The sequence below is a fragment of the Mammaliicoccus sp. J-M40 genome, from assembly GCF_022386395.1.
Lineage (GTDB): Bacteria > Bacillota > Bacilli > Staphylococcales > Staphylococcaceae > Mammaliicoccus > Mammaliicoccus lentus.
Genome location: NZ_JAJNIQ010000003.1, coordinates 173,015 through 288,357 on the forward strand (window position 1 = coordinate 173,015; position 115,343 = coordinate 288,357).

The following is a 115,343-nucleotide window of genomic DNA, read 5'->3' on the forward strand; positions in this document are numbered from 1 at the left end:
ATTGACTGGCTTCTCCACTATGAGTAAATGATTATCCTCATATAGTACATTAATATGCACTAAAATCACTCCTATATAAATAATTAAAAATTCTTATCAACTTTAAAATTTTGGGGTTTATAAAAATTTAATAACATTCAATATAACATTGAAATATAAAAAATCAATAATAGATAAATGGAATAAAAATACATCATTTATAAAAAATAAATACGCTTATTATGTACATAATCACAATGGTGTACATAAATATAAATAACATTTGTGATTAAAGGTTGTACAACTCTTTGATGTACTGTGATAAATTGGATTTAACAACAAAGGAGGGAATCAATATACAGAAGGAAAACTTTAATATCATAACTGAAATGATCAAAAATCCAAAAATAAAAGGTAAAGATTTAGAATCGATGTTTAACATTTCTCGCAGACAACTAGGATACAGAATTCAAAAGTTAAATGATTGGTTGAAAGAACAAGACTATCCACAAATAGAAAGAACTAGTCAAGGTTTCTTTATAGTTGATGATTCAATTAAAGATTTTCTTAATATTCCTAGTGAAACTCTCCATCAAGAAAGTGAGCAGGTTTATACAGCCTATCAGCGCGCGCACCTCATTTTGTTGATGTTGTTTAGAGAAGATGAAGTACTATCTTTAAATCACTTCTCAATCGATTTAGAAGTAAGTAAGAATACCGTGCTCAATGACATTAAACAATTAAAGGAATTAATAAGCTCATACAATGTATCAATTAATTATTCACGCCAACAAGGATATTACTTATCTGGTAATGAGTTTGAAGTAAGACGCTTATTGATGAGATTAATTGATAAAGTATTCACTTTAAATATTTCAGAAAATGACGTAATCAATAGTTTAAATATAGAAGAAGACAAAATAATATTGATTAACAAACACATTAATAAAGTGGAACAATATTTAAATAATATGTTCATTGACGAAAGTACACTTACATTACCTTATAAACTTTACTTGATATTAAGGCGAATTAATCACGATAAGATAGTCGCACCATTTTCTATTGGTTATGATGATCTTTCAGATACTCAAGAATATCAAGCAACTGAAATTTTAACTTCAAATTATCAAGAAATACCTATGCAAGAAAAGTTGTTTATAACTTTACAATTATTATCAACGAGTGTTCAATGGTCAGAACTACATGATGTTCAACATCTGCCAGAACTTCAATATGCACTTGAAGAAATGATTGAGCAATTTGAAAAACTAACATTTATTACTTTTAAAGATAAAGAATCGTTAATTCATCAGCTTATGCATCATATGAAGCCTGCATTTTATCGTATTCGTTATCAATTATCTGATGTTGATAGCTTAACAAATTCACTAAAAGAAGATTATAAAGAGCTCTTTCACTTAGTTAAATTATCTTCTAAACCTTTAGAAAAGTTTCTTAACCAAGAATTACCGGATAAAGAAACAGTTTATTTAACAATGTTAATAGGTGGAAGTTTACGAAGGCAAGATGAAGATATCGATCAGAAAGTAAAAGCCGTTGTTGTTTGTACACAAGGAACTTCTATTTCGAAATTAATGTTGCAAGAATTAAGAAGTGTATTTCCAGAATTTATTTTTCTAGATGCTTTGTCACTTCGCGAATTTAATCAATACGATTTAGATTTTGATATCGTATTTTCGCCAATGCACATTATGACTAATAAAAAATTGTACATTACAAAAACGATTTTGACTGCTCAAGAGAAACACGAGCTAAGGCAACATGTTTTTGGTCAATTAAATAACACTTTAGAAACAGATATCCAAGCCGAAAAAATGCTTTCAATTATACGTGAACATGCCACGGTTCATAACGAAGCTGAACTGTTCAATCAAATTAAAGATCAATTTGAAGATACGTATGCATATTCATCCATTAAAGCATCTACTTTGTCTATAAATAGCAATTTAGATTTACAAGATTTATTGCCTGTAAACCATATTCATTTCACAAAAAATGTTATGAATATCGAGGAAGCTATTCAATTAGCAGCTGAACCCCTTGTCAAAATGCGGTATATCGATAATCAATATATAGACTTGATGAACAATGCTTTTGACGATACTTATATGGTAATCAATCAAAATATAGCGATACCTCATGCTGATGGCGAGGACACTGTTAACCGTACTTCAATGAGTATGTTGGTACTAGAAGAACCTCTTAAATTAAGTACAGGGTTAGATGTTTATATCTTTGTAGTCATTGCTGCAGCTGATAAATTTAAACATTTACGTCCCCTGCTACAATTAAGAGATTTGTCTCAAGATACTCAAAATATTCAACGTATTTCACAAACTCAATCTAAAAGAGAAGTTTATGAAATTATTAAGCATTACTCAAAAATAGATTAAAACAAAGGGGTTGCGTTATATGCAAGATTTGAAAATCGATATCTCGAATGTCCTTATAGATTTAGAGGCATCGACAAATGAAGAAGCATTAAGTAAGTTATCTGACCATATGTATCAAAACGGATATGTTAAAGAATCTTATAAAGATGCTGTAATAGAAAGAGAACGTTCATTTGCAACAGGTTTACCAACTGTGTATTGTTCTGTGGCAATCCCGCATACCGACATTCAGCACGTACAATCTAAAGCAATCGGTATCGCTACGCTCAAAGAAACAGTTCCATTTGTCATTATGGGAGAAGAAAAAGAAACAACAGATGTGAAGTTAATTTTTATGCTAGCAATGGATAAAGAGGAGGCTCAACTTTCATTACTTCAAAAATTAATGGGCATATTCCAAAATGATGAAATTTTAGAAACTATTGCAAACGCAACTGACAAAGAAACAATTGTAGAAACGATAGATAAAGAATTAAGCGAAGTTTAAAAAATTAAAATATAACAGGAAAAGAATTTAAATATTAAATTCTTAAAATTAGGAGGAAATAATTATGAAACAAGTATTAGTAGCATGTGGAGCAGGTATCGCAACATCAACAGTGGTAAATAACGCAATCGAGGAAATGGCTAAAGAACACAATATTAAAGTAGATTTAAAACAAATTAAAATTTCAGAAGTTGGCGCATATACGGATACAGCAGACCTTCTCGTTACAACAGCTATGACTCAAAAAGAATATGACTTCCCAGTAATTAATGCACGAAACTTCTTAACTGGTATTGGTGTAGAAGATACTAAAAAAGAAATCTTAGACGCTTTACAAAAATAATAAGTTTTTAAAATCAAAATAACTAGCATGTGGTTGAAATTCACAACTTTGATATTTCAACCTCATTCTTCTAAAAAAGAGGATGGTGTAGGGTATGAGTGGTTTCGTAGATTTTATTCAAGCTTTTCTAGACTTAGGTGCAACGGTTATTCTACCGATTGTTATATTTTTACTAGGTTTATTCTTTAGACAAAAAGTCGGTGCAGCATTCCGTTCAGGTTTAACAATCGGTGTTGCATTCGTAGGTATATTTTTAGTTATTGATTTACTTGTAAATAACTTAGGACCAGCAGCACAAGCAATGGTTAAAAACTTAGGTGTAAGTTTAAATGTTATTGATGTAGGTTGGCCAGCAACTTCTTCAATCGCTTGGGCTTCAGTTATTGCAGCTTTTATCATTCCATTAGGTATCGTTATTAACGTCATTATGTTATTAACAAAGACTACAAAAACAATGAACGTAGATATATGGAACTTCTGGCATTACACATTCATGGGTGCCATGGTTTATGCAATTTCAGGTAGTATTTGGCAAGCTTTAGTCGCTGCTGCACTATTCCAAATTGTTTGTCTGAAAGTAGCAGACTGGACAGCTCCAATGATGAGCGAGTTCTATGATCTACCAGGTGTTTCAATTGCAACTGGTAGTACAATTTCATATGTTCCTGGGATTTTCTTAGTAAAAGGACTTCAAAAAATTCCTGGCATTAACAAATTAAACGCTGATCCAGAAACAATTCAAAAACGTTTCGGCGCATTTGGTGAATCTATATTTGTTGGTTTAGTTCTAGGTTTGATTATCGGTATATTAGCAGGTTATAACGCTGGAGATGTTATTAATTTAGGTATGTCGATGGCAGCAGTAATGGTATTAATGCCTCGTATGGTTAAGATTTTAATGGAAGGTTTAATGCCAGTTTCTGAATCTGCACGTACTTGGTTAAATAAACGATTCGGTGATCGTGAAATTTACATTGGTCTAGACGCAGCAGTTGCACTTGGCCACCCAGCAGTTATTTCAACTGCATTAATTTTAGTACCAATTACAGTTTTATTAGCAGTTATTTTACCTGGTAACCAAGTCTTACCATTTGGTGACTTAGCAACAATACCATTTATTGTTGCATTTATAGTAGGTGCCGCACGTGGTAACATCATACATTCTGTAATTGTCGGTACAATTATGGTTGCTATTTCTTTATACATCGCAACAGATGTAGCACCTATCTTTACTAGTATGGCAGATGGAACAAACGTCAAAATGCCATCAGGCTCATCACAAATCTCAAGTCTTGACCAAGGTGGTAACATCTTAAACTATATTATCTTCAAGTTCTTTAGTTTGTTTAATTAATAATAAGGGGATGAAAGTTCATGAAAGCATTAGTAAAAACTGAACCTGGATTTGGTAATTTAGAAATATTAGAAAAGGAAATTCCCACACCTTCTGAAAATGAAGTGAAAATAAAAGTTCATTATGCTGGTATTTGCGGTACTGATGTACACACGTATGAGGGTCACTATAAAGTAAACTACCCTGTTACATTAGGTCATGAATTTTCAGGAGAAATTGTCGAAGTAGGCTCAAATGTTAATGATTTTAAAGTTGGCGATCGTGTGACTTCAGAAACAACTTATTATATATGTGGTGAATGTGAATATTGTAAAACTGGTGACTACAACCTTTGTAACCATAGAAAAGGTCTAGGAACACAGCAAAATGGTGGATTTACTAATTATTTAGTTGCTCGTGCTGCAAGCGTTCATAAATTACCTGATAACGTATCTTATAAAGCCGCTTCTATGACAGAACCATTAGCTTGTGCTTACCATGCTGTTTCTAAAATCGATATTTATCAAGACGACACTGTTGTAGTTATGGGGCCAGGTCCTATAGGATTATTAGTCGCTCAAGTTGTGAAAAGTAAAGGCGGAAAAGTCATTATTACTGGCTTAGACAACGATAAAGCACGTTTAAAAAAAGCAGAAGAACTGAACTTAGATCACGTTGTTAACATCCAACATACTGATTTGAAAGAATACGTTAATGGTTTAACAGATGGTTATGGCGCTGATGTAGTATTAGAATGTTCAGGTGCTGTACCAGCTGCAAAACAAGGTCTTGATTTATTACGTAAAAAAGGCCGATATGTTCAAGTTGGTATTTTTAAAGACCCTGAAATTCCTTTTGATTTAGAAAAAATCGTACAAAAAGAAATTAGAGTTGTTGGTAGTAGAAGTCAAAAACCTGCAGATTGGGAACCTTCATTACAACTATTAAGCACTGGAGAAGTTAACGCTGAGGCGCTCGTTACTACTGAATTAGATATAACACAATGGGACGAAGGATATAACCACATTAAAGGTGGAGAAGGTATTAAAGTATTACTCCGCCCTATCCAATAAATTATTAAAGGAGATTATTGAATATGGTAGAACCAATGTTAGATTTTATGCTTGGACCAATGAGAGGTATTACTGATTTTTACATGAATAACTTACTCGTTTGTAATAGTGCTGTTTTCTTAAGTTACTTTGGAGCAAAGTTATTCAAGAAGAAAGAAGTTTCTGCTGACTAGTCATAACAATTTATAATCAAGGGAGGGTGAAACATTTGAAATCATTAAATTTATACGGTGTTGAAGATTTGAGATTTGAAGATACATTAAATCCTACTATCCAAACACCTACTGATGTCATTATTAAAGTAAAAGCAACTGGCATATGTGGATCAGACACTTCACGCTATAAGAAACTTGGTCCTTACCGAGAAGGGATGACTTTCGGTCATGAATTCTCTGGTATAGTTGAAGAAATCGGAGATAAAGTTACACATGTTAAAGTTGGGGACTCGGTAACGGGTTGCCCTGCAATTGCATGTCACACTTGTCAGTATTGTGAAAAAGGTGAATACTCAAGATGTGAAAAACTCTATGTTATAGGTTCATATGTACCAGGTTGCTTTGCTGAATATATCAAATTACCCTCACATAATGTATTAAAATTACCTGATAACGTCGACTTTGATACAGCAGCTATGGTTGAGCCATCTGCTGTTGTATCACACGGTTTTTATCGTACCAATATGAAACCCGGTGCTACTGTAGCAGTGATGGGATGTGGTAGTATTGGCTTACTAGCTATCCAATGGGCAAAAATATTTGGCGCTACAACAATTATTGCTATCGATATAGATAGTCATAAATTAGATATAGCTAAAGAACTCGGTGCAGACTATATCATTAACTCAAAAGATAAATCACTCGAAGACGCAATATCAGAAATCAATTGTAAAATAGATGTCGCTGTAGAATCTGCTGGATCACCTTTTACTATCGGACAAGTACTTACACTCCCTACTAAAGGTGGAGAGGTATTACTATTAGGCATACCTTATGCAGATATCGAATTAGAACGCACACATTTTGAAAAAATATTACGGAACGAATTAAACGTTTTAGGTTCATGGAATGGTCTATCTGCACCATTTCCTGGGAAAGAATGGACTGCAACATTACATTATATGGCTACTGGAGAAATCCAAGTTGAACCTATCATTTCAGATAAGTTACCATTAAGTGAAGGTCCAGATACATTTTATAACCTAGTTAATAAGAAGAAACATTACGACAAAGTTATATTCCATCCATAATTTCAACATTGCCATATATCAATAATAAGCAAAGGTAACGGGATTGGGATCGAAAAAAGTTTGATAAATAATTCCTAACTCAAAATAAATAACATCTCATTTCACTGATTTATTCAGTTAGAAATGAGATGTTATTTTTATATAATCTACTACGATTTTGTTCGTGCATGCTTGTTTAGGTTATGAGTCTAGGATTCAATATCTCAGGCCTTTTGTTATATTGGCAGTAGCTGACTGGATTAGGACTATTCCCTAAAGCGTCAGTGCTTTACAAAATCGTGGGAAGTAATGTGCTAACGGGCTTGTTCACAACCACTTGCTCGTTAGAAAATATAACGGGCTTGTCTTATATTTCTTGCACGTTAGAGCCTCATATCAGATATTTTTGGTGTAAAATTACTTTGAAATAATGAAGATTAATGCGCTAACGGGCTTGTTCACAACCACTTGCTCGTTAGAAAATGTAACGAGCTTGTCTTATATTTCTTGCACGTTAGAGCCTCGTATCAGATGTGTTCAATGTAAAATTACATTAAAATAAGGAAGGATATTGCGCTAACCGGCTTGTTCACAACCACTAGCACGTTAGAAAATGTAACGGGCTTGTCTTATATTTCTTGCACGTTAGAAGCTACTCACGCTGACACAACAAAAGTCCAAGACAATTGTTATGCCCCGACCCGGTTTCGTTGTTGTTTACAATGAAGCGTAATGTATTGTCATATTTATTTTAGTTGTATCATTACCTTTATTGCGGTAACTGTGCTGACAGTTTGCTTTGAATTTAATTGAATCATTCTTTTCTAGATAATAAGTTTGATTATTAACTACTAGTTCTAGTTCTCCTTCATATACGGTTAAATATTCTGTTGCACCGTTTGTATGTCGTTCACTTTCTAAAAATCCACCCGGTTCAATTTCAACCATATAGATTTCAAATTGTTTATCTTGTTCAAATGAGAAATATGGATAAACTTTATATTTATCATTATCCATCGTCATTTCGTGTAACTCTGATTTTTTAATGACTTCAATATCTTCAGTTTGCTCTTCTATTAAAGAAGTAAATGACAATTTTAATCCGTTAGATATTTTCCAAATAGTTGAGATGGATGGTATTGAATCCAATCTTTCAATTTGTCCAAGCATTGTTTTGCTAACGCCTGTCATTGTCGCTACTTTATCTAAAGTTAGCCCTTCATTTTTTCGATATTTTTTTAGATTTTCTGCTATTATTTCATGAATCTCTCTCATACAATTTCACCTTCTTATTTACAATATAACGCACTAAAGTTATAATATAAAGCACAACAACTATAACGAATATAAAAACGTTATAGCATATTTAGGGAGGTTTTTAAATGCTCGTTCTGTCTATGACCATTTACGCTGTAGTTTCTAGTTTCACGCCTGGCCCTAACAATATAATGTCTCTTTTTTATTCCAAACATAACGGCATGATTGGTTCTTTAAGATTTTGTATCGGTGTCGGTTTAGGTTTCTTTTTATTATTACTTATTTCAAACTTTTTTAGTTCATTTTTATATCAAGTATTCCCTAAAGTTCAATTATTTATGAAGATTTTTGGTGCTGTGTATTTATTATATTTAGCTTATAAAATTGCTACAAGTAAAAGTACAGATGAAAATGGTTTTAGCGAAAAATATAATAACATTAAATTTGGAATGGCTCTTCAATTCATCAATCCTAAAGGTACAATTTATGCATTGAGTGTTGTCGCAGCTTTTGTTACACCTAATTTTGAAGATCCATTATTGCAATTTATACTGCTTATTTATTTAGCTTTAATTGGTTTCTTAGGAACATTTAGTTGGAGCGTTTTTGGTAGCATCTTCAAAAAATTTATAAACCAATATGAATTAATGTTTAATCTTATAATGGCATTACTACTCGTTTATACTGCTATAAGCATCCTATATGTATAAAAAGAGGCATTATTTAAAACAATGCCTCTTTTTTAATATTAACTATTTTGTTTAGAAAATGCTTTACCAATTGCGTCTAATTTTACTGGTGCGTCTGAAGCTGCCATTTTCACTTCGACAAAATGCATTTGATTTGGTTTTGAATTAATGTTTAATAATGTTTTTTCTAAGTCTTCAGATGTTTCTACATCATGTATAGCGACTTTATCTTTCCCACCGAAGACTGCTGGTAGTAGTTTATAATCCCACATTTGAATGTCATTATATGGTTGGTTTTCACCATGAATTTTACGTTCAACAGTATAACCATCATTATTTATCACGAATATAACAGGTTTTAAATCTTCTCTAATCATCGTTGAAAGATCTTGTGCTGTTAATTGTAATGAACCATCACCTATTAATAAAATATTTCTTCTATATAAATCAGCAAGTTGTGTACCTAAAGTTGCTGGTAAAGTATATCCGATTGAACCCCATAAAGGTTGTCCTATAAATGTATTATCTTTGTATAAATTTAAGTCATAAGCGCCGAAGAATGACGTTCCTTGTTCAGCTAACACAACATCATCAATACCTATAAACTCTTGCATCATTTTAAAGTATGTTTCTTGCGTTAACGGTTCGTTATTCACTGTATAGTTGCCTTTTGCTGCACGTTTAAGCTTTGGATATGATGCTTTATTTTCATAATTCACATCAAGTAAACCATTTATAAGATTTGGCAACGTGATATCAAATATTTTTGTTTCATTTAATTTGAAATTGTAATGATTAATCATTACGACATCATCAATATCAAAACCAAATGAATACCCTGCCGTAGCTGAGTCTGTTAATTTTGCACCGATATTTAATATTGCATCACTATTATCTACATAATTTCTAATGTTTTCTTCAGCGATACTACCATCGTAAATTCCCATATATAACGGACTTTCTTCATTAAATGCACCTTTACCTAAAGATAATTGTGCTACTGGTATTTGCGTTAATTGTGCAAATTCGTTTAATTGTTCATGCAGTTTAAAACTATTTATTTCATGTCCTGCGATAATAACAGGTTGTTTAGCAGATTGAAGTTTTTCTTGAACCATCTTAACAATATTAGAAACATCTTGTTGTTCCGGTTCAGCTAATTTAAATCCTTCTGTAATTTCAATTTCAGATTGTGCTACATCAATAGGTAAATGTATGTGTACTGGTCTCTTTTCAGATAGTGCAGCATTAATCAAGCGTGGAATTTCTTGTTGCGCATTCTCTGTTGTAATATACCCTTGAGCTGTTGTAATTTCTTCATACATTTTTCTATAGTTGTCGAATTGCCCTTCTCCTAAAGAATGGTGTACATATTTTCCTGCATTTTCAACTACAGTACTAGGTGCTCCAGTAATTTGAATGACAGGTACACGTTCAGCATATGAGCCTGCAATCCCGTTTACAGCACTTAATTCACCTACTCCAAAAGTCGTTACCATTGCAGCAATTCCATTCAATCTTGCATAACCGTCAGCTGCATAGCTTGCATTCAATTCATTCGTATTACCAACCCAATCTAAATTTTCATGGCTTATAATATCATCTAAAAATGCTAAGTTAAAATCACCAGGAACACCAAAAACTTTGTTTACCCCAGCTTCACTTAAACAATCCATTAAATATTCCCCAACACGTTTTTTCATGTCCATTCCACCTTTATATATATTGAATAACTATTTAGGTCAATTATATTGACCTATTAGTGTAAAAAAATATCTTTGGATATTTCTTATAGTTTCTTTAATCTATCTAACAATTACTATTGTATGCCTTTATACTAATTAAGTCAATTAACTTGACCTATAAATGCGTTTTATTCTTTTTTCTATTATAATGAACAAAAAGGAGACGACACTATGGATAATAAAAATAATTATGATCATATGCTTTTTTACTTCGCATACAAAACATTTATAAATACAGCAGACGACATCATTAAAGATCACGGAATGAGTAGACAACATCATAGATTTTTATTCTTTATTGATCAGCTACCTGGCATTACGATTAAAGACTTACTCGAAACATTAGAAATATCTAAACAAGCTTCGCATGCATCATTGAAAATGCTTAAAGAAAAAGGACTTATAAGAGATGCCGACTCACCAAACGATAAACGTGTAAAATGTCTATACCCAACTGAAGAAGGCAGTGCACTAGTAAACAAATTAAACCGTGCCCAAAATGAATTACTACAAGAAACATTTGGAGAAGCAGGAACAGACTGGCATGAAGTAATGGAGCAACTTGCGGACCATCGTTCAGGATTCAAAAATATAAAGTCACTTAAACCAAAAGATAAATAATCATTACCTACAGAAAAAGGTGTTCATTTCAGAATAAAACTGTACGAATAGGAGAACACACTATGTTAAGCAAAATCAAATATCTTATCTCATTAACACTTTTCATTATGTTTTGTGGCTGGGTAATATCAGATTCTATAGATTGGTTAGCTCTCATTTTTATAATATTCTTTATGACGATTTTCCTTTTTGTATTCCAAATACGGGATGAATCGTTTAGAACATTTAAAGTAAAAGATGCGTTAATTTATATACTTCCATTTATAATAATATTTACAGTTATACACTTTTTAGTACCTATAGGCGCAACGAGGAATATCTTACTTGTTTCATTAGCGGTTATATTAGTAATAATACAACTGGTAATAAAAAAGCGTAAAAAGAATGCAACTTCAAAACCGACTAAATAAAAAGACCCCTCCAATCCTCTAGATTTAATCTCGGATTGGAAGGGTCTTTTTGTTTTATATTATGACGTACTTGTTTGTACTTCAATTTCTTCTTCGTGATAATTAAAGTATTTATTTGATATATACTGCTGAATAATTAAGACGATTGCACTAGCGCTCCAATATAATGGTAATGCTGCTGGCATATTCAAGCTCACAATAAATATCATAATTGGACTTATATACATAATATATTTCATTTGGTTATTAGATTCATCTGGTAAATAACGTGTTGATAAATATGCTTGTAATAAATATAATCCACCTGCAATCAGAGCCATGTATATATCTGGTGTGCCTAGATTAAACCAAGCAAAGTTATGACTTGCTAATGCATCATTATTATATATTGCAAAGTATAATGCCATTAATATTGGCATTTGTATCAACATCGGTAAACAACCCATGTTTAAAGGATTTACATCATTATCTTTATATAAAGCCATCATTTCTTGGCTGTATTGTGCTTTTTCAGTTTCATCTTTAGCTGATTTCATTTTCTTATTAATTTCGTCTATTTGTGGTTTAAGTTGTTTCATTTTAAATTGCATTTTCTTCTGCCCTTTAAAAGAACGTAACATGAAAGGCATTACAATCAATCGTACACATAGCGTTACAATGATGATACCTATTCCGTAACTATTACCGAAAAATGATGCAAAGAATTTAATAAGATGAACAAATGGTTCAACAAATGTTGAATGGAACATGCCACCTTCTTGTGGTGCACATCCTCCTAGTATTAATGATATTGCTAAAAATGCGATTACTGTGTATAGTTTTTTCAAAAAATTTTCCTCCAATATATTAAATAAAATATGATTTAATATATTGGCAACGCGTCTTCTTCATCGACTGTTTTCGACAGGCATTTTATTCTCCATCTTAATATAGGTACCATCCATACAAAAATATACTGATCTTGTACTTCAGTAGATGGTTGTACATGCCATGTCTCGTTCAATTTGATACTTGCTTGCATTTCTAAGTATACAAATAGAAGCGTTAATAATATTGGAATGAAGTAATGTATACTAAACGTTAAATAATTAAATAATATATCTTCTCCTAGTAACCCTATGAGCCATTCCATTATTATCTCACTCCTTTCAAGTATCGATTCTTTTTTAATTCTACTTGTTTTTACCTAATTCTTCAAATGTTTCCTATTTTAATTTTCCAAAAATTTATTGTAATGGTTTTTCAATTTGGTATAATTGAGAAGAATTATCATTTACAAAAAAATAGGAGGACGATGATGAAAAAATTATCCGTTTTTATGCTTGTTTTAGTTATGCTTTTAGCAGCTTGTGGGAATAGTAACACTAAAGAAAATAGTAAAGAATCAGAAGGCAGTAAATCTGATACTAAATCATTTACGAACGATTCTGGAGAAAAAGTTGAAGTTCCAAAAGACCCTAAACGTATCGTTGTATTACATCCAACATACGTGGGCGCATTAGTAAAATTTGGACATAAGCCAGTAGCTGTACCAGAATTTGTTAAGCAGAATAAAGTATTAAATGATGTTACAAAAGATTCTAAGAAGATTGATAACACAAACGTTGAACAAATTGCCAAAGCAAAACCGGATTTAATTATCGCAACATCTCAAGACAAAAATTTAAATAAACTTAAAAAAATAGCACCTACTGTTACTTTCGATAACATGAAATCTACATATGAAGACAATACAAAACTGCTAGCTGAATTAGTTGGAGAACAAGACAAAGCAGATAAATGGCTTAAAGAATGGAAAGCACAACTATCTAAAGATAAAAAAGAACTGGAATCATTAATAAAAGGAAAAACAGCCACTATTTTACAGCAAACACCTAAAGGGCTCATTGCATTTAACGATAAGATGGGCAGAGGTGGAGAAATTATATTTGATGGTTGGGGATTAAAATTACCTGATGAATTAAAATCAGCAACTAAAAAGACAAGCACACTCACTATCACTCCAGAACAATTTGATCAATATTTAGGAGACTATGTTATTATAGCTGCCAATGGCGACCAAAAAGCGCAATTTGAAGAAACTAATGTATGGAAAAATACAGATGCTATGAAGAACAATCATGTGGTGAAATTTGACGTTACAGAAACACAATATAATGACCCAATCTCATTAGAGAAACAAAGAGAAATATTCTACAAAGCATTTAAAGAAATGAAATAACTTTATAAAAAGACCTTTCCATCATATTTAGATAATGGAAAGGTCTTTTTGTAACTTTCGATATATTTTTTAGACTTCCTTCTGTCTGAAGTAAGACAACCCTCACACTCACCTTCTCTACATACTCATTTCTCTTTTTTAAGTAAGAATAAAAAGTATGGTGCGCCAATTATTGCAGTAATAACCCCAGCTGGGATTTCTACAGGTGGTGCAATACCTTTACCAATAGCATCCGCTAAAAGTAAAAATATAGCCCCTATAATAGATGATACTGGTAAAAGTCTTATAGCTTTTCTTCCTACTAATAACCTTGCAATATGAGGAGATATTAAGCCGATAAAACCAATTGTACCTGTAACAGATACGACGGAACCAATACATATTGCTGACATGAATAAATAAGCACTTCTAATAATACTTACCTTTTCTCCTAAACTTATGGCCGCTTCATCACCTAAACTTAAAATATCCAACTTATTTGCGAATATAAATATCAATGGTAATATACATACACTCGGTATAAAATTCCACAAGTCATCAAAATCTCTACTCCATACACTACCCGACAGCCAAAGCAATGTAGTATTGATATTATCTGGATAGCGTATCATAAAGTACTGAATACCAGCTTGGCATATAGCACTTAAAGCTACACCAATTAAAGCTATCGTATAAGTTGTCGCTTGAAAAATCCTCCCCAAGAACATAATGATTATAATCATTATAACCGCACCAAGAAATGAAGAAATACCTAGATAATAGAATGGCAATGCTGGTAATAGTAATGACTGCGCAACGGCAAATAATCCAGCTCCTTTAGTAACACCTATAATATCAGGTGAAGCCAATGGATTTCTAAGTAATGTTTGTACAATAGCACCTGCTAATCCTAATAGTAAACCTGAAATTAAAGAAATGACCATTCTTGGTATTCTATATGTATATAATACAAATGCATAATCATCAGTTGTTCCAGCAACCGTGTTTAATGTATCTTTAAATGAAATGAATTGTGATCCGACTTGTACATGTAGCAAGATACTTATAATCAGAACAACTATCACAATGATAAACTTCCATTTATACTTCATTATTTAAGACCACTCCTTCCATTTTTACAAAGATATAAGAAGAATGGTCCCCCGATTAGTGCTGTTACAATTCCAACTGGAGATTCATATGGATAAGCAATGATATGTGATAACGTATCTGCATATACGAGAATAACTGCGCCTGTTAATGCGGTGAAGTATAAGTTCTTCTCATACCCTCCACCTATTAATCTTCTTGAAATATGAGGTGCAATTAGACCTATAAATGCAATTGGTCCTGCTACAGCTACAGACGAACCAGCTAATATAATCACAATAAAACTAAAAATTAAATATTTAAGTTTCTTATGAAGACCTAAGCTCGTTACAAATATATCCCCTAATGATAAAACGGTTAAGTCTTTAGATAAAAATAAAGCAACAGATACACCTATTACAAACCAGGGTAATAAGATTTGTACACCATCCCAATCCTTACCATTTAATGAACCCGTTAACCAATACAAAACATCAGTAGAATTCTCATTAAGTATTATCAACACTTCAGTTATGGAAGATAATAATAAATGGATTGTCATACCTGCTAATGCTAATCGTACATGATTATTCTCGTGTCCATAAATAAACGTATATACTATCAACCCACCTACAATTGCACCTAAAAAAGCAATATAAGGATTAATTGTATCTGAATGGCCTGGTAAATATACAATTGAAGCAACAAGTAACAATGCTGCTCCTGCATTAATTCCAAATGTTTGAGGCGATGCCAAAGCATTTTTAGTTAAAGCTTGCATAATAGCACCGCCTACAGCTAAACTTATTCCTACCATTATAGCAACGAATAATCTTGGCAAACGAATCGTATTAATAATCAGCGCATCTTTAGAGTGATCATCTGCTACAATGGCATTAAATATCGTCTTTAAACTCATAAACGTTGAACCTATGCTCAAATTCAATATCATACCTATCACTAATATGATAATCATGACCATTGTTATAATAGACTTTCTCTGCATCATTTCACCAACTAAATATTGAAATGATGGAACAATGAATGCATAAAACTACACACTCATTGTTCCATTCAATTATTTATTATTTTTCTCTACATCTTTCATGATGTATTCATTTGCTTTGAAACCTCTAAATCTAGTCCAATAATCTCTATCCACTTCTTGAATTTGACCCTTTTTATAAGCACTTAACTCTTTCCAAAGTTCTTTGTTTTTCCATTCATCAGTAATCGGTTTATCTTTATCAGAAGTAATAATTAATTTATCCGGATTTACTTTAGATAATGTTTCTAAGTTTACTTCTTCATACGCTTTATTAGATTCAATCGCATTTTTCATGCCCATTTTCTCTAATAGTTGGCCTACATAAGAATGCGAGGTATGTGCTTGGAATGCATCTTCACGCGCAACAGCAATCATAACTTTTTCATCTTTATTAGAAGCTTTTTCATTTTTTGATTTAGCTTCTTTTAATTTATCTTCTAAATCATCCAACATCTTTTTGCCTTCATCTTCTTTGCCCATTGCAGTTGCTACTTTTTCAAATGAAGCATTTACATCGTCAAAGCTTGCTTCTCTACTCTTTAAAATCATCGTTGGTGCGATTTTCTTAAGATCTTCATAAATTCCTTTATGTCTTTGAACATCTGCAATAATTAAATCTGGTTTTAATGAACTAATCGATTCTAAGTTAGGTTGTTTACGTGTACCTACAGAAGTATATTTCACTTCTTCTCCATATAACTTCTTAATAATTTCTTTTTTATTGTCATCAGCGATACCAACTGGTGTCGAACCTAAATTTTTAACAGCATCAGCAAATGAATATTCTAATACAACTATATTTTTAGGTTTATCTTTAAGTTGAACCGTACCCAATTCATCTTTAATTTCTATTGATTTTTCTTGTTTAGGTTCCTCACCTTTCGCTTCTTTATCTTTATCATTTGATTTATTACTATCACTACAAGCTGTTAAAAATAACGCACTAGCAACAAGTAACATAACTAATAACCTCTTATAATTATTCATATTTTTCCTCCTTTTATAATTGATAACCGTTATCAATTATAAAATATATGGAAATAAATGTCTATATGTTTTGATATAAAATTCTGAAAATACTATCGTTTCAATTAAATATCAATATTTTTATTCAACAACATTTCAAGAAGTTTATTCTTTCTATATAAAAATAAATAAAAAATACGCTTGTGGATGCATTACAAGCGTATTTTTATACAATTTATCTCTTATGAATTTGTTTCATTATTAGTATTTTTAATTAAATATTTCTTTTCAATATAACTGTGAACGAATCCAATGATAGTGTAAATAATGATATAAAAAATACTCAAATTACTATTAGACTTCCAAAATAGAATAAAATATGATAATGCAATACACATTATTATTATAGCTAGTCCTATTTTAAATAACATAAATTTTTTAATATTTTTAGCTACCTTTTTAGCTCTTAACCATTCGAAGAATAAATACGAAATCGTAGCGATAAAAATAATAATATAAGTACCTTTATCTAAACCAAATATTTTTACTGCGCCTAGACTTATAAATATTACTATAAATATTGTAACTACCCTCATTAAATCTATATTATTTAGCATTCTATTCATCAACATACTCAAACCCTTGTATTTTATATATTTTTTTATTGAACATTATAAATATAACTAGTGCTACAATCCCATATATGATAACACCAATAAAACTTTCCCAATAATTACTATAGTATACAGTCACACCTAGTAATAAGAATATTATTGATTGAAATATTCTATATTTTACGGAAACCAATGGTTTACGTTGATATCTAGCCATCCTATAATCAGAAGCGATAAAAAACAATGAATATAAACAAGTCGATAACGTGATCACAATTGAATAAGCAAATTGTATATAAAACTTCGAACTTAATATAAAATAAACTAATAGAATGGCGAACCCTAATATATGTCTACAGTCATCTATAAAAATTGCTAACTTCATTTTATTCATTGGTAATTCAATCACCTTTCAAATGCTTTTGTTTTAATATCAATGCTTTTAAGAAACTTTTCTATTTTCTGTTGTTGTTTACCATTAACTTTATCGCTATCTGGTATTATATCTTTCACTTCTTTAATTGGTATTTCACCGTCATTAGCCTTTTTTTCCATTTGTTGAATACTATTATCAAGTTTACTTAAAGTATCATTATAAGCTGTAAAGTACTCACTTATTCTATATGTATCTTTTTTGTATTCGCTTGGTAATTCATTATTCTTTAAATAATTAGAGAAGTTTTGATCATTCTCGTCTAACAATTTACGAGCTTGTTCTAATTGCTTAGTTTCTTCATTTGTTAAATTTTGTTCATCACATACTTTTTCTTCAATTTTTGAAGTTACATTATATACTGATTCATTTGTATTAAGATATTTTTGAATACTTTTCTTCACATCATCTTTAGTTAATGATTGATTGTTGTCATCTGTTTGAAATACATCTTTAGGCAATTTTGCTTTTTCTTGTTGTTTTGATTTTACAATTTTATCTGAATCACTTTTCTCTGATGAATCCGTCTCTTTGTTGCTATCATTTGAGCATCCTATAAGCGTTAGAGTAATCATGATGCTAAATAGTGCTATTATGTATTTATTCAATTTATATACCTCTTCAATATATTATTATACAATTAAAAACTTTATATATTTCTTTAATTATTTAAATTATAACATAATATGTAAAATATCAAACCATGATTAAAAATTTTATAATATCAAAAACTAAAAATTCTTAAAATTCAGTACATTTTTACTTTCTATAATGATATACTAATTAAAGCTTTCTATAAGAGTTCATTTTGCATAGAAAGTTTTTGTTTAACATTATTTGTAAGCGCTTAATTAAAGAGGGGGATCATTCATGGAAGAAGCAAATACAATGTTAACAATTGTGGGGCTTATTATTATAATATCCATTGTCACAATGTTAATTTTTAAAAAGGTCAGTCCAGTAGTCGGTATGACAATAATACCTATTATTGGCGCATTAGTTCTTGGACATGGTTTCGGAGATATACGAAAATATGTAGATTCTGGTTTTGATCAAGTATTTAATGTAGCAGTAATGTTTATTTTCGCGATTATATACTTTGGAATTATTTCAGATAGCGGCTTATTTAGACCGTTAGTTAAAGGCATGATTAAATTAACACGTGGAAATATTATTATCGTAGCAATTGTCACAACCATTATTGGTACTTTTGCACAACTTGATGGTGCTGGTGCCACTACTTTCTTATTAGCGATTCCTGCTTTATTACCTTTATATAGAACACTTAAAATGAGTCCTTATTTATTAGTGTTACTACTTGCGCTAAGTGCCGCTATTATTAACATGGTGCCTTGGGGCGGACCAATGGCTCGTACTGCTTCAGTTCTAAAAGTAGATAATATTAATCAGCTTTGGTACAACATCATACCTATACAATTAATAGGCATCGTCTTAGCAATTCTATTTGCTATTTATTTAGGCTTAAGAGAAAAGAAACGTATTGCAAGAGAATTTCCTGATGAAGAAACAATTAAAGTAGACATGAATGAAATTATTGAAAATTATCAAAAAGATCAAGAAGAAAATGCTTCAATTAAAGGTGAAGCTAAAAAACATACTTATATTCTTTGGCTCAATCTTATACTTACAATTATTATAGTTGCAATGATGTTATTAGACATCGTTCCACCAGAATTAGCATTTATGATTGGTGTCGGTATTGCATTACCATTAAACTTCAGAGATGTTGACGAACAAATGGATCGCTTACGTGCACACGCACCTAATGCTTTAATGATGGCCGCGGTTATTTTAGCTGCTGGTGTATTTTTAGGTATTTTAAATGAAACAGGCATGTTAGAATCAATCGCGTTATCATTGATTGATATAATACCAACAGCAGTTGGACCTTATCTACATATTATAATTGGTATGCTAGGTGTTCCATTAGATTTATTAACTAGTACAGATGCATATTACTTTGCTGTGTTACCAATTGTAGAATCAACTGCAAGTCAATTTGGTGTACCTTCACTTTCAACAGCCTATTCATTAATGATAGGAAACATAATCGGTACATTCGTTAGTCCATTTTCACCTGCTCTTTGGTTAGCAGTCGGGCTAGCTGAAATTAATATGGGTAAATATATTAAATACGCATTCTTCTGGATTTGGGGATTTTCAATCGTTATGCTATTTATCGCAATTTTACTAGGTATTGTAACAATTTAAATATAAAACTCGTATTTAATAAATAATAACCACCTTGGGATATAAGTCCCTAAATCAAAATAATGCTCCTAACCCTTTAGTTAAATCTACTAAGGATTAGGAGCATTTATTTTGATATGTGATTTGTTTTATATTATGGATTTACTACGTTGTTAATTATATAAAATATGGTGCTACTAGGATTTTCTATCTCATTAATCTAAATCATAATACAAGAGGCTGGGCAATTATTTTAGCTCAGCCTCTTTATTTGGATTCTTCAATATTATTTATCAGAGTCTGCTTTGTCTTCAACTTTTCTTAAAGTTTTTTCTGCGAATGACTTACCACCGATACCGAATGAAATAGCAAATGCTACTGCAACAGCACCTAAGATAAGTAAGAATGCTACGTTAACAATACTTTGAGCAAAGTTTAATTGATCTAGTGTCATAAATACTGAAACAACAATTACTAAATACTTAACAATTTCTGCTACAAGACCATTGCCTGTAGATTTTTTGATAAGTTTAGATAATAAGTTACCACCAACAAAACCGATTACTAAGATAATAGCTGCTGAGATAACTAATGGTAAGTAACCAATAATTGCTTCACCAATTGTATTTAACACTTGTAAGTTTACAGTGTGTAAAGCTTCAACAACAAAGAATAAACCAATTATTGTTGTAAGAATCCAGCCTGTAGCTGAAGGAATATCTATACTTTCTTTGTTTTCACCAAAATTAACATAATGGTTATAACGACTAACATTTAAATTAGTTAATAAGTTTTTAACTAATGTACCTAATACTTTAGCAATAAATAAACCAACTATTAGTATTATTACTGCTACTATAACTCTAGGTAAGAAGTTTAAAATACTATCCATCATATTTTTAATAGGTGTTGATACTGATGTCATATTTAATGCATCAAACACTGATGGCAAGAATAATAGGAAAATAATGAAGTAAGCTAGTTTGCCGAATGTTTGAATTAAACCTTCTGATTCAGATTTACCACTACCTGCTTCAGTTAATCCTTTTTTCTCTAACCATTTTTCAAATCCAATAGCTCTTAAGCCTTTTACAATAATCGTTTTAACAATTACTGCAATAATCCAAGCTACGATTAATAAAATAATCGCACTAATTAAATTTGGAATAAATCCAATAATGCTATCTAATGCATTCATAAATGAATCTGTAATTTTACTCATATATATATCCTCCTTTTTTAGTATGTTACCCTAGTATTATATTAATAATCATATTTTTATTAATAATTCTAAAAAAACTTTAAAAAAATTTAATCTCGTTGTTTATTCTTAAATTCCAAAAAATTAATATCCTAATATATTAAAGTGTATGTAATCGATATATAAAATAAAAAACCATATTGCGATATTCATTTATCGCAATATGGTTTTTATAAATCTTTTATCATACGGGTTTCACGTAAAACAACACCATGTTCACTTAATTCTACTTTTCCATCTTTTTTAAACCCACACTTCTCATAAAAATTCACTGCTTGTAAATTATCTTCAATTACCCACAGACTTAATTGATCATATTCCTGTTTCATTTTCTTCTCAGCTTCTATCATTAATTGAGTACCTACACCTTGGTTTTGATATGCTTCAAGTAAATAAATGACGAGTATTTCTCCACAATTTTCACTAGTATCATCATCTTTATCTTTAGCATACATTAAAAAACCTACTATTTTATTATCTATTTCAGCAACAATACAAGGTGCATTAAATTTATAATGATTTTCTATGTAAGACTCCAAAGTAATTTCATCTAAATAACTCTCAGGAATAATTCCTTTATACGTTGAAAGCCATGACTCATAATGCACTTTAGCTAATTCTTCAATATCAGATTCTTTCTTCTCTCGTAATAACATAATATATCCCCCTTGATGAACTTATTAAAAGTAATTTTACCATATATAATAATTTTGTATAAAAAAACGCCAAAATCTAAATGATTTTGGCGTTTTCATTACATGTCCATGTCCATATCCATTTCATGTATTTTCATCATAAGACCATGTGGAATATCGTCATGATCTACTATATCTTTTTTATAATAAGTTTTACCGTCATCATTAGAAATAAGTTTTACAAAGTCACCTTTTTTAGGTTTAAAGTCTTCTGTATTCTTAATTTTAACATTTTCTGTTACTTTATTATCTTTTTCACTTACTACTTTTTCAGCTGTAGTGCTATTTTCCATGTAACCATAATAAGTAGATTTTTGTGTTGAAGACATCAACAATACGGCTACAGCGATTGCTACGAGAGCTAAACCAGAAATAAGTGCAATTGCGTATTTTTTATTCATTGAGAAACCTCCCTATCCTCTATAATAAAGCGTCAGTCCAATTTATGAAATGACATAGCCTTAAACTTCTTAAATTCGACATAATTGTAGAAACTAATTTATACATAATATTTTTCATGAAACTTAAATACTTGCGATAACTTTTATTATTCATCATACTGTACATGTAGAAAATCATAAGGAGTGGAAAAAATGAGCCAAGAACAATTTGATAAAATTAAAAACGGTAAAGGTTTTATAGCAGCACTAGATCAAAGTGGTGGTAGTACTCCAAAAGCATTGAAAGACTACGGTATTGATGAAGATCAATATAATAGTGAAGATGAAATGTTTACACTTGTTCACGAAATGAGAACACGTATCATAACATCTCCAGCATTTAACGCTGATAAAATTTTAGGTGCTATATTATTCGAGCAAACGATGGATCGTGAAGTAGAAGGTAAATATACATCTAATTATTTAGCTGATAAAGGTATTGTACCATTCTTAAAAGTAGACAAAGGTCTAGCTGATGAAGAAAATGGTGTTCAGTTAATGAAACCAATAGAAGGTTTAGACGAACTATTAAAACGCGCTAAAGATCGCAATGTTTTCGGTACTAAAATGCGTTCAAATATTTTAGAAGCTAATAAAGACGCTATTACTAAAGTAGTACAACAGCAATTTGAAATTGGAAAACAAATTATCGAAGCAGGTTTAGTTCCAATTATTGAACCAGAAGTTAATATCAACGCTAAAGATAAAGAAGAAATTGAAGATATTTTAACTGAGGAAATTGCTAAAGAATTAGATAAATTAAACGATGATCAATTCGTAATGTTGAAATTAACAATTCCAACAAAACCTAATCAATATAAATCATTAATAGAACATCCAAACGTAATTCGTGTTGTTGCCTTATCTGGCGGTTATTCAAGAGATAAAGCAAACGAATTATTAAAAGAAAATGAAGGCTTAATCGCTAGTTTCTCACGCGCATTAGTTACAGACTTATTCGCAGGACAATCAAAAGAAGAATTCGATAAAGGCCTAGCAGACGCTGTAGAATCAATCTACGACGCTTCAGTTAATAAAAATTAATAAATATAAAACTCATATTTAATTTAGTATCAATCATTTTGAATTCCATAAAAATGATTGATACTATTTTTTTGATTTTATATGTTAACCGGTTGACATATTAGTTATTTAAATATACACTTCTTTATAGGAAAGCCCTTTCAAGGTTCAGGAGGTATTATTTAATTGCAAATGTTTCAAACTTTTAAGAACAAGTCTTACTTGCAGTCTTCATTTACTTTATTAATATTTTTCGCGTCATGGTCCATTTGGTGGTCATTCTTTCAAATTTGGCTTACCTCAGAAAAAAATGGTCTAGGTTTATCTGGTAGTGAAGTTGGTACGATATATTCAGCCAACTCATTCGTAACTTTAATTCTAATGTTCGCATATGGTATTCTTCAGGATAAATTAGTATTGAAGAGAAGTTTACTTATTTTCTGTGCTACGATGTCAACGTTAGTAGGTCCATTTTTCATATGGATTTATGCACCACTCATTCAAAATCACTTTACGATTGGAATAATAGTTGGTTCACTATTTCTATCTGCTGGCTTCCTTTCAGCCGCTGGTATTTACGAAGCTGTTTCTGAACGTTTTAGTCGTTATTTTGATTTTAAATATGGTCAAGCGAGAGCATGGGGTTCGTTTGGTTACGCTATATCAGCTTTAGTTGCAGGATTTTTATTTGTTAAAAACCCAGAGTACAATTTCTGGATAGGTTCAATTTTAGGTTTATTTTTATTATTAAATTTAATATTTTGGAAACCTAAACAAGAAGATAAAGCTAAAGATGAAATTCGCGATGAGGATGTTGATAGTTCTATTCCGAGTTTCAAAGAGATGCTCGATTTACTTAAGTTACCCCACTTATGGGTAATCGTTATTTTTATTATGTTCTCATGGTCGTTCTATACAATTTATGACCAACAAATGTTCCCGGATTTTTACACACAATTATTCAGTTCACCTGAAACCGGCCAACAAATGTATGGTACGTTAAATTCTATTCAAGTATTTTTCGAAGCTTTAATGATGGGTGTTGTGCCTATCATCATGTATAAATTAGGTGTTAGAAATACTTTATTGCTTGGTGTCTGTGTAATGGTTGCTAGAATCGGACTCAGTGGTGTATTAACTACGCCATTTACGATTTCAATTATTAAAATGATGCATGCTATTGAAGTACCATTATTTATGCTTCCAATGTTTAGATATATTACGCTACATTTTAATCCTAAGTTGTCAGCCACTTTATATATGATTGGGTTCCAAATAGCTGCTCAAATTGGACAAGTTATATTATCAACACCTTTAGGAACGCTAAGAGATAACATAGGATACAGCAACACATTTTTAGTGATTTCAGGAATTGCTTTAATATCAGGAATTTTTGCGATATTCGCATTTAAAAAGGATGACGAAGATGTTTATGGTGATCCATTTATTCGTCAAAATCAAATAAAAAGGAAAGAGGTATAATTGACATGACAAATGAACAAATACAATTAACAGATGATAGATATAGGTTAGGCTACCACGTGATGGCCAAATCTGGTTGGATTAATGATCCTAATGGATTTTGTTATTTTAATGGCTATTATCATATTTTTTATCAACATTATCCATATAGTGCAGAATGGGGTCCAATGCATTGGGGACACGCAAGAAGTAAGGATTTAGTACACTGGGAAGACTTACCGATAGCACTTGCTCCGGGTTCTCCAGAAGATAAAGATGGTTGCTTCTCAGGAAGTGCTATTGTTAAAGAGGATACTTTATACTTATTCTATACAGGTCATCACTACTATGGCGATGGTGACCCAGATAACTTCTGGCAAAACCAAAACATGGCTTACAGTAAAGATGGTATAAACTTTACTAAATACGAAAATAATCCAGTAATTGCTTCTGAGCCAGAAGATAATACTCATCACTTTAGAGACCCTAAAGTTTGGAAAGAAAATGATAAATATTATATGGTACTAGGAAGCCAAGAAAAAGATGGTCTAGGTAGAATTATTCTTTATAAATCTGACGATTTATTAAATTGGGAATACATTGGTGCACCAAGTAAATCTAAAGGATTAAAAACAGAAGGCTTTATGTGGGAGTGCCCTGATGTATTTAGATTAGATGGCAAAGATATTTTATTATGTTCACCTCAAGGTATAGACAAAGAAGAGAAAAAATATTTAAACTTATTCCAAAATGGTTATTTTGCTGGTCAATTTAATGACGACAACACAGAGTTTAATAGAGGTAATTTCCAAGAATTAGATTTTGGACATGATTTCTATGCAGCTCAAACAACTCAAGCGCCTGATGGTCGTAGAATCCTCATTGCTTGGATGGCGATGTGGGAAAGCGACATGCCTGAAAAAGAAGATGGCTGGGCTGGAGCATTAACTTTACCAAGACAACTACACATTAAAAACGAAAAAATATATATGAAACCTGTTAAAGAATTGAAATCACTACGAAATGAAAAACTAAATTCAGACAGCACAGAATTAAAAGATGACCTTTTATTAATAGACGATTCTTCTCATGTAGAAATTAATTTAGAACACAAATTCACATCAGAACAAAATGCTGAAACATCATTTTATTTAACTGATAAAAATGGAAATAGCATTTTAAACTTGAAATATAATTCTAACACTAATGAATTTGAGTTATATCGCAAAGATACAGATGATACAAGATATGCCAACATTCTTAGCGATGACAAAGTTAACTTGCGCATATTTATCGATACAAGTTCTATAGAGATATTCATTAATGACGGAGAAGCTGTGTTCACAGAAAGATATTATTTAGAAGAAAATCCACAAGTTTGGATAAATGCTTCAGACTCAGTTTCAACGAACTACGAAATTTATGAACTAAATAATCAAGCAATCAAATTCTAATATACGTATTTACAAAACCATCAAAGTTTTCACTTTTAGTGTCTACTTTGATGGTTTTTTCGTTTATATAACACACCATGTTTATAATCCAGTATGATTTTCATTTAGTATTTAACGATACAAATACTAAATGTTTGATATAATGATGAATAATGAATTTCAATACTATGGCGAAAGGATTAAAATATGAAACCTAAATTAGATGATGTTGCTAAATTAGCCAATGTATCAAAAACTACAGTATCTAGAGTATTAAATAAACGTGGCTATTTAAGTCAAGAAACAATCGATAAAGTATACGATGCTATGGAAAAATTAAACTATCAACCTAACACTGTCGCACGTCAGCTTTATAATAAAAAGACTAATATTATAGGCCTATTATTCCCTGCAGTAAGTAATCCTTTCTTTGGAGAACTTGTAGAAGAATTAGAGAAAAAGCTATATTCCCAAGGTTATAAAGTTATAATTGGGAACTCAATGAATGATCCTGAAAAAGAGAAAAATTATTTAAATCAACTTTTATCAAATCAAGTCGACGGTTTAATCGTTGGTACACATAACCAAAATATTCAACAGTATCAAAATGAAAACCTTCCTATAGTAGCAATCGATAGAATTATGAACCAAGACATACCAGTAATCGAATCTGATAATTACTCAGGCGGTAAACAAGCTACAGAAAGATTAATTCAAAAAGGTGCTAAAAAAATCATACATACAACAGGTCCACATACTTTAGATACACCTGCAAACAGAAGACGAGAAGCATATGAAGAAACAATGACATATCATGGACTTCAACCTATTCACTATTCTGTAGATTTTAATATCTCTTACACAGAGAAAACTGGAATCTTCAACCAAATATTTATAGATCACCCAGATGTAGATGGTGTATTCGCTTCAAACGATGTAGACGCGTTACTTATCATGCAAATTGCTAAAAAGTTCAATAAAAACATTCCTGAAGATTTACTTATTGTCGGATATGATGGTTCTAAAATTATGCGTAATATGTTTCCCAACTTAACAACAATAGTCCAACCTATTGAAGAAATAGCCAATAAAGCACTTGAAGTCTTAAATCTAAGGCTTGAAAAACAAGAAACACTATCTGAATATATACTTCCTGTTTCAATTTGGAATGGAAGTACATGTTAATAGTAAGTATGAAGGAGTCTGAGACATTTTTTATGTCTTAGGCTCCTTTTTTGAACTTATATTGACAATTTTCACTTTATATTTTATCATTTAAGTAAATACTTAAATGATTAATTGAAAGGAAAGGTGGGGTTCATGAGAGACATATTTAAAGCTTTATCAGACAAGACAAGGCGAGATATTTTAGAAATGCTTAAAGATGAGAAACTAACAGCAAGTGAAATAGCAGAACAATTTGATATGAGTCAAGCAAGTGTATCGCAGCACCTTAAAATTCTTAAATTTAATGACTTAATATATGCTGAACGTAAAGGTAAATATATCTATTACCATTTGAATTTATCAGTATTTGAAGAAGCAATTAACTGGATTATTAAGTTTAAAAACTAAAATATAAAGGAGTTTTATCATGAAAGACATATTAAAAAACACAAAAACCGCCATTTTCATCATTGGAGTAGCTATATTAACGTGGTTGATTTCATTCGCTTACTTACCAGATTCTATACCTATGCAATACAGTAATTATGGCTCAGTAAATTGGATAGCTAATAAGTATATTGCTGCCTTAATAATGATAGCCGTTATGATATTTTGTTATTTAACGTTTATATTTTCTACAAAAAAAGATCAAAAAAGGAAGAATTATTCAAACTTAGTTAATTTAGACCAATTTTTCTCTTCTTTAACACAAGGATTTTTATATATCATTTCTCTTATTATGATATTTAATGCACTTGGTCAGAACATTTCTATCAACTATATTATCCCGCTTGTATTAGCTGTAATTCTTATCATTATTGGTAACTACTTACCTAAATTACCACAAAACAAAAGTTTAGGTATCAAAAATAAATGGACTCTAAAAAGTGAAAAGAATTGGAAACAAACTCACCGATTTACATCTCGAATATATATTATCGTTGGACTTATATATTTATTACTCGGGGTATTTGGTAAAATTAATTCGTTCGTTACAATACCATTAGTTATCGCCCTCGTTATCGTGCCATACTTATTTTCATATATTAATTATTCAACAGCTAAATAAAATAATCATCCCTAAAAGTGTATTTTTGGTTCAACTTTTGGGGTGCACTTCATACTTGGATTATTGTCGTCGTTAATCCAATAACAATATCAATTCTTGCTTTTTTGATCTCTCCCATCCCCCAAAATGAGCTAAAGATTTATCTCTCTAGCTCGTTTTATTTTTAAACTTTCATCAAACCTGATAAATGATTTCTTTTAAATGTTGCCAAACATCATATAATTGTAGCCACATCGCAACGTGCAACATGATGACTAATATACAAGCGATAATATGAATAATAGCGTATTTTTCTTTTATATTTTTTATTTTTTCAATTATAATCACAAGTGCGCATATCATGATAAGGATAGATAAATATGGTGCTATGATATAAATCATATCTAAAGCTGTATTATATAAACTTACTTTCCATGTGTTGAACCTAAAGAAATAAGCCATACCAAAAAATATAACTAAACAAGCTATAATCACAATAATAGTAGCTAATGTCGCCTTTCTCTTTACATGAACCATTTCGCCCATTGCTAACTTTAATGGATGATATACAACAACATGTACAAATGGATATACAGAAATTATGAGTAAACATAACCATAACCAGTTCACTACCACACCCCCAAAAGTGTATATGTACAATTAACTGTATATAAATGCGATATATAAAGCAATACCAAAAAGAGCTTAAGAAATAAATCCCAAGCTCAAAATAATTATTCTAATCCCTTAGATATTTACTTTACAATTAAAACTGGTATTTTTGATCGTTTGGCTACTTTATGAGAAACACTACCCATCATCATTTCTTGAAAATTATTCAAGCCTCTTGTCCCTAGTACTATAATTTCATGTTGATGACGATTTGCTTCATTAATGACGGTTTGTGCTGGTTCTCCATGTTTTATTTTGATTTTATGTTTTATATGATTTTCTTCTAGAAATTGAGTAATTTGTGAAAGTTTTTCTTTTTGTTGCTGATTTGAATTTGCCCCATGTAAAATCACTGTTTTTGATTCGTCTATTTCTACTACATTTAATACTGTTACGTGAGCTTCTGATTCTGCAATATTTAATATTTGTTGAGCTGCTCTATAACTATTTTCTGATCCATCGGCAGCTAATAAAATAGATTTATACATGTTACTCTCTCCTTTGTATATTAGTTTAAATGTCTTTCATTTAATTGACTAAGTTCAGAGATGATTTTTCTACTATCAGCATTTAATTGTTTAACGTATACACTATTTTGTTTATCTTCAAACTTTTTAACTATGGTATCAATTGCATCAACTGCTGAATCATCCCATAAATGTGCATCTGTAAAGTCTAATTCAATATGACTGTTTTCGATTGTAAAATCTAATTGCTCCATCATTGAATCTATCGAAACAAAAAATATTTGTCCTTTAAAATAATATAAATAACTTTTATCTTGTTGGTTTAATTCTACTCTAACGTTAGATATTTTTGTAGCAAAGAACAATGCACTGAAAATGACACCTACAACGACACCAATTGCAAGATTATTTGTGAACAAAACGATAATAACTGTGAGTAACATGACTACTGCATCAGATTTTGGTGCTTGTTTAATATATTTAAATGATTGCCAATCAAATGTACCAACCGATACCATTATCATAATACCTGCTAGTATAGGCATTGGGATTTGCACGACGATATCTCCTAATACAATAATAAGAAAAATAAGGACGATGCCTGCTGTAAACGTTGATAAACGGCTGTTAGCACCAGATCTAACATTTATTATAGATTGTCCAATCATAGCACAACCACCCATACCACCAAATAAACCTGTAATCACGTTTGCTATACCTTGTCCACGTGACTCTTTATTTTTATTACTATAACTATCAGTAGCATCATCTACTATTTTTGCTGTTAACAAGCTTTCAACTAGCCCAACAACAGCCATTGATAATGAAAATGGGAAAATAATTTTAAAAGTTTCTACATTAAATGGAACATCTGGTATAAGAAAATGAGGAAAAGCTCTCGTTATAGAACCTAAATCTCCTACTGTTCTTACATTTGCTCCGGTATACATATAAAGAGCGGTTAAAATGATGATTGCAATTAAAGGTGCTGGAATAGTTTTGAAGAATTTTGGAACAATATATACGATTAATAAAGTAATAATGAGATACATATAAGTACTAATTGATATACCGAATATATGTTCAAGTTGAGACATAAATATTAAAATAGCTAAAGCATTCACGAAACCAATCATTACTGATCTAGGTATAAATTTCATAAGCCTACCGATTTTGAGAATCCCTAATATTAACTGTATAATACCCATAAGTATTGTTGCAGCAAATAAATATTCAACGCCATGATCTCGAACTAGTGGTGTAACAATAAGAGCCACTGCACCAGCAGCACCTGAAATCATAGCAGGACGACCACCTACTATAGATGTAGTAGTCGCAATAATAAATGCTGCATAAAGCCCCACCATAGGGTCTACACCTGCTATAATTGAAAAAGCTATTGCTTCAGGTATAAGTGCTAAAGCCACTACAATACCTGCTAGAATGTTTTTACTAGGATTTGAAAACCATTCTATTTTTAAATTTTCAAACATAATCTAAACTCCTATTTTTATATTTTTAATAAAGTCATTATAAACAAAAGAGTTTCAAATGTATACCTTTTTGGAACTATCGAGGTGAAATATATGAAGTATGGTTATACAAGACCAGTAGAAATTTATGATTCTTTAGAACAACAAAAATTAAAATTATCCAATCAAGTTGATAAATTAATTGAAGAATCGCATTCCAACACAGAAAACCGTAAAGAATTAAATTCTTTATTTTATAGTAAGTTAAACGATGGCGACCATTTATACATTACCGATTTATGTATTCTAGCTGATTCAGTTTCACAACTTGAAGAACTTATACAAATTGCCCAAGAAATAAATGTTACTATTTCTGTTGAGAACATTAACCTTACAATTAGCCCGGATTATCATACGACTTTTATCGAATCGCTCAGCAAAGTGATTCAATTTCAAAATGATATCATCAAATTTAGAACAAAAGTTGGTATGGAGAAGGCCAAGACGAGTGGTAAACGCATTGGTCGACCTCAACGAGATGACATTAATTTAAAAAACGCGATAGAAATGTACCACTCTAAAAAATATACACTAGAAGAAATTAAAGCAGAAACGAACATTAGTAGAGCCACTCTATATAGACATTTAAATAAATAATATAGTTTTTCATAAATAAATGAGGCTGAGCTCTAATTCATCAGTATTATTACTAAATGATTTTTGGCTCAGCCTCATTTTATTTTTTGGTTTTTATGATTTATATTTTCTTTTATTTTATTACGCCAGCATCTTTAGGATGTACGCCATGTATATAGTAATCTATTTCTTCTGGCTCTAATGGTTTTCTTCCTCTTATGATGTCTGCTGCTTTTTCTGCTAACATTAACACTGGTGAATGTATATTTCCGTTAGTTGTACGCGGCATTGCTGATGCGTCTACTACACGTAAGTTTTCCATTCCATGTACTTTCATTGTTAATGGGTCTACAACTGCCATAGGATCTGAAGCAGGTCCCATTTTCGCACTACATGATGGGTGTAATGCTGTTTCAGCATCTTTTTTAACCCAATCTAGGATTTCTTCATCTGTTTGTACAGATGGTCCTGGTGATATTTCACCATCATTGAAAGGTTTAAGTGCTGGTTGTGCTAATATTTTTCTTGCTATTCTTATTGCTTCAATCCATTCTTGTTCGTCTTCTTTTGTCGATAAGTAATTGAAGACAACTTTTGGTTTTTCAAATGGATCTTTAGATTTAATTTTCAAACTACCTCTTGAATTTGAATACATTGGCCCTATATGTACTTGGAAGCCGTGTTCAGTATCTGCTTTTTGTCCATCATAGCGTACTGCTAAAGGCAAGAAGTGGAACATTAAGTTAGGATATTCTACTTTATCGTTAGATCTTACAAATCCTCCACCCTCAAAATGGTTACTAGAAGCTGGACCTGTACGACCAAATATCCATTGTAAGCCAATGAAAGGCATCTTAAGTTTATTTAAGCTTGGTTGTTGTGAAACAGGTTTAGAAGATGCATGTTGTACATATACTTCTAAGTGGTCTTCGAAGTTTTCACCTACACCAGGTAAATGAACACGTGTTTCAATACCTAATGAATTTAAGTGTTCTGAATCACCTATACCTGATAACTGTAATAATTGTGGCGTATTGAAAGCACCACCACATAATATAACTTCTCCAGCTCCTACTGTATGTTTCTTACCATTTTTCTTATAAGTCACACCAGTAGCTTTTCTACCTTCATAGTTAATTTCTGTAACGAACGCACGTGTTTGAACAGTTAAATTTTTTCTCTTCATTGCTGGTCTCAAATATGCTGTTGATGCAGAAACTCTTCTACCATTGTGAATTTGGCTGTCAAAAGGTCCAAATCCTTCTTGTCTAAATCCGTTAACATCAGGTGTTTTGTTATATCCCGCTTGTACACCTGCATCAAAGAATGCTTGGAATAATGGGTTCTTTGCTGGGCCTCTTCTTAATTTAATTGGACCATTTTTTCCTCGGAATTGATCAGACTTATCGGCACCAAATGTTTTTTCTAATTTTTTAAAGTAAGGAAGACAGTTAGCATATTTCCATGTTTCCATTCCTTCAACTGAACCCCAACCTTCATAGTCTAATGGGTTACCTCTTTGATAAATCATACCATTGATAGAACTTGATCCACCAAGCACTTTACCTCTTGTATGTGATACTTTTCTACCACCCATATGAGGTTCTCCTTCAGTTTCATACTTCCAGTCGTAAAAACGATTACCTGAAGGATACATTAATGCTGCTGGCATTTGAATAAGTAAATCCCAAGGGTAGTCACTTCTTCCTGCTTCCAAAACTAAAACTGTTTTATCTTTATCTTCACTTAATCTACTTGCTAATACTGAACCGGCACTACCTCCGCCGATAATAATGTAATCATAAGATTTTTTCATCATGTTATCCTCCTGCATTTTACACTTCATTGTTGTATTTTATTTACTAAACCAATTAACCGGTTCAGGTTTTGTATTGGTAAATATATGTTTTGAAATTAAATATTCTTCTAATCCTTCTTTACCTAATTCTCTACCAATTCCTGATTGCTTATAGCCGCCCCACGGTGCTTGAGCAAAATATGGATGGAAATCATTTATCCAAACTGTTCCCATTTTCAATTTATTAGCAACTCGATTTGCTTTAGCTATATCTTCAGTGAATACACCACCAGCTAAACCATAAATAGAATCATTTGCTAAACGTATAGCTTCACTTTCATCAGAGAACCCTTCGATTGTAACGACAGGTCCAAACACTTCTTCTTGAACAATTCTCATAGAAGTATCACAGTTTGTTATAACTGTCGGTTCAAAGAAGAAACCATCCTTTAAGTCTTCTCTATCTGGTCGCTTACCACCAACAGCAATTGTTGTACCTTCTTCTTTAGCGACTTCTATATATTTTTCAACTTTATCTCTATGTTCACTAGAAATAAGTGGTCCCATTTCTGTATCTTTATCAAAACCATTACCTAGTTTGATTTTTTTCACGCGATTAATAAAAGCCGTTTCAAATTCATCTTTAATGTCGTTGTGAACAATAATACGAGAACCCGCAGAACAAACTTGTCCAGCATGGAAATACCCGCCATTTAATGCTTGATCTACCGCTAGTTCAATGTCAGCATCTTCGAAAATAACATTAGGATTTTTGCCGCCAAGCTCTAACGCAATGTTTGTAACATGATCTGCAGCCTTTTTCATAATATGTTTACCTGTTTCAATTCCACCTGTAAATGAAACCAAATCTACATCTTTATGTGATGTTAATGTATCTCCTACTTCTGAACCTTTACCAAGAACTAAATTGATAACACCTTTTGGAATATTAGCTTCTTCCATTAATTCGAAAATTTTAATAGTCGTTAACGGTGTAATTTCACTTGGTTTGATTACTAACGAACAACCCGTCACGAGTGCCGGAGCTATTTTCCATGAAGCTTGTAGTAATGGATAGTTCCAAGGTGTAATTTGAGTTACAACCCCAACTGGCTCTTTCACTACTTTACTTTCTGAATTAGGGATAGGTGATTCGATAATTTCACCACCATCATTACCTCCTAGACCAGCAAAATACATAAACACATTATGAATATCATCCATGTCAGCATATGATTCTTCTAATGTTTTACCTGTATCTAATGTTTCAAGCTCTGCTAATTCATCTTTGTTTTCTTTAATTAAATCAGCGATTTCTCTTACTTTTTGACATCTATTTTCACTTGTTTCATCAGCCCACACACCAGATTCAAAAGCATTTTTAGCTGCTTGAATAGCTTTAGCCGCATCTTCTGCTGTACCTTCCGAAACAGTTAGAATTACTTCCTGATTATATGGATTTACGATGTCGCGAGTAGCATTATTTGAAGCTTCTACCCACTGGCCATCAATATATTGACGCGTAGACAAATTATTTACATATCCCATAAAACTTACCTCCGTTAACTTTGTTAAATTTTTATTTAACGAACTTTACAAACTTATGTTAGCATATAAATTGAAAGGTCGTCAAATTACCTTTTAATATTTGAAGCATGGCGTATCACTGTATTTCAAATAGACAAGCTAAACAAAAGCAACTACAATGTAAAAGAATTCATGATACAATTAAAGTAATTATTGGAGGTGTAGGTAGTGGCAAGTTCAGATAACTACAAAAAACAATTAGACCAAGCTAAAGATATCGTAATAAATGGCATCGGGGAGACGATGGATTTATACGGTGTTAATAGAAGTGTTGGCAACCTATATGGCACAATGGTTTTCCAAGGTAGTATGACACTAGATGAAATGCGGGAACAACTTCAAATGAGTAAACCGAGCATGAGTGCCGGCGTGAAGAAACTACAAGAGTTCGATCTTGTAAAACAACAATTCACTAGAGGCAGTAGAAAACAACACTTCATGGCTGAAAAAGATTTTTTCATATTCTTTAACAATTTCTTCCCTAAAAAATGGGATAGAGAAATTACGATTAATATGGATTCACTAAAAGAAGCAGTGGTATTACTCCAAAAAATTATTGATGCAGATGATGTTGACGCAGAAACTAAAGAGGATGCGATTGCTATTCACACACAACTAATAGAGTCCAAAAATTATTACAAGTGGCTCTCAAATATTAGTGAAGCCTTCAAAACAGGAGAAATTTATAAATACTTCCCAATACCAGAAGACGAAGAAGATTAATTTCAAATAAAAGCTCTACCCATTAGTTCGGATATCTAATGAGTAGAGCTTTTTTATGTATCGTCTCGGCGTCGCGAGATATTGAATGTTGCACGTGACACCCGCCTTGCAACTTAGGACACCAGTATGTTGCACGTGATGCCCGTCTTGCAACTTAGACACCCAGTATGTTGCACGTGACACTCGTCTTGCAACTTAGGACACCAGTATGTTGCAAGTGATGACCGGCTTGCAACTTAGGACACCAGTATGTTGCACGAGATGACCGGCTTGCAACTTAAGACACCAGTATGTTGCACGTGATGACCGGCTTGCAACATTACATCCAATTACATTCTAAATCCAATAAAAACAGAGAACATCCTTTACCGTCTCAGGAGGTCCTCTGTTTTCAATCTTATGGATTATTATTTAATATATTATTTAAGGGTTGCTTACTTGCCTAGGGGTATGGTTTCGTCTCTCAAGCTTCTTACTTACAAATATTTATGTTCTTTCAAATAAGCTACTATTTCTTCTACCGCTTCTTCTACGCTATGTTGTTCTGTATCTATTATAATTTCTGGATTAGATGGTTCTTCGTATGGTGCGTTGATTCCAGTAAATTCTTTAATTTCTCCGCTTCTTGCTTTTTTGTACAGACCTTTAGGATCTCTTGCTTCACATTCGTCTAAACTGCATTTTGTATATACTTCTATAAACTCTCCATCTTCTAATATATCTCTCACGATATTTCTATCTTCTTCGTATGGAGAAATAAATGCTGTCATTGTGACCACTCCTGCGTCGACCATCAACTTTCCTACTTCGCCTATGCGTCGTATATTCTCTTTTCTGTCTTCAGGACTGAATCCTAAATTTTTATTTAAACCATGTCTAATGTTGTCGCCGTCTAAACGATATGATGTAATCTTCTGTTCAAATAATGCCTTTTCTAACGCTACTGAAACTGTAGATTTTCCTGATCCGGATAATCCTGTGAACCATATTACGACGCTTTTATGTCCGTTTCTTTCTTGTCTCTCGGCTTTTGTAACTTCGGAATCATGCCACGTTATGTTAGTAGATGTACTCATACTTTTTATTCGCTCCTTGCAAGATTAATTTTCTTTCAAACCTCTAATTAATACTTCAGCTACTTCTGGTCTTGAAAATTCTTTCGGCAATTGTTCACCGTTGCGTAATTTCTCTCGAACTTTAGTACCGCTAAGATGTACATGGTTTGATTTATCGTGAGGACAAGTTTTTGCTGTTGTCATGTTTTCACAAATTGTGCAGTAAAATGCATGTTCGAATTTGAATATATTAATATCTATTTCATCTTCATATTGTGTGATTAATTCTTGTGCTTCGTAAGTGCCATAATAGTCACCTACACCAGCGTGATCACGGCCCACTATAAAATGCGTACAACCATAGTTTTTACGTACTAAAGCATGTAAAATCGCTTCTCTAGGACCTGCATAGCGCATTGCTGCTGGGTATATTACCAATCTTGCTCTATCTTCTGGGAAGTAGTGTTTTAAGATAACTTGATAACTTTCCATTCGAATGTCCGCTGGTATGTCATCTGACTTTGTTTCTCCAACTAATGGATTTAGCAATAAACCGTCTACCGATTCTAAAGCTATTTTTTGAATATATTCATGTGCGCGATGTACAGGATTTCTCGTTTGGAATCCTACTACTGTCTTCCATCCTAATTCTTTAAAAAGTGCTCTAGTCTCTGTAGGATCTAAATGAAAATCATTAAATTCGTCATGTTTAGGACGAGCCACTAATTGAATAGGACCAGCTAAATAAACATTTCCTTTTTCATATACACGTTTAACGCCTGGGTGATCCACTTCTGTTGTACCATATACATTTTGTGCTTCTTTAGCTTTATCGTAAGTATATTTTTCCTCAAGTTTTATAACACCGTATAAATGGCCATCCTCACCATAAAGTGCAACGTCATCTCCAATTTCTAATTCATCAGCTTCTTCTTCTGTCACTGGTAAAGTAATCGGGATACTCCATACAAGTCCATTTTCTAGTCGTAAATTGTCTACTACACTTTCATAATCTTTTTGTCCTAGAAAACCTGTTAATGGACTGAAACCGCCTATAGCAATTAATTCCAAATCAGAGATACTCCATGGATTTAAAGTTATCTTCGGAAATGTTTGTGCTGCTTCTATTAATTGTTCTTTTTCGTTACCTTCAACTTGACGATTAATTAATTGACCACCGTGTGGCTTGATCGTTTCTTCTACAGTTTGAGTTGTTGATGTCATCATGCTTCACTCCTATTAGTTAATTTGATCTACTTTACTAGATTTTTGAGTTTGTACATTGAACGGGAATTTTTGATGTTGGTAAAGTGTAAATAATACTAAACCTGCCCATACTATAATGATGCCGATTTTGACGATTGTTATCGTTACAGCACTGTCTACAAAAGCATTTAAAAGTAAATTGCTATTTGTAAATATAATTAGCCCACCTACACATACAGCAAGTATGTATACAGGTAAAGTTTTTACTAACCATGCTGCGAATGGTGCCGCAACTACACCGCCTAAAGCTAAAGCCGCTACAAGTGCGATGTTAATCTGACTCCACCCAAGGAATATAATAAATCCAAGTGAAGTAGAAATCGTGACAAAGAATTCGCTCGTTGAGACTGTTCCAATAACATATCTCGGTTCTATTTTATTTCTAGATAATAGTAACGGAGTGTTAACTGGGCCCCAACCGCCACCACCAATCGCATCTAAAAAACCTGCAATAGCTCCTTGTGGAACAAGTAAAAATCCTGATAATTTACCTTCATTGAGCTCATTATTTTTTTGCTTTTTAAATACGAATTGATAAATGATATAAATCCCCATAGAGAGTAAAAATATTGCGATAAACGGTTTAATAAATTCACTGTGCAAATTGCTGAGCACGGCAGCTCCAATAAACCCTGTAATTGCACCAGGTAAAGCGAGTTTTAAAATAATCGATTTATCAACATTCTCAAACTTTAAATGTGATAGCCCTGATGCTGCAGTCGTTGCAACTTCTGAAAAATGTATCGTAGCAGAAGCAATTGCTGGTGCGATTCCAAATGTTAACAGCAATGAAGACGAGGTAGCTCCAAATCCCATTCCAAGAGATCCGTCAATCAATTGTGCTAAGAACCCCACGATTGCAAATATCGTTAATTTTCGCATATGTTACTCCTTTCTTTAGTCATTTTCGGTTGTAACGTTAACCACTCTATAAATTCTCGCTGTTTATTTTTATCAAAATATTTATCTGAAAGTATGATTTCTAATAAATGATTTTGTTCTAAACGTTCTATATTTAGTCCTTTAATGATTGATCGACAATTACTTAAAAAATCTACATATTCACCATAATCATCTGGATAATCATCTTCTAAATTTCTTAATATCGACGATACAAGCTTAGGGCTTGCGCCTCCGCTTGAAACACTTATAGTCAATTTACCTCTTTTAAATGTCCCGGGAAATATAACATCTCCCTCTTGAGCGTTACTCGTCATATTAAGCAAAGTGTGTTTAGGTACTTCCTCTTTCAGACGATTGTTTACATCTGCTTCATCTGTTGCGACAACCACTAAATCCGCATTCGTTAAATCGGTAGACGTTATTGCTTTTTTGTGCCAAATAATTTTTTGTTCACTTTGCATTCGATATATATAATTAGAAACGTCTGGGCTAATAACGTGAATTTTTGCGCCACTATTTATTAACTTTCTAACACGGCGTTCAGCAATGTTCCCACCGCCTGCTATAACAACTGTCTTATTGGATAAATCCATCAATATTGGCACGTAAGCCATCTACATCATCCTTTATTTAATGCAAATTCTCGAATTTCTTCATGGTGTATCGTTTCAAGCACTCGATCTTTCAATGCTTCTTGTATCGCTTCATGGTGACCTAAATGCTCACAAACAATGATATCGCTATTTGATTTATGATTTTGAACAGTGCTCTCAATATGTTTTTCCAGTACGCCTGTAAACCATAGATAAGGCGCAATATATATTTGAGAATGACCTTCATCAAGTGCGGATTCTAGCGCATCTTCAAAAGATGGTTCACATGCTGCTAAGTAACAAGCCTCTACATCATCAAATGGAGTCGTTTCATATAATGTTTCAGTTATTGCCGAAATATCAATTTTAGTTTGAGGATTATAACTACCCCGTCCAACGACTAACAGTTTTGCATCTGAATGAGGGAACACATGCGTTTCTTTAAGACGGTCATTAATGATATTCGTTAATCTAGGTTGAACGCCTAAAGGTTGACCATATGTAAACACTACATCTGGATGCTTCACTTTAATTTCGTTTAAAACTTCAGGTATATCTTTAAAATAATGACCAGCACTTAATAAAAGAACTGGTATGACAGATATTTCTGTCGCACCTTTTTCAATTAATTTATGCATACCTTGATGAATTGTAGGTTCTGCTAATTCTAAGAAACATATTTCTTGAAGAGATACATCTACCTTCTCTTTCACTGTTTCAATAAAAGAAATTGCTTCTTCCGTTGCTTCTTTTATTCTGCTACCGTGACTGACGTATAGTACACCTTTCATTGTATCCCTCCGATTTAATGCATGAGTTCTGGAATATGTTTATCTTGAGCGACTTCTTCGAACCAATTTATTTTTTCTCTTAATTTAACGACTTCACCAATTACAATCATTGCTGGATTTTGAATTTCTCTAGCTCTATCAACAATATCTTTTAAAGTTCCTGTTACTGTAATTTGTTGATTGGATGTTCCACAATGAATTAAAGCAACTGGCGTATTAGGATTTCTACCGTGTTTTATTAATATATTTTTTATTTCCGGGAGTTTTTTTACGCCCATATATATACATAATGTTTCCGGTCCCAGTGCTAGATGTTTCCAGTATTCATCTTCATCTACTGAGTCTTTAATAACGCCTGTTACAAAAGCAACTGAAGAACTATAATCTCTGTGTGTAACAGGAATACCAGCATATGCTGGAGCTGCTACACCAGCTGTTATACCTGGAACTACTTCAAATGGTATGTCATGAGACTTTAAAGTTTCTGCTTCTTCTCCACCTCTACCAAAGATAAAAGGGTCTCCCCCTTTTAACCTTGTGACTGTCTGGCCCTCTAAAGATAAAGTAACAAGTAATGCATTGATTTCTTCTTGTTTTAGTGAATGATTATCTGGGCTTTTACCACAGTATATGAGTTTCGTATCTTCAGACGCATATTCGAGTAATGCTTTATTTACTAGTCGATCATACATAATGACATTTGACTGTTTAATTGCTTTAATACCTTTAATTGTGATTAAGTCTGGATCACCCGGACCGGCGCCAACCAAATATACTTTGCCCATTTTTCCACCTCTTTTTATTGACTATGAAAATCTTGACCTGAGTATGTTTCTTTAATAATATCTTTACGAATAACAAAGTCTCCAAAATGTTCGCCTTCATCTTTTTCTTTTCCATACTGGATAAGAATTGGTTTTAGACTTTCTAATATTTCATCTTCACCAATATTTTCTTTAAATAATTTGTTTAAACGATCTCCTGCGAATCCACCGCCAAGGTACATATTATATTTACCTGGCGCTTTACCGATAAATGCAATTTCTGCTAGTGCTGGTCTTGCACATCCATTAGGGCAACCTGTCATACGAATTGTAATTTCCTCTTCATTTAAGCCAGCTTCATCTAATAGTCCTTCTATTTTATTAATTAAAGTTGGTAAATAACGTTCAGACTCTGCCATCGCTAAACCACATGTTGGAAAAGCTACACAAGCCATAGAATTTCTTCTTAATCCTGTGTAATGTTCACCATCAGTAATACCATATTCATCAATAATTTTTTGAATGTTATCTTTATTTGATTCATCAACATTAGCTATGATTAAATTTTGATTTGGCGTTAAACGTAAATCACCGTCGTGAATTTCAGCGATTTTTCGAAGTGCTGTTTTTAACTGATAATCTTTAGTATCTTTAACTCGACCATTTTGTACAAACAGCGTAAAGTGCCATTTACCACTACCTTCAGTCCAACCATAACGATCACCATTATGTTCAAATTCAAATGGTTTCACTTCTTCAATTTCCCAACCTAAACGGTTATTCAGTTCATTTCTAATCCAATCAACACCGTATTTATCCACTGTATATTTGAAACGAGCGTTTAATCTGTTTGTTCTGTTACCATAATCTCTTTGAATCGTTAAAATAGCTTCAGATACTTCTACCGCTTTATCTTTATCAATATAGCCTAATAATCTTCCAACTTGTGGGTATGTGTCTGTATTACCATGCTTCATTCCCATACCGCCACCAACTGTTACGTTAAAGCCGACTAATTTATCGTCTTCAATGATGGATATTAGTCCAATATCTTGAGAATAAACGTCGATATCATTTGAAGGTGGAACTGCAATGCCAATTTTGAATTTACGTGGTAAATACGTTTTTCCATACATCGGTTCTACTTCTTCTTTTGTATCAACTACTTTTTCACCGTCTAACCATATTTCATGATAAGCACCAGTTCGAGGTGATAAATGATCGCTAATTTGACTAGCTAATGTATCTACCTCTTTATGTACATCAGATTGATAAGGGTTTGGATTACACATTACGTTTCTGTTAACGTCACCACAAGCTGCTAGTGAGTCCATAACCGCTTGGTGAATACTTTGCATAGAACTTTTTAGATTTCTTTTCAAAATGCCATGAAACTGAAATGCTTGTCTTGTCGTTAACTTAATTGTTCCATTTGCGTATTGTTCGGATATATCATCCATTGCAATCCATTGATCTGCCGTTGCTGTACCGCCCGGAACTCTTACTCTAATCATAAAACTATAAGCGGGTTCTAATTTCTGTCTTCTTCGTTCGTCACGTATATCTCTATCGTCTTGCATGTAACTACCGTGGAACTTTAGTAACTTCGTATCATCATTTGCGATAGCACCAGTTATTTCATCATCTAAACCTTCTTGTATGCTACCTCTTAAGTAATTACTTCTATATTTTATATGCTCTAATTCATCTAATTTCTCAGATAGTTCTGTGTGAGTGCTCATATATTTTGCCCCCTCTTAATAAATATCTCTTTGATACTTTTTATCTTTCTTTAATTTCGTTAAAAATGTTTCCGCTTCTTCTTCGTTATAATGACCTTCTTTTTGGATAACGTTTAATAGAGATTGATGTACATCTTTCGCCATATTTTTCTCGTCTCCACAAACGTATATTGCTGCACCTTCTTTAATCCATTGATAAAGTTCTTCGCCATTTTCTTCAATGCGATGTTGTACATAAACCTTTTCTTCAGTATCCCTTGAAAATGCTAAGTTCATCTTAGTTAACACACCATCTTTTAACCATGTTTGCCATTCTGTTTGATATAAGAAATCCGTTGTAAAGTGTTGTTCTCCAAAGAATAACCAAGATTTATTTCCGAGCTCTAATTCTTCTTTTTCTTGAATATATGATCTAAATGGTGCAATACCAGTACCTGGGCCAATCATAATAACTGGTGTATCTTCTGTTTTAGGAAACTTAAAGTTTGGATTCTTTTTCAAATAAATAGAAACTTTGTCTCCTGGCTCTAATCTTTCAGCAAATTGAACAGAGCATACACCTTTGTGATCTCGTCCATTGGCATGATATCTAACGGCTCCTATTGTAAGATGAACTTCATCTGGATTTGCTTCGTAACTGCTAGCAATCGAATATTCTCTCGCTGGTAATTTTCTAAGAATTTTATGCAGTGCTTCAGGTTGTAAATCTTCTGGTGGGAAATCATTGATTAAATCTATAAAATCTCGACCTTCTACATATCCATATATCCATCTATCTTTTTTCACTTTTTCTGATAGCACACCGTTTTCAAAAATGTCAGCCGCCTTTTTAATAATTGGTTTTGTTAATTTTGTAATTTCAAAGTAATTCGTTAAAGCATCACGTAAACTCAGCTTATCTCCATCTTCGTTAATCGGCACTTCTTCATCTGCATCCCATACGAGTGTTTCGATCAATTCTTCAACAAATTCCGGATCATTTTTCGGGAAGATACCTATACAATCACCCGGTTCAAATGCTTCGCCAAAACCTTCTAACGATAACTCAATGTGTCTTACTTCTTTATTAGAGCCACGTCCATTTAAATTAATGTTCTCAAGAATTTCAGCCTCGTAAGGATTTGTTCTAGAATAAGTCTGAGTTGTTGAAATATGTTCTGGATCGACTTGAGCTGGTATATCTGATGTATTACCTGCTTCCACTGCCAAAGCATTTAATATATCTTCCATCCATTTTTCAGCTGGTTCATCAAAATCTAAATCACAATCAATACGTGGATGTAACCTTTCAGCTCCTAATTCTTCTAACTTTTTATCAAAATCTTTTCCTGTTTGGCAGAAAAATTCATAAGATTCATCGCCAAGTGCAAGTACAGAGAATCTAACGTCATTTAATTTAGGCGCCTTCCTACTATGTATAAATTCATGGAATGTGATGGCATTATCTGGAGGGTCACCTTCACCGTGAGTAGCAGTAATAATAAATAAATCTTCTACTTTCTTTAAATTCTTTGGTTTGAAATCTTCCATACATTCAAGCTGAACATTAAATGACTGTTCTTTTAATTTATTTTCTAATGTTTCAGCTAATCCTTGTGCATTTCCTGTTTCAGAACCGTATAACACTGTAATATCTCTTTGTTTCGGTAGCGTTGCAACGCTCGTTTCTGTTGTAGGTTCTAATACTGCTTGATTTGAATCATTTTTAAATTGTGAAGCTGTCAAATAACCACTCAACCAAACTTTCTGTTCGGGTGTAAGTGTTGAAAGTAATTGAGTAATGCTTTCTGACTGCTGTTGATTAAATGGGCTATTCGTTACTGTTAACTCCAAAAATGTCACCTCATCCTGTCCAATTTTTATTTAAAAAACTAATTAATCTTATTGGTATACTATGTTTTAATGTTAAAAATTTTAGCTTGCAGTTTTACTTTGTGTGCAAGCCACATTCTGTTTTGTTAAAGTTTGTCCATCTACCTTCTCTAGAATCCCCTGATGAAGAAACTTGTGATGTACAAGGTATGCAACCTATACTCGGATATTGAAAATCATGTAGTTCATTGTAAGTTAAATCATGTTTTTCGATGTATTCCCACACATCATCCCATGTCCAATAAATTAATGGGCAAACTTTAATTGATTTAAATCTTTCATCTTTGTTAATAAAATTTGTGTTTTGTCTGCTTGGAGATTGTTCTCTTCTCAATCCAGATACCCATGCAGTAGCACCAGATAGCACTTCTTCTAAAGGTTTTATTTTTCTAATATAACAACACTGATTAGGATTACTCGTCCATAAAGCAGGTTCATATTGATCAGCTTGTTCCTCTAGTGTGAGATCTGGTTTTTTAAGTTCAATATTTAGTTTTGGATATCTCTCTTTAACACGATCAATTAAGTCGTAAGTTTCTTGAAAGTGTAAGTCTGTATCTAAAAATACGATTTTAGCATCGTTTTTCACTTTAGATATTAAATCAATGAGAATCATACCTTCAGCACCAAAACTACATGAATAAACAATGGAATCTCCATAATGTTCATACGCCCATTTAATAATATGATAAGCGCCCTTTGTTTCGTCATCAGCATTTAAATTTTCAAACGGGTCCGTTTCAAAGCGTTCATAAGTTAACACTCCAGTCATGACTTAAATAACCTCCTTTTACATAAAAATGGTTTATTTTTAAACATAGCTATTTCTGAAAAATATTTTATTCTGATATGTTTACTAGGAATAATAAATTATGATGATTAGCTTACCCGATAGTTACATACATGTCAACAGTTCTTTTTTTAATTTTCTGTTAATTGAAGATAAGTAATATAAAAAAAGATTGTCAATAAGCCAATGTTTGACTTATTAACAACCTTAATTATTTTACAAATTATCATCTTCTCTTTTTTCTCTAACCTGAACAATCCTTAAAGAACGTCTTTCAACTTCTTTCAATTTATCAGCACGTTCTTCTAGTTTTATCCGATCGCCTGATAAAGTCCTTATAAAGGATATCATCATCATCACAAATATACCTATTAAAGGAACACTTGCTAAAATGGAAGCAGTTTTTAAAACTTCTAAAGCTTTTTCTCCTCCTACAAGCATTAAAGAGAATGGTAATAGACATAAAGCAAATGCCCAGAAAAGACGGTTCGCTTTAAGTGGTTCGTCTATAACTTTTTTCTGTGTTGCAGCAGCTAAAATATAAGAACCCGAATCAAACGTAGTTGCTAAATATAGAAACGCTGAGATTAAGAACAATACAACCATCACTTTAGGTAATGGTAATTGATGCATCACTTCAATAATGGTAGCTTCAGGTGTATGTTGATTTAAGAACTGAATAACATCGAATTGTCCTGATAATTGAAGAAATACTGCATAGTTACCTAAAATACCAAAGAATAATACGCACCCTAAAGTTCCATAAATAATTGTTCCTAAAATAACTTCTTTCAAAGTACGTCCTTTAGAAATTCTTGCAATAAATAGTCCTATGAATGGTGCATATACGAGCCACCATGACCAGTAGAACACAGTCCAGTCTTGTGGGAAGTTCGTTTCTTTTCTTCCTCCTATGCCACCAAATGGCTCTAGCCAAGTACTCATTTGGAAGAAGTTTTTCAACATATTACCTAAACTAGAAACTGTTGTTTCCATTATAAAGACAGTTGGTCCGATAATAAGCACGATACCTAAAATAATAAATGTTAGCCAAACATTTATGTCACTTAATTTTTGAATACCTTTCTTCAAACCAGTATACGAGCTAAATGCGAATATGACTGTAATGATAAGTAATATAATACTTCGCATCACCATGTTCTCTCCGTCTAGCCCTGTCAGTCGCTCTATACCAGCCGCAATCATTGGCACACCTAGCGCAAGTGATGTTGCCGCTCCGCCAAGCAAACCAAATATAAATAAAATATCTACTGTTTTACCAAGAAATTTATCAGTCTGACCTTTTAAAATTGGTCGACAAGCATGACTAATTTTATAAATGGGCTTTTTCTTAACGAATACTAAATACCCAATAGGCAATGCTGGTAATACATATATTGCCCAAGCAATTGGACCCCAATGGAACATGCCATACATCGTAGCATATTCTAACGCTTCATCAGTCATACCTCTTGCACCATAAGGTGGTACTTGATAATAATAAGCCCACTCTATAACGCCCCAATAAAGTATATCGGAACCTATTCCAGCACAAAAGAGCATAGAAGCCCAACTGAAATTATTGAACTCTGGTTTATCGCTAGCTTTCCCAAGTGTTACTTTTCCGTACTTACCAAAAGCTATGTATAACACAAATCCAAATACTACTAATCCTAGTAATAGATAGACCGAGCCTAATGAATTAGAAATCGTTTCATTAATCTGTGTAATAACATACTGACTCGTTTTTGGGAAGACTATCATCGGTACTACGGCAAATAATAATACTGCTACCGTACCAAGGAACGTCCACCAGTCCATAATTTTATATTTTTGCAATCCTGAACACCCCTCGTTGTCGGTTATTATGTATCGTAAATTGAAATCATGATCAATGATTAATGAATACGACAAAACAAATCACAATGATGAGGTTATACAAGTTTTAATAATAATGCAAATTTCATACAATCTATTTCTGATGTTATTTTGAATAATTATATAAATTCCATTAATTAAAATGTGAACAAATATCGCTATAACAACTGTGTTAAGTTAACATTTAACGTACTGAACAAATTTAATTAACTTTAATAACGTATTTTTATGCATTTTATATGAATAAAAATTTATATTAAAAAAGAGCTAGAAAATGAATTTCCAGCTCTTTTATTCTGCTTCTGAAATTTCTGAACCTATATTATTATAATCAATATCTGCTTCTAAAAATGATTGATTATCTGAAGGTAAATGTTGTTCAAATGTATCAAAGTTTTGTATTTCGATACTACCTACTTCTAATTCAAAATCTAAAACATGTCCACCAAAACTTTCAAATTCATCAATAAAATGAACGTGAAAACCACTAGCTCCAATTCCATGAAATAGTTCTGGTGTATAGAAACCTATAATTGTTCCTCTAACTTCAGGAACTACTTTTTCAGGTTGGCGTCTTGCGGATTCTATTAAACGTTGATATGGAGGTTCTTGCTTAGGCATCCATCTTACATGCATATTCTTAAATGTTCCTGTTATTTTTATAGCAGAGAACAAATTTTTACTTTTCATGTTGTTCAATATTTCATCAAATACTTGGTCAGATTTTTCGTGTGCAGCATAATAAGTCTTATCTGCGCTGAATCTTGTAATTGTAGAAAATGGTGTCATTTCATTACCTTCTAATGCTTTAAACTCTCCAAATTCATTTGCATGAAATGCTCTTCCGTCTAAATATATAACTTCTCCATCTGATCCAGTTAATGTCCCTATACCTGAATCACCATGTTGTAAAATCTCATCAATTGTTGCTGTTCCTTCTAAGTGACCAGCCATCAAAGTAGCTAACGTGCCATGCTGATATAAAGTTTGCATAAATAAGACACCTCCTCTTTCGTACTATTTATATATAAGTTGTGATTAAATACATTAATGGCAGTATGACAGAACTGATTACAGCAGTTAATATCATACCAATCGTACTGAAAGCTCCTGCCTCAAAATTAGCTTCTAAAGCTTTTGCAGTACCAAATGCATGAGAGGCATTACCGTATGTCATACCTTTTGCTAAATCACTTTGAAAACGTCCTTTTGTAATAAAGAAATTCCCTAATATACTACCAATAAGACCAGTAGCTATAATAAACATAACAGTTATCGTATCTGTTCCACCCATTTGTTCTGAAACTTCTATACCGACTGCCGCTGTCATAGACCTTGGTAGTACTGTCACAATCGTTTGACTAGGGTACCCCATTATATATAGCGCACCGTAAATGACTATAAAATTCATCATAATGCCTGTCATTACACTTGTAATAATAACTTTGAAATTTGCTAAAATGAGTTTTCTAAATTTATATAAGGGATAGGCTAAACTTACAACAGAACAATCCAAGAAATTATGAATCCATGTTCCGCCTACCATATAATCAGTGTAGTTCAAACCGAATATAAGTAAAACAAAAATGATTACGATTGAAGCAATTAAAGCAGGGTTCAATAGCGGATGCTTATATTTAACTTGCAGTTTCTTAGCTGCAATATAAGTTATTAATGTTAGTACAATCATGCCTATCGCTTGAATAATCATCACATGTCCTCCTTACTTGATGGTTTAATTTTTAATAATTTTTCACTAACATAACCTGAAGATAATGCCACTAAACTTGTACTAATAATGATTAATATCGCTAGAAAAATATATGTGGGATCAATTTGATTTGCGATATCCATTATGCCAACAATTGAAGGTACAAAAAAGAGCACCATCACATTGATCAGTTTATTAGCACCAACTTCTATCCAATGTTCAGGTATCACTTTAAATAGTAACAAACAAAATAATAATGCCAATCCGACAATACTACCTGCTATAGGTATATGAAGTAATTCTCTTAACCACATGCCTAATAACGTGATGCCATATATTAACGTGACTTGTAATATTATCTTTATAAGTCGTCTCATCATATTTAATCAATCCCTTTTACTTTAAACTCTTAATCTATATTATATGAGGTTACTATGTATTAATAAAATACATAATATCGATTTCTAGTATTCCATTATGGAATACTTAAGTTTTAAAGAAATATATAAGGATAATAAACAGGACTAATGTAAGCGTTAAACCTATTGATGTATAAAGGTTTAACTCAGAGTTATAAAGTACATTTAAATTATCATATAATAATATTTTTTATGTTAGAAAAAATAAAAAAGAACTTAGGAAATAAACTCCTTGCTCTTTTTTTGAAGATGGAACTTATAAAAGTAAGAGCTGACACTGCTTTATTGGATTAAATATTGCATAAACTCACGTAGAGCACTTCTTGTTGGATTATTGAGGTAGAAAATCCAATAAAGGTATGGTTACTTGGATTATTGTTGTAGTTAATCCAATAAAGCTATGTGTAGTTGGATTATTGTCGTAGTAAATCCAATAAGAGTGTGTCTACTTGGATTATTGAGGTAGAAAATCCAATAAAAGTGTGTCTACTTGGATTATTGTTGTAGTTAATCCAATAAAAGTGTGGTTAGTTGGATTATTGTTGCAGAAAATCGAATAAAAGTGTGTCTATTTGGATTATTGTTGTAGTTAATCCAATAAAGCTATGTGTAGTTGGATTATTGTCGTAGAAAATCCAATAAAGGTATGGTTACTTGGATTATTGTTGTAGTTAATCCAATAAAAGTTGTCTATTTGGATTATTGTCGTAGTAAATCCAATAAAAGTGTGTCTATTTGGATTATTGTCGTAGTAAATCCAATTAACCATTTCGTAAACTAACAAATTCACTTTTATTCTGATACAAATTTAAAAATAAGAGGCTGGGACATAAATACATGTCTCAGCCTCTTATTTTTAAAGGTCTTGCTTTAAGAATGCCATCCACTCTTCTGTTACTTGATTCATATATGAACCTTTTTTCCATATTAGGCCGAGGTGCCAATATATTTTCTCGCCTGCGAGTTCAATGGCTCTAACTTCGTCTCCCATTTGATCTGCGATACTCTTTGGTACAATCGAAATTCCTAGACCTCTTTTAATCATATTATCTATAAAAGTTAACTGCGAGATTTTAGCTACCGTTTTAGGATAAAATCCTGCTTTACGACAGTTTTCAATTATCATATCTCTTAAATAATAATCGTCGTGTAATAAAACGAATTCTTCATCTACAAGTTCATGTATAGCAACTTTTTTCTTATGAGAAAGTTTATGAGATTGATTAAGCACTAAAAAGAGTTCTTCTTTATAAAGCGGCATACTATTAAATTTTGAAGAGTCTACTGGTAAAGCAGTCACACCGATATCTATTTCATCTTGGCTCAAGTAATTTTCGACTGCTTTACCGCCTCCTTCAAGCACTTCGTATGTTACATCAGAATATTTTTTATGGAATTTTTCGAGATTATCTGTAATCAAATTCACTTTTATCATAGGAGATAATCCTAACCTGATATGGCCTTTTTTAATTTCAAATATATCATTCAATTCCATTGTTAATTTATCAAATAATGTAAGGAATTCAACTGCTTTTTCGTAAAAAACTTCACCTGTATCTGTTAATTTGATATGGCGTTGTGAACGATCAAATAATGTAATATCAAATTCATTTTCTAAATTTTTAACGGCTTTACTTATTGTAGATTGAGCTACAAATAAATGTTCAGACGCTTGTGTCATACCACCATTTCTAACTATTTCTACAAAATATTTTAACTGTTTAAATTCCAAATTTTACACCTCATTTTTGGCATAACATCACGACTTTATAATGAGAAAATAAATACAATTATAATAATAATCGGTATAATATATCTCATTAAAACTCTCCATAATTTAAACCATTTTACAGATAAATGATTTCCCATACGGAATTCTTTTTCCACAAGTTCTGGATTCATTCTGAAAGATATAAATATTGCGATTAATAAACAACCTATTGGTAATAATATATTACTCACTAAATAATCTGTCGCATCAAATATAGATTTCCCAAATATTGATATGTCACTTAAAACACTATAAGACAATGTAGAAGGAATACATGCTATAAACGTCAGTAATCCTAATATCCAAACAATCTTCTTTCTAGAACGTTTACCATCTTTTTCAAATGCTGAAATAATGATTTCGAACTGACTGAATGAAGAAGTTAAAGTCGCGAATAAGAATAATAATAAGAACAATGTTAAGAATAAAGTGCCAAATGCCATTTGCCCAAAAACATTTGGTAACACAATAAATAACAATCCTGGCCCTTCAGTAGGTTCTAATGAAAAAGCAAATACGACTGGAAAAATAGCCATACCAGCTAAAATAGAAACTAAAATATTCATTCCTGATACTAATGCTGCTGATGTCGGTAAGCTTTCTTTCTTACTTAAATAAGAACTATATGTAACCATACAAGAAAATCCAACTGCTAGCGCAAAGAACGATTGACCAAGCGCAAATAGTATACCTTTTGCACTAAAATCAGAAAGATTAAATTTAAAGAAGAACGCTAATCCCTCAGATGCACCTTCTAATGTTACTGCTCTTACAACTAAAATAAGGAAAAAAATTAGTAGCAATGGCATTAAATATTGATTCGCTCTTTCGATACCATTTTTAATACCAAAATTTAATACGAGTACATTCATTAATATAAATACAAGTACACCTAATAATGCAATAAAGGGATTCCCAATAATTTCTTCGAACATTTTCCCGTAATTTGCACCATCTGAAATTAAGTTACCTGTGATACTCATCGTTGTATAAATCGTTATCCATCCACCTACAACACTGTAGAACGATAACAATAAGAAACAACCAATAACCCCTAATCTTCCTGTTATACGCCATGGTGACTTAGGTGCTAATGTGTCGTATGCCGATACAGCCTCTTTATTCGTTGAACGACCAATGATGAATTCTGAAATCAACATTGGTAAACCTATAAATAACGTAAAAATGATAAATATAAGTAAAAATGCGCCTCCGCCATACTGACCAGCAACGTATGGAAACTTCCATATTGCACCTATTCCAATCGCTGCACCTGCTGCTGCCATCACAAAACCTAATTTAGAAGACCATTGATCTCGTTGTTCATTCATGTCATCACTCCATTCAAATCTCTTAGTAGAAGTATAACGTATAATCGTATACTACACAGTAAGAATTTTTATGAATCAATAAATATTTATCCTTCTAGCTTTAAATTTCACGTTTTTATAGAAAATCCACTTTCAACCGAAATTTATCGGAGTTTATTTTAAAAATAGCGTATGGTAATCTTAATTCAAAGAAAAATTAATCTATAACTAAAGGGAGTGAAACAATGATACAAGATGACACATTAACGCCAGAGTATGCTAAAAAATATTTTTACAACTTGCTTAAAAAGGTAAATGAAAATCACACACCAATAATTATTAGTGATAAAAAATCACATAATAGTGCAGTAATAATTAGTAAAGATGAATGGGACAGTATACAAGAGACACTTTATTTAGAAGATATGGGAGTTATGAATAAAGTCAGAGCTCGCGAACAAGATAATAGTCTATTTACTAATGTTAATGATATAAATTGGAATAATTTATAGATGTTATTCACTGAATAAATATTATATAATAATTGTAAAAAATAGGAGGTAGGTATATGGAATATGCCACTTATTTAAAAGCGCTAGACGGTCGCTTAGAACAAAATGAAACAACTCGAGAATTATTTAGACAAATAAAAGGAATAGAAGGTGAAGAATTAATTAAACAAATATTAGATCAAGAACTTAAGTTAAATTATGTGCATGATATCGAATTGGATATAAACAATAAAGTTCAAATTGATTTTTTAATTGTCGACGACGAAAAAATTATAAATTTAGAAATTAAACACTACAAAGGTGACTACTATATAATTGATAACCATCTTAAAAATAGCTATGGAAATATATTTCAAACACCTTTTCAGCAGATGAAGCGGGCTGAGTATGAACTAGAACTTATGAAATCTAAACTTGATATCAAACGCACAGTTGAATCCTATCTCATCTTTACTAACCCTACATTTACGCTTCATACAGAAATCCCTCACCGCAATCAAGTACTACTACCTACAGAATTACACAAAATCCCAAAATTAATTAAAAATTATAAAATAGAAGAAAATAAAATTATTTTGAATAGAATAAAGACCTTGAAGAAAGATTTTTCGAAAATCTATCCAAAGAATTTATTACCTTTTGATCAAATAAATCCTGGATTAAGGTGTCCACAATGCAGAAAAATAGGACACATACAATTAAATAGCCATAAGAGGTTTGGAGAATGTATGTATTGTTCGAAGAAAACTGCAAGACAATTATTATATTTAGAAAACTTAAAAGAATTATATATATTGAAAAACGAACCTTTTACTTTGAAAGAAGCTCAAATATGGTGTGATGGAAATGAATGGGCAATTAGAAAATTATGTAACCAATACTTCAAAAAAGAAGGTCAAAGAAAAATCCAATATTATATTTGATACGTTTAATAAAAAGCACCATTTTTGTAAGAGCAGCATTCTTATTGGATTTTCTACGACATTAATCCAAGTACACACACTCTTATTGGATTTTCTAACTCATTAATCCAAGTACACACACCTTTATTGGATTAACTGTGACAATAATCCAAGTAACCATACCTTTATTGGATTTTCTAACTCATTAATCCAAGTACACACACTCTTATTGGATTTTCTTCCTCATTAATCCACACCCCACACTTCTACCCTTGCCCAGCACCATATATTCACTGGACCGTCTACACTTAATTGGACAACTTCTTTAAAGAGAAGTATTGTTAAAATTAAGAAAGTAGGTGGTCTTTTTATGAGAAGAGAGCGTAGAGAATACAGTAATGAATTCAAACAGCAAATGGTTGATTTATACCTTAATGAAAAACCAAGATCTGAAATTATTAGAGAATATGATTTAACCCCATCTGCATTAGATCGATGGATTAATCAAGCAAAAACCTCTGGTTCTTTTGAGCACAAAGATAATCTTACAAAAGAACAAAAGAAAATGATGGAACTAGAAAAAGAAAATAAACAGCTAAAAATGGAAAACGATATTTTAAAGCAAGCCGCGCTGATAATCGGACGAAAATAGATGTGATAAATAAGAATACTCACAAATATTCAGTATCAGCAATGTGCAAAGTCCTACAAATGCCAAGAAGTACCTACTATTACCACCAAAATAATCAACATAAAGTTAATAAAGAAAACAATGATGAGATATTAGCAGATGAAATTGAAGATATATTCATTTCTAATCGACGATGTTATGGTACACGTAAAATAAAAATTGCCTTAACGAAACGAGGACTATATGTGTCTAGGCGTAAGATTGGTGTATTAATGAAACAAAGAAACTTAGTTTCTACTTATACAAAGATGAAATTTAAAGTAACATCAAGCAAGGTAAACCAATCTACTACCAAGAATCATTTAAATCGTAACTTTAAAAACCATAAACAGTATAAATACATTGTTTCAGATTTAACTTATGTCCGTGTGGACAATAGATGGCATTATGTATGCTTATTTAGTGATTTATATAATCGTGAGATTATAGGCTATAGTGTAGGACAACGCAAAAACGCTGACTTAGTATTCAAAGCATTAGCAAGTATAGAAACAAATCTATTTAATATAAGCTATATCCATACAGATAGAGGACGAGAATTTGATAATCAATTAATCGATAAAGTAATTGATGTATTCAATATTAACCGTTCTTTAAGCCGTAAGGGAAATCCATATGATAACGCAGTAGCAGAAACAATATTTAAAGCAGTAAAGACAGAATTCATAAATACTACAAGATTCTATACGATAGAACAATTAGAAATTGAATTAAAAATGTATATAAACTGGTATAACAATGAAAGAATACATGCAGGATTAAATTATCAAACGCCAACCTCTTATAAACTTATGAATTCTGTCTAAGTTTTTGTTGACATACCAATACTTTCTCCAAAAATAAAACCATGACCTTAGCGAGTTTTACACGAGCTAAGGTCATGGTTTTCATCATGCCCACCAAATATTTTCGAGTTTTTCGTTTATATTTACTGATTGTAGATTTTGTACTGCTTTTTGGAAGCCTTCTTCTACGGACATTATAGGATCTTCATGTTCAATACTCACGACGTAATCATATCCATTGATTCTTAATGCGCTTATTATATCACCCCATACTTGAGGGCTATGTCCATAACCGACAGATCTAAATGTCCATGCTCTAGATTGTACGGAGCCATATGGTTGCATGTCTGTTAATCCGTACATATTTACATTTTCCTGATCAATGTATGTGTCTTTTGCATGGAAGTGATGAATAGCGTTTGCTTTGCCCAGTATTTTTATAGCTGCTACTGGATCAATACCTTGCCACCATAGATGACTTGGATCTAGATTCGCACCTATTGCATCGTTAGTTGCTTCTCTTAATTTTAATAACGTATGTGGTGTGTGCACCGAAAATCCAGCATGTAATTCTATTCCGACTTTAACGTTATGATCTTTAGCAAATTGTGCCGCTTCTTTCCAATAAGGTATCAGCTTCTCTTCCCATTGCCATTCATAAATTTCTGAGTATGCTGTTGGCCATGGTGTGACTGGCCAGTTTGGATGTTTCGCATCTTCATCTGATCCTGGTATACCTGAAAATGTATTGACTACAGGCACTCCTAAAATCGATGCAAGCTTCACTGTTTTAATAAATGTATCGTGTGCTTGTTTAGCATGTTCTTCATCCGGCGAAACTGGATTATCGTGACAACTAAACGCACTAATTTCTAATCCGCGTTGTTTAATCGCATCCATGAAAGATTCACGTTTAGCTTCACTTTCTAATAATGCATCAACATCACAAAAATGATTTCCCGGGTTACCACCTGTTCCGATTTCTACCATCTTCAAACCTGAATTCGCGACATAATCTAACATTTCCTCAAATGATTTATCTTGAAAAAGTACTGTAAACACACCTATTTTCATATGTATCGCTCCTTTATATTTGATATTAAGTTAATCTAACACTACGTCCTTCTTCACTGCTTCTATATATTGCATCTATAATGAGACTGACTTTTCGAGCTTGTTCTGGTTGTACAATTAAAGATTCTAGTCCTAAACAACTGTTCACAAAATTCATGGCTTGTCTCTGTGCTGCTAAATCTTCATTATGTTCTGCTACAGCTTTTTCATTAAAAAAGTTACCAAATTTAGGTTGATATATTTCAAATGGATACACATTCAATCCTCCATCAACGCCTGAAATACTTAAATGTATGTTATCTTCTTTAATGTTCGCTGACCAAGAACACTCAAATTGCATCGTAGACTGATCGTCAAATGTAATAAAACTAGAAACATGATCGTCCACTTCAAAAGTACTACTATCAAATGTTCCCCAGTCATTAATTTGATTAGGTGTTTTACTTAATCGGTTATAAGTTTTACCTAATACTTCAACAGGTTGAACATCCTCAAGTAACCAAAGTGATAAATCTAATAAATGACAGCCGTAATCTATTAGACTTCCACCACCTTGTAGTTCTTTATTCGTAAAAACTCCCCATCCAGGTACTTTACGTCTACGCATTGCTTGAACTCTTGTAACAAGAGGACTCCCTACAGTGCCACCTTCAATTGCTTTATGAGCTGTAATAGCAGCATCTGTAAATCGATAATGGTATCCAATAGCTAACAATTTATTTGCTCTATTAGCCGCTTCAATCATCGCATCACATTCTTCTTTATTCATGGCCATTGGTTTTTCACAAAATACATGAACACCTGCATTTAACGCCGCAATACTTATTTCTGCATGAAACTTATTCGGTGTGCATATTACAACTGCATCTATTTCGTTAAACATTTCTTCATAATCTTTAAACACATGAGGTATCATATGTTCTTTAGCTACTTGTTGTGCTAAATCATAGTTAATGTCTTGAACACCTACAATTTGAGCAGTACCTTTTAATTGTTTAAATGCAGGTATATGTCTGTTTTGAGCAATACCTCCAACGCCTATCATACCTAATTTTAATTTGTCCATAATTCACTCACCTATTTCTCACTGATATGCTCTAACGGTTGAGCATTACCATATTGATGTTTAGGAGTGTTAAGGTTTTCAGCCCATTCCACTGCATTTTTAATAACGTGCTGTATTTGTGAGTTATAATATGTAGGATAGCTTTCATGTCCAGGTCTAAAATAAAATATTTTTCCGTTTCCACGTTTGAAAGTTGCGCCACTACGGAATACTTCTCCGCCTTCAAACCAACTTATAAATACTGTTTCATCTGGTGCTGGTATATCAAAGTGCTCGCCGTACATTTCTTCTTTTTCTAATTCGATATATGAGTCTAAACCTTCTGTTATTGGGTGAGTAGGATCTACAACCCAAAGTCTTTCTCTATCATCTGCTTCACGCCATTTTAAATCACATGTTGTCCCCATCAAGCTTTTAAATATTTTAGAGAAATGTGCTGAATGTAACACAATTAATCCCATTCCATCTAGTACGCGCTGCTTTACTTTTTCAACAATTGAATCTTCTACTTCATCGTGAGCTTTATGTCCCCACCAAATTAAGACATCTGTCTGATTTAATACATCATCAGTTAAACCGTGTTCTCGTTCATCCAATGTTGCTGTTTTAACATTGTGTTTTTCACTTAAAAATTCAGCTATGACATTATGAATGCCTTTTGGGTAAACTTTCTTAATTTCTTCGCTTTCTACTTCGTGACGAAATTCATTCCATACTGTTATATTCATTTAGACATCCCCTTTAGTTATTATTCAAAATAAACAGCTTTTCCTGTTTTCGCAGATTTATATATACCTTCTAATATTTGAGTGATGACAATAGCTTCTTCAGGTTTTACGACAGGATCAGTATCATTCAAAATACTATCAATCCATGAACGCGCTTCTACTTCTGCTTCATCAACTTGTTCTCCTTCATAAAAGTCCACGCCTTTATTTTCAAGTTCAACTTGAGTTGTATATAGTGAACCAAAGTCTTCACCATGTATTCTTAAGCCATCTTTCATGTCTGCTCCACCTTCAGTTCCTGAAAGTTCACATTTAGCTTCATCTACATTAAGTGAATTAAGCGCCCAACTTGATTCTAAAACGATTGTTGCACCATCTTTCATCTTGATAAATCCAAATGCAGAATCTTCTACAGTAAATTCCTTAGGATCCCATGGTCCCCAAGCATTTGCTGCATTTTCTTTTTTACCTAATTTATGAAAAGTTGACCCCATTACTGATTCAGGTTCATAGTTATCCATCATCCATAATGTTAAATCAAGTGCATGTGTTCCAATATCAATTAACGGGCCTCCACCTTGTTGTTCTTCATCTAAGAATACACCCCACGTAGGCACTGCTCTTCTACGTATAGCATGTGCTTTACCATAATATATATCCCCTAAATCTCCACGTTGTGTTGCTTGACGTAAGTACTGGCTATCTGGTCTAAAACGATTTTGATAACCAATCGTTAATTTCTTACCAGTTCTTTTAGCTGCTTCAATCATTTCTTGTGCTTCTTCAGTTGTCTTAGCCATTGGTTTTTCACACATCACATGCTTGCCTCCTTCCAATGAAGCAATTGTTAATTCTTTATGCGAACTATTTGGCGTACAAACGTGAATAACATCAATCGTTTCATCTTTCAACAACTCTTTATAATCTGCATAAGCCTTTGCTTGTTCAGTACCGTAATAGTCTGCTGCTACTTCAGCCTTCTCTACATCTATATCACAAAATGCTACAATATTTACTTCTTCAATTTTCTGCAAGCTTGGTAAATGCTTGCCATTCGCTATACCACCACAACCTATAATACCTACATTTAATTGCATCGCTATTTCCCCTTTTCAATTATAATTAATTTTCATTTTAGCAAACGCTTACATTTAATGTTATAAAAATTTATAAATATTACTCTTTATACATATCGTAAATTAAATAATGATAAACACCAATCAATAACACTTGTTTAGAAACTTATTGTTCGTATTAGAATATATTTTCATCTGATGAAAATATTTCCGCGATTTTTTAGCTTATTCTCAATATTCTCGGACATAAATTCTAACTCAAAATAAATAAGCATATCACTTTTAAACTGAAATAATCAGTTAAGTGATATGCTTATTTTTATAATCTTACTTCAGATGTTTGAGTATACGTATCTTCTCCAAGGTTAATCATTGATTCTGAAATGTTCCTTGAATGATAACCTATACGCTCTAATATTGAGATCATATCTATATATACAAGACTGCCTTCTGGTGAGCATTCCCCAGAACTTAAACGTTTAATATGTTTCTTTCTTAAGTCATGTTCTAATAAATATGAATCTTCACTTCGTTTTACAACCTCATCTTTTTTAACATAATCATATACATCAAATGCTTCGAATGTTTTTTCATATGAAATTTTAACATGTTCATAAAGTCTATCTATACTTTGCTCAGCTTTTTCTGAGATTCGAATATCAGATGATTCTTTTTTCTGCAGTTCATCTAAATAAGATTCTGTTAGTGCTGATACTTTCAAAATTGTTCTATTCACATCATATAATACAGATAGACGTTCTCCGTCTTTTGCTGATAATTTTTTCTCTGACAATTTATTTAAATATTGTCTAACATTATCATACATATTCTCGATGGCAGCGTGTTTTTGTTTATGTTTTTTAACAGCTTTATCATCTGTGTGATCTACTTTTTCAAGCATAGACATTGATAACTTTCCGATGTTTCTAATTTCATCTTGCGCTTCTTGCAATGCAATACTCGGCGCTCTATTGATTAAGTTATTATCTAAATATTTAGGTTTATATTTTTCATTTAAATCTTCACCAGGAATAATTTTTGTAACTAACCACGCTAATACAAAAATAAATGGTAATTGAATCAATGTGTTTGTAATGTTAAATGTACCATGTGCAAATGCGATTACCATTTCTGGATTTAATCTAAATGCACCTTGCATCCATGTAACAGCCGCTTCATAAATCGGTAAAATTAATAAGAAAATTGCCGCACCGATTAAGTTAAACAATACATGTGTAACTGCAACGCGTTTAGCTGCTAATGAACCTGCTAAACTTGCCAATATAGCTGTAATTGTTGTACCAATGTTATCGCCTAATAAAATAGGCAAAGCTCCGTGTAATGATATTAAATCATTCGCAAAGAATCCTTGCAATATACCAATTGTTGCACTAGAACTTTGAACGATTAATGTTACAAATGTTCCTGCAGCAACACCTAGTATCGGTGTATGAGACATATTTAGCATAATATTGTGGAATCCATCTAAATTAGCTAAAGGTTTTACTGCGCCACTCATTAGCTCTAACCCATAGAACAAAGAACCGAAACCAAAGAATATCATACCAACATTCTTAACTTTACGTTTTTGAACAAAGAATATTAAAAATGCACCAATTGCTAATATAGGTAAAGAATATTCCCCAATATCAATACCAATAATAAATGCAGTAACAGTTGTACCGATATTTGCACCCATTACGACACCAATTGCTTGTCTTAGCGTCATAAAGCCTGCGCTGACTAACCCTATCGTAATAACTGTTGTACCTGAACTACTTTGAATCAAAATTGTAACAATCATACCAGCTAATACGCCCATTATTGGGTTGCTAGTAAATCTATTTAAAATACTTCTCAGTCTATCTCCTGCTGCAGCTTGTAATCCGTCTCCCATTTGCTTAATACCATAAAGAAATATACCTAGACCACCTATAAAAGTGAAGATAATTTCTAGCGCCGACAATTCCATAAGACACCTCAATTAAATTTTTTGTAACCATTGTGAATATTAAACGATAATTGTTAATCTAATGTAAATTTTATATTAAGTTTCGTTTAATTCAACTATTTTCTTTTAAATACAAAAGAACTATGAAATTGTCGCAAATAAACATTTACAAATCAACCCTATTTATTAAATAAATCTTCAATATTATTGTACATTTTAAAAATCATCATACGTTCGCCAGTACGAGAACTTAAATCAGTATGAAAACTGTCAACTTTTTCATTAGTTATATTAAATATTATTTCATAAAGATGTGAAACGTCTGATTCCACTAAAGTAGATCTCGTGCGTTTAATGGAAAGTAAACCTTCCTTTGTTTCAGAGACTTTGTATTCAGCAGGTGTTAAAATACCTTGTAAATCCACAATAATCATATCTCTTAAAATATCTGTCTTCACTGACAATGAACCTCTACCTAAATATTCTTTTTCCCATTGTGTGATAGCTTTACTTATTGTAGATTCACAGTATCCTTTCGTCATGTCCATATCTTTCATCTCCTCACAAATTGATAAATACTCTTTAAGTTGTTTCTTGAATAATTGTTTCTGCATCATTTTCTTTGAATATTATCCCGGAAATTTTAATATTTTCCGGTACTAATGGATGGTTATAAATCTGGTTAACACTTTCTTCAATTCGTTTATGAACATCACGTTCACCATTTAACCAATCTATAATACTTTCACCATTCATTTCTGGCTTACAATTCTCAAATAAATAGTCTATCGTTTTTAAACGACTTTCCATGCTTTTAATCTTTTCAGGTAAGTCAATATTAGGTAAATTATAAGCCTCGTCTTTACCAATGATGTATATTTCTCGAATGTCTTTCTGATAAATCGATATAATGATTGATCTCATAACTTCTCCATATGCTTGCGCTATTTCTGATTGATAACTATTTATAGTAAACACATGAGCTGTCTTATCAAATACTTGTCTAACAAATTCGTCTTCTGAATGTGTATTTAATTCACCTAATATCAATATATTATTTTCTTCGTTCATCATTATACATCCTCTCAGCAAAAAATTGCTTCCTATCTGTTTACCATTTAATCCATTCTCCATGTTCATTAATACTTGAAATTAATAACCAACCATTTTTCAATTTGGTGTTTAACACTTCATTTTCATTTAATAAACGTTCAATGTAATGATTAGGCGCTTGTATAACGATTAATAATCGAATCGGTGAATGATAAAAATCTTCATCTGATTTCATAACAGATTGCCACGGTAACCCTGTTAATAAATCACTAGCATTACCTTGCATTACACCAATGCCTGAAGTAACTGTTTGAGTCGCTTTACTGCCACTTCCATAAAAGTGTGGAGCAACCGTTGAAGCATAATATTGTAAATTTATCCATTGGGAAACAGTCGCAGGCCCTGTCAAAATAGTATTCAATAAAACGCCATCTTGATCCTTTCTCCAATCATAATTGTGCAAGAATGACCTTCCATTTAATTGCCGCTTCTCTGTTAATTTCCTTTGACCAATTATAAACGATGCATTACGTGCTAATCCCCATTCAGGTCGCACTTCACTCCAGTCACTAGATATTTTCTTAGCTTCTTTAGTAGCATTTTTCTTATCGTAATGAATGCCTGGTAATTGTGTTAATCTCAACTCGTTAGCTTTGCGACTCACTTCTGGAATTGTATTTTTTAATAATATATATGATTCTTCAGCTTCTTTCGATAATTCCGGAACATATATCCATTCAAGCTCATCAATTGTTGTACAATGTTCTGCTGCGATAAACACTGTCTCTTCAGGTATAAAAATATGATGTTTAAGCAGTCCTGTTCTAACTTCAGGTAAATTACATAACGTCGCTAGTACTTTAGCATTGAAACCACTTGCTGAACCGCCACAAGCACCACAATCTAGAGAAGCTGAATAAGGGTTGTTAGCTGTGTGACTACCATGACCGCATATCACAACTAGGGGAGCAAAACCTTCAGTTAAACTCATTAATTTTAAAGCTTCTGCCGTATAATTGATTTTTTCTTTTTCTGTAAAACCAATTGGCAAACTATCTTGTTGTCCATGATTATGTTCATGCTCGTTAATTGTTAATGTTGTTTCAGGTTTTTTCAAAAATGTATCGTTAAATTTATTAATGATACTACCTGAACTTTTCGGCATAAAGCTTCTTGTAATAGTTTGAATACTAAGCCATGGTCCAGTTAGTTCCGGTAATAATAAACTAGGTAATACATTTTGTTTCATCTTTTTAAAAGTATAAATTAAGGAAGATACTGTTTTCTTCTTATCCACATAATCATTTTCATTACTGTTCGCTTCAAACTCTTGAATTTTATGTAGCGGTTGGTTCATAACCGGTAATGAATTATGCGTATGTTGATGCCCTAATTCACATTTTTCTATTGGTAAACCGAAAAAACCCGCGATACCAATCGTTTCAAATGGTCCTTCCATTTCTAACTGTCTTCTGAAAGGTTCTGATCTTGTATCTATACAGAATGCCAATTGCGCTTTCGTTTCTTGTATTGGCATGTTATTAACATGTTGAGAGTTAATTTCTTGTCTTAAACTTAATTCATAAGTATCTTCCCATGCTTCTAACAATATTTTCTTACGTGTAATCTCATCAAAATCAAGAGAAAATCGTATATATTCCTTTTGTTTATCTTTTGGTAATGCTAGCCATTTTTCTAAAGTGAAATCTCCCCACTCTAACCATGCAACTATTGAAGTGTAATCAACTTCTTGTTCTAATAAATCTTCAGGTACGAGATTTCCGATTAGTGACCATTCTAGAGCTAGTCTAATCGTTAAATATTCTTGTAACAGATTTTTTGTTTGATTAGATTTTTCATCATACCAAAGCATCATACCAGCCCATCCTGGTAATGAGATTAAATGCGATTCTAAATAAGATTGAATATGTTGTTGTTCAATATTCAAATTATCTAAGCAACATTCCATTGCTTCAATTGAATCTTCAGGTAAATTTTTAAATTGTTGACGTATATTTTTATTTAATGCAGGATCCAATACGACCATCTTTTTCCAAGCATTATAAAAACTTTCATTATGTGTTGGCATCGACCAACCAGATTGAGCATTATCTAAATATAATTTGCACCATTTTATAATATGATAGTTCAATATATCACTGTATGGTTCACCTGATTTACTTTGTTGATAAGCACTCAACATTTTAACTTTCTTATTTTTAGATAGATTAAATTCATCTACAGTATAATGTTGTTTTAATTCTTTTTCGTATTGCTTAACTACTTCATCTTTTAAAGTTATGCCTTTTAAAGCTTTCTGTGCAAATTGGAGTAATTCTTCTTTATCAATTTTATAGTCTGCTTTTTCTAACCAATCTTCTAATTTATTTGAAATAAAATATTCATTGATTTCTTCTTTTTTAATAGCAGATTTAATAATATTTTTATTGGCATACATGTTAATTTCTTGTGTTTCTTTTATCCATCTTGCGACTTCTTCAAAAGTTTGTTCTTCCATATTAGCCCACGGGTTTCTAGCAGCAAAAATTGAAATCGGCGATAACGGCACGATAACTCGACTTGCTGATTGTATGATATTTTTTATATTTTGCGTATTTAAGATTACATTAACCATGTTTATAACCACCTTTTACAAAATGATCTTTCAAATATCTTGGATGACTTTCAACAGAGTGATATTTTGCTTCTCCGAAATGTACAAGCCATAAATATGTCATTAAGAATATGCGAGAAGATTTATTTCTTCCTATCCACATGCTCATTAAACTACCTAACACCAACATTGCAATCATGACAGTGACAACAAAGAAAGGTGGTTCTGCAAGTTGAAATTCAAATTGTTGTAACCAATGATGAAAGAAGTTATGAATAGCGAAGTATACAACACTGATAGAGACTAATGCTGCTAAACCTATTATTCGTCCTAATTTTCCTTCTCCAAATGCAACAAGCTGTGTCCATGATACAGATAAGGACCAAGCTAATATAAGTGCACTTATGAATTGATAACTACTATAAGGGGTAATCAACCAAAAAGTGATACCTATAAATACAGCTAAGAAACGACCGACTAACACCCAAATATAAGATATGCTTTCATTCATTCTTGTAGGCACTTCAAAGTGTCTCACAGCCGATCCTGAACGTAAGAATAAAGTTGCTTTAAACAATCCATGTAATATGAGATGAATAATTGCAGCTGAATAAGCTCCTAAAGCACATTGAATAAGCATAAAGCCCATTTGCCCCATCGTAGATCCAACTAACTGCCTTTTATAATCTACATGGACTAAGCTGATGCCTGAACCTATTAATACAGAAACACTTGCAATAATAAGTAAAATTGATAACGTCCACTCGTTCATAAAAATCGGTGAAAATCTTGTTAAAATAACGCCACCCACATTTACAATTCCGGCATGCATAATTGCTGAAACAGGTGTTGGCGCTGCAACAGATTCTATAAGCCATCTATGGAAAGGCCATTGAGCGGCAGGAATAATCACTGATAATATTAATAGAAGCTGTATGATAACACCTTGCCACGAATCAAATGATTTTAAATTTTCTACAGTAAATATTGCTGAAATTGCCCATTCTCCAGATAAATAATTCACGAATAATATCGCACATAATAAAGAAAGCCAACTCACTAAGAACAAAATACCTGTTATTTTAGATGCTTCTTTTGTCACTTTCCATTGTTTGTTCAATTTTATTAACATTGTTAAACAAAGTAGCGTGATGCCCCACAGTCCTGTCATAATTCTCAAGTCATCACTCAACCATGCTACAGAGGCGAAAGTTGTCATTATCGTAAACAATGTAAAATAGTTTCGATAATGCGCATCTCCGTATAAATATCTCAATGAAAACCTTTGGATAATTAATCCAATCATCAATATAAAGAATGCAAGTAGCCAAGATAATACATCTAAATGCCATGGACCAATTTCTAGATTTTCTCGAATAAAAATCGTCCCAATTAAAGCAATAAATGTAGGAACCGAAAAAATGATTAAATGATATTTAGCGTAACGTAATGGTACTTTATGTATAAGAAATAACAATCCGCTTAAAATCGCTATAACTAATGTGATGAAAAATAATACTAATAAACTCATCATATTGACTACTCCTTTATATATGACTTAAAAATAAAAAAGCCGACAATTTAAAACAAATCATTCATAATGATTTGCTATAATTGTCGGCTTCAACCAAACATACTTAACGTTGTTTGTATTGCTTCCTTTATTATTAAAATATAGAATAATATTTATTATTTCCTGAGAAATAGTTCATTTTTTATTAATAGTTTTAGTAAACTTCTTTTTCAATTAACCAATATATATTAGCCAATTGCTAAAGAATCTATACCCAAGCTATTTTTTACATACTTTTATAACATATATTTATTTTGTAAAATTGTCAATAAAAAGTCCTAAATTATATGTTATAAGTTTTATTTATTCGTATTAAATAGTAATCATTGTTAAAATGTATAAATAATCTAAAGATATAAGGAGATAGTTATGGACAATTCAAATTTAATCGCACCTGAAACTTATAATATCGTTAATGAAATAGAAAAATATGCAGTGGACCAAACAAAAGAAGCCATTGTTTTTGAAGATATATCAGGTGATGTACAACATATTACATATTCAGATTTAATGAAAAACGCAAATAAAGTCGGGAATGTTTTTAAAAACAACGGGCTTAAAAAAGGTGACAAAATATTAATACTGATGCCTAGATCTATTGTGACTTACGAAATTTATACTGCCGCATTAAAATCAGGGCTAATCATCATTCCAAGTTCAGAAATGTTAAGAACTAAAGATTTACAACATAGAATTACACACGGTGAAATAGATGCAGTCGTTTCAATCTCTAATTCTACAAATGAATTTTATAATATTAAGGAATATGAGCAATTAACGAAATTCATCGTCGGTGATGAAGAAGAAAATTGGATTCCTTTAGACAAAGAAAAAGCTGACGCGAGTGAAACATTAGAAGTAGACAAAACAAAACGCGATGATATTGCGCTACTTTCATACACGTCAGGTACAACTGGGCTTCCTAAAGCAGTCGTGCATACACATGGTTGGGGATATGCTCACATTCAAACAGCACCTAAACATTGGTTAAGCATTAGTGAAGGCGATACTGTTTGGGCAACTGCTGCTCCAGGCTGGCAAAAATGGGTATGGAGCCCATTTTTATCAATTTTAGGTTCAGGTGCTACAGCTCTTGTATACAACGGTAAATTTGACGCTAAAAAATATTTAGATTTACTAGAAAAACACGAAGTTAACGCGCTTTGCTGTACACCAACTGAATACCGTTTAATGGCTAAACTTCCTAACTTAGCTGATTACACTTTAAAAAATCTACATAGTGCTGTTTCAGCAGGTGAACCATTAAACAAAGAGGTAATAGAAAAATTCCAAGAAAACTTTAACATTAAAGTTAGAGACGGCTACGGTCAAACTGAAAATACATTGCTAATCGCATTCTTAAAAGATACTGAAAGCAGAATCGGTGCAATGGGTAAAGCAATTCCTGGCAGTAATGTCGCAATCATTGATGAAGATGGCGAACCAATTACAGACGGTTCAACAGGTGATATCGCTGTGTCATTAGATTCACCTTCTTTATTCCAAGGTTATTATAAAGATGAAGAACGTACTGAAGCTTCAAAAAGAGGCAACTACTATGTAACAGGCGACCGCGCAAGATTAGATGAAGATGGATACTTCTGGTTCAAAGGAAGAGAAGATGACATTATCATTAGCTCAGGATATACAATCGGGCCATTTGAAGTTGAAGACTCATTAACGAAACACCCTAAAGTACAAGAGTGTGCAGTCGTAGCTAGTCCAGATGAAATCCGCGGTAACATTGTGAAAGCTTTTGTTATTTTACAAGAAGGTGTTGATGGTGATGATGCACTTGTAAAAGAACTACAAACATACGTAAAACAAGACGTGGCACCTTATAAATATCCAAGAGCGATTGAATTTGTAAATACATTACCTAAAACTAATTCAGGAAAAATAAGACGCGTAGAATTAAGAGAAGCAGAACAAGAAAAATATAATAAATAACTAAATCTTATATAAACAAAAAGCTCCTAATCCACTAATTAAACACAAAGGATTAGGAGCTTTATTTTGTAACATATTATTTAGTTCTCAAATTTAATTTATCTTACATATTCAAAGATACCTGCTGCACCCATACCTACTCCAATACACATTGTGACCATTCCATATTTAGAATCTGGTCTTCTCTTCATTTCAGATAAGAGCTTAGCAGTTAGCATTGCACCTGTTGCCCCTAGTGGGTGACCTAATGCTATTGCACCACCGTTAACGTTTGTCTTGTTAACATCTAGCCCTACTTTATTAATTGAAGCAACTGTTTGTGAAGCAAAAGCTTCGTTTAATTCAACTAAGTCAATATCTTCTACATTAAGATTTGTAAGTTCAAGTACTTCTGGAATTGCGTATGCTGGGCCAATACCCATTATTTTAGGATCAACACCTACTGCTTTAAACCCTACAAACTTAGCAATTGGTTTAACACCTAGTTCTTTCACTTTATCACCAGACATCAGCACTACAAATCCTGCTCCGTCTGTTAAAGGTGCTGATGTTCCAGCAGTTACCGTTCCATCTGCCTTGAATACGGTTCTTAATTTGGCTAATGATTCAAGATTTGTTTCTGGTCTGATTAACTCGTCTTCTTTGAATGTTTCTTTTGATACGACAGGGCCGTTTTGGTCATAACTTACTTTATGAATGTCTAGCGGTATAATTTCATCATCAAATTTCCCCGCTTCACGTGCTTCATTAGCACGCTTATGACTTTCTACTGCATATTTATCCTGTTCTTCTCTAGAAACATTAAATTCATCTGCTACCATTTCAGCCGTTAATCCCATCGGATAAGAAACACCTGTATCTTGTTCTTGCAACTCTGGATTGTTCGTTGGTTCATTACCGCCCATTGGCACGGCACTCATTAATTCTACACCGCCAGCAACTAACACATCTGCTTGTTCTGACATAATTTCATTAGCTGCTATTGCGATTGTTTGTAGTCCTGAAGAACAGTAACGATTCACAGTTTGTCCTGGCACTTCTTTAGGAAGACCAGCTAACAACGCGATTGAACGCGCCATATTTTGTCCTTGTAAACCCTCTGGGAAAGCATTGCCGAGTATTACATCGTCTACCATACTGTAGTCGAATGATCCTTCTATTTTATCTAATACACCTTTTAAGACTTGTGCACCAACTTCATCAGGTCTTTCATGGAATAACGCGCCGCCTGGCTTTGCTTTACCTGCTGCTGAACGTCCGTATGCTACTATATATGCATCTTGCATTGATATCCATCCTCTCTTTTTCAACTCATCATTAATTGCGTAAAGGTTTTCCTTTTTCTAACATATGTGAAATACGGTCATATGTTTTTTCTTTTTGTAAGAGTTGTAAGAATCCTTCTCTTTCTAATTTTTGAAGGTATCTTTGGTTTATAAATGTGTTGCGTGGCAAGTCTCCGCCAGATAATATATGTGCAACTTTCATTGTAATTTCGTAATCATAATCACTAATAAAGTGGCCTAAACGTTGTGCGTCCAATTGACCTTGAGCTAGCGCTTTAAAGTCTCTACCTAATGCAGTGTATTGCGCTTTTGGTTTTGGAATATAATTTGTTTCTGATTCATATCTCGCTTTATTTAACGCTACTTCAACACGTTTTTCTTTATTGAATATGATAGAGTCTGTATCTCTTAAATAACCATAGCGTTTAGCTTCATATGCATTTGTTGAAACTTTAGCTAAACCTACGTTCATTAATACTTTTGAAATAGACTCTTGCTTATCATTTTCTTTATGATTTGTTCTTAGCACTCTATCAGAAAGCTCAGCTAATCCACCACCACTTGGTAATAAGCCTACACCTGTTTCAACTAATCCTATATACGTTTCACTTGCTGCTACCACGAATGGCGAGTGGAGCACAACTTCACAACCACCACCTAAAGCTCTACCATGCACGGCAGTTACGATTGGTTTAAGTGAATATTTCATTCTGTTGAAACTCTTATGCAAGTTATCAATGGCTGGACCAACTAAATTTTCCACATCTTTAGATTCGTGCGCTTGCTTCATTAAATATAAATTTGCGCCAACACTGAAATTATTACCATCAGCGTATATAACCATACTTGTATAATCTTCTTCTTCTAATAAATCTATAGCTTCTATTAAATCTTCAGCAAAACCATCTGATACGATATTATTTTTACTTTGTAATTTAAATAACAATTGATCTTTGTTTGCCACAGATAAATTAGAGTCTTCTTTATTCCAAATTTCACGGTCAATAAATTCCGATGTAGGCGTTACACGTTCTATTGTTTCTCCTTCTTTATAGAAACTTTCAGTTTGATTTTCAATCCACTCTGGTAACTCACCAAGCTCATCTTTCATACGTTTTTTAACTCTTTCGAAGCCCATTAAATCCCAAAGTTTAAATGGACCTGCTTTCCAGTTAAATCCCCAAACTAAAGCTCGATCAATATCTTTAAAGTCAGAAGCAGCTTTTGGTACATTAATTGCTGAATAATAGAAATTATTTCTTAATGTTTCCCATAAATATAATCCTGCTTTATCTTCTGCATTAAATATCACATCTAAATTTGATTTTAAATCTTTACTGAATTTAGATAAAATTTCTAATTGTGGTGGTTCAGGCTGTACGTATTCATCCGAATCTATATCATAAACTAAACGTGTCTTTTTATCTTTTTTATAAAAGCCTTGTTTTGTTTTACGACCTAACGAACCGTTTTTAACGAGCGTTTCTGCAATTTTTGTATCTTTGAAATAAGGCTCTTCTTCTGGAATTTGTTGTAGCCCTTTAATAACAGTGACCGCAATATCTAATCCGACTAAATCTGATAATCCGTAAGTTCCTGTACTCGGTCTACCGATAGCACGTCCTGTTAAAGCATCGACTTCAACAATTGAAAATCCTTGTTCTTCCCCTCGATACATAATGTCATTCATCGTTTGTGTTCCGACTCTGTTTGCTACAAATCCCGGAACATCGTTAGCGACAACAACACCTTTACCTAATATTTCTTCAGCAAATGTTTGTGTTCTGTCTATAACATCTTTTGAAGTATCTTTATTCGGTATAACCTCTACTAACTTCATAATACGAGGCGGATTGAAGAAGTGCATACCTAAGAATCGTTCTTTATCTTTTGGTTCAAACACTTTTGATATTGCTTCAATAGGAATACCAGAAGTATTTGTCGCAAATATTGCATCATCTTTAGCTACTGATGTTACTTGTTTCCATACTTGATGCTTAATCTCTAGTTCTTCTTTCACCGCTTCAATATAGATATCAGCATCATCTTCACCATTTAAATCATCTTGAAAATTACCGTAAGATAAGTTAGAAGCAAATTCTAAATTAAACAACAACGGTCTTTTTTTGTCTGTTATCGTTTCATATGCTTTTTTAGAAATTTTATTAGGATCTTGCTCATCAATTACTATATCTAATAGTTTTACTTTCAATCCTGCGTTTACTAATAGAGCAGCTATTTGACTTCCCATTGTGCCTGCACCTAGAACGGTTGCTTTTTTTATAGTCATAAAAAGTCCTCCAATATATTCTGTATTTCTTTACTTGTTATTGAATTAAAGAAAGGCTGAATCACCTGTTAATGCGCGCCCTATAACTAAAGCGTTTATTTCATGTGTACCTTCATATGTGTATACTGCTTCAGCATCCGAGAAGAATCTTGCAATATCATATTCAGCGAGAATACCGTTACCACCTGTAATACCTCTACCCATTGCAACTGATTCTCTAAGTCTCAATGAATTCATCATTTTTGCTGTTGAAGTTGCAACTTCATCATACTCACCATGGGCTTGCATTCGTGCAAGTTGTGCACAAGTTGCCATTGCTTGAGCTAAGTTACCTTGCATCATAGCTAACTTCTCTTGTATTAATTGGTATTTACTAATTTCTTTACCAAATTGCTTACGCTCAGTCACATAATCCAATGTAGCGCGTAATGCACCTGCTAATGCTCCAGTAGCCATGTACGCTACACCAGCACGTGTTGAATAAAGTACTTTTGCAATATCTTTGAAGCCATTAATATTTTGTAATCTATCTTCTTCTTTAACTTCTACATTTTTTAAACGAATTATTGTATTTGGTATAATTCTTAACGCTATTTTATTTTCAATAATTTCAATATCTACACCTTCTTGTTCAGGCTTAATAATGAAACCTTTAGGCTTACCTGTTTCAACATCTACTGCATAAACTGGTATAACATCAGATAAGTTTGCACCGCCTATCCATTTCTTCTCACCATTGATAATCCATTTATCTCCTTCTCTCTTTGCTGTTGTTTCTAACCCACCAGCAACGTCTGATCCATGTTCAGGCTCAGTTAAAGCGAAACATGTTCTCAATTCGTGAGATTGTAATTTAGGAATATAATAAGCGATTTGTTCTTTGCTTCCGCCAAACAAGAATGAATTGTGTCCTAAACCTTGATGTACACCTAATAGCGTAACTAGTGAAACATCAAATCGTGCTACAACATATGACATGAAAAATTGGAATAATTGACTCGGTGTTTTAGCACCTTCACGGCCTTCAAATAATAATGGATTATTAAAATAATCTAACTTACCCATATCATCAAAGAAATCTTCTGGAACTGTCGCATTTATCCAATGTTCATTAATAGTTGATCTATATTTTTCTTCTAACAAATCATTTAATTGTTTAAGAAATTTCAATTCACCGTCTGTTAAGTCTTTAGAAATATTGAGTATATCTTCTGGAAATAATTCTTTTAATGTTTCTTCTCTGTTTGTCATAATAGTAACCTCCATTTAAAATGATAACGCTTACAATAAGATTTAAAAAAATATAATGCTTTATTCTAAGTCATTTTCTTTATTATTTTGTTTCGCTTTCTTATTCATCATTTTTTGAATTTCTAATTTATCGGGTTTTGAAGTAGATGTTAATGGCATTTTCGTAACTTTCAAATACATTTTCGGAACTTTATAGCCTGCTAAATGCTCCTTCATATGTTTATCTAATTTTTCTTCATAATCAGGATCATCTTCTGATAGTAACACAGCTGCAGATACGGATTCGCCAAATTTCTCACTCTCAAACCCTACAACTACACCTTGAGCTACTAGAGGGTGAGATGCAAGAACATTTTCAACTTCAGAAGGTAGCACGTTTTCGCCGCCTGTAATAATCATTTCTTTTTTGCGGTCTACAATATAAATATCTCCATCTTCATCAACTCTCGCCAAATCTCCTGTTAAGAAATAACCATCTTTAAAGTTTTTCTCGGTCGCTTCAGGTTTATTCCAATAACCTGGCGTTACTTGTTTACCCTTAATTGCAAGCTCTCCGATTTCTCCTACTCCAACTTCTTCATAATCATCATTGTATATGCGTACTTTAACGTACATGACAGGTTTGCCAATACTCATCGGTTTATTCACTGCATTTGTAGGTGTATTAACTAATGCCAATGGTGCTTCTGTTAATCCATAACCATTAATTAAATTTAAACCCATGCTTTGGAATTTTTTCTGCACGCCTGGAAGCGGAGCAGACCCACCTTGAACAAGAAAGTCTATATTTTCAAAGCTTTTCATATCAAAGTTTGGTGCTACTAACATCGCATAATACATCGTCGGAATAAGTGTTAAATAATTAGGTTGATACTTCTTCATTAAATCATTTAACTGTTCACCTTCAAAGTAGCGATGCAGTACAATTGTGCCACCTGCCATCAATAATGGAATTGTTAAATCATTAAAACCAAATACATGGAACATTGGTAATGATACGATAGTAGAGAAATCAGCGTTTACTTTATAAGTTAAAATCGTATTTACAGCATTTGTTGTGAATGATTCATACGTAAACATAACACCTTTAGGTAATCCTGTTGTTCCACTCGTATACATTAATGATGCTAAATCATCTTGCCCCACATCTACTGATTCAAATGGTCGATGATTTTTCGGATCCACTATTTCATCATATTCTTTAGAATCTATATCTAAATGTAAATACTCATCTGCTATACCTTGTAAACTACTCAGATGCCTAGTGGAATAAAATATCATTTTAATATTTGAATCTTCTATCACACTTTCGATTTCATTTGGTTTTAGACGCCAATTCATCGGAAAGTATACTGCACCTATTTTAAATGAAGCAAACAATAAATCTAAAATTGACACATCGTTTGGCGCAAAAATACCAACGACATCACCACGTTTAACCCCTTGTTCTTGTAGGTGATTCGCTAAGTTTTCTGCCCTTATATTCAATTCTTGGTAAGTCCATTCCGTGCCTTTTAACGGATCGATGACTGCTGGTTTCTCTTCATCAAATTGCGCTCTCGTTTTTATCCAATCGTAATTCATATTAAACGCCCCCCTTAATAGTTTGAACTATTATCTTGAATACTTCTTTGCAAGCCTCCCCAATTTTCTTGATAAATGTCTCGATTTATCATTTTAAGATCATCAGCGATAATCGGTTGAAATGCCAAGTTAGCGAGTACATCTTTTTCTAAATCTAAACCTGGCGCAATTTCAATCAATTTCAGACCATCATCAGTTAATTGGAATACAGCACGTTCAGTAACATAATAAACTTCTTGTCCTAATTTTCTAGAATATGCAGCATTGAAGTCTAAATTTTTAACTTGTTCTACAAATTTCTTTGTATGACCTTCTTGTTCAATGACCAACTCATTATTGCTACAAGCAGACTGACTTCCTACTACCATCGTCCCTGAAAATACAATTCTCTTAACTGTTTGGCTAATATCAACGAATCCCCCACAGCCATTCATTCTATCGCCATACATCGAGACATTAACATTTCCATGTTGGTCGATTTCAGCAAAGCTTAAATATGCTACATCCAGTCCACCACTATATATAAAGTCCCAAGTCATTTCATGTCTCATTCTTGCATCTAAGTTATAGTTCATACCGAAGTATTCCCTACTTCCTACCATTCCACCAAAGTTACCAGTATCAACGTTTAACTGCACTAAGTCATGTGCTTCTTCTTCTACTAGCATATTTGATAGTTCATTGTTGATTCCAAAACCAATACTGACTACATCATCTCTTTGTAGAAATTGTGCAGCTCGACGGAGAATAACTTTACGTGTATTAAACTCAATAAATGGTTCAAGCATTTTATTAATTCTGTATTCACCTGATAAAGCAGGGTCATAATATGCTTGTGGAAGTTGTCGATGATATTTCGGATTATCGTTCACAACTACATAGTCTACAAGTTCACCTGGTATAAATACTTCTGTCGGCTTGAAACTACCACTTTCCACAATTTCTTTAACTTGTACGATGACTTTCCCACCGTTACTATGAGCTGCTGCTGCAACGCCATAACCTTCACCTAAGTGTGCTTCATGATTCATAAAAATATTACCTTCACTATCTGCATATGTACCACGAAGAAGTGCAATATCGGTTTTAGGAAAATCATAATGTAAGTATTCTTCATGATTCACTTCTAGTAAACTAACGATATCTTTTTTAGTCACTTCATTCACTTTTCCACCTGAATATCTTGGATCTATGTTCGTATTAAGTCCTATTTTAGAAATCGTGCCAGGAAACAATTTTGAATCTCGTCTATAATGCGTCGCCATTAAACCTTGAGGCAACATGTAAGCTTCAATTTCATTGTTTTTTATCGCTTCAATCGTTTTAGGTGAACCAATAATAATACTTGCAATCAGTCGTTTAACCATCCCACGACTAACAAATGAATCTAAATCATAACCATCCCCACGGTAATCACTAATATCATTTGCCAACATAATCGTTAAATCATCAATTTGCCCAGTTTTCTCATGAGCCAAAGCAATATGTTTTAAAACATTAACCGGTAAATTAGCAACTGATAATGCAGCAATAGATATTACATCACCGGACTTTACAATATCTTTTAAATCATTGAACGAAATAATTTTCATTAGACTAACCCCCAACTATCTATGATGCAAACATTTCATAAAAGACCCCCTCAAATAAATGTAAGCCCTTACATTTATAAATATAACACATTGTAAATATAAAACAAAAGTAAAAAGGTATACGACAATATCTTTTCAATTATTAAATAATTGCTTATAACTAGAACTTAGTACCACATCACATACTGTAGTGATAATGCTTTTAGAAACAATTTTATTCCACAGAAAAACGTAACTAAAATACAAAAATTAAATTATCAAAAATCACTTTTATATATGAATATAGTAATAAATTGATTTATAAAAAAATGAACTTATTAAGTTTTATATCAGAACGATTGATATTATAAGCATCATTTTTATAAATATTTAATAATATTCAGTATTTTTGTTTGATATATGAAGTAATTTTTTCGTATATTATCCTATTAATAGATTTTAAAAAATAAAGTTAAATTGATATGTTGCACGTGGTACCTCTCTTGCAACATGCGGGGACGTTAAAACTTCAATAAAAAAACAGCAATTCGTTTATAAGACGAATTGCTGTTTTTTATTTTCTTATGTTACTTTTACGCTTTATGATTCTAATTCAAGATCTTTGCTTGTAGCTTTTCTTGTTTTCTTCAATAAATCAGTATCTTCAATTAAAGATTCACCGTATGAAGGGATAATTTCTTTGATTTTTGGTTCCCATTTTTTTATATATTGTGGGAAGTTCTTTTCAAATACTTCTAAAGCTACTGATACTGATGTTGAAGCTCCTGGTGATTCACCTAATAAAGCAATGACAGTGTTATCTTTAGAGTTTACAACTTCAGTACCGAATTGGATAAAGCCTCTACCATGTTCTTCTGTATCTTTAATAACTTGAACACGTTTACCAGCAATGTGTAAATCCCAATCCTCATCTTTAGCATTAGGAACATAGCGGCGTAATTCTTTCATACGATCTTCTTTGTTCATAAGTACTTGCTGAATTGAGTATTTAACTAATGACATGTTTTTAACACCAGATGATAACATCGTTACCACGTTACTTGGATTAATAGATTTGAATAAATCTAAGTTAGAACCATTTTTCAAGAATTTTGGTCCAATTGCTGCGAATGGTCCAAATAAAAGACTTTCTTTACCTTGAATGTAACGTCTATCTAAGTGTGGAACTGTCATAGGTGGTGTGCCTGGTGGTTCTTTACCATACACTTTCGCATCATGTTCATTAACAATTTTCGGATTATTACAAACTAAGAATGCACCACTAATTGGGAAGCCTCCAAGATGTTTACTTTCAGGTATTTTAGTTTTTTGTAGTAATGGAATTGCATTACCACCTGCACCGATGAAGATATAATCAGCAACATGTGTTACAACTTCACCTGTTTCTAAATTACGTACTTCAACTTCCCATTTGCTGTCTTCACGTTGTTTGAAATTCACAACTTCTTGACGGAATTGTACTTCTGCATTGTCATGCTTTTCGATGTTTTTAACTAATTTACGTGTTAATTCACCGAAGTTTACGTCTGTACCTTCATCAATTTTACTAGCAGCTAGAGGTTCGTTAGAATTACGACCTTCCATGATTAATGGCATCCATTCAGCTAATTTTTCATGATCTTCTGAGTAAGCTAACCCTTCAAACATCGGTAATGATTTTAAAGCTTCATAACGACGTTTTAAGAAATCAACATTGCGCATACCCATAACAAAACTGATATGAGGTAATGGACGGATGAATTCTTTAGGATTCTCTATCGCTTTGCTTTTAACTAAATGAGACCAAAATTGTTTAGAAATCTCGAATTGTTCGTTAATTTCTTTAGCTTTCTCTACATCGATAGAGCCATCTTCTTGTTCTACTGTATAGTTCAATTCACATAACGCTGCGTGACCTGTACCAGCATTATTCTTTTCATTTGAACTTTCAATAGCCGGTTGGTCTAAACGTTCAAAGATTTTAAGGTTCCAATCCGGTTCTATGTCTTTTAAGAAAGAAGCAAAAGTTGTACTTAGAATACCAGCGCCAATTAATATGACGTCTTTTGGTTGTGTATTATCCATTCATAATCACCTTTCTAAATTATAATCAATTATATTCTAAAATTTTTATTTGAATATAACGATAAAAAGCTTAAATAAATTATTGATTTACATAAGAAATGTATAAATAAAGCGCTTTATAAGCTAATATTAAAACAATAGTAAGGAAAAGTAAATTATAACATTTTTAATGATAGTAATATTCCCCTAACATTTTTGGGATATTATGGTTTTGAAGAAATCTATACATTATATGTTCCCTGTATATCGAAAAAATAACGTTTTTTATTATTTTGAGCAAAGGTATTGTGTTTTCTTCTGTGTAATAATACACTAGAATTACTAATAGTATTGAGCAGGTGATTATTTCTAAAGCACATTATGATTATTTTTCTTCCTCTTGTTTTAACGATATGAATTTTGTACGGATTTCGATCATTTCAAGGAGGTTTTATTATGGTTATTAAAGGTAAAAATTTAATTAAAGTGAATCGCCAAAATGAACAAAGATCATCCGGAATTTCAGTCATGATTGAAGAAGGTGGCTTAGGTGCTGATAATTACTACCAAATTATTAAATCTAACCCTGGTCATGAGGAATCAGAAGAAAACATTTTTCAATTTGAAGATGAAGTAAGTAATAAAAGTAATACAGCACTTATTGATTTGCTTATTTTAAATGCTCAAGAACACAACGCGGAAAATTATAAGGAAGCATTAAACATTATTAAATCTGAACTTCTTAAACGTATGGACTAAATTATTCTAATTAAGTTCAAACCGCCTAGCAATTGCTAGGTGGTTTTTTTATTATAAATACGCAGCCTTTTATTTCCTTTTAATGTATAAATATGGTAAAAAATGATATAATTTTGTCTATTAAGGTTATTTTATATATTAAGGAGATTCGGAAATGATTTCTAAGAATCCAAAGACAGCTATGTCATTAAACACTAGGTATTTGCCTGGTTTAGACGGGTTACGAGCCATTGCTGTTATCGCTATAATTATTTATCATTTAAACCCTAAATGGTTGTCTGGTGGTTTTATCGGCGTTGATACTTTCTTCGTCATTTCTGGTTATTTAATTACAAGTTTATTGTTAAATGAATTTCAGCAAAATGGGCATATTAATTTATTACATTTTTGGGTAAAGAGAATTAAAAGATTATTACCTGCAGTATTGTTTCTCATTGCTAGTGTCTGCATTTATACATTATTATTTGAACCATCTATTATAAAAGATGTGAGACACGATGCTATAGCAGCAATATTTTATGTTTCGAATTGGTGGTATATTTTTCATCATGTAAGTTACTTTGATAGTTTCAAATTAATGCCTTTAAAACATTTATGGAGTTTAGCTATAGAAGAACAATTTTATATCATATGGCCAATTTTCCTTTCGTTGTTTTTTAAAAATGGCGTGTTTAATAAGAAGGCAGTCTTATGGACTTTTATTGTTTCTATTATATCAGTATTAATCATGATATTTTTAGCACAGCCTAATGCAGATAACTCTCGTGTATACTTCGGTACTGATACTAGATTACAAACATTATTACTTGGAGTGTTGTTAGCTTATATTTGGCCACCATTTAGATTAAAGCGTCATGTCGCTATTCCATTAAAGTTAAGTATAGAATTCATTGGTTTAGTATCTTTATTTATTTTACTTTTCTTCATGTTCACAGTATCTTCAAGTGATAATTGGTTTTATTTTGGCGGGATTTATATAATATCTTTATTAACTTTACCAGCTATAGCAAGCAGTGTTCATCCAAGTACGTTGTTATCTAAAGCACTAGGTAATCCATTATTCTTATGGATTGGACAAAGATCTTATAGCTTATACTTATGGCATTATCCAGTTATAGTTTTTATAAATCGTCACTTTGTGCAAGGGCAAATTCCTATATACATCATAATAATAGAAATTTGTTTAACGATTTTATTTGCTGAATTTTCATATCGTTACGTGGAGATTCCATTTAGAAAATATGGATTTAAATATTTAGTAATACCAAAAGGGCACCTCAAGTTTATATTTATGCGTAGTACTATAATCATTTTATTAATCGGCGTAACATCTTTAACATTATTTGGACATTTTGATTACTTACATCAAAATAAAACGAAAGAAAATTTAACTTCTTTTCAAACTTCAGGTAAAGAAACCAATGATAAAAGTATCATCAAGCCTGTTCCACCAATTTCAGTAAACAAAGAACTAACTGATCACAAAAATACGGAATCTAATAAAGACGAGCCAGCACCATTATTTATAGGAGACTCTGTAATGGTCGATATCGGTAAACAACTTCATCAAAATTATCCTTCTTCCATAATAGATGGCAAAGTTGGTAGAAATTTAAATGACGCCATCCCATTGGTTAAAGACAAATACAGTAAATACACGACATCAAAACATAAAGTCGTAATTGAACTTGGTACAAATGGAGATTTTACATATGAAAAATTAAAAGAATTGGTTAATAAATTCGGAAAATCACAAGTCTATTTAGTAAACACACATGTACCAAGAGATTGGGAAGACGATGTAAACAAAAAATTATACAAGCTTGCAAGTCAAAAAAATAATGTTCATCTAATAGATTGGCACAGCAAAGCTAAAGGACATTCTGACTACTTTGCATACGATGGTGTTCATCTTGAATATAAAGGCGTGAGGGCTCTCGTAGAAGAAATAGATAATCACCTCAATGATAAATAGATATAATTATAAAAAAATGAGTCTGGGACATAAATAATTGTCCCAGACTCTCTATTTGTATTGGCAGTAGCTGACTGGTATGAAAATGCGCTTATAACAAGCTTTTTTTCATACCTAGTCATCCTTACCGGGGGTGGGACTACGAAATCTTTTTAATAAAATGAGATTTCTGTCCCACTCCCATTTTTTAATTATTTCTTTGGTATAAATACTTCCGCTTCACTGTCAGAAGGATAATAAAACCCTTCTGGTACTGTTTGTAACTCTATCAAACTGCCCCATGGCGCTTTAACATAAACCGTTTTATTACCTGCAGTGTCTTCGTATTTTGTATTGTCATGTGGTTGTGAAATGGGTTCTCCACCTGCTTTTTGAATTTGTTCAAAAGCTTTTTCAAAATCATCTACATAAAATGAAATATGCGTAAAACCAATATCTTGCAACGAATCTGGTTTTGCTTGTTTAGCATCTTGAAATTCAAACATTTCTATATTCGGACCATTGCCAAATACCATCATTCTTTTTTTTATAATTTTTGCCCCTTCTTCTAACCCAAGAATATGTTCCACATGTTCTCCATCACGGGGGCTTTCATCTTTCTTCTGACTATCATAAGCAATTTTACCATCTAGTCCTTCTTTAAAGAATTTTGTAGCATCTTCAATATTCGGGACCGTTAAACCTATATGATTTATACCTCTCGATATATCCAACATGTATCACTCCTTATGAATTCATTCCTATTTATCATAACAATAAATATTATTTAATTAAAATAAAGTATTATAAATCTTTATTGCGTTCTTTTTTCTTTTTAGACCGTATTGTTTCTTCTATGATTGAACCAACAACAAGCCCTACTGAGATGATTATTTTACCTATTAAAAGTAACATGCTCATCACCATCCTATTTTGATATTCATATAGCAAAATAATGAATACCTTTATAATAATACCTCTGCTATTAAACAATAAGAATTAAATTTATCATCTGGAGAATACGTTACCGTGTTTATCATAATTTCATCACACTCATATTCTTTTTCAAGTGCTTTTAATTGAGTCTTCACTGTTTTTTGGTCACCGATAATCATTTGTCGTTTCATATTTTCGATTTTTTCTTTCTCTTTATCAGTGAGTTCATATTGCTTAGCCGCTTCAATTGAAGGCACGCCATTTTCATCTTCTAACTTTTCTTTTTGAATAGACCAAATTAAACTGCTTAATGCCATTTCCTCCGCCTGTTTATTCGTTTCAGCACAAACAACAGATACTGTAAGAATGACTTCTGGTTCTTGGTTCTCATATCTTTTCACGAAATTGTCCTTATACGTTTGAATAATTTCAGTACCTTTATTGTCACTCATAAAATAACCAAAAGTATATGGCAATCCATTTTTAGCAGCAAGCTTCGCACTCTTTTCACTTGTGCCTAACAACCATGGTGTTGCAGACTTTTCTGGCTTAGGTAACGCTGATAAAGATTTAAACTCATGTCCATCTGGAAAACTACCATCTAAAAAATTCAACAGTTCTTCTAACAATTCAGGTAAAGCAAAGACTTTCTGCAAATAATTTGTAGACAAAGCATTAGTCGCTTCTGCTGAACCACCTGGTGCTCTACCGATACCTAAATCTATGCGATTAGGAAATAAAGTAGCTAAAGTATTGAATATTTCTGCCACTTTATAAGGTCTGTAGTGTGGCAGTAAAATAGCACCCGCTCCAATTCGAATCGTTTCAGTATGTCCACCAATATAACCTAACAACACTTCTGGAGTTGAACTTGCAAGATGTTGTAAATCGTGATGTTCCGTTAACCAATATCTCGTATAACCAAGTGACTCACCTATCTGAGCTAACTTCAAAGAATGATTTAAAGCTTCACGTGACGTTTGATTTGATGAAACTGGCGATTGATCCAATATGCTTAACCTCATAAACTCAGTCCTTTACTTCTTCTGGTACTTCAGTTAACACTAATCTATATTGCGCAACTTCTCCTTCTTTATACAAGTTTGTAAGTGAAGTTGAATAGTTATAAATCTTACCTCTAAACGAAATATCCTTTTCAGGAATACGAATATCGAACACTTCTTTATATAATAAAACGGCTATATCATGATATTCCTCACTCGTTACGTCAAATTCAATTGAAACCGTATAAGCACCGTTATCTTTCGAATCGTCAAAATGCGTTACTGGAATCAAAGTATCATCTATATATATTTCTTTAACCACATTATCTCTCCTTTTGTAGCCGCTTGACTATGTGCAGTTTGTTAAGTAGTTTGCACATTACCTCTATATACTCAGTATAATATTTATATACCCTTATTACTTATATTTTGTTTATGGTGATTGAATAACACTACTTTTTATATTTTCAAATTTCACAAATATAAATTTATATATTTATTAACTTAGCTTGTTAAATAGAAAATTAATGATTAAAATTATATTGAATATGAAATATTTAAACATATTTAATTTAAAAGGAAACAAAGGGAGATGTAAATATGAAGATATTGGCTATAACATCTTGTCCTAACGGGATAGCGCATACTTATATGGCTCAAGAAAAATTAGAGCAAGCTGCTAAGGACATGGGTGTAGACATTAAAGTCGAGACGCAAGGTGGTGTCGGCGCTGAGAATGTCCTTACAGCGAAGGAGATTAAAGAAGCTGACGGTATTATTATTGCTGCTGATAGACAGGTTGATTTATCAAGGTTTGATGGTAAATTATTAATCAACGAAAATGTTAGAGAAGGTATTCATAATCCACAAGGTCTCATTCAACGTATTATTGATAAAGATGCACATGTACATCATGTAAATCGTGATGAACATGAAGAATATGACGAAGACGACAACAATAAAAGTGGTCTTCAAATGGTCTATCAACATTTAATGAATGGTGTTTCCTTCATGGTCCCATTTATTGTTGTTGGGGGTCTTCTTATCGCTATATCTTTAACTATCGGTGGTGAAACGACTCCAGGTGGTTTAAAAATCCCTGACGGCTCATTTTGGAAATCAGTTGAAGATATAGGTACTTTATCATTTAGTTTCATGGTCCCTATTCTCGCTGGTTATATCGCCTATAGTATTGCTGATAAACCTGGTTTAGTCCCTGGTATGATTGGTGGGGCTATTGCAGCTGACGGTAGTTTTTATGGAAGTGAAGCTGGTGCTGGTTTTATAGGTGGTATTATTGCTGGTTTCATCGCTGGTTATATAGCAAAATGGATTAAAAACATCAAAGTTCCTAAAGCGATGGCACCAATTATGCCTATCATTATTATTCCAATTATTTCATCCTTTATTGTTGGACTCATATTTATATTCTTAATAGGCGCACCTATTGCGAGTATATTTGAAGGATTAACTTCTTGGTTAAAAGGCATGCAAGGCGCAAATATAGTTCTACTAGCCCTGATTATAGGTGCTATGATTGCATTTGATATGGGTGGTCCAGTAAACAAAGTAGCATTCTTATTTGGTTCAGCGCTGATTGCTGAAGGTAACTATGCTGTTATGGGTATGGTTGCTGTTGCGGTATGTACTCCACCTATTGGTTTAGGTTTAGCAACATTTGTAAACAGACGTAAATTCAACAAAAGTGAAATCGAAATGGGTAAAGCTTCATTTACAATGGGATTATTCGGTATTACAGAAGGCGCAATACCATTTGCTGCTCAAGACCCGTTACGTATTATCCCTTCAAATATGATTGGTGCAATGGTAGCTGCTGCTATCGCCGCAATTGGGGGCGTTGGTGATAAAGTGGCTCATGGTGGACCAATCGTTGCAGTGCTTGGTGGAATCGAACAAATATTATGGTTCTTTATAGCAGTTATTGTAGGTAGTCTTGTAACTATGACCGCTGCTTTAATGTTGAAAAAACCTGATAATTTAGCTACAGAAACAGCTGGTGTTGCCGACACAAGTGGCAGTACAAATGAATTTAGTCAAGAACAAAACACGACTCATACGAATGAATCGACTGAAGATAGTAATGATGAAATGAACGTGTTTGATAAAAATATTATTTCTTTATCTGATGAATCAATGACGAGAGATCAAGTAATAGAAAACTTAATAACTCAATTAAAATCTCACGACTACATTGATGATGAACAAAGTTTACTTTCAGCAGTATTAGAAAGAGAATCACAATCTACAACGGCAATAGGTATGAACGTAGCCATTCCACATGGTAAATCATCAGCAGTAAAACAACCTGTTGTAGCTGTATTAAATAACAAGCATGGTGTAGATTGGGAAAGTTTAGATGGCACATTACCAAAATTAGTCTTCTTAATTGCTGTTCCAAGCGATAGTGATGATACACACTTAAAATTATTACAACGTTTATCACGTGCTTTAATGAATGATGACATCCGTAATAGTTTAATAGAAGCAAAAGATAATCAAGAAATTTATAATATATTACAAGAAATATAAAAATAAAGGATTAAGACAGAAAATTAATTTTCCTATACAGATATCATAGTCCTACCCCGGCAATCCTGCCAGCTACTGCCAATATAATAAAAGAGCCTGAGACATTGATTATGTCCCAGGCTCTTATTATATATAAGGAAATTAGTCGGTTTTAACGGCAGGCTATAGTTCGTAAACAAGCACTTTAGCACTGTAATGGTAATGATAATTTAATACATATACTTTTGAGTTTATAAGTATGTACATTTTAATATCGACATATAAATATTCCAAGACTGTTTTCTGTTAATCTTATTGCCACTTCTCACCAAACGTGTCAATAACGGTCCACATATTTCCATTTTTATTAAGAATATTGCAAATAAAAATAAGAGTCTAGGATTAATATCTAGAACTCTTATTATATTTTATGAAATTAGTAGTCTCTATGTTCTTAAAAAGGCTAACGTTTAGATAGATAGTCTACGTAAAAGACTATTAACTCGATTCATAACCTGAGCATACATTTTGAAAATCTTAAATATTTTTAATTCTTTACGAGCTCTTTTATTTCTGAATATTTTTCTCCGATTTTTTTAGCCGCTTCTCTTCCACCCATTATATTTCTAGCAAATGGTCCTAACTCTAAATCAGCAAGTCCGCCTGAAACAAATAAATTTGGTAACCATTCTAGATTTTTAGAAATTTCAGGATATCCGCATTCATTTAATGGTGCTTTATATTCATGAATCAATGTGTTTAGTATAGGTTGAGTTAATAATGTATTATCGAATCCTGTAGCTAATAAAATATGGTCATAATATATATTTGTTCCGTCTTTAGTATGGATATGATGCTTTTTAATTTGTTCAATTTCATTCTCATGTATTGTTAACCTACCCATTTTAATATACCTTTTTAGTCTAAGGTATAACTCTCTAGGCATTGAACCTTTATGTCTTTCTTTTAATATGATATCCATCTTTTTATTAGCACAATTTACTTTCGAAAATTCCGTCATGTTTTTAGGGCCCAACCAACCTGGATCGGCATCAAAATCATGAACTTCAAGCGGTTTGTTCGTCCATAAATGTACATGTTTATCCTCATCATTATAAATCAATTTTAAGGTTAAATGAGCAGCTGAAATACCACTACCTATAACATGAGACGTTGATTTGTATTGAATATCTGTTTCTTCAAATATGTGTTGTATATCTTCTTGTCCTTTATACATACTAGGTATTTTAGGCTGATGATTACATCCTGATGCTATAACAACTACATCTGAATTTATTGCTTCACAGCTCTCTAGTCTAATTAACCAAGTTTCTTCAGTTTTCTTTATATCGACTGCTGAATCTTTAATATGACATTCAGTTAAATTGTAATGTTCTATTAGCTCATAAATATGATGCATGAACATTTCACGTTGTGGCCTTTTATATTGACCGTACACACCTCCTGCATAATCATGCTTCTTATAATATTGTTTTATATGAAAAGGATTTGGATGAACATGATGTACAATCGGAGATCTTAAGAACGGCATACTGATATCATTTGTACGTTTATCAAATTGATGACAAAAGACATCGTGAGGATCTATAATTTTTAAATCTTTGTTATTTAAACCTAAAGTCTTCAATTTAAGTGCAATTGTTATCGCATGTATACCTCCGCCAACAATGGTCCATTTCATATTATCACCTTTATTCCTTTTATAATTACCTTTAAATCGTAACGATTATGATTTATATAATACCTTATTATATAAGCAATTTGCAAATGATTTTCAGAATAACGAAAAAGTCCGAGACTATTCTTTATGTCTCGGACTCATCTTCAATATTCTATTTTAAAAAATCATATGTGATAAATATATAACGATTACAACAGTGATAGCACTGAATAACGTTGATAAGAAGACCAATTCTGCAGCGAGTTCAGGATAATTATCATATTCTTGTGCGATAACTGAACTGTTAACTGAAGTCGGCATTGCAGAGGCGATAAATAGCGTTTGACCTACAACACCATCGATTCCCATAACTTTAATAATGGCTAAAGCAATTAAAGGTCCTATAATAAGTCTAATAAAGATATAAATATAAGAAGATGTCCACTTAAAACTAAATTTAATATTAGCAATTTGAGCACCTAATAATATAAGTGCAATTGCAATCATTGCATCTGAAAGATAACTCACAGTAGTCCAAATAAAATCCGGAACAGCAACATCGTTATAATTTAAAATAACTGCTAAAACTAACGCGTAAATGATAGGCATTTTAAAATAATTTAACAATGCTTTTAGTTTACCAATTTGAACAGATTGAATCGCAAACACACCATATGTAAATGTAAAAATATTTTGCATCGTTAAGACAATAACTTGTGCAGACATCGCGACCGGATCACTTTTAAAGACTAAATCATTAACAGGTGCCCCATAATTCCCAGAGTTGAAAAAGAGAACACTATTATTAAGCGTTGTCGCTTTAGCTTTATCGAGATTTTGAACTTTAGAAATGGAATACGCAGCCACATATAATAAGGCTACATATATAATGAAGAAAACCATAACGTAAAAAAGCATGTCTAGTGCCAAACTTGTTTTATAAAATTTAACAAAAATAAATCCTGGAACAAATACATTTATATTTAATTTAGCTAATGTACTTAAATCCAATTTAAATCGTTTCTGTAAAACATACCCCAATGAAATCATAATAAAAATAGGCAATAAGACACTCTTTAAAATAAAAATCATTTCAGCCATCCGAACACCCCTTTAAAACACATTAAATCCATAATATCATTCTTAATTAGTATAATGTAAACTTATTAAAAGAAATTTCATTTTAAAAGTATATTTACTTAAATGAAAATAAATATAAAGTTTGCATTGTCATATGTGTAAAAACGTGTGCGAGCATGGCACTTTCTAAATAGTATTTATAATAAAGAAAACCATAAACTGTTCCTGCAAATGTATTAAGAGTAATAACTTTAACAATGATTATAAAATAATGTTCATCTATTCCTACTAATGCTGAAGGAAGATGACCTAAAGAAAATATCACTGCTGATAATATGATACTTATTATATAAATGAAAGTTGTTTTTCTTTTAAAAATCTTAATTAACATAAATGTTATAAACGTCATTAACCCGAATCTCGTGATAAGTTCTTCTATTATACCTCCGTAAGATATCCCGCCAAGTAAATTAATAAAAGAAGCTTTTTCTACAATCATATCTTCTGGGGCACTATTAAAAACCAAATTCCCCATACCTAAACAAAGGCCAACTAACTAACAAACTTAAAATAATAATTGAAACATAGACTAGCAATGGTTTTAGATTGATTTTCATTTATAACACTCCTTGTCGAAATTTAAGACAAGTATAGTTTATGACGTTACGTCATAAGCAAAAGTTTTTTAAAATCACAAATAAAAAAGAGACGCCCGCTTATACAGGCGCCTCTTATACACTAGATAGTTATTATACTCATTATATTAATAACAGCTAATTCATATTATAACACCACTTTCCATTAAATACCAATTAAAACATATCGATACTTTTTCGATACTAATAATGAAGAAATATTATAATAAAGTTACTTATATTTCTTTTGTAAGATGAGTCTTTTTTCATAATCTAATTCGCTTTTTTATTAAATTTCCAATATACTATTTATTAAATAACTTTTTAGAGTTTTTTGTAAATTCAGTTAATTATATTGAATTATTTTTTTATTCGTATTATTATTTACTTTAGTATGTTTTTTCTAGACAGAGAATAGGAGAGTCAACTATGAATGAAAATAGTAATTTAGTAACTTCTACACAGAGTATTGTAAAAGAGGCATTACATAAATTAGGTTACGATGATGGCCTTTATGAATTAATCAAAGAGCCAATGAGATTCTTTAAAGTTCGTATACCAGTTAGAATGGACGACGGTTCAGTAAAAACTTTTACAGGCTATCGTTCTCAACATAATGATTCAGTTGGACCTACAAAAGGCGGTATTCGTTTCCATCCAGATGTAGATGAAAATGAAGTTAAAGCTTTATCTATGTGGATGACATTAAAATGCGGCATTGTTAATTTACCGTACGGTGGTGGTAAAGGTGCCATCCAATGTGACCCTCATGATATGAGTAAGACTGAGGTGGAACGTTTATCACGCGGTTATGTTAGAGCAATTTCTCAAATCGTCGGACCTACAAAAGACATCCCTGCACCTGATGTGTATACAGATGCACAAACTATGTCTTGGATGATGGATGAGTATAGTTTAATGAATAAAGTAAACGCGCCAAACTTTATTACAGGTAAACCACTTAGTTTAGGTGGTTCATTAGGACGTGAACAAGCAACTGCATTAGGTGCAGTCATCACTATTGAAGAAGCGGCCAAACGTAAGAATATTAATATAGAAGATTCACGTGTTGTTATTCAAGGTTTTGGTAACGCAGGTAGCTTTATTGCTAAAATTCTTCACGATAAAGGCGCTAAAATTGTATGTATATCTGAAAGTCGTGGTGCTTTATACAATCCAGATGGCTTAGATATTGATCATTTACTAGAACTTAGAAAAGAACACGGTCGTATTACACCACTGTTCGATGATCTTATTACAAACGAAGAACTTTTCGAAATTGATTGTGATATTTTAGTACCAGCTGCTTTAGCAAACCAAATCACAGCAGACAACGCACCAAAAATTAAAGCGAAAATTGTAGCAGAAGCTGCTAACGGACCTACTACACAAGAAGCAACGCGCATCTTAACAGAAAAGGATGTTTTATTAATCCCTGACGTTCTAGCAAGTGCTGGTGGTGTTACTGTTTCTTACTTTGAGTGGGTACAGAACAATGATGGCTTATATTGGACTGAAGAAGAAGTCAATCGACTATTAAGAGAGAAACTAGTAGAAGCGTTTGGTAAAGTATACGAAATTTCACAAAATAGAAATTTAGATATGCGTTTATCAGCTTATGTTGTTGGTGTTAGAAGAACAGCAGAAGCAACACGTTTCAGAGGTTGGGCGTAAGATAAACAGTTGATACAACTAAGCTTAATATATTTTTAAATGAACTATTAAACCCCTCACTATCGCTTATAGTGAGGGGTTTTTATTGGATCTTCTAAGACAATAATCCAAGTACACACACCCTTATTGGATTTTCTATGACATTAATCCAAGTACACGCACTCTTATTGGATTAACTACAACAATAATCCAAGTACACGCATCCTTATTGGATTTTCTATCTCATTAATCCAACTACACACCCTCTTATTGGATTAACTACAACAATAATCCAAGTACACGCATCCTTATTGGATTTTTTATCTCATTAATCCAACTACACACCTTCTTATTGGATTTTCTAACTCTTTAATCCAAGTAAACACTCTCTTATTGGATTCCTGAGTCATTAACTCATACATGCCTCTTATTTCTTTCTAATTCAATAATAAAGCTGAAACACTAATAAATGTCTCAGCTTATTATCATTAATTTAATTTTTTATTCGCTTCGTCATCTACCGTTTTGTTACTGCTCAAAATAATTATGCTTCTTTAAGAACTTTTCCGCTATAACGGCTGGTTCTTCTTTTTTACCATCTGCTCTATAATTTAGTTCTTGCATTTTTTCAGTAGACACTTTGCCAATTAACTTTTCGATAGACTTTTTAGCTTTTGGATTCTTCTTCAAATACTCATTTGTTGCTAAAGGACTTGCATCATATGGTGGGAAGAAATGACGATCATCTTCTAATGTCACTAAATCATATGCTGCAATTCTTCCATCTGTCGTATAACCAAGTGCTGCATCGATGCTTTTATTCTTCAATGCATCATATACGAGTCCAATCTGCATTGTGCGTATATTTTTAAATTCAAATCCGTAAGCTTTTGCGAATGCTGGATAACCATCACCTTCACGTTTAATCCATGTAGCATCACTTGCTACTCTCAATTTATCTTTATGTTTCTCTAAATCTGATACTTTTTTCAAATTGTATTTTTCTGCTGTTTCTTTCGTCACAGTAAAAGCAAAAGTATTTTCAAATCCGTAAGAGTCGAAAAATGTTTGATTAAATTTATTTTGAAAACCAGCTTTAACCGCTTTTTCTGCTTTTTTAGTATCTGTAATAGGATCAGAATCTAATGCACCGACTAAATCTGTACCCGTATATCTTGTAGCAGAAATTTGAGCGTCATCATTCATGATTGCATTATGCTCAATAACAGCAGACCCGAGGTTATTTACAATAACAGGTTTAACTTCCCCATCAGTATCATGCTCAATTTGCAGTCGAATCATATGTGCCATAATTTGAGACTCACTTGTCGCAAGTGCTGTAATTTTCACAGTTTGAGGTGAAGCACCACCTATACCAGGCAATGTACAACCGCTTAATAATAGTGTACAAATCATAATTAAAGTAAATTTTCTTAGTTTAATAACTTTTCTCCTCCATAAGTTTTATATTTATATAATATTATATTATCACAAATAATTAATTTTGTTTTATAGCCTACATAGTGGACCGGTTAAAGACTGCCCATTATTATATTGTTTAGTTTATATTCAATATGACAACTGATATAATATGAATGAGATAAAAATAAAACATTTAACATATAGATGCATGGAGGATAAATGAATGGACGACTCATTAAGAAGCATTAGAAAGAATGAACATATACAATTAGCTTTAGATACTTATCAAGCAACGGGAACTGATTTTGATAAGGTTCAGCTAATTCATCAATCCATTCCTTCAATTAACAAAAATCAAATAGATTTATCTGTTAAGCTCTCTCATTTTACTTTTAAACATCCTGTTTATATAAATGCGATGACTGGCGGTAGCGAGCGTGCTGCACTCATCAACAAACAACTCGCTCAAATTGCGAAGGCTTGTCAAATTCCTATGGCTGTTGGTTCTACTCATTCAGCGTTGAAAGACCCAAATGCCGAATATAGCTTTACAGTTGTAAGAGAAGAAAATCCAGACGGTATTATTTTTAGTAACGTTGGTGCCGATATTGGCTATAAAAATGCGCAAAAGTCTATCGACCTCTTACAAGCTGATGCATTACAAATTCATGTTAATGCACCTCAAGAGCTTATTATGCCTGAAGGTGATACTGAATTTGAACACTGGTTAACAAATATAAAAGAGATTAAAGAACATATAAGCGTACCCGTTATCATTAAAGAGGTTGGTTTTGGTATGAGCGCTGAAACTATTCAAAAAGTTAAAAATATCGGTATCCAATATGTTGATGTGAGTGGTAGAGGTGGAACAAACTTTGCAGATATCGAGAATCAAAGACGTCCTTTAAAAGACATGGCATTTTTAAATATGTGGGGACAAAGTACCGTACAAAGTCTAATAGAAGCAAAATTATTGGCGACAGACATTCATGTATTAGCTAGCGGTGGCGTTAAAAATCCTCTCGATGCTATAAAGTGTTTAGTATTAGGAGCAGAAGCGGTCGGATTATCAGGCTACGTCCTTAAACAACTAGATGAATTTGGATTAGAACATACAATTGATAACATGAAGCAATTTATGGAACAAATGTATATCATTGCGAATTTACTAAATGCCTCGAAAATATCTGATTTAAAAGCAATAGACTACGTATTTTCTCCAGATTTACAAAGTTACGTTGATCAACGTACAAAGTCCATTAATGATAAGTTAAAATAAACATATCAGGGACATAATTATGAGTTGTTCCTTTGCTATATAAACCAAACTATGAAGTACACTCCTAAAGTTCGACATCAAATAACTTTAGGAGTTTTTTCTTATATATATAAACATTTATCTTTAAATTTTGTTTTCTAAACCTTTATATATTACCTATGTATACATATTGTTTATAAGTAATATTTCAACATCTTTTTTAATTTTTAATATATGATATTAAGTGATAATATAAAAGGCATATATAGAAGATATCTTTTATTATTTACATAGATTTAAATGAATAATATAACGATAAAGGAGAATGTGTTATGACTCATAAAGAAATTCCAACTCTTTACTATACAGAAGCTTCTAAAAGTGCAGTACCACTCCTTTCAGGTGAACAAAATTTACAAACAGTTACAGCTGAACCATGGTTAAAAATTTCAGACGAAGGACTTCAACTTGAAGGTTTATGTTTCGACAGAGACCATAATTTATTTTTGTGTGAAGTTTTTGGTGGAAAAATATTTCGCGTTGATTTACCCGAGAAGAAAGTAAATACAGTCTTTCAATCTGAAAAAACAAACCCTGCTGCTGTAAAAATTCATAAAGATGGTCGTTTATATTTATGTTATTTAGGGAATTTTAAAGATTCCGGCGGCATTATTTCAGTTGACTCTGATGGCAAAAACCCTCAAAGTATAGTTTCAGATATAGACACTGAATATTGTGTAGATGATTTAGTATTTGATAGTAAAGGCGGATTTTACTTCACTGATTTTAGGGGTTATTCAACAAATCCTCTGGGTGGCGTATATTATGTATCGCCCGATCATCAATCAATCACACCAATCATTCAAAATATTTCTGTCGCTAATGGCATAGCTTTAAGTACAGATGAACGTGTACTATGGGTTACTGAAACGAATGCCAATAGATTACATCGCATTTCATTAGAAGAAGATGGTGTAACAATTGAGCCATTTGGTGCTTCTATACCTTATCACTTTACGGGTCACGAAGGTCCGGACTCATGCTGTATTGATAGTGACGACAATCTTTACGTAGCAATGTACGGTCAAGGTAGAGTGCTTGTATTTAATAAGCGAGGCTATCCAATTGGACAAATTTTAATGCCCGGACGTGACGAAGGTCACATGTTAAGGTCTACCCACCCTGCCTTTATTCCTGGTACAAACCAATTAATCATTTGTGCTAATGATATTGAAAGTGGCGGAGATTCTTGGTTGTTTACAGCAAAAGGATTTGCAAAAGGTCATAATAGTTACCAATTTCATTAATGAATAAATGGAAATTTTAAGGTAAGGTCTTTGAATATATTTGACAGTAGTTTTATAATGGTAAAGTGTTATTAAAAATGAAAAAAATTTGAAAGTGCTAAAGGTGATTGAAGTATGACACAAACAGGATACGGGGAAGCAAATGGGAAAGTTATTTTAATAGGAGAACACGCTGTAACATTTGGACAACCTGCAATTGCTATTCCCTTTAAATCTGGTGTAGTTAAAGCAACGATAACATCATTGAAAGAAAATGAACGTTCTTTTATTAATAGTGATGTATACGAAGGGTTTCTAGATGAAGCACCTGAACATATTAAATTAGTTGTAACCCGTTTCATTAATAAATATGAAATACCCCAACCTATTAATGTTACATTTGAAACAAACTTACCGCCGTCTAGAGGTCTAGGTTCTAGTGCAGCGATGGCAATAGCTTTTATAAGAGCAAGTTATAATTATTTAAACAAGCCTCTTTCTGATGAAAAACTCATTGAAGAAGCAAATTGGGCAGAAAAAATTGCACATGGTAAACCTAGTGGTATAGACACACAAACCATTGTTTCGAATAAGCCCGTATGGTTCCAACAAGGTGAAGTAACGACTTTAAAACCTTTAGCTATAGAAGGATATATGGTTGTAATTGATACTGGTGTAAGAGGTTCTACTAAAAAGGCAGTAGAAGATGTTCACCGTTTATGTGATAATAGTCAAGAATATATGCAATATGTAGAACATATTGGCGTGCTTGTGCACGAAGCGAATCAAGCAATCAACAATAATGACTTCAATCAATTAGCGCATATTTTTAAGCTTTCTCAAGAAAACTTACGCAAACTTACTGTTAGTCATGATCAAATAGAAGCACTTCTTGAATTAAGTCAAAATCAAGGTGCTATTGCTGGGAAATTAACTGGCGGTGGTCGTGGAGGCAGTATGATTGTATTAGCTCAAGATCTTGAAACTGCTGAAAAAATATCAGCCAGTGCTCTTGAATTTGGTGCACATCATACTTGGATTGAATATTTAGGAGGTTAATCAGATTGAACAACTGTGGTAAAGCGCGTGCCCATACTAATATTGCTTTAATAAAATATTGGGGTAAAGCAGACGAAGATTTAATTCTTCCAATGAATAATAGTTTATCGGTCACACTAGACCGTTTTTACACGGATACGAAAGTCACTTTCAATCCAGAATATACTAAAGATACATTAATATTGAATGGAGAAGAAGTGAGTGATGACGAAGCTAATAAAATTTACCGCTTTATGGACCTCGTTAGAGAACGAAGCCAAACCTCCATGTATGCATATATTGAAAGTATAAATTATGTACCAACAGCCGCTGGACTTGCTTCGTCAGCAAGCGCATATGCAGCATTATCGGCAGCATGTAATGAAGCCTTACAATTAAACATGTCTAAGAAAGATTTATCTAGACTAGCTCGTAGAGGTTCAGGCTCAGCATCTAGAAGTATTTTTGGTGGATTTGCAGAATGGGAAAAGGGACATGATGATGAAACGTCTTATGCTCACGCTATCGATGCAAATGACTGGGAAAATGAACTCTCTATGGTTTTTGTCGTAATTAATGATAAATCTAAGAAGGTTTCTAGCCGTTCTGGTATGTCTCATACAAGACAAACTTCCCGCTTTTATCAATATTGGTTAGATCATGTTGATGAAGATATTCAATCTGTAAAAGAAGCAATTAACAACAAAGACTTTAAACATTTAGGTGAAGTTATAGAAGAAAATGGTTTACGCATGCATGCTACCAATTTAGGTGCTCAGCCGCCTTTCACATATTTAGTACCTGATAGTTATCTCGTGATGGAAATTGTTCACCAATGTCGCGAAGCCGGATACCCTTGTTACTTTACAATGGACGCGGGGCCGAATGTGAAAATTCTAACAGAGAAGAAAAATCAGCAATACATTTTAAATGCATTACTTCAACATTTTAAAGAAGAACAAGTAATTGCGAGTGATATCACGCACACAGGAATTGAAATTTTAGAATAAGGAAGAGATAAAATGATTCAAGTGAAAGCCCCAGGAAAATTATACATTGCTGGAGAATACGCAGTGACTGAACCTGGATACAAATCCGTACTAATAGCAGTAGATCGTTTTGTTACAGCCACAATAGAAGATACAAATGGAAATACAGGGTTAATACATTCCAAAACCTTGCATCATGAGCCTGTAACATTTATAAGAGCTGAAGATAATATTATTGTTTCAGATACTGATGCTGCTGAACAATTAAAATATATTACACAAGCAATCGAAGTCTTTGAACAATACGCGAAAAGTTTCAATATACCAATGAGACCATTCAATATTACAATTGATAGTAATTTAGACGATGCAAATGGTCATAAATATGGAATTGGATCAAGTGCTGCTGTATTAGTCTCTGTAGTCAAAGCTTTGAATGAATTTTATAACTTACAATTATCTAATCTATACATTTATAAACTCGCTGTTATCGCAAACATGAAATTACAAAGTTTAAGTTCTTGTGGTGATATCGCCGTCAGTGTATACACAGGTTGGTTAGTTTATAGTACTTTTGATCATGTATGGGTAAAAGAACAAATCGAAGCTACATCAGTCAATGAAGTACTTAAGAAAAATTGGCCTGGCCTTCATATAGAACCGTTACAAGCCCCTGAACGTATGGAAGTATTAATCGGTTGGACTGGGTCGCCCGCTTCTTCACACCACTTAGTAAGTGAAGTGAAACGTTTAAAAGCAGATCCTATATTCTACAGTCAATTTTTAGAAAAATCTCAAATGTATGTAGAACAGCTCATCCATTCATTTAAGACAAATTATATACAAGGCGTGCAGGAGATGATTCGACAAAATCGAAAAATCATCCAAAAATTAGATTCACTTGCTACAATTGATATAGAAACAACACACCTTAAGAAACTATGTGATATTGGTGAGAAATTTGGTGGCGCAAGTAAAACGTCTGGCGCTGGCGGTGGAGATTGCGGTATTACAATAGTAGAAAATAATATTAACAAACAAAAAATATACGACGAATGGACAAAAAATTGTATCAAACCGTTATTATTTAATATATATCACGGACAATAACTAAAGTTTTTAAAACTAAAAACGCCACATAAAAAATGAAATAAATTCATTTTTTATGTGGCGTTTTATATTAATTTTGATACTTTTTTAACAATGCCTTAGGTATATGACAGTAGTCGTTTGGGTATTTAGTTAATCTATCTTGATGTTCTGGAGCGCTTTTTATGTAGTTAGTTAATAACTTAATTTCTACAGCTATTTGACTGGCATCATCTCGACTACTTATAAACGCTCTAGCTTCTTCTAGATGTGCTTGTTCAGTACTATATAGACCTGTTCTATACTTTAATCCTTCATCTTGCCCTTGTTTATTAACACTATATGGATCAATAATTTCAAATAAATAATGCATTAAATCATTAATAGATACAATTTCAGGATTATAAATAACTTTCACACATTCAGCATAACCATCATACGGACCCTCTAATGTATGACTCTCTCCATTCGCTCTACCAGCTTCTGTATCTATGACACCTGGCAAAGTTTTAAAGAAAGCTTCTACGCCCCATAGACAACCACCTGCTATATATACAGTTTCCATAACTAATCCTTTCTTAATTAAAAATTAGTATTTAAATCCATTTTCCTCAACGAACGCATCTGAAACATCTCTTAATTCTCTCAATTCGCTAGGTGCATTATCTAAAGTCTTTTTACTCGTTTTTTCAAACATACGAGCGAACATTTCTAATTCAGCGTTATACAATTTTTCTGCTTGTTTATAGCCTTCTTCTGTTAAATCAATTAAAATAACACGTCTATCTTCTTTAGATGGCGTTCGATAAATCAATTCTTTCTTCTCAAGCTCATCAATAATATAGGTCATACTGCCACTTTTAATTAATACGTTTTTACTAATTGATAAGATAGATTGTGCGCCCCATTGATATAAAGCTCCTAATACTAAAAAATCATTAACTTTAATATTTTCTTCTCTACATATTTCAAAAAGCCCCTTTTGGACGTTTTGAGAAGCTTTTATAAGATTGACATATATGCTCTGTACTTGTCGATTCTCCATATTGCAAAAACTCCTTGATTATCATTTTCCATTCCAATGTTTTGTATATCTTATTTTTATTTTACTATAAATACCTAAACATTTGGTTAAACACCATTAAAATATAGAAAAAAGAGGTTAAAGAACCTCACATGTGTGAAATAATATCAACAACATGGGCACCTTAACCTCTTCAACTTACATATTATTTTATAGCTGAATAAGCAGCTCTTAAACCAAGTAAATAACTTTCCACTCCGAATCCAGTCATTTGACCTGTAACGATATCTGCAAAGACTGAATGATGTCTAAATGATTCACGTGAATGAATATTAGACATATGAATTTCTACAACTGGACATTCTAATATGGCTAATGCATCACTTGGCTCTATCGGTAAATTCATAGGTAATGCAAATAGCACAATATAAAATGTAGAAGCTGGTCCTGGTATTTTTAAAGAAACAAAAACATAAAAGACCAAAGTCGAAATCAGGACGAGCAATATACCAAATAGAAGTTGGTTACCAACTGTCAAAGTACCTAAAAACATACAAATAGATAGCAATATTGCAGATACGAGTACAATTTGTACTTTCGACTTGAACGTCCCTTTAATCGCATATATATGAGCTAATGTTCCTGTTGCTACAAGTAATCCTAAATCTGTTCTACCTAATAAATAACCAATCAAGATGGGAACAGCAATTAACAAACCTTGTCTAATACTTTTTTCAAATTCAATCGTTCAGTATGTAATGTCATCAAACTGGAAAAATACTTACTTATCATATGAACTAAATCTCTCACTGTATCCCTCCTTTTATAAGTGATTTTATTTGTTAATTTACACATAAGTACACAAAATTATTGTAGAACAACTTATAAATCATTACAATAAAACTCCTTTCACAACATTTTACAAAATTAAACAATTGAAATATGCAACTTTTTTGATACAATATAATGAGGATAAAATATGCCCTCATTTAAAAGGGACAACTACAAATTATAAACACTTAAAAATTTTACACATAATACTATTTAAAATATAAGAGGAGAATGAAAATGGATTACAGAGTATTATTATTTTATAAATACACAACAATCGATGACCCTGAAACTTTTTCAGCAGAGCATTTAGATTTTTGTAAAGACTTAGAATTGAAAGGCCGTATTTTAGTTGCAAACGAAGGTATTAACGGGACTTTATCAGGTACTAAAGAAGCAACTGATCAATACATGGAACATATGAAAGCTGATGAACGCTTCAAAGATATCGTATTTAAAATAGATGAAGCTGAAGGGCATACTTTCAAAAAAATGCACGTTCGTCCTAGACCAGAAATTGTTGCATTAGACTTAGAAGAAGACGTTAACCCTAAACAATTAACTGGTGAATATTTATCACCAAAAGAATTTAAAGAAGCTTTATTATCTGACGACACAATAGTAATTGATGCAAGAAATGACTATGAATATGACTTAGGTCATTTCCGTGGCGCAATTCGTCCTAACATCACAAGATTCAGAGACTTACCAGACTGGATTAAAGAGAATAAAGAAAAATTCATGGACAAAAAAATTGTCACGTACTGTACAGGCGGTATTCGTTGTGAAAAATTCTCAGGTTTCCTATTAAAAGAAGGATTTGAAGATGTTGCACAATTAGAGGGTGGCATCGCTACTTACGGTAAAGATCCAGAAACTAAAGGCGAATATTGGGACGGAAAAATGTACGTATTCGATGAGCGTATTAGCGTAGACGTAAACCAAGTAGAAAAAACAGTAGTCGGAAAAGAATGGTTCGATGGTACACCTTGCGAAAGATACATCAACTGTAGCAATCCAGAATGTAACAGACAATTCTTAGTTACAGAAGAAAATGAAGCGAAATATCTTGGCGCATGCTCACACGAATGTGCAAGCAAAGAAAACAACCGCTATGTTAAAGCACATAACATTAGCGACGAAGAAAAAGAAAAGCGCTTAGAAAACTTTAAAGAACTAGTTTAAAATATAATGATAAAGAGTTCGGGACATTGGTTAATGTCTCGAACTCTTTCTTTGTATTGGCAGTAATAGACTGGAAACTTATGTTGTACGTTCTTCTGTCAATAACGATGGTCTTGTTGACTATTCTCACTAAACGTGTCAATAAGAGTAGCCTTGTTGCCTTTTCTCATCAAACGTGTCAATAACGATGGTCTTGTTGCCTTTTCTTACTAAACGTGTCAATAAGGAGATTGTTATGTTGCTCGTGCACCTCGTTTTGCAAGATTTGCTACTTTATTAACACAAACAAAACAGTCCGGGACGTCAATCATTGTCTCGGGCTGTTCCGTTTTATTATCATTTAATATGCTGCTTTTCTATTCCTACTACTATAAACCATTATTATTAAGACGAGCATGCCACATATTAAATACATCCATTTAAAGCCTACTAAATCAGATATTGAACCCATCATAGCACCACCTAACGATACACCTAAGTCGGCACAAGCGATAAATAAGCCTAACAACATATTTCTACCTGCTCGTGGTAAGTCGAAACTTAAGTATGATGTTAAAGTTGGATAAATCATTGCCTGGGCAATACCGATTAAGATTGCACTACCATAAAATACTCCTATGTATATGTATAGTCCAAAAGCAACAATGATAGCTGCTAACATTAGAATACCTAATACTTTTAACATAAACTTTGGATGCCACAATCCATCAGATTGTATAAATTTTCTTAAATAAAATCTTGATAACACAACAGCAATTGCTTGGATCGTCAAGTATATACCTGCATTAGCAAATCCATATTGGACTGTAAATACATGAGTATATAAGCATTTATTTTAATTAATATATCAATATATTTTTAAGACTTCTTCCACTTTTCAGGTGTAAAAGCATCCGGTTTAACTGAAGCTTTTATACGCATTAAAATGTAATATGCAATCATCGTAACGACTAAAGATTGAATTGCCGGTAAACCCATTTGATGGATATATTGAGTGTAATAACCAACAAGCATACCTATTATCATGGCTATTGTAGCTATGATATTCCAGCGATTAATACTTTCCCATTCTCGATTACGAATAGCAAAAAAATCAATAAACATAACTCCAGCGATAGCAGGATAAACAATAGCTGTGAAATTTAAAAAGTCCGTGAAATAATGCAAAATTCCTGCTATTGCAATTGCTATAGCTATTAATGTACCTAATAAAGTTAATAATTGTCTACCTTTATGTGAGTTAACATTAAGTAAATTTGCAAACGCCAATCCCATACTGTAATTATTCACAAGTTGACTTGTCCATGTAGCGAACCATAAGATTAAAAATCCCCAAACAGGAAAACCTAACCCCATCATTACTTGTACTATATCAGGGTCACCAACACCTACTGACATTACCGCCCCAACTATAAACAAGGGGACACCGACAGCTACTATACCTAATGGTATTAAAATATTATCTTTCCAAGTAGGCTTTGCGTACCTTGTATAGTCTGCTGCTATGACCCATTGCGATACGTTTACACCAATTATTAAACTAATTGCAGCCATCACTGTCATTTGAGGCTTTGGTTGCCAGCTTAATAGATTATGTAACCCTGTATTGCTTAGTGCAAAGTATATACCTCCTATAACTAATAATAAACCTGCAGGTACAGCAATGTAATCCGTCCACTTCATTGATTGATAGCCAATAATTGAAGGGATGGCAAATAATAGGCCTGCTATAATCGTAATAATTGCCCAAAGAAACCAATCTTTTTGGTAATTGACACCAAACATTGCTGATATAGCGTTACCAGCTACTGCTGTTTGTAAAGCCCACCACCCTAAAGAGACTATAAATATAGTTCCACCTGCTATTAACCTTGCTTGTACATCACCAAAACTATTCTTTGCTATGACTGACGATGGTCTTCCTGTTTTAGCACCTATATATCCGCTAATGGTATTTCCTATCCACTGAAATACAACCATTGCCAACAGTGTAATCCATACAACATGAATCAATTTAAACGATCCCGCTAATGAAGCTCCTACCATAAGAACAGGTATTGTAAACTCTAAACCTCCAAAAATGACTGCAGGAGTGGACCAATGTTGTCGTTGAGACTTTGGAACACTTTCTAAAGGATTATCCGCTTTAGAAAAACTATTATTTTCACTCATAGATTCCCTCCATTAATGACTTATTTATAATTGTAAATTTCTTTTGCTTGCTGCAGAGTTATATATTCATTTTTGATATCTTTTTCTATCAACTTTTTAGCTCTTTTATGTGGATCGCCAAACCCTCCACCGGTTGCTGTTCTTAATATTACTTTATCTCCTTTATTTAATGGATACTGATTATACTTACCAAATGGCCCATCTAATTCACCATTTGATTTCTCTATTAAAAATTCATTATTTGATCCTTCATGTCCACCATCAGCTCCCCAAGTGTTTTGTTTATGATGCCCAAAACTACCTGTAAAGAATTGTCCATCAGTTAATGCTTTATAAGTTCGAATAACACCAGGACCTCCTCGATACTCACCTGCACCTCTACCATCTGTTCTCATACTATATTCTTCCACTTGGACGCCATAAGTATTTTCTGCAATTTCAACAGGTACATTGAATGTTTCTCCATCTGACACACAAAATTGACCAGTATCTCCATCAAAACTATTAGAAGCACCCCATCCCCCTACGGATGGTTCAACAATGAGGAAGTTTCCATCTTTATCTGGATGTTTTCCTCCCATTATTACAACACATACAGACAGTAAATGACCCGCCGTTAATCTGTCAGGAATAACTGGTGCTAATGCTTTCCAAATTGTTTCTGAGCCATATAGCATAGACTCCCAATACATAGAAACTGGTGCAGGACGTTGAGCTGAAATGATTGAACCTTTATCTGTAATAATTTTTAATGGTCTAAAAGCTCCATCATTTACTTCTTGGGATGGATTTGTAATTGCTAAAAAGATTGTCCTAACTGCCGATACTAGTCCTGTATAAGAACTATTAATTGGACCTTGTACTTGTTTAGAGGACCCTCTAAAATCACAAATAAATTCATCTTTTGTGATAGTTAATTTTAATTTAATTGGTATTTGTTCATCTGAAATACCATCATCATCAATTAATTCATCAATTTCATAAATTCCTTGAGGTAATTTTGATATTTCATTTAATGTAGATTTTTCACCTTGATCCAAAAATCGCTCCATACTTTCAAGAATAGATTGCGTTGTATATTTTTTACATAAACCTTGAATACGTTTTTCACCTGTTTTAAGCGAAGCAATTTGCGCTCTCATGTCACCAATTGATAACTCAGGAAAACGAACATTTGATTCAATCACTTTAACTAACGCCTTGTTTTCTGCACCTTTGTCATATAATTTCACGCATGGAAATTGAAGTCCCTCTTGATATACATCAGTAGAATTAGTAGACATTGAACCTGTATCTTTTCCACCTACTTCTGTCCAATGTGCTTTATTAGCAACAAATGCAACCAGTTCACCATCTTGGAAAATTGGTAAAACAAGTCCTACATCACACAAATGTGAACCTCCGCCTTCGTATGGATCATTAATTAAAAATACATCTCCTTCATTAATGTCATCTCCATACGTTTTCAAGGTTTCTTTTACCATGAAAGATAACATACCTATAAAACCTGTAACGCCATTACCAAGTGTTACAAGCTCTCCTTTTTTATTAGTTAAACCACATGCGTAATCTAACACCTCGTATATAATTGGACTCATTGAAGTTCTTGCTAAAGCTATGAACATTTCTTCACCAGTAGAAATTAAAGAATCTTTTATCACTTCATATGTGAATGGATCAGTTTTATAACTCATAATTATCTCCTCCAATATGAATAATCAAGTTTCCATATGAATCTTTAGTGACTGCATCTTTAGAGTTAATCGGTATTGTTGTAGACTTTTCTTCAATAATTGCTGGACCTTCAATTTTTTCTCCGATTGCTAAATAATCTCTATCATAAACTTTTACCTTTTTCCATCCCTCATTCTCAAAGTAGACTTGACGCTCCTCTTTCACTGAATCTCCTTTGGGTACAGTAATCTCTTTAATTGTTGGTTTTTCAATTTTACCTATTACACTAACTTTTAAATTCACTATTTCAGTTCCATTTTCCTCAAGTGCATAAGTATATAATTGTTCGTGCTTTTTATGAAATGCTTGGATTATATCATTAAGATTATTTTCATCCACTTTATCAAATGGCACTGTTACTTCTACAGGATGGTCTTGCCCTTCATATCTCAAGTCCATTAACTTTGTAACTACTATTTGTTGATTATTTACATCTTCATTTTTCAAAGTACTAACTGCTTCATCAACTAATTCCACAAATTTATTGTTAATTTCTTTGTAATTTAAATCTTTAGTATTAGTAAGATGTGTTTGAGCATAATCATGTCTTAAATCAGACATTAACATCCCCCATGAAGCAAACACACTTGAAGTAGAGGGAACTATTACTTTCTTCACGCCTAATTCACGAGCTAAGTCTTGAGAATGCATAGGTCCTCCTCCACCTATAGCAACCATCGTGAAATCACGTGGATCATAACCCTTTCTAACAGATATTAACTTTAATGCATTTAGCATGTTTGAATTCGCTATTTTAACAATTCCCATAGCTGCTTCATCTAGTTCTACATCCAAATGATCAGTAATTGATTCGTGAAATTGTTTTTTGACCTCTTCAATTTTAGTATCTGTATCAAAATTAGAAATATTTAACCTTCCTAATAACAAGTTTGCATCAGTAGTAGTTGGTTCTATTCCACCTTTTCCATATGCTATCGGTCCAGGTTCAGCTCCAGCAGATTTCGGGCCAACTTTAATAGATCCACCTTCATCAAACCAAGCTATAGATCCTCCACCATTTCCAATTTCAACAATATCTACTACAGGTACTTTCATAGGGTAACCAGCATAATTATTCGTTCTTTCCAAATGATAATCAGTTGTAACTTTAACGTTACTGTTTTCAATCAATGAACATTTCGCTGTTGTACCACCTATATCTAAAACAATTAAATTATTCTCTCCAATCATTTCTCCTAACACAGCGGCACCAAATATACCTGAAACTGGACCAGACTCTACCATATTTATGGGCGCTATTTTAGCGTGATCAAAAGTGCTTGTTCCACCGTTTGATTGCATTACATAATTTCTGCTACTTGAACTATTCTCTATAATATTTTTCTCTAAATTAGATAAATACTCATTAGCAATTGGTTTAACATAAGCATTCAACACCGCTGTAGAGGTACGTTCGTATTCTCTCCATTCATTATTCAATTCAGTAGAATAAGTAGTTAAAAATTCAGGGTATTTTTTATTAATATACTGAGCTATTTTCTTTTCATGTTCATTATTTAGATAACTATGTAATAATGAAATAGCTATAACTTCAACATTTTCTTCCTTAAAATAATGAATAATTTCATCAATTTCCTCAACATTCAACTCTTGTATAACTTCACCTTTATAATTCAGACGTTCCGTAACTTCACGGCGAAGATGCCTTTCAACAATTGGAGTTGGTTTTTTATATCTAACATTAAATAAATCTGGTCTATTACCACGTGCAATTTCTAACACATCTCTAAAACCTTTAGTCGTTATAAGACCAGTTTTAACACCTTTCTTTTCAGTTAAAGCATTAATAACAATAGTTGTTCCATGAATAAACATGTCAATGTCTTTTAAATTAATTTTAGCTTGTTCAAGCACATTGAATATCCCAGCCTCAAAATTTTTAGGAGTTGTATCTGCTTTACCTACGATAATATTTCCATCGTTATCTAATGCAACCAAATCTGTAAAAGTACCGCCAATATCTGTTGCAACTCTCATTTCCATTCTCCTTTCAAATTTAAAATATTTTAGGTGTAACTACACTTAATATAACTGCAGGATTTTGAGATTCATTAATATAATAATGATTCAAACTGGAAGGATAATGAATAATCTCACCCTCATGTACAATATGCTTAACATCATCAAGATAAAACGTTAATTCACCCTCGATAATGTAATACATTTCTTCACCATCATGTCTAGAAACTTCACTACAATCATCTGGATAAATAGTAATAATAAAATTCTCTAATTTTCTATTTTCAAAATCACTAGAAACACGTTTGAAATTTTGATGAGATCTATTTATCTTAAATGAATCAATTTCATCTGGAATAACATGAAAATTCGTTTCAATTTTAGGTTTAAAAAATGAAGTAATATCAACATTCAAAGCATCCGCTATTTTATTCAAAGAAGTAATCGCTATAGAAGACTCCCCTCGCTCTACTTGTGATAAAAAACTTGTAGATAAGCTGGTTTGACTACTCATTTGTTTAAGTGTTAATTCCTCTTTCATTCTAAAATACTTAATCATACTCCCGATTTCTTCCATAAAAATAACCTTCCTTTTACAGTATTAGTGTAATTTAGAACAATATAACACAAATAATACTTAATAAAAAGAATTTTCGGAAAATTCTAAATAAAAAACTAGCCACATAGGTTAAATAGACCGTCTGTGACTAGTTTTATTTATATTATTTTCAATAACTTCTTCTGATGATTTCCACTGAAATAATTCTGAAGCTTCTATTGAACAGGCCAGGACATAACTGTACCAGCCTGCTATATTTCTTCATTTATTGTGATAACGCTAATTTAATATGCGCTAAATGGTGTTCTTCATGCCATGATAATTTCGCTACTTTAAATGCTACTGAAGTTTCTCCGTCATCTTCATGCGTAAATTTACGTTTCAATTGTTCTTCACTTAAGTTTCTACCAATTGCTACAATACGTTCATTCATTCCTTCAAGCATTCTAATTGAACATTCGACTGGTAATTCATTGTCTGGCGTTTCTATCCATTTTTGTTGGTCAAACGCTGGTACAGTTGGCTTTCTATCATCTGTTAATGCGAGTTTTAAACGTTGATACATATTCAACTGTGAATCTGCTATATGATGCACAAGTTGTCTTACTGTCCAACTGCCTTCTCTGTATTTCTTGTTCAATTCTGAAGGGTCTAATTCGTCTACCGTTTCTCTTAAGCGATTTGAATAATTCCCGATTTCATCCAGCCATTGTTGGATATGATCAAATGTTACATGTTCTGGAAACTGTAGTTCACCTATTGGAAACCTTGCATCCATCTTTATCACCTTTTCTCTTTTTATATGAAACATTTTGATTACACTACTAATATTCTCTATTTTAAAGAATTTAAACGTAGTGTCATAAATAGAACCATATTAAAATGGATTTTTATTTAGCCACTGTCCGCCATCCATCGTCATACAAGCTCCATTTATATAACCCGCTTCATCAGAAAAAATATAACGTGCTAATCCAGCAATTTCTTCAGTTTGCCCAAATCTTTTTAAAGGTACACTATTCAGTGATTGTTGTCGTGCTTCTTCTGAAAGTGATAACTTTTTAGAGCCACCTGTATTTTCAATAGGACCCGGTGCAATTGCATTTACTGTGATGCCATATTTAGTTCCCCATTCCACTGCAAGTGTTCTTGTCATAGCGAGCACACCTGCTTTTGCGCTGGCCGAATGGATAACACCAGCACCTGCACCCCATGAATATGTTGCAACCATATTGATGATGCGGCCTTTATGCCCAGTTTTAATCCATTCTTTGCCTACAGCTTGAGAACAATACCATGTGCCATTTAGCACAATATCTATAACGGAATTCCACCCATTAATCGACAAATCTTCAGCTGCACATAAAAAGTTTCCAGCTGCGTTATTAACTAGTCCATCTATTTTCCCAAAAGTCTTAACTGTTTCATATACTGTATATTGAACTCTTTCTGGGTCTCTAACATCCATATCTATACAAAGGATTTGGCCTTCATACTGCTCAATCTCTTGCTTTGTCTTCTCGAGATTTTCTAATTTACGGCCTGTAATAACGACTTTTGCACCTTCTTCAGCGAATCTTTTCGCCATCCCTTTTCCCATTCCACTACTGCCACCTGTTACAATAATCACTTTATCTTTCATATATACTCTCCTTAGTAATACAAAATATAATTCTTATAGTAAGCGCTTACATATAAGTGTACAACATGTTTTCAGAAAGAACAATTGTAATTCATTATAGCAGTATATTAAAAAACAGAAGACACTCTTTTATAACCTCAAGAATGTCTTCTTCTATAATTAAAAGAATAAAATGGAGCCATTAGTTTAGTCGATATCCGAAGTGAAACACAAATAAACATTAGAAAAAGATAAGTTAAAAAAATAATTAATACGACATAATTGAAAAGTTCAAGAAAACTGATAACATAAAAGTATATACATGTATATACTTTTATGTTGGGAGTGAATATTATGGAGATATTGAATGTAAAAAAAATAAGAAAAGTAGGGAATAGTAGCGTAATTACCATTCCTAAAAATGTTATGGAAGCTATTAACATTCATGAAGGAGATGCAGTTGAATTTATTGAAGAAGATAATAAAATTTGGTTAAAACCAAGTAAATCAATCAATGAACACGATGATATATTGAAATTAGCAGATGAAATTAGCAATAAGTATGATGATGTCTTCAAAGGGTTAGTTGATAGATGATTAGATATTTAACCGAGAAAGAAATTATTACATTTAATATCTATGTTATTCAAAAGTATAGTCCTAAAGAACCTATAGGCGTAGTCGATGCAACTGCTCTAAATATGTTAGTAAATGCACCGAAACAATATGTATTTGGTATAGAACAATATCCAACACTTGCGTTGAAAGCGAGCAACTTATTTAGAAATCTCGTGAAAAAACACGTGTTTTATAATGGAAATAAAAGAACCGCATTTATGTGTTTAAATATCTTTTTAAACTTAAATGGTTATGAGTTAGAAGTTAATACAAAAGAAGCTATAGATTTTACTGTTATGATAGCAACACATGATCTACAAGAAGATGATATTGAACAATGGATCTTAAAGCACATAAAAATAAAGTAAGTTTACTGAAGAAATATTCTCATAGAAAAACACCTTTGCACGATTCATTTTAATATGAATTGTACGAAGGTGTTTTTAATTTATTCTCCTGAACCTACTTCTTCGCCATCTTCATCGTATTCTGTAACGACACCGTCTTCGTCAATAATATAAGAACCTACTAAGTTACCGTCTTTATCTAAGAATGAAAAGCCCCATTCTCCGTCATCATTTTTTTCTGGTTCTTTAAATGTATATTTGTCGGTATCTAATTCTTCTCCTTCATAAGATTCTACTTTATCTATCACATTGTCTCGCGTAACTTCTTCATTTTCATCGTCTTCATCCATATCATTGGATTTATTTTCTTCTTTAGTTGTACCATCAAACATTTCTACTACTCTTTCTATTTCTTCATCTGATGCATCATATAATTTCACAACTTTCGGGTTGTTTATAATGCTTTCAGATTCTTTTTGTGACCAATCATCATCTTCCAACCATTTTTTATCATGGAAGTGTGATGGCACATCATAAATTGAAATAGTACCATCATTATTATTTTTATAAACTATTTGCCCAGCAGCTGTAGGCGTACCTGCCAATCGTTGTACCCCTTTAGGATATTTGATAGTATGCTCTTTGTTATATGGATTTAAATATTCGCCTTCTATTGAATCATGGCTTAGTTCTGGTTTCATGCCGCTAGAATTGTCTGAATCTCTATAGCTTGGTAAAGCTGTCAGCCATACTTGGGCATAATATTCATCACTATTCGTATCTTCTTGAGATGTACTACTGTCATTCTTTGTCTCCAAGCTTTCTCCATATTTAATTTTATTTTCTAGCTCTGAAATTTTACTGTTATCTTTATGATTATTATATAAATCCGCAATATTAAAACTTGCGAATGCCTCACTATCTTTCACATCATTATAATCTGAAATAGGAGATTGGGTATATATGTAAACAACTTGGTCTTTATTTATACCTACTATTGTTGCGTAACTACCTTTAGAAGGTGACATTCCATAGAACTTCATACCATCAGGTTTATTCGCCATTTTTCCTAATTCTGGACTTTCCGATAATTCTACTTTATCTACAGAATGTTTTATTTCTTCACCAGATCCAGTTTTTTGTGTATAGCTGCCAGATAATAATTCATCTGCAGTTATGACTTCAGAATCTATTTCAGGTTCTAACAAAGTCATCGCAACACTTTGTGTTTCTGAAATGTTAGTTACTTCTTTATCTGAATTCGATTTAGAAGTTTCATTATTGCTGTTACTATCTTGTGCATTTTGATTCTTTTGTTCGCTTTTTTGTTCATTGTTACTTGAGTCTTTATTCTCAGGTTCATTACCTATACTAATACTACAACCTGCAATTGTTACTGATGACACTAATACAATTCCAAAATAAAATATTTTTTTCATAAAAGGCATCCCCTTTTTTAATTATTAGAAAATATTCACATCTATTGTAACAAAGATAATGGTTGTGAAATGTATAAATCATAATATTTAAAAATTATTAAAGATATGTTTTAGGAGAATCGATGATAAAAAAAGATGCTGAGACATTTATAAATGCCTCAGCTTATCTTTGGGAATAGGTACTCTAATACCTAGTTTTATGAGTTTGTAATTCTACTTCGAGTAGATAACCAAACAGTAACACGTTTGTTTTGTTTTGTAAATATTTACTAATTTATATTTTATTAAAATACAATTTGAAAATTCTAATCATCTTTGTTAAAGTATTAGGCGTTGTTTTTAATACTAATAAACGAGGAGGTTTATTTTACTTATGGAATCTCAATTGAACGAAAATAAGCCTAAAAAAGGTTATTCGCTAGTATTTACAATCAGTTCCGTAATTGTTGCTATAATCGTTTTACTAGGCGCAATTTTTCCAGTTAAATTTAATGACATTGGTGATAAAGCCACTGCCTGGATAACTGAAACACTTGGCTGGTATTACATGATTGTTGTAATAGCCATGATTTTCTTTTGTATTTTCTTAATGCTAAGTCCAATAGGGAAATTAAAATTAGGGAAACCTCATGAAAAACCAGAATTTAATACTGTTTCATGGTTCGCTATGCTATTCAGTGCTGGTATGGGGATCGGGTTAGTATTCTGGGGAGCAGCTGAACCTATTGCTCACTTCGCTGCACCTCCAAAAGCAGACCCTAAAACTACTGCAGCTTATGCAGAAGCGTTACAATCAGTATTCTTCGATTGGGGCTTCCATGCATGGGGCGTTTATGGTGTAGTAGCACTAGCATTAGCATATTTCCAATTTAGAAAAGACGAACCGGGATTAATTTCAAAAACATTACGTCCTGTATTCGGAAGATATGTAGATGGACCACTAGGTATTGTGATTGATGTATTATCTGTTATCGCTACTATCGGTGGTGTAGCCGTATCACTTGGTATGGGTGCGTTACAAATTAACGGTGGTTTAAATTATTTATTCGGCGTACCAAATAATATTGCCGTACAATCTATTATCATAATTATTGTAACGATTTTATTCTTAACAAGTGCTTGGTCAGGATTAAATAAAGGTATTCAAATTTTAAGTAACGTAAACATTAGTATTGCAGGTTTATTATTAATCGCTGTACTTATTATCGGACCATCAATACTTATGTTAAATGCATTTACAACTACAACAGGTAACTTCTTACAAACATTCCTACAAAACAGTTTCGACACAGGTATGTTTAATTCACAAAAAGCAGATTGGATGTCTGATTGGACATTCTTCCAATTAGCTTGGTGGATAAGTTGGAGTCCATTCGTTGGGGTGTTTATAGCACGTGTATCAAGAGGACGTACAGTACGTGAATTCATCGGTGGCGTTATGCTTGTACCTGTTCTTATCAGTTTCATATGGTTCAGTGTATTTGGTGTACTAGGTATTGAAACTGCTAAGAAACATCCAGCAATTTTCGATATGCCACCAGAAACAGCATTGTTTGGTGTATTTAATGAAATGCCATTAGGATTAATACTATCTATTATTACACTAGCATTAATCGCAACATTCTTTATTACATCAGCAGACTCTGCAACATTCGTATTAGGAATGTTAACGACACGAGGTTCATTAAACCCAAGCTCATTTATAAAAATTGTTTGGGGTGTCGCACAATCACTAATCGCGTTTATACTATTATTCACTGGCGGAGATAACGGACTAAACGCATTACAGAACACCGCCATAATAACCGCATTGCCGTTCTCGGTTATTATTATATTTATGATGATTAGTTTCTATAAAGACGCAAACAGAGAACGTAAATTCCTCGGCCTTACATTAACGCCAAAAAGAACCCGAGAAAGTCAAAAACTAGCAAACCTCTCAGATCAAGAACTATTAAACTTAATTAAAAACGAAAGAAAACAAGATAGATAATAATAAGAAAAGCTCTTCATTAGTATACAGACTAGTGAAGAGCTTTTTTATATAACAACTATTTCAAAATCGATAATTGTTCAAATTCTTTTGAAATAGCTTTTCCTATTTCAATCGAGCATGTTGCTGCTGGTGATGGTGCATTTAATACATGTAATGAATGCTTACCTTTCTCAAACACAAAATCATCTAGCAATGTTCCATCGCTTAACATAGCTTGGGCTCTTACGCCCGCTTCAATCGGTTCAATATCTTCCTTTCTTAACGATGGAATAAGTTTTTGTGCATTGTTAACGAAAGCACGTTTATTAAATGATCGATAATATTCTCCAAGTGCTTCTTTAATATTTTTTATACCCATCTTATATAACCCAGGAAATTTTAAAATCTCTAATGTTTCTGATTTATTTAATCCAATTTTTTTATAAGCTTCTTTTCTAAGACCTAATACAGCATTAGGTCCGACATCTACCCCGCCATCTATCATATTTGTAAAATGCACGCCTAAAAATGGTAACTCAGGATTTGGAACAGGATATATTAATGTTTGAACATACTTCTCTTTAGATTCATTAAGTTGATAATACTCTCCTCTAAACGGAATAATTTGAATATCTGTATTTACGCCACTCATCCTAGCAACTTTATCACTATATAATCCAGCACAATTTATAATGCTTTTTGATTTGAATTGTTGCTCATAACTATTAAGTACAATTTTATCCTCAGATGTTTTTATCGATGTAACTGGAGTATTAAAATTGATTTCGCCGCCTAATTCTTCAAATAATAATTTGAATTGTTCAGTCACCTTTTTATAGTTTACTATCGCGGTTTCTTGAACTTTTATACCCCCAACTGTTTGAACATAAGGTTCTATTTGGTTTACTTCTTCAGCATTTAATAACGTCACTTGAAGTCCATTTTGTAATCCTCTTTCATAAAGCGCTCTTAGTCTATCTAACTCATTTTTATCAGTTGCAACAATTACTTTGCCACATTGATTGTAAGGAATATTGTATTCTCTGCAGAAATGAATCATAGATTGTGAACCCTTTTTACTAAATTCTGCTTTATGAGAACCAGGCTTATAATAAATGCCGGAATGGATAACGCCACTATTGTGACCTGTTTGATGTTCAGCAAGATTATTTTCTTTCTCTAGTAAAAGAACATCCAAGTCAGGATTTTGAAGTTTTAAATGATAAGCTGTACTAAAACCTATAATACCGCCACCTATAATTATTACATCCCTTTGCATATAATTCCTCCTAATCACGTATACCGCATGCTTCTGCTACGACTTCAACTATATGTTTGACAGTTACTTCATTGCTTAACCCTTCTCTTTCTACTCCTAATTGCATTTGCATATGACAACCGGGATTTGAAGTGATAATCATATTAGGCTTTGCTTGTTGAACATATTCCATTTTATCATCCAAAATTTTCATAGATTCATCAAAATGTATAATATTATAAATACCAGCCGAACCACAGCATAATGATTGTCCTTCCATATCTACCATATCAAGGTCAGGTACCTTACCTAAGACGCTTTTTGGTGATTTAAATACTTTTTGTACATTTTCTAAATGACAAGATGGTTGATATACAG

Annotated in this window: 105 protein-coding genes and 1 pseudogene (2 of these 106 running past the window's edge); 37 read left to right on the forward strand and 69 right to left on the reverse strand. The window is 32.5% G+C overall.

Annotated features, from left to right (window positions below):
• Positions 1–60: the 5' portion of an RluA family pseudouridine synthase gene (locus tag LQ688_RS05345; protein WP_017000192.1), read on the reverse strand. It extends 624 nt beyond the left edge of the window; only the first 60 of its 684 coding nucleotides appear in the window; the start codon lies at positions 58–60; its stop codon lies beyond the left edge, outside the window.
• 230 nt (positions 61–290) lie between these two features.
• On the opposite strand from LQ688_RS05345, the gene LQ688_RS05350 reads away from it, so the two are divergent.
• The 7 genes from LQ688_RS05350 to LQ688_RS05380 all read left to right on the forward strand — a co-directional run bounded on the left by LQ688_RS05350 (position 291) and on the right by LQ688_RS05380 (position 6,878).
• Positions 291–2,396: a BglG family transcription antiterminator gene (locus tag LQ688_RS05350; RefSeq protein WP_050988905.1), complete on the forward strand. Its 2,106-nt coding sequence runs from the start codon at positions 291–293 to the stop codon at positions 2,394–2,396.
• Positions 2,397–2,415: 19 nt separating this feature from the next.
• Positions 2,416–2,883, forward strand: a complete 468-nt coding sequence (locus LQ688_RS05355) for a PTS sugar transporter subunit IIA (protein WP_239724036.1) — start codon at positions 2,416–2,418, stop codon at positions 2,881–2,883.
• Between the two features lie 64 nt (positions 2,884–2,947).
• A complete protein-coding gene (locus LQ688_RS05360; RefSeq protein ID WP_239724034.1) occupies positions 2,948–3,226 on the forward strand; it encodes a PTS sugar transporter subunit IIB in 279 nt (92 codons plus the stop codon).
• A 94-nt stretch (positions 3,227–3,320) separates the two neighbouring features.
• On the forward strand, positions 3,321–4,580 hold the full coding sequence (locus LQ688_RS05365; RefSeq protein ID WP_017000188.1) for a PTS galactitol transporter subunit IIC: 1,260 nt from the start codon (positions 3,321–3,323) through the stop codon (positions 4,578–4,580).
• A gap of 20 nt (positions 4,581–4,600) precedes the next feature.
• Entirely contained in the window at positions 4,601–5,632 is a 1,032-nt protein-coding gene (locus tag LQ688_RS05370; protein WP_017000187.1) for a zinc-binding dehydrogenase, read from the forward strand.
• 23 nt (positions 5,633–5,655) lie between these two features.
• A complete protein-coding gene (locus LQ688_RS05375; RefSeq protein WP_167751250.1) occupies positions 5,656–5,805 on the forward strand; it encodes a hypothetical protein in 150 nt (49 codons plus the stop codon).
• Positions 5,806–5,840: 35 nt separating this feature from the next.
• A complete protein-coding gene (locus LQ688_RS05380; protein WP_239752665.1) occupies positions 5,841–6,878 on the forward strand; it encodes a galactitol-1-phosphate 5-dehydrogenase in 1,038 nt (345 codons plus the stop codon).
• Positions 6,879–7,574: 696 nt separating this feature from the next.
• On the opposite strand, the gene LQ688_RS05385 is transcribed toward LQ688_RS05380, so the two are convergent.
• The gene (locus LQ688_RS05385) at positions 7,575–8,132 is read right to left on the reverse strand and encodes a helix-turn-helix domain-containing protein (protein WP_218708118.1); all 558 of its coding nucleotides are present in this window, start codon (positions 8,130–8,132) and stop codon (positions 7,575–7,577) included.
• A 107-nt stretch (positions 8,133–8,239) separates the two neighbouring features.
• Between LQ688_RS05385 and LQ688_RS05390 the strand changes: the two genes are divergently transcribed.
• Positions 8,240–8,824 carry a LysE family transporter gene (locus tag LQ688_RS05390; RefSeq protein ID WP_147640787.1) on the forward strand — a complete coding sequence of 195 codons (585 nt, stop codon included), beginning with the start codon at positions 8,240–8,242 and terminating at the stop codon, positions 8,822–8,824.
• 38 nt (positions 8,825–8,862) lie between these two features.
• Here LQ688_RS05390 and LQ688_RS05395 read toward each other — a convergent pair whose 3' ends face one another.
• Positions 8,863–10,506, reverse strand: coding sequence for an alpha-keto acid decarboxylase family protein (locus LQ688_RS05395; RefSeq protein ID WP_231051432.1), 1,644 nt, complete (start codon positions 10,504–10,506; stop codon positions 8,863–8,865).
• A gap of 213 nt (positions 10,507–10,719) precedes the next feature.
• On the opposite strand from LQ688_RS05395, the gene LQ688_RS05400 reads away from it, so the two are divergent.
• Both LQ688_RS05400 and LQ688_RS05405 read left to right on the forward strand, forming a co-directional pair.
• Entirely contained in the window at positions 10,720–11,169 is a 450-nt protein-coding gene (locus tag LQ688_RS05400) for a MarR family winged helix-turn-helix transcriptional regulator (RefSeq protein ID WP_016999873.1), read from the forward strand.
• A 62-nt stretch (positions 11,170–11,231) separates the two neighbouring features.
• A complete protein-coding gene (locus tag LQ688_RS05405) occupies positions 11,232–11,579 on the forward strand; it encodes a hypothetical protein (RefSeq protein WP_218708122.1) in 348 nt (115 codons plus the stop codon).
• A gap of 59 nt (positions 11,580–11,638) precedes the next feature.
• On the opposite strand, the gene yidC is transcribed toward LQ688_RS05405, so the two are convergent.
• On the reverse strand, positions 11,639–12,406 hold the full coding sequence (yidC, locus tag LQ688_RS05410) for a membrane protein insertase YidC (protein ID WP_070045193.1): 768 nt from the start codon (positions 12,404–12,406) through the stop codon (positions 11,639–11,641).
• A gap of 35 nt (positions 12,407–12,441) precedes the next feature.
• Positions 12,442–12,711, reverse strand: a complete 270-nt coding sequence (locus LQ688_RS05415) for a hypothetical protein (RefSeq protein ID WP_016999860.1) — start codon at positions 12,709–12,711, stop codon at positions 12,442–12,444.
• Positions 12,712–12,876: 165 nt separating this feature from the next.
• Here LQ688_RS05415 and LQ688_RS05420 point away from each other — a divergent pair, with 165 nt between their 5' ends.
• Positions 12,877–13,800, forward strand: a complete 924-nt coding sequence (locus tag LQ688_RS05420; RefSeq protein WP_239724030.1) for an ABC transporter substrate-binding protein — start codon at positions 12,877–12,879, stop codon at positions 13,798–13,800.
• Positions 13,801–13,925: 125 nt separating this feature from the next.
• Here LQ688_RS05420 and LQ688_RS05425 read toward each other — a convergent pair whose 3' ends face one another.
• The 6 genes from LQ688_RS05425 to LQ688_RS05450 form a co-directional block, all read right to left on the reverse strand.
• Complete coding sequence (locus LQ688_RS05425; protein ID WP_239724028.1) at positions 13,926–14,891, reverse strand: FecCD family ABC transporter permease; 966 nt, start codon at positions 14,889–14,891, stop codon at positions 13,926–13,928.
• Positions 14,891–15,874 carry a FecCD family ABC transporter permease gene (locus LQ688_RS05430; protein ID WP_239724140.1) on the reverse strand — a complete coding sequence of 328 codons (984 nt, stop codon included), beginning with the start codon at positions 15,872–15,874 and terminating at the stop codon, positions 14,891–14,893. The genes LQ688_RS05425 and LQ688_RS05430 overlap by 1 nt, the downstream gene beginning before the upstream one ends.
• A 72-nt stretch (positions 15,875–15,946) precedes the next feature.
• Complete coding sequence (locus tag LQ688_RS05435) at positions 15,947–16,903, reverse strand: ABC transporter substrate-binding protein (protein ID WP_194200451.1); 957 nt, start codon at positions 16,901–16,903, stop codon at positions 15,947–15,949.
• Between the two features lie 221 nt (positions 16,904–17,124).
• On the reverse strand, positions 17,125–17,508 hold the full coding sequence (locus tag LQ688_RS05440; protein ID WP_239752666.1) for a hypothetical protein: 384 nt from the start codon (positions 17,506–17,508) through the stop codon (positions 17,125–17,127).
• The gene (locus LQ688_RS05445) at positions 17,501–17,890 is read right to left on the reverse strand and encodes a hypothetical protein (RefSeq protein ID WP_239724024.1); all 390 of its coding nucleotides are present in this window, start codon (positions 17,888–17,890) and stop codon (positions 17,501–17,503) included. The genes LQ688_RS05440 and LQ688_RS05445 overlap by 8 nt, the downstream gene beginning before the upstream one ends.
• A gap of 11 nt (positions 17,891–17,901) precedes the next feature.
• A complete protein-coding gene (locus LQ688_RS05450) occupies positions 17,902–18,537 on the reverse strand; it encodes an NDxxF motif lipoprotein (protein ID WP_239724022.1) in 636 nt (211 codons plus the stop codon).
• Between the two features lie 262 nt (positions 18,538–18,799).
• Here LQ688_RS05450 and LQ688_RS05455 point away from each other — a divergent pair, with 262 nt between their 5' ends.
• Positions 18,800–20,161, forward strand: a complete 1,362-nt coding sequence (locus LQ688_RS05455; protein ID WP_070045196.1) for a CitMHS family transporter — start codon at positions 18,800–18,802, stop codon at positions 20,159–20,161.
• 265 nt (positions 20,162–20,426) lie between these two features.
• Here the strand turns inward: LQ688_RS05455 and LQ688_RS05460 are convergent, their stop codons facing one another.
• The 3 genes from LQ688_RS05460 to LQ688_RS05470 form a co-directional block, all read right to left on the reverse strand.
• The gene (locus LQ688_RS05460; protein ID WP_016999842.1) at positions 20,427–21,362 is read right to left on the reverse strand and encodes a mechanosensitive ion channel; all 936 of its coding nucleotides are present in this window, start codon (positions 21,360–21,362) and stop codon (positions 20,427–20,429) included.
• 209 nt (positions 21,363–21,571) lie between these two features.
• On the reverse strand, positions 21,572–22,057 hold the full coding sequence (locus tag LQ688_RS05465) for a GNAT family N-acetyltransferase (protein ID WP_064205047.1): 486 nt from the start codon (positions 22,055–22,057) through the stop codon (positions 21,572–21,574).
• Between the two features lie 98 nt (positions 22,058–22,155).
• Positions 22,156–22,497: a DUF4889 domain-containing protein gene (locus tag LQ688_RS05470; protein ID WP_070045197.1), complete on the reverse strand. Its 342-nt coding sequence runs from the start codon at positions 22,495–22,497 to the stop codon at positions 22,156–22,158.
• A gap of 192 nt (positions 22,498–22,689) precedes the next feature.
• Between LQ688_RS05470 and LQ688_RS05475 the strand changes: the two genes are divergently transcribed.
• From LQ688_RS05475 to LQ688_RS05500, 6 genes are all read left to right on the forward strand, one after another.
• Complete coding sequence (locus LQ688_RS05475) at positions 22,690–23,580, forward strand: fructose bisphosphate aldolase (RefSeq protein WP_194200444.1); 891 nt, start codon at positions 22,690–22,692, stop codon at positions 23,578–23,580.
• Positions 23,581–23,751: 171 nt separating this feature from the next.
• Positions 23,752–25,041: an MFS transporter gene (locus LQ688_RS05480; RefSeq protein WP_064205070.1), complete on the forward strand. Its 1,290-nt coding sequence runs from the start codon at positions 23,752–23,754 to the stop codon at positions 25,039–25,041.
• A gap of 5 nt (positions 25,042–25,046) precedes the next feature.
• Complete coding sequence (locus tag LQ688_RS05485; RefSeq protein ID WP_239724020.1) at positions 25,047–26,474, forward strand: glycoside hydrolase family 32 protein; 1,428 nt, start codon at positions 25,047–25,049, stop codon at positions 26,472–26,474.
• 186 nt (positions 26,475–26,660) lie between these two features.
• Positions 26,661–27,638, forward strand: a complete 978-nt coding sequence (locus LQ688_RS05490) for a LacI family DNA-binding transcriptional regulator (RefSeq protein ID WP_239724018.1) — start codon at positions 26,661–26,663, stop codon at positions 27,636–27,638.
• A 135-nt stretch (positions 27,639–27,773) separates the two neighbouring features.
• The gene (locus LQ688_RS05495) at positions 27,774–28,028 is read left to right on the forward strand and encodes an autorepressor SdpR family transcription factor (protein ID WP_016999831.1); all 255 of its coding nucleotides are present in this window, start codon (positions 27,774–27,776) and stop codon (positions 28,026–28,028) included.
• Between the two features lie 19 nt (positions 28,029–28,047).
• Positions 28,048–28,689: an SdpI family protein gene (locus LQ688_RS05500; RefSeq protein ID WP_239724016.1), complete on the forward strand. Its 642-nt coding sequence runs from the start codon at positions 28,048–28,050 to the stop codon at positions 28,687–28,689.
• Positions 28,690–28,863: 174 nt separating this feature from the next.
• On the opposite strand, the gene LQ688_RS05505 is transcribed toward LQ688_RS05500, so the two are convergent.
• The 3 genes from LQ688_RS05505 to LQ688_RS05515 form a co-directional block, all read right to left on the reverse strand.
• Positions 28,864–29,298: a hypothetical protein gene (locus tag LQ688_RS05505; protein ID WP_239724015.1), complete on the reverse strand. Its 435-nt coding sequence runs from the start codon at positions 29,296–29,298 to the stop codon at positions 28,864–28,866.
• A gap of 125 nt (positions 29,299–29,423) precedes the next feature.
• Positions 29,424–29,828, reverse strand: a complete 405-nt coding sequence (locus LQ688_RS05510; RefSeq protein ID WP_103269108.1) for a universal stress protein — start codon at positions 29,826–29,828, stop codon at positions 29,424–29,426.
• A 20-nt stretch (positions 29,829–29,848) separates the two neighbouring features.
• The gene (locus tag LQ688_RS05515; RefSeq protein ID WP_064205055.1) at positions 29,849–31,300 is read right to left on the reverse strand and encodes a SulP family inorganic anion transporter; all 1,452 of its coding nucleotides are present in this window, start codon (positions 31,298–31,300) and stop codon (positions 29,849–29,851) included.
• 93 nt (positions 31,301–31,393) lie between these two features.
• On the opposite strand from LQ688_RS05515, the gene LQ688_RS05520 reads away from it, so the two are divergent.
• A complete protein-coding gene (locus tag LQ688_RS05520; RefSeq protein ID WP_017000092.1) occupies positions 31,394–31,936 on the forward strand; it encodes a recombinase family protein in 543 nt (180 codons plus the stop codon).
• 112 nt (positions 31,937–32,048) lie between these two features.
• Here LQ688_RS05520 and betA read toward each other — a convergent pair whose 3' ends face one another.
• Together betA and betB are read right to left on the reverse strand one after the other, a co-directional pair.
• Positions 32,049–33,731 (reverse strand): choline dehydrogenase, encoded by a 1,683-nt coding sequence (gene betA, locus LQ688_RS05525; RefSeq protein WP_017000091.1) that lies wholly within the window; start codon positions 33,729–33,731, stop codon positions 32,049–32,051.
• 39 nt (positions 33,732–33,770) lie between these two features.
• On the reverse strand, positions 33,771–35,261 hold the full coding sequence (betB, locus tag LQ688_RS05530) for a betaine-aldehyde dehydrogenase (RefSeq protein ID WP_017000090.1): 1,491 nt from the start codon (positions 35,259–35,261) through the stop codon (positions 33,771–33,773).
• A 207-nt stretch (positions 35,262–35,468) separates the two neighbouring features.
• Here betB and cudC point away from each other — a divergent pair, with 207 nt between their 5' ends.
• Positions 35,469–36,023: a choline uptake/conversion transcriptional regulator CudC gene (cudC, locus tag LQ688_RS05535; RefSeq protein ID WP_070045202.1), complete on the forward strand. Its 555-nt coding sequence runs from the start codon at positions 35,469–35,471 to the stop codon at positions 36,021–36,023.
• Between the two features lie 476 nt (positions 36,024–36,499).
• On the opposite strand, the gene cysC is transcribed toward cudC, so the two are convergent.
• From cysC to LQ688_RS05610, 15 genes are all read right to left on the reverse strand, one after another.
• On the reverse strand, positions 36,500–37,099 hold the full coding sequence (gene cysC, locus LQ688_RS05540) for an adenylyl-sulfate kinase (protein WP_017000088.1): 600 nt from the start codon (positions 37,097–37,099) through the stop codon (positions 36,500–36,502).
• Positions 37,100–37,123: 24 nt separating this feature from the next.
• Complete coding sequence (gene sat, locus LQ688_RS05545; protein WP_064211723.1) at positions 37,124–38,302, reverse strand: sulfate adenylyltransferase; 1,179 nt, start codon at positions 38,300–38,302, stop codon at positions 37,124–37,126.
• A gap of 15 nt (positions 38,303–38,317) precedes the next feature.
• A complete protein-coding gene (locus tag LQ688_RS05550) occupies positions 38,318–39,226 on the reverse strand; it encodes a sulfite exporter TauE/SafE family protein (protein WP_017000086.1) in 909 nt (302 codons plus the stop codon).
• Positions 39,214–39,861, reverse strand: a complete 648-nt coding sequence (locus LQ688_RS05555) for an NAD(P)-binding protein (RefSeq protein ID WP_017000085.1) — start codon at positions 39,859–39,861, stop codon at positions 39,214–39,216. Before LQ688_RS05555 ends, LQ688_RS05550 begins: the two co-directional genes overlap by 13 nt.
• A gap of 5 nt (positions 39,862–39,866) precedes the next feature.
• Positions 39,867–40,631: a sirohydrochlorin chelatase gene (locus LQ688_RS05560; protein WP_070045203.1), complete on the reverse strand. Its 765-nt coding sequence runs from the start codon at positions 40,629–40,631 to the stop codon at positions 39,867–39,869.
• A 14-nt stretch (positions 40,632–40,645) separates the two neighbouring features.
• Complete coding sequence (gene cobA, locus LQ688_RS05565) at positions 40,646–41,416, reverse strand: uroporphyrinogen-III C-methyltransferase (RefSeq protein WP_017000083.1); 771 nt, start codon at positions 41,414–41,416, stop codon at positions 40,646–40,648.
• A 14-nt stretch (positions 41,417–41,430) separates the two neighbouring features.
• Positions 41,431–43,137, reverse strand: a complete 1,707-nt coding sequence (gene cysI, locus LQ688_RS05570) for an assimilatory sulfite reductase (NADPH) hemoprotein subunit (RefSeq protein WP_017000082.1) — start codon at positions 43,135–43,137, stop codon at positions 41,431–41,433.
• Between the two features lie 15 nt (positions 43,138–43,152).
• Positions 43,153–44,970 (reverse strand): assimilatory sulfite reductase (NADPH) flavoprotein subunit, encoded by a 1,818-nt coding sequence (locus LQ688_RS05575; RefSeq protein ID WP_070045205.1) that lies wholly within the window; start codon positions 44,968–44,970, stop codon positions 43,153–43,155.
• 94 nt (positions 44,971–45,064) lie between these two features.
• On the reverse strand, positions 45,065–45,781 hold the full coding sequence (locus LQ688_RS05580; RefSeq protein ID WP_070045207.1) for a phosphoadenylyl-sulfate reductase: 717 nt from the start codon (positions 45,779–45,781) through the stop codon (positions 45,065–45,067).
• 234 nt (positions 45,782–46,015) lie between these two features.
• Positions 46,016–47,638 carry a BCCT family transporter gene (locus tag LQ688_RS05585; RefSeq protein WP_017000079.1) on the reverse strand — a complete coding sequence of 541 codons (1,623 nt, stop codon included), beginning with the start codon at positions 47,636–47,638 and terminating at the stop codon, positions 46,016–46,018.
• A 330-nt stretch (positions 47,639–47,968) separates the two neighbouring features.
• Positions 47,969–48,670, reverse strand: coding sequence for an acetolactate decarboxylase (gene budA, locus LQ688_RS05590; protein WP_017000078.1), 702 nt, complete (start codon positions 48,668–48,670; stop codon positions 47,969–47,971).
• 28 nt (positions 48,671–48,698) lie between these two features.
• Complete coding sequence (locus tag LQ688_RS05595) at positions 48,699–49,388, reverse strand: LrgB family protein (protein WP_017000077.1); 690 nt, start codon at positions 49,386–49,388, stop codon at positions 48,699–48,701.
• The gene (locus LQ688_RS05600; RefSeq protein ID WP_017000076.1) at positions 49,388–49,768 is read right to left on the reverse strand and encodes a CidA/LrgA family protein; all 381 of its coding nucleotides are present in this window, start codon (positions 49,766–49,768) and stop codon (positions 49,388–49,390) included. Before LQ688_RS05600 ends, LQ688_RS05595 begins: the two co-directional genes overlap by 1 nt.
• A gap of 895 nt (positions 49,769–50,663) precedes the next feature.
• Positions 50,664–51,539: a cidABC operon transcriptional activator CidR gene (gene cidR / locus LQ688_RS05605; protein WP_017000885.1), complete on the reverse strand. Its 876-nt coding sequence runs from the start codon at positions 51,537–51,539 to the stop codon at positions 50,664–50,666.
• A 35-nt stretch (positions 51,540–51,574) separates the two neighbouring features.
• Entirely contained in the window at positions 51,575–52,909 is a 1,335-nt protein-coding gene (locus tag LQ688_RS05610) for a sodium-dependent transporter (protein WP_017000886.1), read from the reverse strand.
• Between the two features lie 224 nt (positions 52,910–53,133).
• Here LQ688_RS05610 and LQ688_RS05615 point away from each other — a divergent pair, with 224 nt between their 5' ends.
• The 3 genes from LQ688_RS05615 to LQ688_RS05625 all read left to right on the forward strand — a co-directional run bounded on the left by LQ688_RS05615 (position 53,134) and on the right by LQ688_RS05625 (position 55,799).
• Positions 53,134–53,400, forward strand: coding sequence for a type II toxin-antitoxin system Phd/YefM family antitoxin (locus LQ688_RS05615; RefSeq protein WP_064211819.1), 267 nt, complete (start codon positions 53,134–53,136; stop codon positions 53,398–53,400).
• Positions 53,401–53,456: 56 nt separating this feature from the next.
• A complete protein-coding gene (locus LQ688_RS05620) occupies positions 53,457–54,323 on the forward strand; it encodes a nuclease-related domain-containing protein (protein WP_064211818.1) in 867 nt (288 codons plus the stop codon).
• Between the two features lie 349 nt (positions 54,324–54,672).
• A protein-coding gene (locus LQ688_RS05625) for an IS3 family transposase (RefSeq protein WP_135020667.1) occupies positions 54,673–55,799 on the forward strand; the annotation gives its coding sequence in 2 pieces (ribosomal slippage) (positions 54,673–54,919 and positions 54,919–55,799; 1,128 coding nt in all).
• A gap of 84 nt (positions 55,800–55,883) precedes the next feature.
• Here LQ688_RS05625 and LQ688_RS05630 read toward each other — a convergent pair.
• From LQ688_RS05630 to LQ688_RS05670, 9 genes are all read right to left on the reverse strand, one after another.
• Positions 55,884–56,852: a sugar phosphate isomerase/epimerase family protein gene (locus LQ688_RS05630; RefSeq protein ID WP_017001011.1), complete on the reverse strand. Its 969-nt coding sequence runs from the start codon at positions 56,850–56,852 to the stop codon at positions 55,884–55,886.
• A gap of 25 nt (positions 56,853–56,877) precedes the next feature.
• A complete protein-coding gene (locus LQ688_RS05635) occupies positions 56,878–57,918 on the reverse strand; it encodes a Gfo/Idh/MocA family protein (RefSeq protein WP_017001010.1) in 1,041 nt (346 codons plus the stop codon).
• 11 nt (positions 57,919–57,929) lie between these two features.
• Positions 57,930–58,646 (reverse strand): ThuA domain-containing protein, encoded by a 717-nt coding sequence (locus LQ688_RS05640; RefSeq protein ID WP_231051284.1) that lies wholly within the window; start codon positions 58,644–58,646, stop codon positions 57,930–57,932.
• A gap of 20 nt (positions 58,647–58,666) precedes the next feature.
• Positions 58,667–59,743 carry a Gfo/Idh/MocA family protein gene (locus LQ688_RS05645; protein ID WP_231051283.1) on the reverse strand — a complete coding sequence of 359 codons (1,077 nt, stop codon included), beginning with the start codon at positions 59,741–59,743 and terminating at the stop codon, positions 58,667–58,669.
• A 298-nt stretch (positions 59,744–60,041) separates the two neighbouring features.
• Positions 60,042–61,694, reverse strand: a complete 1,653-nt coding sequence (locus LQ688_RS05650; RefSeq protein ID WP_017001007.1) for a Na/Pi cotransporter family protein — start codon at positions 61,692–61,694, stop codon at positions 60,042–60,044.
• 158 nt (positions 61,695–61,852) lie between these two features.
• On the reverse strand, positions 61,853–62,221 hold the full coding sequence (locus tag LQ688_RS05655) for a Na-translocating system protein MpsC family protein (protein ID WP_017001006.1): 369 nt from the start codon (positions 62,219–62,221) through the stop codon (positions 61,853–61,855).
• A 34-nt stretch (positions 62,222–62,255) separates the two neighbouring features.
• Entirely contained in the window at positions 62,256–62,747 is a 492-nt protein-coding gene (locus tag LQ688_RS05660) for a carbonic anhydrase (RefSeq protein ID WP_017001004.1), read from the reverse strand.
• Between the two features lie 37 nt (positions 62,748–62,784).
• Positions 62,785–65,361: a DUF2309 domain-containing protein gene (locus tag LQ688_RS05665; RefSeq protein ID WP_147640709.1), complete on the reverse strand. Its 2,577-nt coding sequence runs from the start codon at positions 65,359–65,361 to the stop codon at positions 62,785–62,787.
• Positions 65,354–66,874, reverse strand: a complete 1,521-nt coding sequence (locus tag LQ688_RS05670; RefSeq protein WP_147640708.1) for an NADH dehydrogenase subunit 5 — start codon at positions 66,872–66,874, stop codon at positions 65,354–65,356. The genes LQ688_RS05665 and LQ688_RS05670 overlap by 8 nt, the downstream gene beginning before the upstream one ends.
• Positions 66,875–67,282: 408 nt before the next feature.
• Between LQ688_RS05670 and mbcS the strand changes: the two genes are divergently transcribed.
• Positions 67,283–68,863, forward strand: a complete 1,581-nt coding sequence (gene mbcS, locus LQ688_RS05675; protein WP_070045046.1) for an acyl-CoA synthetase MbcS — start codon at positions 67,283–67,285, stop codon at positions 68,861–68,863.
• A gap of 98 nt (positions 68,864–68,961) precedes the next feature.
• On the opposite strand, the gene LQ688_RS05680 is transcribed toward mbcS, so the two are convergent.
• From LQ688_RS05680 to mqo, 6 genes are all read right to left on the reverse strand, one after another.
• On the reverse strand, positions 68,962–70,149 hold the full coding sequence (locus tag LQ688_RS05680; protein ID WP_064204427.1) for a thiolase family protein: 1,188 nt from the start codon (positions 70,147–70,149) through the stop codon (positions 68,962–68,964).
• 31 nt (positions 70,150–70,180) lie between these two features.
• Positions 70,181–72,439, reverse strand: coding sequence for a 3-hydroxyacyl-CoA dehydrogenase/crotonase FadB (gene fadB, locus LQ688_RS05685; protein WP_239724328.1), 2,259 nt, complete (start codon positions 72,437–72,439; stop codon positions 70,181–70,183).
• 45 nt (positions 72,440–72,484) lie between these two features.
• Positions 72,485–73,690, reverse strand: a complete 1,206-nt coding sequence (fadE, locus tag LQ688_RS05690) for an acyl-CoA dehydrogenase FadE (protein WP_017000995.1) — start codon at positions 73,688–73,690, stop codon at positions 72,485–72,487.
• A gap of 60 nt (positions 73,691–73,750) precedes the next feature.
• Positions 73,751–75,274, reverse strand: coding sequence for a long-chain-fatty-acid--CoA ligase FadD (gene fadD / locus LQ688_RS05695; protein WP_064211673.1), 1,524 nt, complete (start codon positions 75,272–75,274; stop codon positions 73,751–73,753).
• A 14-nt stretch (positions 75,275–75,288) separates the two neighbouring features.
• On the reverse strand, positions 75,289–76,866 hold the full coding sequence (gene fadX / locus LQ688_RS05700; RefSeq protein ID WP_070045042.1) for a fatty acid degradation protein FadX: 1,578 nt from the start codon (positions 76,864–76,866) through the stop codon (positions 75,289–75,291).
• 579 nt (positions 76,867–77,445) lie between these two features.
• Positions 77,446–78,930, reverse strand: coding sequence for a malate dehydrogenase (quinone) (mqo, locus tag LQ688_RS05705; protein ID WP_017000991.1), 1,485 nt, complete (start codon positions 78,928–78,930; stop codon positions 77,446–77,448).
• Positions 78,931–79,365: 435 nt separating this feature from the next.
• Here mqo and LQ688_RS05710 point away from each other — a divergent pair, with 435 nt between their 5' ends.
• Positions 79,366–79,668: a hypothetical protein gene (locus LQ688_RS05710; protein WP_017000990.1), complete on the forward strand. Its 303-nt coding sequence runs from the start codon at positions 79,366–79,368 to the stop codon at positions 79,666–79,668.
• A 154-nt stretch (positions 79,669–79,822) separates the two neighbouring features.
• Positions 79,823–81,643, forward strand: a complete 1,821-nt coding sequence (locus tag LQ688_RS05715) for an acyltransferase family protein (protein WP_239724329.1) — start codon at positions 79,823–79,825, stop codon at positions 81,641–81,643.
• 191 nt (positions 81,644–81,834) lie between these two features.
• Here LQ688_RS05715 and LQ688_RS05720 read toward each other — a convergent pair whose 3' ends face one another.
• The 3 genes from LQ688_RS05720 to LQ688_RS05730 all read right to left on the reverse strand — a co-directional run bounded on the left by LQ688_RS05720 (position 81,835) and on the right by LQ688_RS05730 (position 83,884).
• Positions 81,835–82,356: a VOC family protein gene (locus LQ688_RS05720; RefSeq protein ID WP_064204420.1), complete on the reverse strand. Its 522-nt coding sequence runs from the start codon at positions 82,354–82,356 to the stop codon at positions 81,835–81,837.
• A 231-nt stretch (positions 82,357–82,587) separates the two neighbouring features.
• Positions 82,588–83,583, reverse strand: a complete 996-nt coding sequence (locus LQ688_RS05725; RefSeq protein ID WP_026023756.1) for an LLM class flavin-dependent oxidoreductase — start codon at positions 83,581–83,583, stop codon at positions 82,588–82,590.
• A 4-nt stretch (positions 83,584–83,587) separates the two neighbouring features.
• Positions 83,588–83,884: a DUF3219 family protein gene (locus tag LQ688_RS05730; protein WP_017001224.1), complete on the reverse strand. Its 297-nt coding sequence runs from the start codon at positions 83,882–83,884 to the stop codon at positions 83,588–83,590.
• A 278-nt stretch (positions 83,885–84,162) separates the two neighbouring features.
• Here LQ688_RS05730 and LQ688_RS05735 point away from each other — a divergent pair, with 278 nt between their 5' ends.
• Positions 84,163–86,112, forward strand: a complete 1,950-nt coding sequence (locus tag LQ688_RS05735; protein WP_135032007.1) for a PTS fructose transporter subunit IIABC — start codon at positions 84,163–84,165, stop codon at positions 86,110–86,112.
• A 526-nt stretch (positions 86,113–86,638) separates the two neighbouring features.
• Here the strand turns inward: LQ688_RS05735 and LQ688_RS05740 are convergent.
• The 3 genes from LQ688_RS05740 to LQ688_RS05750 all read right to left on the reverse strand — a co-directional run bounded on the left by LQ688_RS05740 (position 86,639) and on the right by LQ688_RS05750 (position 89,378).
• Complete coding sequence (locus LQ688_RS05740) at positions 86,639–87,793, reverse strand: FAD/NAD(P)-binding protein (RefSeq protein WP_239752668.1); 1,155 nt, start codon at positions 87,791–87,793, stop codon at positions 86,639–86,641.
• Between the two features lie 156 nt (positions 87,794–87,949).
• Entirely contained in the window at positions 87,950–88,873 is a 924-nt protein-coding gene (locus LQ688_RS05745; protein ID WP_016999717.1) for an AEC family transporter, read from the reverse strand.
• A 94-nt stretch (positions 88,874–88,967) separates the two neighbouring features.
• The gene (locus LQ688_RS05750; RefSeq protein ID WP_239752670.1) at positions 88,968–89,378 is read right to left on the reverse strand and encodes a CPBP family glutamic-type intramembrane protease; all 411 of its coding nucleotides are present in this window, start codon (positions 89,376–89,378) and stop codon (positions 88,968–88,970) included.
• A 538-nt stretch (positions 89,379–89,916) separates the two neighbouring features.
• On the opposite strand from LQ688_RS05750, the gene LQ688_RS05755 reads away from it, so the two are divergent.
• The gene (locus tag LQ688_RS05755) at positions 89,917–91,161 is read left to right on the forward strand and encodes a Glu/Leu/Phe/Val family dehydrogenase (protein ID WP_194200398.1); all 1,245 of its coding nucleotides are present in this window, start codon (positions 89,917–89,919) and stop codon (positions 91,159–91,161) included.
• A 507-nt stretch (positions 91,162–91,668) separates the two neighbouring features.
• Here LQ688_RS05755 and LQ688_RS05760 read toward each other — a convergent pair.
• Complete coding sequence (locus tag LQ688_RS05760) at positions 91,669–92,556, reverse strand: osmoprotectant ABC transporter substrate-binding protein (RefSeq protein WP_194200397.1); 888 nt, start codon at positions 92,554–92,556, stop codon at positions 91,669–91,671.
• A gap of 229 nt (positions 92,557–92,785) precedes the next feature.
• On the opposite strand from LQ688_RS05760, the gene fni reads away from it, so the two are divergent.
• The 5 genes from fni (at position 92,786) to LQ688_RS05785 (ending at position 98,243) form a co-directional block, all read left to right on the forward strand.
• Positions 92,786–93,841, forward strand: coding sequence for a type 2 isopentenyl-diphosphate Delta-isomerase (fni, locus tag LQ688_RS05765; protein ID WP_239724333.1), 1,056 nt, complete (start codon positions 92,786–92,788; stop codon positions 93,839–93,841).
• Positions 93,842–94,152: 311 nt separating this feature from the next.
• The gene (locus LQ688_RS05770; protein ID WP_064204412.1) at positions 94,153–95,127 is read left to right on the forward strand and encodes an SMP-30/gluconolactonase/LRE family protein; all 975 of its coding nucleotides are present in this window, start codon (positions 94,153–94,155) and stop codon (positions 95,125–95,127) included.
• 114 nt (positions 95,128–95,241) lie between these two features.
• On the forward strand, positions 95,242–96,165 hold the full coding sequence (gene mvk, locus LQ688_RS05775; protein ID WP_016999723.1) for a mevalonate kinase: 924 nt from the start codon (positions 95,242–95,244) through the stop codon (positions 96,163–96,165).
• 5 nt (positions 96,166–96,170) lie between these two features.
• On the forward strand, positions 96,171–97,154 hold the full coding sequence (gene mvaD, locus LQ688_RS05780) for a diphosphomevalonate decarboxylase (RefSeq protein WP_194200394.1): 984 nt from the start codon (positions 96,171–96,173) through the stop codon (positions 97,152–97,154).
• A gap of 12 nt (positions 97,155–97,166) precedes the next feature.
• Positions 97,167–98,243 (forward strand): phosphomevalonate kinase, encoded by a 1,077-nt coding sequence (locus tag LQ688_RS05785; RefSeq protein ID WP_064204410.1) that lies wholly within the window; start codon positions 97,167–97,169, stop codon positions 98,241–98,243.
• A gap of 70 nt (positions 98,244–98,313) precedes the next feature.
• Here LQ688_RS05785 and LQ688_RS05790 read toward each other — a convergent pair whose 3' ends face one another.
• The 3 genes from LQ688_RS05790 to LQ688_RS05800 form a co-directional block, all read right to left on the reverse strand.
• Complete coding sequence (locus LQ688_RS05790; protein ID WP_064204409.1) at positions 98,314–98,787, reverse strand: peptide-methionine (S)-S-oxide reductase; 474 nt, start codon at positions 98,785–98,787, stop codon at positions 98,314–98,316.
• 24 nt (positions 98,788–98,811) lie between these two features.
• Positions 98,812–99,267, reverse strand: a complete 456-nt coding sequence (locus tag LQ688_RS05795) for a MarR family transcriptional regulator (RefSeq protein WP_239724337.1) — start codon at positions 99,265–99,267, stop codon at positions 98,812–98,814.
• Positions 99,268–99,451: 184 nt separating this feature from the next.
• A complete protein-coding gene (locus LQ688_RS05800; RefSeq protein ID WP_239703740.1) occupies positions 99,452–99,940 on the reverse strand; it encodes a type II 3-dehydroquinate dehydratase in 489 nt (162 codons plus the stop codon).
• Between the two features lie 374 nt (positions 99,941–100,314).
• On the opposite strand from LQ688_RS05800, the gene trhO reads away from it, so the two are divergent.
• Positions 100,315–101,262 (forward strand): oxygen-dependent tRNA uridine(34) hydroxylase TrhO, encoded by a 948-nt coding sequence (gene trhO, locus LQ688_RS05805; protein ID WP_016999734.1) that lies wholly within the window; start codon positions 100,315–100,317, stop codon positions 101,260–101,262.
• Between the two features lie 340 nt (positions 101,263–101,602).
• Here the strand turns inward: trhO and LQ688_RS05810 are convergent.
• The 7 genes and pseudogenes from LQ688_RS05810 to fadH form a co-directional block, all read right to left on the reverse strand.
• Positions 101,603–102,070 (reverse strand): annotated as a pseudogene (locus LQ688_RS05810) (MFS transporter); the annotation flags it as partial.
• Positions 102,071–102,120: 50 nt separating this feature from the next.
• Positions 102,121–103,434: a cytosine permease gene (locus tag LQ688_RS05815; protein ID WP_239752671.1), complete on the reverse strand. Its 1,314-nt coding sequence runs from the start codon at positions 103,432–103,434 to the stop codon at positions 102,121–102,123.
• 20 nt (positions 103,435–103,454) lie between these two features.
• Positions 103,455–105,128, reverse strand: a complete 1,674-nt coding sequence (locus LQ688_RS05820) for a hydantoinase B/oxoprolinase family protein (RefSeq protein ID WP_147640704.1) — start codon at positions 105,126–105,128, stop codon at positions 103,455–103,457.
• Positions 105,118–107,166, reverse strand: coding sequence for a hydantoinase/oxoprolinase family protein (locus LQ688_RS05825; protein WP_064211374.1), 2,049 nt, complete (start codon positions 107,164–107,166; stop codon positions 105,118–105,120). The genes LQ688_RS05820 and LQ688_RS05825 overlap by 11 nt, the downstream gene beginning before the upstream one ends.
• A 19-nt stretch (positions 107,167–107,185) precedes the next feature.
• Positions 107,186–107,725, reverse strand: coding sequence for a helix-turn-helix domain-containing protein (locus LQ688_RS05830; RefSeq protein ID WP_147640703.1), 540 nt, complete (start codon positions 107,723–107,725; stop codon positions 107,186–107,188).
• Between the two features lie 247 nt (positions 107,726–107,972).
• Positions 107,973–108,485 carry a YfiT family bacillithiol transferase gene (locus LQ688_RS05835; protein WP_016999749.1) on the reverse strand — a complete coding sequence of 171 codons (513 nt, stop codon included), beginning with the start codon at positions 108,483–108,485 and terminating at the stop codon, positions 107,973–107,975.
• A gap of 99 nt (positions 108,486–108,584) precedes the next feature.
• Positions 108,585–109,349, reverse strand: coding sequence for a 2,4-dienoyl-CoA reductase (gene fadH, locus LQ688_RS05840; protein WP_016999750.1), 765 nt, complete (start codon positions 109,347–109,349; stop codon positions 108,585–108,587).
• 333 nt (positions 109,350–109,682) lie between these two features.
• On the opposite strand from fadH, the gene LQ688_RS05845 reads away from it, so the two are divergent.
• The gene (locus tag LQ688_RS05845; protein ID WP_026023607.1) at positions 109,683–109,925 is read left to right on the forward strand and encodes an AbrB/MazE/SpoVT family DNA-binding domain-containing protein; all 243 of its coding nucleotides are present in this window, start codon (positions 109,683–109,685) and stop codon (positions 109,923–109,925) included.
• Entirely contained in the window at positions 109,922–110,314 is a 393-nt protein-coding gene (locus LQ688_RS05850) for a type II toxin-antitoxin system death-on-curing family toxin (RefSeq protein WP_016998966.1), read from the forward strand. The genes LQ688_RS05845 and LQ688_RS05850 overlap by 4 nt, the downstream gene beginning before the upstream one ends.
• 80 nt (positions 110,315–110,394) lie before the next feature.
• On the opposite strand, the gene LQ688_RS05855 is transcribed toward LQ688_RS05850, so the two are convergent.
• Positions 110,395–111,732, reverse strand: a complete 1,338-nt coding sequence (locus tag LQ688_RS05855; protein WP_239752672.1) for a hypothetical protein — start codon at positions 111,730–111,732, stop codon at positions 110,395–110,397.
• 373 nt (positions 111,733–112,105) lie between these two features.
• Between LQ688_RS05855 and LQ688_RS05860 the strand changes: the two genes are divergently transcribed.
• Entirely contained in the window at positions 112,106–113,725 is a 1,620-nt protein-coding gene (locus tag LQ688_RS05860; RefSeq protein WP_147640701.1) for a BCCT family transporter, read from the forward strand.
• Between the two features lie 58 nt (positions 113,726–113,783).
• Here LQ688_RS05860 and lhgO read toward each other — a convergent pair whose 3' ends face one another.
• Positions 113,784–114,986: an L-2-hydroxyglutarate oxidase gene (gene lhgO, locus LQ688_RS05865; protein ID WP_147640700.1), complete on the reverse strand. Its 1,203-nt coding sequence runs from the start codon at positions 114,984–114,986 to the stop codon at positions 113,784–113,786.
• Between the two features lie 10 nt (positions 114,987–114,996).
• On the reverse strand, positions 114,997–115,343 hold the 3' portion of the coding sequence (locus tag LQ688_RS05870) for a (Fe-S)-binding protein (protein WP_239752673.1). It continues 940 nt past the right edge of the window; 347 of the gene's 1,287 nt are visible here — the last part of the coding sequence; its start codon lies off the right edge, out of view; it ends in the stop codon at positions 114,997–114,999.

Bases quoted from the DNA above. Each gene is read 5' to 3' on its own strand.
- LQ688_RS05615 (WP_064211819.1), top strand. From the start codon at position 53,134: ATGATACAAGATGACACATTAACGCCAGAGTATGCTAAAAAATATTTT.
- LQ688_RS05650 (WP_017001007.1), bottom strand. From the start codon at position 61,694: ATGGAATTGTCGGCGCTAGAAATTATCTTCACTTTTATAGGTGGTCTA.
- LQ688_RS05470 (WP_070045197.1), bottom strand. From the start codon at position 22,497: ATGAATAAAAAATACGCAATTGCACTTATTTCTGGTTTAGCTCTCGTA.
- LQ688_RS05480 (WP_064205070.1), top strand. From the start codon at position 23,752: ATGTTTCAAACTTTTAAGAACAAGTCTTACTTGCAGTCTTCATTTACT.
- LQ688_RS05725 (WP_026023756.1), bottom strand. From the start codon at position 83,583: ATGAGGTTAAGCATATTGGATCAATCGCCAGTTTCATCAAATCAAACG.
- LQ688_RS05485 (WP_239724020.1), top strand. From the start codon at position 25,047: ATGACAAATGAACAAATACAATTAACAGATGATAGATATAGGTTAGGC.
- LQ688_RS05370 (WP_017000187.1), top strand. From the start codon at position 4,601: ATGAAAGCATTAGTAAAAACTGAACCTGGATTTGGTAATTTAGAAATA.
- fadH (WP_016999750.1), bottom strand. From the start codon at position 109,349: ATGAAAGATAAAGTGATTATTGTAACAGGTGGCAGTAGTGGAATGGGA.
- fadB (WP_239724328.1), bottom strand. From the start codon at position 72,439: ATGACTATAAAAAAAGCAACCGTTCTAGGTGCAGGCACAATGGGAAGT.
- LQ688_RS05580 (WP_070045207.1), bottom strand. From the start codon at position 45,781: ATGACTGGAGTGTTAACTTATGAACGCTTTGAAACGGACCCGTTTGAA.
- fadE (WP_017000995.1), bottom strand. From the start codon at position 73,690: ATGACAAACAGAGAAGAAACATTAAAAGAATTATTTCCAGAAGATATA.
- LQ688_RS05835 (WP_016999749.1), bottom strand. From the start codon at position 108,485: ATGGATGCAAGGTTTCCAATAGGTGAACTACAGTTTCCAGAACATGTA.
- LQ688_RS05430 (WP_239724140.1), bottom strand. From the start codon at position 15,874: ATGCAGAGAAAGTCTATTATAACAATGGTCATGATTATCATATTAGTG.
- LQ688_RS05350 (WP_050988905.1), top strand. From the start codon at position 291: ATGTACTGTGATAAATTGGATTTAACAACAAAGGAGGGAATCAATATA.
- LQ688_RS05630 (WP_017001011.1), bottom strand. From the start codon at position 56,852: ATGAAAATAGGTGTGTTTACAGTACTTTTTCAAGATAAATCATTTGAG.
- LQ688_RS05815 (WP_239752671.1), bottom strand. From the start codon at position 103,434: ATGAGTGAAAATAATAGTTTTTCTAAAGCGGATAATCCTTTAGAAAGT.
- LQ688_RS05860 (WP_147640701.1), top strand. From the start codon at position 112,106: ATGGAATCTCAATTGAACGAAAATAAGCCTAAAAAAGGTTATTCGCTA.
- LQ688_RS05405 (WP_218708122.1), top strand. From the start codon at position 11,232: ATGTTAAGCAAAATCAAATATCTTATCTCATTAACACTTTTCATTATG.
- LQ688_RS05550 (WP_017000086.1), bottom strand. From the start codon at position 39,226: ATGCGAAAATTAACGATATTTGCAATCGTGGGGTTCTTAGCACAATTG.
- LQ688_RS05375 (WP_167751250.1), top strand. From the start codon at position 5,656: ATGGTAGAACCAATGTTAGATTTTATGCTTGGACCAATGAGAGGTATT.
- LQ688_RS05600 (WP_017000076.1), bottom strand. From the start codon at position 49,768: ATGATGAGACGACTTATAAAGATAATATTACAAGTCACGTTAATATAT.
- cobA (WP_017000083.1), bottom strand. From the start codon at position 41,416: ATGGGCAAAGTATATTTGGTTGGCGCCGGTCCGGGTGATCCAGACTTA.
- LQ688_RS05355 (WP_239724036.1), top strand. From the start codon at position 2,416: ATGCAAGATTTGAAAATCGATATCTCGAATGTCCTTATAGATTTAGAG.
- LQ688_RS05425 (WP_239724028.1), bottom strand. From the start codon at position 14,891: ATGAAGTATAAATGGAAGTTTATCATTGTGATAGTTGTTCTGATTATA.
- LQ688_RS05500 (WP_239724016.1), top strand. From the start codon at position 28,048: ATGAAAGACATATTAAAAAACACAAAAACCGCCATTTTCATCATTGGA.
- mqo (WP_017000991.1), bottom strand. From the start codon at position 78,930: ATGGATAATACACAACCAAAAGACGTCATATTAATTGGCGCTGGTATT.
- LQ688_RS05755 (WP_194200398.1), top strand. From the start codon at position 89,917: ATGAATGAAAATAGTAATTTAGTAACTTCTACACAGAGTATTGTAAAA.
- LQ688_RS05735 (WP_135032007.1), top strand. From the start codon at position 84,163: ATGAAGATATTGGCTATAACATCTTGTCCTAACGGGATAGCGCATACT.
- LQ688_RS05640 (WP_231051284.1), bottom strand. From the start codon at position 58,646: ATGAATATAACAGTATGGAATGAATTTCGTCACGAAGTAGAAAGCGAA.
- LQ688_RS05795 (WP_239724337.1), bottom strand. From the start codon at position 99,267: ATGGAGAATCGACAAGTACAGAGCATATATGTCAATCTTATAAAAGCT.
- LQ688_RS05845 (WP_026023607.1), top strand. From the start codon at position 109,683: ATGGAGATATTGAATGTAAAAAAAATAAGAAAAGTAGGGAATAGTAGC.
- lhgO (WP_147640700.1), bottom strand. From the start codon at position 114,986: ATGCAAAGGGATGTAATAATTATAGGTGGCGGTATTATAGGTTTTAGT.
- mvk (WP_016999723.1), top strand. From the start codon at position 95,242: ATGACACAAACAGGATACGGGGAAGCAAATGGGAAAGTTATTTTAATA.
- budA (WP_017000078.1), bottom strand. From the start codon at position 48,670: ATGCAAACTTTATATCAGCATGGCACGTTAGCTACTTTGATGGCTGGT.
- LQ688_RS05360 (WP_239724034.1), top strand. From the start codon at position 2,948: ATGAAACAAGTATTAGTAGCATGTGGAGCAGGTATCGCAACATCAACA.
- fadX (WP_070045042.1), bottom strand. From the start codon at position 76,866: ATGAAAATTATTTCGTTCAATGATTTAAAAGATATTGTAAAGTCCGGT.
- LQ688_RS05745 (WP_016999717.1), bottom strand. From the start codon at position 88,873: ATGGCTGAAATGATTTTTATTTTAAAGAGTGTCTTATTGCCTATTTTT.
- LQ688_RS05515 (WP_064205055.1), bottom strand. From the start codon at position 31,300: ATGTTTGAAAATTTAAAAATAGAATGGTTTTCAAATCCTAGTAAAAAC.
- LQ688_RS05655 (WP_017001006.1), bottom strand. From the start codon at position 62,221: ATGGACATGACGAAAGGATACTGTGAATCTACAATAAGTAAAGCTATC.
- trhO (WP_016999734.1), top strand. From the start codon at position 100,315: ATGGATTACAGAGTATTATTATTTTATAAATACACAACAATCGATGAC.
- cysC (WP_017000088.1), bottom strand. From the start codon at position 37,099: ATGAGTACATCTACTAACATAACGTGGCATGATTCCGAAGTTACAAAA.
- betA (WP_017000091.1), bottom strand. From the start codon at position 33,731: ATGAAAAAATCTTATGATTACATTATTATCGGCGGAGGTAGTGCCGGT.
- LQ688_RS05395 (WP_231051432.1), bottom strand. From the start codon at position 10,506: ATGAAAAAACGTGTTGGGGAATATTTAATGGATTGTTTAAGTGAAGCT.
- LQ688_RS05790 (WP_064204409.1), bottom strand. From the start codon at position 98,787: ATGGAAACTGTATATATAGCAGGTGGTTGTCTATGGGGCGTAGAAGCT.
- LQ688_RS05475 (WP_194200444.1), top strand. From the start codon at position 22,690: ATGAGCCAAGAACAATTTGATAAAATTAAAAACGGTAAAGGTTTTATA.
- LQ688_RS05460 (WP_016999842.1), bottom strand. From the start codon at position 21,362: ATGAGTAAAATTACAGATTCATTTATGAATGCATTAGATAGCATTATT.
- LQ688_RS05855 (WP_239752672.1), bottom strand. From the start codon at position 111,732: ATGAAAAAAATATTTTATTTTGGAATTGTATTAGTGTCATCAGTAACA.
- LQ688_RS05520 (WP_017000092.1), top strand. From the start codon at position 31,394: ATGAAGTATGGTTATACAAGACCAGTAGAAATTTATGATTCTTTAGAA.
- cysI (WP_017000082.1), bottom strand. From the start codon at position 43,137: ATGAGCACTCACACAGAACTATCTGAGAAATTAGATGAATTAGAGCAT.
- LQ688_RS05385 (WP_218708118.1), bottom strand. From the start codon at position 8,132: ATGAGAGAGATTCATGAAATAATAGCAGAAAATCTAAAAAAATATCGA.
- LQ688_RS05495 (WP_016999831.1), top strand. From the start codon at position 27,774: ATGAGAGACATATTTAAAGCTTTATCAGACAAGACAAGGCGAGATATT.
- LQ688_RS05595 (WP_017000077.1), bottom strand. From the start codon at position 49,388: ATGATTATTCAAGCGATAGGCATGATTGTACTAACATTAATAACTTAT.
- LQ688_RS05490 (WP_239724018.1), top strand. From the start codon at position 26,661: ATGAAACCTAAATTAGATGATGTTGCTAAATTAGCCAATGTATCAAAA.
- LQ688_RS05465 (WP_064205047.1), bottom strand. From the start codon at position 22,057: ATGTTATTACGAGAGAAGAAAGAATCTGATATTGAAGAATTAGCTAAA.
- LQ688_RS05645 (WP_231051283.1), bottom strand. From the start codon at position 59,743: ATGCAATTAAATGTAGGTATTATAGGTTGTGGTGGTATAGCGAATGGC.
- mbcS (WP_070045046.1), top strand. From the start codon at position 67,283: ATGGACAATTCAAATTTAATCGCACCTGAAACTTATAATATCGTTAAT.
- LQ688_RS05560 (WP_070045203.1), bottom strand. From the start codon at position 40,631: ATGAAAGGTGTACTATACGTCAGTCACGGTAGCAGAATAAAAGAAGCA.
- betB (WP_017000090.1), bottom strand. From the start codon at position 35,261: ATGGGATATGTAAATAATTTGTCTACGCGTCAATATATTGATGGCCAG.
- fni (WP_239724333.1), top strand. From the start codon at position 92,786: ATGGACGACTCATTAAGAAGCATTAGAAAGAATGAACATATACAATTA.
- LQ688_RS05715 (WP_239724329.1), top strand. From the start codon at position 79,823: ATGATTTCTAAGAATCCAAAGACAGCTATGTCATTAAACACTAGGTAT.
- LQ688_RS05390 (WP_147640787.1), top strand. From the start codon at position 8,240: ATGCTCGTTCTGTCTATGACCATTTACGCTGTAGTTTCTAGTTTCACG.
- LQ688_RS05635 (WP_017001010.1), bottom strand. From the start codon at position 57,918: ATGGACAAATTAAAATTAGGTATGATAGGCGTTGGAGGTATTGCTCAA.
- LQ688_RS05445 (WP_239724024.1), bottom strand. From the start codon at position 17,890: ATGAATAAAATGAAGTTAGCAATTTTTATAGATGACTGTAGACATATA.
- LQ688_RS05420 (WP_239724030.1), top strand. From the start codon at position 12,877: ATGAAAAAATTATCCGTTTTTATGCTTGTTTTAGTTATGCTTTTAGCA.
- LQ688_RS05830 (WP_147640703.1), bottom strand. From the start codon at position 107,725: ATGGAAGAAATCGGGAGTATGATTAAGTATTTTAGAATGAAAGAGGAA.
- LQ688_RS05510 (WP_103269108.1), bottom strand. From the start codon at position 29,828: ATGTATAAATCTATTTTATTAGCTGCCGATGGATCAGAAAATAGTTAT.
- LQ688_RS05770 (WP_064204412.1), top strand. From the start codon at position 94,153: ATGACTCATAAAGAAATTCCAACTCTTTACTATACAGAAGCTTCTAAA.
- LQ688_RS05620 (WP_064211818.1), top strand. From the start codon at position 53,457: ATGGAATATGCCACTTATTTAAAAGCGCTAGACGGTCGCTTAGAACAA.
- LQ688_RS05825 (WP_064211374.1), bottom strand. From the start codon at position 107,166: ATGAGAGTTGCAACAGATATTGGCGGTACTTTTACAGATTTGGTTGCA.
- LQ688_RS05415 (WP_016999860.1), bottom strand. From the start codon at position 12,711: ATGGAATGGCTCATAGGGTTACTAGGAGAAGATATATTATTTAATTAT.
- LQ688_RS05665 (WP_147640709.1), bottom strand. From the start codon at position 65,361: ATGGTTAATGTAATCTTAAATACGCAAAATATAAAAAATATCATACAA.
- LQ688_RS05760 (WP_194200397.1), bottom strand. From the start codon at position 92,556: ATGATTTGTACACTATTATTAAGCGGTTGTACATTGCCTGGTATAGGT.
- LQ688_RS05400 (WP_016999873.1), top strand. From the start codon at position 10,720: ATGGATAATAAAAATAATTATGATCATATGCTTTTTTACTTCGCATAC.
- LQ688_RS05440 (WP_239752666.1), bottom strand. From the start codon at position 17,508: ATGAATAGAATGCTAAATAATATAGATTTAATGAGGGTAGTTACAATA.
- LQ688_RS05670 (WP_147640708.1), bottom strand. From the start codon at position 66,874: ATGATGAGTTTATTAGTATTATTTTTCATCACATTAGTTATAGCGATT.
- LQ688_RS05435 (WP_194200451.1), bottom strand. From the start codon at position 16,903: ATGAATAATTATAAGAGGTTATTAGTTATGTTACTTGTTGCTAGTGCG.
- LQ688_RS05455 (WP_070045196.1), top strand. From the start codon at position 18,800: ATGGAAGAAGCAAATACAATGTTAACAATTGTGGGGCTTATTATTATA.
- LQ688_RS05785 (WP_064204410.1), top strand. From the start codon at position 97,167: ATGATTCAAGTGAAAGCCCCAGGAAAATTATACATTGCTGGAGAATAC.
- LQ688_RS05680 (WP_064204427.1), bottom strand. From the start codon at position 70,149: ATGCAAGATGCATATATAGTAGCATACGGACGTTCAGCAGCAGGTAAA.
- LQ688_RS05660 (WP_017001004.1), bottom strand. From the start codon at position 62,747: ATGATGAACGAAGAAAATAATATATTGATATTAGGTGAATTAAATACA.
- sat (WP_064211723.1), bottom strand. From the start codon at position 38,302: ATGACATCAACAACTCAAACTGTAGAAGAAACGATCAAGCCACACGGT.
- LQ688_RS05850 (WP_016998966.1), top strand. From the start codon at position 109,922: ATGATTAGATATTTAACCGAGAAAGAAATTATTACATTTAATATCTAT.
- LQ688_RS05610 (WP_017000886.1), bottom strand. From the start codon at position 52,909: ATGAATGAACAACGAGATCAATGGTCTTCTAAATTAGGTTTTGTGATG.
- LQ688_RS05820 (WP_147640704.1), bottom strand. From the start codon at position 105,128: ATGAGTTATAAAACTGATCCATTCACATATGAAGTGATAAAAGATTCT.
- LQ688_RS05740 (WP_239752668.1), bottom strand. From the start codon at position 87,793: ATGAAATGGACCATTGTTGGCGGAGGTATACATGCGATAACAATTGCA.
- LQ688_RS05710 (WP_017000990.1), top strand. From the start codon at position 79,366: ATGGTTATTAAAGGTAAAAATTTAATTAAAGTGAATCGCCAAAATGAA.
- LQ688_RS05555 (WP_017000085.1), bottom strand. From the start codon at position 39,861: ATGGCTTACGTGCCAATATTGATGGATTTATCCAATAAGACAGTTGTT.
- fadD (WP_064211673.1), bottom strand. From the start codon at position 75,274: ATGAATTACGATTGGATAAAAACGAGAGCGCAATTTGATGAAGAGAAA.
- LQ688_RS05365 (WP_017000188.1), top strand. From the start codon at position 3,321: ATGAGTGGTTTCGTAGATTTTATTCAAGCTTTTCTAGACTTAGGTGCA.